Origin of the sequence: Amycolatopsis sp. CB00013 (assembly GCF_001905755.1) — a bacterium.
GTDB classification, from domain to species: Bacteria; Actinomycetota; Actinomycetes; order Mycobacteriales; family Pseudonocardiaceae; genus Amycolatopsis; species Amycolatopsis japonica.
Map to the genome: position 1 here is coordinate 1 of NZ_LIWC01000002.1, position 111,735 is coordinate 111,735.

The 111,735-nt window shown below is 69.2% G+C and carries 114 protein-coding genes and 2 pseudogenes (1 of these 116 only partly in view); 54 read left to right on the forward strand and 62 right to left on the reverse strand.

The window, feature by feature from the left end; translation table 11 throughout:
• Positions 1-51: 51 nt before the first annotated feature.
• From AMK34_RS09805 to AMK34_RS09815, 3 genes are read right to left on the reverse strand one after another with little or no spacing between them, the layout of a single operon-like run.
• Positions 52-441 carry a (deoxy)nucleoside triphosphate pyrophosphohydrolase gene (locus AMK34_RS09805; protein ID WP_073846233.1) on the reverse strand — a complete coding sequence of 130 codons (390 nt, stop codon included), beginning with the start codon at positions 439-441 and terminating at the stop codon, positions 52-54.
• Between the two features lie 10 nt (positions 442-451).
• The gene (locus AMK34_RS09810) at positions 452-1,780 is read right to left on the reverse strand and encodes an ATP-binding protein (protein ID WP_073844751.1); all 1,329 of its coding nucleotides are present in this window, start codon (positions 1,778-1,780) and stop codon (positions 452-454) included.
• The gene (locus AMK34_RS09815) at positions 1,777-2,505 is read right to left on the reverse strand and encodes a response regulator transcription factor (protein WP_037340943.1); all 729 of its coding nucleotides are present in this window, start codon (positions 2,503-2,505) and stop codon (positions 1,777-1,779) included. Before AMK34_RS09815 ends, AMK34_RS09810 begins: the two co-directional genes overlap by 4 nt.
• 144 nt (positions 2,506-2,649) lie before the next feature.
• On the opposite strand from AMK34_RS09815, the gene AMK34_RS09820 reads away from it, so the two are divergent.
• From AMK34_RS09820 to AMK34_RS09830, 3 genes are read left to right on the forward strand one after another with little or no spacing between them, the layout of a single operon-like run.
• Positions 2,650-3,735 carry a LolA family protein gene (locus AMK34_RS09820; RefSeq protein WP_038508511.1) on the forward strand — a complete coding sequence of 362 codons (1,086 nt, stop codon included), beginning with the start codon at positions 2,650-2,652 and terminating at the stop codon, positions 3,733-3,735.
• Positions 3,732-4,727 (forward strand): ABC transporter ATP-binding protein, encoded by a 996-nt coding sequence (locus AMK34_RS09825; protein WP_073844753.1) that lies wholly within the window; start codon positions 3,732-3,734, stop codon positions 4,725-4,727. The genes AMK34_RS09820 and AMK34_RS09825 overlap by 4 nt, the downstream gene beginning before the upstream one ends.
• Positions 4,724-5,593 carry an ABC transporter permease gene (locus AMK34_RS09830; protein ID WP_073844755.1) on the forward strand — a complete coding sequence of 290 codons (870 nt, stop codon included), beginning with the start codon at positions 4,724-4,726 and terminating at the stop codon, positions 5,591-5,593. Before AMK34_RS09825 ends, AMK34_RS09830 begins: the two co-directional genes overlap by 4 nt.
• A gap of 64 nt (positions 5,594-5,657) precedes the next feature.
• Here AMK34_RS09830 and AMK34_RS09835 read toward each other — a convergent pair whose 3' ends face one another.
• From AMK34_RS09835 to AMK34_RS09850, 4 genes are all read right to left on the reverse strand, one after another.
• Complete coding sequence (locus AMK34_RS09835) at positions 5,658-6,761, reverse strand: serine hydrolase domain-containing protein (RefSeq protein ID WP_073846234.1); 1,104 nt, start codon at positions 6,759-6,761, stop codon at positions 5,658-5,660.
• 99 nt (positions 6,762-6,860) lie between these two features.
• Positions 6,861-7,877 (reverse strand): ABC transporter ATP-binding protein, encoded by a 1,017-nt coding sequence (locus tag AMK34_RS09840; protein ID WP_073844757.1) that lies wholly within the window; start codon positions 7,875-7,877, stop codon positions 6,861-6,863.
• Positions 7,877-9,523 carry an ABC transporter permease gene (locus AMK34_RS09845; protein ID WP_443111200.1) on the reverse strand — a complete coding sequence of 549 codons (1,647 nt, stop codon included), beginning with the start codon at positions 9,521-9,523 and terminating at the stop codon, positions 7,877-7,879. The genes AMK34_RS09840 and AMK34_RS09845 overlap by 1 nt, the downstream gene beginning before the upstream one ends.
• On the reverse strand, positions 9,499-10,551 hold the full coding sequence (locus AMK34_RS09850) for a thiamine ABC transporter substrate-binding protein (protein WP_073844760.1): 1,053 nt from the start codon (positions 10,549-10,551) through the stop codon (positions 9,499-9,501). The genes AMK34_RS09845 and AMK34_RS09850 overlap by 25 nt, the downstream gene beginning before the upstream one ends.
• A 75-nt stretch (positions 10,552-10,626) precedes the next feature.
• On the opposite strand from AMK34_RS09850, the gene AMK34_RS09855 reads away from it, so the two are divergent.
• Entirely contained in the window at positions 10,627-10,917 is a 291-nt protein-coding gene (locus tag AMK34_RS09855; protein WP_038508499.1) for a 4a-hydroxytetrahydrobiopterin dehydratase, read from the forward strand.
• Positions 10,918-11,294: 377 nt separating this feature from the next.
• Here the strand turns inward: AMK34_RS09855 and AMK34_RS09860 are convergent, their stop codons facing one another.
• The 3 genes and pseudogenes from AMK34_RS09860 to AMK34_RS43420 form a co-directional block, all read right to left on the reverse strand.
• The gene (locus AMK34_RS09860; RefSeq protein WP_038522394.1) at positions 11,295-11,633 is read right to left on the reverse strand and encodes a winged helix-turn-helix transcriptional regulator; all 339 of its coding nucleotides are present in this window, start codon (positions 11,631-11,633) and stop codon (positions 11,295-11,297) included.
• 17 nt (positions 11,634-11,650) lie between these two features.
• On the reverse strand, positions 11,651-11,842 hold the full coding sequence (locus AMK34_RS09865; RefSeq protein WP_038508497.1) for a hypothetical protein: 192 nt from the start codon (positions 11,840-11,842) through the stop codon (positions 11,651-11,653).
• Positions 11,839-11,937: pseudogene (locus AMK34_RS43420) on the reverse strand (CopG family transcriptional regulator); the annotation flags it as partial. The pseudogene AMK34_RS43420 and the gene AMK34_RS09865, both read right to left, overlap by 4 nt.
• Positions 11,938-12,057: 120 nt before the next feature.
• On the opposite strand from AMK34_RS43420, the gene AMK34_RS09870 reads away from it, so the two are divergent.
• The gene (locus tag AMK34_RS09870; RefSeq protein ID WP_073844762.1) at positions 12,058-12,432 is read left to right on the forward strand and encodes a hypothetical protein; all 375 of its coding nucleotides are present in this window, start codon (positions 12,058-12,060) and stop codon (positions 12,430-12,432) included.
• A gap of 91 nt (positions 12,433-12,523) precedes the next feature.
• Entirely contained in the window at positions 12,524-13,885 is a 1,362-nt protein-coding gene (locus AMK34_RS09875) for a M20/M25/M40 family metallo-hydrolase (RefSeq protein WP_037340924.1), read from the forward strand.
• Positions 13,886-13,924: 39 nt separating this feature from the next.
• Here the strand turns inward: AMK34_RS09875 and AMK34_RS09880 are convergent, their stop codons facing one another.
• Both AMK34_RS09880 and AMK34_RS09885 read right to left on the reverse strand, forming a co-directional pair.
• The gene (locus tag AMK34_RS09880; protein ID WP_073844764.1) at positions 13,925-14,986 is read right to left on the reverse strand and encodes an ankyrin repeat domain-containing protein; all 1,062 of its coding nucleotides are present in this window, start codon (positions 14,984-14,986) and stop codon (positions 13,925-13,927) included.
• A 12-nt stretch (positions 14,987-14,998) separates the two neighbouring features.
• A complete protein-coding gene (locus AMK34_RS09885) occupies positions 14,999-15,373 on the reverse strand; it encodes a hypothetical protein (protein ID WP_073844766.1) in 375 nt (124 codons plus the stop codon).
• Positions 15,374-15,427: 54 nt separating this feature from the next.
• On the opposite strand from AMK34_RS09885, the gene AMK34_RS09890 reads away from it, so the two are divergent.
• Positions 15,428-15,904 carry a hypothetical protein gene (locus tag AMK34_RS09890; RefSeq protein ID WP_073844768.1) on the forward strand — a complete coding sequence of 159 codons (477 nt, stop codon included), beginning with the start codon at positions 15,428-15,430 and terminating at the stop codon, positions 15,902-15,904.
• 5 nt (positions 15,905-15,909) lie between these two features.
• Here AMK34_RS09890 and AMK34_RS09895 read toward each other — a convergent pair whose 3' ends face one another.
• From AMK34_RS09895 to AMK34_RS09905, 3 genes are read right to left on the reverse strand one after another with little or no spacing between them, the layout of a single operon-like run.
• On the reverse strand, positions 15,910-17,085 hold the full coding sequence (locus AMK34_RS09895; RefSeq protein WP_073846235.1) for a DUF6357 family protein: 1,176 nt from the start codon (positions 17,083-17,085) through the stop codon (positions 15,910-15,912).
• A gap of 28 nt (positions 17,086-17,113) precedes the next feature.
• Complete coding sequence (locus AMK34_RS09900) at positions 17,114-17,581, reverse strand: DUF6357 family protein (RefSeq protein WP_073844770.1); 468 nt, start codon at positions 17,579-17,581, stop codon at positions 17,114-17,116.
• Positions 17,578-17,988, reverse strand: coding sequence for a hypothetical protein (locus AMK34_RS09905; protein WP_073844772.1), 411 nt, complete (start codon positions 17,986-17,988; stop codon positions 17,578-17,580). The genes AMK34_RS09900 and AMK34_RS09905 overlap by 4 nt, the downstream gene beginning before the upstream one ends.
• Positions 17,989-18,030: 42 nt before the next feature.
• Here AMK34_RS09905 and AMK34_RS09910 point away from each other — a divergent pair, with 42 nt between their 5' ends.
• Entirely contained in the window at positions 18,031-18,399 is a 369-nt protein-coding gene (locus AMK34_RS09910; protein WP_073844774.1) for a hypothetical protein, read from the forward strand.
• 1 nt (position 18,400) lies between these two features.
• Here the strand turns inward: AMK34_RS09910 and AMK34_RS09915 are convergent, their stop codons facing one another.
• From AMK34_RS09915 to ychF, 4 genes are all read right to left on the reverse strand, one after another.
• On the reverse strand, positions 18,401-18,724 hold the full coding sequence (locus AMK34_RS09915; RefSeq protein WP_073844776.1) for a hypothetical protein: 324 nt from the start codon (positions 18,722-18,724) through the stop codon (positions 18,401-18,403).
• A 96-nt stretch (positions 18,725-18,820) separates the two neighbouring features.
• On the reverse strand, positions 18,821-19,531 hold the full coding sequence (locus tag AMK34_RS09920) for a hypothetical protein (protein ID WP_073844778.1): 711 nt from the start codon (positions 19,529-19,531) through the stop codon (positions 18,821-18,823).
• A 31-nt stretch (positions 19,532-19,562) separates the two neighbouring features.
• Complete coding sequence (locus AMK34_RS42975) at positions 19,563-20,567, reverse strand: transcriptional regulator (RefSeq protein ID WP_158073280.1); 1,005 nt, start codon at positions 20,565-20,567, stop codon at positions 19,563-19,565.
• A gap of 265 nt (positions 20,568-20,832) precedes the next feature.
• On the reverse strand, positions 20,833-21,915 hold the full coding sequence (gene ychF, locus AMK34_RS09930; RefSeq protein ID WP_073844780.1) for a redox-regulated ATPase YchF: 1,083 nt from the start codon (positions 21,913-21,915) through the stop codon (positions 20,833-20,835).
• A 105-nt stretch (positions 21,916-22,020) separates the two neighbouring features.
• Between ychF and AMK34_RS09935 the strand changes: the two genes are divergently transcribed.
• Both AMK34_RS09935 and AMK34_RS09940 read left to right on the forward strand, forming a co-directional pair.
• Positions 22,021-23,466 carry a DNA-3-methyladenine glycosylase 2 family protein gene (locus AMK34_RS09935; protein ID WP_073846237.1) on the forward strand — a complete coding sequence of 482 codons (1,446 nt, stop codon included), beginning with the start codon at positions 22,021-22,023 and terminating at the stop codon, positions 23,464-23,466.
• 10 nt (positions 23,467-23,476) lie between these two features.
• Positions 23,477-23,977: a methylated-DNA--[protein]-cysteine S-methyltransferase gene (locus tag AMK34_RS09940; protein WP_073844782.1), complete on the forward strand. Its 501-nt coding sequence runs from the start codon at positions 23,477-23,479 to the stop codon at positions 23,975-23,977.
• Positions 23,978-24,061: 84 nt separating this feature from the next.
• On the opposite strand, the gene AMK34_RS09945 is transcribed toward AMK34_RS09940, so the two are convergent.
• Entirely contained in the window at positions 24,062-27,013 is a 2,952-nt protein-coding gene (locus AMK34_RS09945) for an AAA family ATPase (RefSeq protein ID WP_073844784.1), read from the reverse strand.
• Positions 27,010-28,161 (reverse strand): exonuclease SbcCD subunit D, encoded by a 1,152-nt coding sequence (locus AMK34_RS09950; RefSeq protein WP_038508460.1) that lies wholly within the window; start codon positions 28,159-28,161, stop codon positions 27,010-27,012. Before AMK34_RS09950 ends, AMK34_RS09945 begins: the two co-directional genes overlap by 4 nt.
• Before the next feature lie 179 nt (positions 28,162-28,340).
• On the opposite strand from AMK34_RS09950, the gene rmuC reads away from it, so the two are divergent.
• Together rmuC and AMK34_RS09960 are read left to right on the forward strand one after the other, a co-directional pair.
• On the forward strand, positions 28,341-29,255 hold the full coding sequence (gene rmuC / locus AMK34_RS09955) for a DNA recombination protein RmuC (protein WP_016337155.1): 915 nt from the start codon (positions 28,341-28,343) through the stop codon (positions 29,253-29,255).
• A gap of 325 nt (positions 29,256-29,580) precedes the next feature.
• Positions 29,581-30,468 carry a DUF6542 domain-containing protein gene (locus AMK34_RS09960; RefSeq protein ID WP_016337156.1) on the forward strand — a complete coding sequence of 296 codons (888 nt, stop codon included), beginning with the start codon at positions 29,581-29,583 and terminating at the stop codon, positions 30,466-30,468.
• Positions 30,469-30,558: 90 nt separating this feature from the next.
• On the opposite strand, the gene AMK34_RS09965 is transcribed toward AMK34_RS09960, so the two are convergent.
• The gene (locus tag AMK34_RS09965) at positions 30,559-31,572 is read right to left on the reverse strand and encodes a 4-hydroxy-3-methylbut-2-enyl diphosphate reductase (protein ID WP_037340897.1); all 1,014 of its coding nucleotides are present in this window, start codon (positions 31,570-31,572) and stop codon (positions 30,559-30,561) included.
• Positions 31,573-31,723: 151 nt separating this feature from the next.
• On the opposite strand from AMK34_RS09965, the gene AMK34_RS09970 reads away from it, so the two are divergent.
• The 6 genes from AMK34_RS09970 to AMK34_RS09995 all read left to right on the forward strand — a co-directional run bounded on the left by AMK34_RS09970 (position 31,724) and on the right by AMK34_RS09995 (position 36,199).
• Entirely contained in the window at positions 31,724-32,380 is a 657-nt protein-coding gene (locus tag AMK34_RS09970) for a lipid droplet-associated protein (RefSeq protein ID WP_073844786.1), read from the forward strand.
• The gene (xseA, locus tag AMK34_RS09975; RefSeq protein ID WP_038508452.1) at positions 32,377-33,639 is read left to right on the forward strand and encodes an exodeoxyribonuclease VII large subunit; all 1,263 of its coding nucleotides are present in this window, start codon (positions 32,377-32,379) and stop codon (positions 33,637-33,639) included. The genes AMK34_RS09970 and xseA overlap by 4 nt, the downstream gene beginning before the upstream one ends.
• Positions 33,636-34,037: a hypothetical protein gene (locus AMK34_RS09980; protein WP_038508451.1), complete on the forward strand. Its 402-nt coding sequence runs from the start codon at positions 33,636-33,638 to the stop codon at positions 34,035-34,037. Before xseA ends, AMK34_RS09980 begins: the two co-directional genes overlap by 4 nt.
• Positions 34,034-34,255: an exodeoxyribonuclease VII small subunit gene (locus AMK34_RS09985; RefSeq protein WP_037340891.1), complete on the forward strand. Its 222-nt coding sequence runs from the start codon at positions 34,034-34,036 to the stop codon at positions 34,253-34,255. Before AMK34_RS09980 ends, AMK34_RS09985 begins: the two co-directional genes overlap by 4 nt.
• Positions 34,256-34,339: 84 nt before the next feature.
• On the forward strand, positions 34,340-35,410 hold the full coding sequence (gene glpX / locus AMK34_RS09990) for a class II fructose-bisphosphatase (RefSeq protein WP_073844788.1): 1,071 nt from the start codon (positions 34,340-34,342) through the stop codon (positions 35,408-35,410).
• Between the two features lie 9 nt (positions 35,411-35,419).
• A complete protein-coding gene (locus tag AMK34_RS09995; RefSeq protein WP_038508449.1) occupies positions 35,420-36,199 on the forward strand; it encodes a S1 family peptidase in 780 nt (259 codons plus the stop codon).
• A 61-nt stretch (positions 36,200-36,260) separates the two neighbouring features.
• On the opposite strand, the gene AMK34_RS10000 is transcribed toward AMK34_RS09995, so the two are convergent.
• Complete coding sequence (locus tag AMK34_RS10000; protein ID WP_073844790.1) at positions 36,261-37,250, reverse strand: NAD(P)/FAD-dependent oxidoreductase; 990 nt, start codon at positions 37,248-37,250, stop codon at positions 36,261-36,263.
• Between the two features lie 114 nt (positions 37,251-37,364).
• On the opposite strand from AMK34_RS10000, the gene AMK34_RS10005 reads away from it, so the two are divergent.
• A complete protein-coding gene (locus AMK34_RS10005; protein ID WP_073844792.1) occupies positions 37,365-38,762 on the forward strand; it encodes a class II fumarate hydratase in 1,398 nt (465 codons plus the stop codon).
• Here the strand turns inward: AMK34_RS10005 and AMK34_RS10010 are convergent.
• The gene (locus AMK34_RS10010) at positions 38,759-39,340 is read right to left on the reverse strand and encodes a TetR/AcrR family transcriptional regulator (protein ID WP_073844794.1); all 582 of its coding nucleotides are present in this window, start codon (positions 39,338-39,340) and stop codon (positions 38,759-38,761) included. The genes AMK34_RS10005 and AMK34_RS10010 overlap by 4 nt on opposite strands.
• 43 nt (positions 39,341-39,383) lie before the next feature.
• On the opposite strand from AMK34_RS10010, the gene AMK34_RS43935 reads away from it, so the two are divergent.
• Complete coding sequence (locus tag AMK34_RS43935) at positions 39,384-39,839, forward strand: SRPBCC family protein (RefSeq protein WP_378412989.1); 456 nt, start codon at positions 39,384-39,386, stop codon at positions 39,837-39,839.
• Here the strand turns inward: AMK34_RS43935 and AMK34_RS10015 are convergent.
• Positions 39,837-40,667: pseudogene (locus tag AMK34_RS10015) on the reverse strand (DMT family transporter); the annotation flags it as partial. The gene AMK34_RS43935 and the pseudogene AMK34_RS10015 overlap by 3 nt on opposite strands.
• 135 nt (positions 40,668-40,802) lie before the next feature.
• Here AMK34_RS10015 and AMK34_RS10020 point away from each other — a divergent pair.
• Both AMK34_RS10020 and AMK34_RS10025 read left to right on the forward strand, forming a co-directional pair.
• A complete protein-coding gene (locus AMK34_RS10020) occupies positions 40,803-41,645 on the forward strand; it encodes a helix-turn-helix domain-containing protein (RefSeq protein WP_073844796.1) in 843 nt (280 codons plus the stop codon).
• Positions 41,646-41,682: 37 nt separating this feature from the next.
• Complete coding sequence (locus AMK34_RS10025) at positions 41,683-43,194, forward strand: ATP-dependent DNA ligase (protein WP_073844798.1); 1,512 nt, start codon at positions 41,683-41,685, stop codon at positions 43,192-43,194.
• A gap of 72 nt (positions 43,195-43,266) precedes the next feature.
• Here the strand turns inward: AMK34_RS10025 and AMK34_RS10030 are convergent, their stop codons facing one another.
• The 3 genes from AMK34_RS10030 to AMK34_RS10040 form a co-directional block, all read right to left on the reverse strand.
• Positions 43,267-43,644: a hypothetical protein gene (locus AMK34_RS10030; RefSeq protein ID WP_038508432.1), complete on the reverse strand. Its 378-nt coding sequence runs from the start codon at positions 43,642-43,644 to the stop codon at positions 43,267-43,269.
• On the reverse strand, positions 43,641-43,982 hold the full coding sequence (locus AMK34_RS10035; RefSeq protein WP_073844800.1) for a hypothetical protein: 342 nt from the start codon (positions 43,980-43,982) through the stop codon (positions 43,641-43,643). The genes AMK34_RS10030 and AMK34_RS10035 overlap by 4 nt, the downstream gene beginning before the upstream one ends.
• Positions 43,983-44,162: 180 nt before the next feature.
• The gene (locus AMK34_RS10040; RefSeq protein ID WP_073844801.1) at positions 44,163-44,990 is read right to left on the reverse strand and encodes an NBR1-Ig-like domain-containing protein; all 828 of its coding nucleotides are present in this window, start codon (positions 44,988-44,990) and stop codon (positions 44,163-44,165) included.
• Between the two features lie 117 nt (positions 44,991-45,107).
• Between AMK34_RS10040 and AMK34_RS10045 the strand changes: the two genes are divergently transcribed.
• Complete coding sequence (locus tag AMK34_RS10045) at positions 45,108-45,809, forward strand: Pr6Pr family membrane protein (RefSeq protein WP_073844803.1); 702 nt, start codon at positions 45,108-45,110, stop codon at positions 45,807-45,809.
• Here AMK34_RS10045 and AMK34_RS10050 read toward each other — a convergent pair.
• The 3 genes from AMK34_RS10050 to AMK34_RS10065 all read right to left on the reverse strand — a co-directional run bounded on the left by AMK34_RS10050 (position 45,753) and on the right by AMK34_RS10065 (position 48,097).
• Positions 45,753-46,982, reverse strand: coding sequence for an NADH:flavin oxidoreductase/NADH oxidase family protein (locus AMK34_RS10050; RefSeq protein ID WP_038508421.1), 1,230 nt, complete (start codon positions 46,980-46,982; stop codon positions 45,753-45,755). The two genes, AMK34_RS10045 and AMK34_RS10050, sit on opposite strands and share 57 nt — an antisense overlap.
• A 73-nt stretch (positions 46,983-47,055) precedes the next feature.
• The gene (locus AMK34_RS10055) at positions 47,056-47,340 is read right to left on the reverse strand and encodes a YybH family protein (RefSeq protein WP_338020560.1); all 285 of its coding nucleotides are present in this window, start codon (positions 47,338-47,340) and stop codon (positions 47,056-47,058) included.
• A gap of 286 nt (positions 47,341-47,626) precedes the next feature.
• Entirely contained in the window at positions 47,627-48,097 is a 471-nt protein-coding gene (locus tag AMK34_RS10065) for a DUF309 domain-containing protein (RefSeq protein WP_073844805.1), read from the reverse strand.
• Positions 48,098-48,132: 35 nt separating this feature from the next.
• Between AMK34_RS10065 and AMK34_RS10070 the strand changes: the two genes are divergently transcribed.
• The gene (locus AMK34_RS10070; protein ID WP_038508412.1) at positions 48,133-49,572 is read left to right on the forward strand and encodes a GuaB1 family IMP dehydrogenase-related protein; all 1,440 of its coding nucleotides are present in this window, start codon (positions 48,133-48,135) and stop codon (positions 49,570-49,572) included.
• Between the two features lie 52 nt (positions 49,573-49,624).
• Here AMK34_RS10070 and AMK34_RS10075 read toward each other — a convergent pair whose 3' ends face one another.
• On the reverse strand, positions 49,625-50,911 hold the full coding sequence (locus AMK34_RS10075) for a PhoH family protein (RefSeq protein ID WP_143202492.1): 1,287 nt from the start codon (positions 50,909-50,911) through the stop codon (positions 49,625-49,627).
• Between the two features lie 730 nt (positions 50,912-51,641).
• Between AMK34_RS10075 and AMK34_RS10080 the strand changes: the two genes are divergently transcribed.
• Positions 51,642-51,890, forward strand: coding sequence for a hypothetical protein (locus AMK34_RS10080; protein WP_037340855.1), 249 nt, complete (start codon positions 51,642-51,644; stop codon positions 51,888-51,890).
• Positions 51,891-51,950: 60 nt separating this feature from the next.
• Here AMK34_RS10080 and AMK34_RS10085 read toward each other — a convergent pair whose 3' ends face one another.
• Positions 51,951-52,727, reverse strand: a complete 777-nt coding sequence (locus AMK34_RS10085) for an isoprenyl transferase (RefSeq protein ID WP_037306485.1) — start codon at positions 52,725-52,727, stop codon at positions 51,951-51,953.
• Positions 52,728-52,858: 131 nt separating this feature from the next.
• On the opposite strand from AMK34_RS10085, the gene trhA reads away from it, so the two are divergent.
• Complete coding sequence (trhA, locus tag AMK34_RS10090) at positions 52,859-53,500, forward strand: PAQR family membrane homeostasis protein TrhA (protein WP_037342457.1); 642 nt, start codon at positions 52,859-52,861, stop codon at positions 53,498-53,500.
• A gap of 7 nt (positions 53,501-53,507) precedes the next feature.
• On the opposite strand, the gene AMK34_RS10095 is transcribed toward trhA, so the two are convergent.
• The gene (locus tag AMK34_RS10095) at positions 53,508-53,933 is read right to left on the reverse strand and encodes a cytotoxic translational repressor of toxin-antitoxin stability system (RefSeq protein WP_073844809.1); all 426 of its coding nucleotides are present in this window, start codon (positions 53,931-53,933) and stop codon (positions 53,508-53,510) included.
• A complete protein-coding gene (locus tag AMK34_RS10100; protein WP_038508402.1) occupies positions 53,930-54,346 on the reverse strand; it encodes a prevent-host-death protein in 417 nt (138 codons plus the stop codon). Before AMK34_RS10100 ends, AMK34_RS10095 begins: the two co-directional genes overlap by 4 nt.
• Positions 54,347-54,510: 164 nt before the next feature.
• On the opposite strand from AMK34_RS10100, the gene AMK34_RS10105 reads away from it, so the two are divergent.
• Complete coding sequence (locus AMK34_RS10105) at positions 54,511-54,960, forward strand: pyridoxamine 5'-phosphate oxidase family protein (protein ID WP_038508399.1); 450 nt, start codon at positions 54,511-54,513, stop codon at positions 54,958-54,960.
• 38 nt (positions 54,961-54,998) lie between these two features.
• A complete protein-coding gene (locus AMK34_RS10110; protein WP_073844811.1) occupies positions 54,999-55,745 on the forward strand; it encodes a potassium channel family protein in 747 nt (248 codons plus the stop codon).
• Here the strand turns inward: AMK34_RS10110 and AMK34_RS10115 are convergent.
• The 3 genes from AMK34_RS10115 to AMK34_RS10125 all read right to left on the reverse strand — a co-directional run bounded on the left by AMK34_RS10115 (position 55,702) and on the right by AMK34_RS10125 (position 59,639).
• Positions 55,702-57,588: an acyl-CoA dehydrogenase family protein gene (locus AMK34_RS10115; RefSeq protein ID WP_073844813.1), complete on the reverse strand. Its 1,887-nt coding sequence runs from the start codon at positions 57,586-57,588 to the stop codon at positions 55,702-55,704. The two genes, AMK34_RS10110 and AMK34_RS10115, sit on opposite strands and share 44 nt — an antisense overlap.
• A gap of 65 nt (positions 57,589-57,653) precedes the next feature.
• On the reverse strand, positions 57,654-59,009 hold the full coding sequence (locus AMK34_RS10120; RefSeq protein WP_073844815.1) for a glycoside hydrolase family 28 protein: 1,356 nt from the start codon (positions 59,007-59,009) through the stop codon (positions 57,654-57,656).
• Between the two features lie 69 nt (positions 59,010-59,078).
• On the reverse strand, positions 59,079-59,639 hold the full coding sequence (locus tag AMK34_RS10125; protein ID WP_038508390.1) for a hypothetical protein: 561 nt from the start codon (positions 59,637-59,639) through the stop codon (positions 59,079-59,081).
• 156 nt (positions 59,640-59,795) lie between these two features.
• Between AMK34_RS10125 and AMK34_RS10130 the strand changes: the two genes are divergently transcribed.
• A complete protein-coding gene (locus AMK34_RS10130) occupies positions 59,796-60,272 on the forward strand; it encodes a hypothetical protein (protein WP_073844817.1) in 477 nt (158 codons plus the stop codon).
• Here AMK34_RS10130 and AMK34_RS10135 read toward each other — a convergent pair.
• The gene (locus AMK34_RS10135) at positions 60,253-62,271 is read right to left on the reverse strand and encodes a thioredoxin domain-containing protein (protein WP_073844819.1); all 2,019 of its coding nucleotides are present in this window, start codon (positions 62,269-62,271) and stop codon (positions 60,253-60,255) included. The genes AMK34_RS10130 and AMK34_RS10135 overlap by 20 nt on opposite strands.
• A gap of 64 nt (positions 62,272-62,335) precedes the next feature.
• Here AMK34_RS10135 and AMK34_RS10140 point away from each other — a divergent pair, with 64 nt between their 5' ends.
• A complete protein-coding gene (locus AMK34_RS10140) occupies positions 62,336-63,703 on the forward strand; it encodes a 3' terminal RNA ribose 2'-O-methyltransferase Hen1 (RefSeq protein WP_073844821.1) in 1,368 nt (455 codons plus the stop codon).
• Entirely contained in the window at positions 63,700-66,192 is a 2,493-nt protein-coding gene (locus AMK34_RS10145) for a polynucleotide kinase-phosphatase (RefSeq protein ID WP_073844823.1), read from the forward strand. The genes AMK34_RS10140 and AMK34_RS10145 overlap by 4 nt, the downstream gene beginning before the upstream one ends.
• 72 nt (positions 66,193-66,264) lie before the next feature.
• Here the strand turns inward: AMK34_RS10145 and AMK34_RS10150 are convergent, their stop codons facing one another.
• Complete coding sequence (locus tag AMK34_RS10150) at positions 66,265-66,600, reverse strand: hypothetical protein (RefSeq protein WP_038508378.1); 336 nt, start codon at positions 66,598-66,600, stop codon at positions 66,265-66,267.
• Positions 66,600-67,493: a mycothiol conjugate amidase Mca gene (gene mca / locus AMK34_RS10155; protein ID WP_038508375.1), complete on the reverse strand. Its 894-nt coding sequence runs from the start codon at positions 67,491-67,493 to the stop codon at positions 66,600-66,602. The genes AMK34_RS10150 and mca overlap by 1 nt, the downstream gene beginning before the upstream one ends.
• 146 nt (positions 67,494-67,639) lie before the next feature.
• Between mca and AMK34_RS10160 the strand changes: the two genes are divergently transcribed.
• From AMK34_RS10160 to AMK34_RS10170, 3 genes are all read left to right on the forward strand, one after another.
• Positions 67,640-68,095 (forward strand): DUF4307 domain-containing protein, encoded by a 456-nt coding sequence (locus tag AMK34_RS10160; protein WP_073844825.1) that lies wholly within the window; start codon positions 67,640-67,642, stop codon positions 68,093-68,095.
• A 199-nt stretch (positions 68,096-68,294) separates the two neighbouring features.
• Positions 68,295-68,795: a transcription elongation factor GreA gene (greA, locus tag AMK34_RS10165; protein WP_016337198.1), complete on the forward strand. Its 501-nt coding sequence runs from the start codon at positions 68,295-68,297 to the stop codon at positions 68,793-68,795.
• 80 nt (positions 68,796-68,875) lie between these two features.
• Positions 68,876-69,679, forward strand: a complete 804-nt coding sequence (locus AMK34_RS10170) for an MBL fold metallo-hydrolase (RefSeq protein ID WP_038508370.1) — start codon at positions 68,876-68,878, stop codon at positions 69,677-69,679.
• Here AMK34_RS10170 and AMK34_RS10175 read toward each other — a convergent pair.
• Positions 69,676-70,149, reverse strand: a complete 474-nt coding sequence (locus AMK34_RS10175; protein ID WP_038508367.1) for an Lrp/AsnC family transcriptional regulator — start codon at positions 70,147-70,149, stop codon at positions 69,676-69,678. The genes AMK34_RS10170 and AMK34_RS10175 overlap by 4 nt on opposite strands.
• A gap of 122 nt (positions 70,150-70,271) precedes the next feature.
• On the opposite strand from AMK34_RS10175, the gene hppD reads away from it, so the two are divergent.
• From hppD to AMK34_RS10215, 8 genes are all read left to right on the forward strand, one after another.
• Entirely contained in the window at positions 70,272-71,471 is a 1,200-nt protein-coding gene (gene hppD, locus AMK34_RS10180; RefSeq protein ID WP_038522379.1) for a 4-hydroxyphenylpyruvate dioxygenase, read from the forward strand.
• Positions 71,472-71,670: 199 nt separating this feature from the next.
• Complete coding sequence (locus tag AMK34_RS10185) at positions 71,671-72,228, forward strand: YbaB/EbfC family nucleoid-associated protein (protein WP_073844827.1); 558 nt, start codon at positions 71,671-71,673, stop codon at positions 72,226-72,228.
• A 32-nt stretch (positions 72,229-72,260) separates the two neighbouring features.
• Positions 72,261-72,575 carry a type VII secretion target gene (locus AMK34_RS10190; protein WP_038508363.1) on the forward strand — a complete coding sequence of 105 codons (315 nt, stop codon included), beginning with the start codon at positions 72,261-72,263 and terminating at the stop codon, positions 72,573-72,575.
• A complete protein-coding gene (locus AMK34_RS42980) occupies positions 72,575-76,852 on the forward strand; it encodes a hypothetical protein (protein ID WP_158073281.1) in 4,278 nt (1,425 codons plus the stop codon). Before AMK34_RS10190 ends, AMK34_RS42980 begins: the two co-directional genes overlap by 1 nt.
• The gene (locus tag AMK34_RS10200; RefSeq protein ID WP_073844829.1) at positions 76,845-77,285 is read left to right on the forward strand and encodes a hypothetical protein; all 441 of its coding nucleotides are present in this window, start codon (positions 76,845-76,847) and stop codon (positions 77,283-77,285) included. Before AMK34_RS42980 ends, AMK34_RS10200 begins: the two co-directional genes overlap by 8 nt.
• Entirely contained in the window at positions 77,282-77,731 is a 450-nt protein-coding gene (locus AMK34_RS10205; protein WP_073844831.1) for a hypothetical protein, read from the forward strand. Before AMK34_RS10200 ends, AMK34_RS10205 begins: the two co-directional genes overlap by 4 nt.
• Positions 77,732-77,748: 17 nt before the next feature.
• Positions 77,749-78,621: a ferredoxin gene (locus AMK34_RS10210; protein WP_073844833.1), complete on the forward strand. Its 873-nt coding sequence runs from the start codon at positions 77,749-77,751 to the stop codon at positions 78,619-78,621.
• Between the two features lie 113 nt (positions 78,622-78,734).
• Complete coding sequence (locus tag AMK34_RS10215; RefSeq protein WP_037340809.1) at positions 78,735-79,013, forward strand: hypothetical protein; 279 nt, start codon at positions 78,735-78,737, stop codon at positions 79,011-79,013.
• 131 nt (positions 79,014-79,144) lie between these two features.
• Here the strand turns inward: AMK34_RS10215 and AMK34_RS10220 are convergent, their stop codons facing one another.
• From AMK34_RS10220 to AMK34_RS10245, 6 genes are all read right to left on the reverse strand, one after another.
• Positions 79,145-80,302, reverse strand: coding sequence for a cystathionine gamma-synthase (locus tag AMK34_RS10220; RefSeq protein WP_038508355.1), 1,158 nt, complete (start codon positions 80,300-80,302; stop codon positions 79,145-79,147).
• Between the two features lie 51 nt (positions 80,303-80,353).
• On the reverse strand, positions 80,354-80,947 hold the full coding sequence (locus tag AMK34_RS10225) for a hypothetical protein (protein ID WP_073844835.1): 594 nt from the start codon (positions 80,945-80,947) through the stop codon (positions 80,354-80,356).
• Positions 80,948-80,982: 35 nt separating this feature from the next.
• Positions 80,983-81,453, reverse strand: a complete 471-nt coding sequence (locus tag AMK34_RS10230) for a hypothetical protein (protein WP_038508352.1) — start codon at positions 81,451-81,453, stop codon at positions 80,983-80,985.
• A gap of 36 nt (positions 81,454-81,489) precedes the next feature.
• Positions 81,490-82,050, reverse strand: coding sequence for a hypothetical protein (locus AMK34_RS10235; protein WP_038508350.1), 561 nt, complete (start codon positions 82,048-82,050; stop codon positions 81,490-81,492).
• Positions 82,051-82,202: 152 nt separating this feature from the next.
• Positions 82,203-83,621, reverse strand: a complete 1,419-nt coding sequence (locus tag AMK34_RS10240) for a hypothetical protein (protein WP_073844837.1) — start codon at positions 83,619-83,621, stop codon at positions 82,203-82,205.
• A 233-nt stretch (positions 83,622-83,854) separates the two neighbouring features.
• A complete protein-coding gene (locus tag AMK34_RS10245; protein ID WP_038508348.1) occupies positions 83,855-85,225 on the reverse strand; it encodes a cystathionine beta-synthase in 1,371 nt (456 codons plus the stop codon).
• Between the two features lie 192 nt (positions 85,226-85,417).
• On the opposite strand from AMK34_RS10245, the gene AMK34_RS10250 reads away from it, so the two are divergent.
• Positions 85,418-86,638 (forward strand): acetyl-CoA C-acetyltransferase, encoded by a 1,221-nt coding sequence (locus AMK34_RS10250; protein ID WP_038508346.1) that lies wholly within the window; start codon positions 85,418-85,420, stop codon positions 86,636-86,638.
• Between the two features lie 99 nt (positions 86,639-86,737).
• Here AMK34_RS10250 and AMK34_RS10255 read toward each other — a convergent pair whose 3' ends face one another.
• From AMK34_RS10255 to AMK34_RS10275, 5 genes are all read right to left on the reverse strand, one after another.
• Positions 86,738-88,273, reverse strand: a complete 1,536-nt coding sequence (locus tag AMK34_RS10255; protein WP_073844839.1) for a DHA2 family efflux MFS transporter permease subunit — start codon at positions 88,271-88,273, stop codon at positions 86,738-86,740.
• A gap of 225 nt (positions 88,274-88,498) precedes the next feature.
• Positions 88,499-89,767: a YeeE/YedE family protein gene (locus tag AMK34_RS10260; RefSeq protein WP_073844841.1), complete on the reverse strand. Its 1,269-nt coding sequence runs from the start codon at positions 89,765-89,767 to the stop codon at positions 88,499-88,501.
• Between the two features lie 211 nt (positions 89,768-89,978).
• Positions 89,979-90,560 carry an LppU/SCO3897 family protein gene (locus AMK34_RS10265; RefSeq protein ID WP_228694858.1) on the reverse strand — a complete coding sequence of 194 codons (582 nt, stop codon included), beginning with the start codon at positions 90,558-90,560 and terminating at the stop codon, positions 89,979-89,981.
• 111 nt (positions 90,561-90,671) lie between these two features.
• Positions 90,672-91,184: an LppU/SCO3897 family protein gene (locus tag AMK34_RS10270; RefSeq protein ID WP_038508338.1), complete on the reverse strand. Its 513-nt coding sequence runs from the start codon at positions 91,182-91,184 to the stop codon at positions 90,672-90,674.
• 73 nt (positions 91,185-91,257) lie between these two features.
• The gene (locus AMK34_RS10275; RefSeq protein ID WP_038508335.1) at positions 91,258-92,094 is read right to left on the reverse strand and encodes a Bax inhibitor-1/YccA family protein; all 837 of its coding nucleotides are present in this window, start codon (positions 92,092-92,094) and stop codon (positions 91,258-91,260) included.
• A gap of 315 nt (positions 92,095-92,409) precedes the next feature.
• Here AMK34_RS10275 and AMK34_RS10280 point away from each other — a divergent pair, with 315 nt between their 5' ends.
• The 4 genes from AMK34_RS10280 to AMK34_RS10295 all read left to right on the forward strand — a co-directional run bounded on the left by AMK34_RS10280 (position 92,410) and on the right by AMK34_RS10295 (position 97,906).
• Positions 92,410-93,879, forward strand: a complete 1,470-nt coding sequence (locus AMK34_RS10280; protein WP_073844843.1) for a SpaA isopeptide-forming pilin-related protein — start codon at positions 92,410-92,412, stop codon at positions 93,877-93,879.
• A gap of 12 nt (positions 93,880-93,891) precedes the next feature.
• A complete protein-coding gene (locus AMK34_RS10285; RefSeq protein ID WP_073844844.1) occupies positions 93,892-94,575 on the forward strand; it encodes a class F sortase in 684 nt (227 codons plus the stop codon).
• 99 nt (positions 94,576-94,674) lie between these two features.
• The gene (locus AMK34_RS10290) at positions 94,675-96,666 is read left to right on the forward strand and encodes an SDR family oxidoreductase (RefSeq protein WP_037340779.1); all 1,992 of its coding nucleotides are present in this window, start codon (positions 94,675-94,677) and stop codon (positions 96,664-96,666) included.
• 118 nt (positions 96,667-96,784) lie between these two features.
• Positions 96,785-97,906, forward strand: coding sequence for a cell division protein DivIVA (locus AMK34_RS10295; protein WP_073844845.1), 1,122 nt, complete (start codon positions 96,785-96,787; stop codon positions 97,904-97,906).
• 84 nt (positions 97,907-97,990) lie between these two features.
• Here the strand turns inward: AMK34_RS10295 and AMK34_RS10300 are convergent, their stop codons facing one another.
• Positions 97,991-99,316, reverse strand: coding sequence for an amidase family protein (locus AMK34_RS10300; protein ID WP_073844846.1), 1,326 nt, complete (start codon positions 99,314-99,316; stop codon positions 97,991-97,993).
• Between the two features lie 28 nt (positions 99,317-99,344).
• Positions 99,345-100,439 (reverse strand): alkene reductase, encoded by a 1,095-nt coding sequence (locus AMK34_RS10305; protein ID WP_073844847.1) that lies wholly within the window; start codon positions 100,437-100,439, stop codon positions 99,345-99,347.
• Between AMK34_RS10305 and AMK34_RS10310 the strand changes: the two genes are divergently transcribed.
• Positions 100,438-100,920 carry a MerR family transcriptional regulator gene (locus AMK34_RS10310; RefSeq protein ID WP_051972338.1) on the forward strand — a complete coding sequence of 161 codons (483 nt, stop codon included), beginning with the start codon at positions 100,438-100,440 and terminating at the stop codon, positions 100,918-100,920. The two genes, AMK34_RS10305 and AMK34_RS10310, sit on opposite strands and share 2 nt — an antisense overlap.
• 6 nt (positions 100,921-100,926) lie before the next feature.
• Here the strand turns inward: AMK34_RS10310 and AMK34_RS10315 are convergent, their stop codons facing one another.
• Genes AMK34_RS10315 through AMK34_RS10325 form a run of 3 tightly spaced genes read right to left on the reverse strand, consistent with a single transcriptional unit; the run spans position 100,927 to position 102,370 of the window.
• A complete protein-coding gene (locus AMK34_RS10315) occupies positions 100,927-101,502 on the reverse strand; it encodes a TIGR03086 family metal-binding protein (RefSeq protein ID WP_038508323.1) in 576 nt (191 codons plus the stop codon).
• On the reverse strand, positions 101,499-101,990 hold the full coding sequence (locus AMK34_RS10320) for an SRPBCC family protein (RefSeq protein ID WP_073844849.1): 492 nt from the start codon (positions 101,988-101,990) through the stop codon (positions 101,499-101,501). Before AMK34_RS10320 ends, AMK34_RS10315 begins: the two co-directional genes overlap by 4 nt.
• A gap of 29 nt (positions 101,991-102,019) precedes the next feature.
• Positions 102,020-102,370 (reverse strand): ArsR/SmtB family transcription factor, encoded by a 351-nt coding sequence (locus tag AMK34_RS10325; protein ID WP_073844851.1) that lies wholly within the window; start codon positions 102,368-102,370, stop codon positions 102,020-102,022.
• Positions 102,371-102,647: 277 nt separating this feature from the next.
• On the opposite strand from AMK34_RS10325, the gene AMK34_RS10330 reads away from it, so the two are divergent.
• The 4 genes from AMK34_RS10330 (at position 102,648) to AMK34_RS10345 (ending at position 107,033) form a co-directional block, all read left to right on the forward strand.
• Positions 102,648-103,889: a glycoside hydrolase family 3 N-terminal domain-containing protein gene (locus AMK34_RS10330; RefSeq protein ID WP_073844853.1), complete on the forward strand. Its 1,242-nt coding sequence runs from the start codon at positions 102,648-102,650 to the stop codon at positions 103,887-103,889.
• Positions 103,890-104,038: 149 nt separating this feature from the next.
• Positions 104,039-104,977 (forward strand): alpha/beta hydrolase family esterase, encoded by a 939-nt coding sequence (locus AMK34_RS10335; protein WP_083649825.1) that lies wholly within the window; start codon positions 104,039-104,041, stop codon positions 104,975-104,977.
• Positions 104,978-105,085: 108 nt separating this feature from the next.
• Positions 105,086-105,790, forward strand: a complete 705-nt coding sequence (locus AMK34_RS10340; protein ID WP_038508313.1) for a TetR/AcrR family transcriptional regulator — start codon at positions 105,086-105,088, stop codon at positions 105,788-105,790.
• A gap of 37 nt (positions 105,791-105,827) precedes the next feature.
• Positions 105,828-107,033: a cytochrome P450 gene (locus AMK34_RS10345; RefSeq protein WP_073844857.1), complete on the forward strand. Its 1,206-nt coding sequence runs from the start codon at positions 105,828-105,830 to the stop codon at positions 107,031-107,033.
• Here the strand turns inward: AMK34_RS10345 and AMK34_RS10350 are convergent.
• Complete coding sequence (locus tag AMK34_RS10350) at positions 107,030-107,671, reverse strand: histidine phosphatase family protein (RefSeq protein WP_038508311.1); 642 nt, start codon at positions 107,669-107,671, stop codon at positions 107,030-107,032. The genes AMK34_RS10345 and AMK34_RS10350 overlap by 4 nt on opposite strands.
• Positions 107,672-107,768: 97 nt before the next feature.
• Entirely contained in the window at positions 107,769-108,566 is a 798-nt protein-coding gene (locus AMK34_RS10355; protein ID WP_073844859.1) for a TIGR03084 family metal-binding protein, read from the reverse strand.
• Between the two features lie 128 nt (positions 108,567-108,694).
• Between AMK34_RS10355 and AMK34_RS10360 the strand changes: the two genes are divergently transcribed.
• Positions 108,695-109,141 (forward strand): heavy metal-responsive transcriptional regulator, encoded by a 447-nt coding sequence (locus AMK34_RS10360; RefSeq protein ID WP_073844861.1) that lies wholly within the window; start codon positions 108,695-108,697, stop codon positions 109,139-109,141.
• Between the two features lie 109 nt (positions 109,142-109,250).
• Here the strand turns inward: AMK34_RS10360 and AMK34_RS10365 are convergent, their stop codons facing one another.
• Complete coding sequence (locus tag AMK34_RS10365) at positions 109,251-110,378, reverse strand: acyl-CoA dehydrogenase family protein (protein ID WP_073844863.1); 1,128 nt, start codon at positions 110,376-110,378, stop codon at positions 109,251-109,253.
• Positions 110,379-110,455: 77 nt separating this feature from the next.
• Positions 110,456-111,007, reverse strand: coding sequence for a DUF4190 domain-containing protein (locus AMK34_RS10370; RefSeq protein ID WP_073846239.1), 552 nt, complete (start codon positions 111,005-111,007; stop codon positions 110,456-110,458).
• Between the two features lie 224 nt (positions 111,008-111,231).
• Here AMK34_RS10370 and AMK34_RS10375 point away from each other — a divergent pair, with 224 nt between their 5' ends.
• Positions 111,232-111,735 carry the start of a sensor histidine kinase gene (locus AMK34_RS10375; protein WP_174491995.1) on the forward strand. It continues 696 nt past the right edge of the window, so 504 of the gene's 1,200 nt are visible here — the first part of the coding sequence; the start codon lies at positions 111,232-111,234; its stop codon lies off the right edge, out of view.

The following is a 111,735-nucleotide window of genomic DNA, read 5'->3' on the forward strand; positions in this document are numbered from 1 at the left end:
GGGCCCACCACAACACCATCGCCGCTTGACACACAAAACCCAGGGATGTCTTCACGGACTTGTGAGCAGGGCGTGCAGGGCGGGCAGGAGGATCCGGTCGGCGGGCAGCCAATCGAGGTCGTCGAGTTCGCGCGCGGAGATCCACCGGACGTCCTCGTGCTCCACCGCCCGCGGCTCGTCCCCCGCGCTGACCAGCGAAGCGGCGTAGATCCGCAGTACCTTCCCCTTCGGCAGCGGCACGTCTTCGCCGACCCGGCCCGCGACCGTCACGGCGACGTCCAGTTCTTCCAGGCATTCCCGCGCCAGGGCGGCCTCGTCGCTTTCGCCGTCCTCGACCCGCCCGCCCGGCAGTTCCCATTGCCCGGCGTGGTCGGCGGGCCAAGCCCGCTGCTGCGCCAGCAACTGTCCGTCCCGCACGATGGCGGCGCCCACGATCACCACGCGGCACACCTTAACCAGGCCGGGCCGCCTGCCAGACGATCTGGAAGCGCGCCCCGCCGTCGGGTGATTCGCCGACGCGCACCCGGCCTCCTCGGCGACGGACGGCCTCCGCGACCATCGCCAGCCCCAGGCCGGTGCCGCCGGAGGACCGCGCCCGCGAGTCGGACACGCGGTAGAAGCGGTCGAAGACCCGGTCCCGGTGTTCAGGGGCGATACCCGGGCCGTCGTCGTCGACCACCACCCGCACGGTGGACCGCGCCGCCAGCACCGACACCACGATCTCGCTCCGCGCGTACCGGCAGGCGTTGCGCAGCAGGTTGCTCAGCACCAGCTCGACCTCGGAATGCGTGGCCAGCGCCCACGCCGTCCCGACCGTGCCGCTCACCCGGATCTCGAGTGCGCCGGCGGGCATCCGCGCGACCGCGGCCCGCACCTCGCTCACCAGCTCGACCGGTTCCGCGGGCGGGACCTCCCCCGCGTCCGACCTCGCCAGCGCCAGCAGCCCGTCGAGCAGCGCGGAAAGCCGTTCCGACTCCTCCAGGATGTCGGAAAGCGTCTCCTGCGAGAGGTCGGGATCGGGGTTGGCGACGGCGACCTCGGCCTGCACGCGGATCGACGCGACCGGTGAGCGGAGCTCGTGCGCGGCGTCCCCGGTGAACCGACGGAGCCGGTCGGCGCCCTCTTCCTGCCGCGCCAGCAACGCGTTGAACTCCTCGGCCAGCGCGCGGAGTTCGTCGTGCGAATCCGGGAGCGGCAGCCGCGCGCCCGGCGGAAGTGCCCGGACCGATCCGCGCATCCGCGCGACCGGCCGCAGGGCGAACCGCACCAGCAGCCACGTCGCGATCCCCGCGCCCACCGCTCCGACCGACGCGACCACGAACAGCCACAACCCGCCGGAGTGCACGGCCGTCGCGAAGCCGACCAGGCCCGCACCCGCGACGACGAGCCGTTGCTGACCGTCGGGTGCGGTGACGACGGTGCCCGCCCAGCGCCAGCTGTGCTCGCCCCCGGTCGTGATCGATTCGCCCGCCTTCAGCGCGCGGACGTCCGTGGGGCCGAGGTTCGGCGGCGGCGAGCCGTCCACCGGGCCGCCCGCGGTGTCGAGGACGCGGACGGTGACCGCCGACCCCGACGGTGTCCGCCCGGCCGAGACGTCGGCCTTCGCGGTCTCCAGCTGAGCGCTCAGCTCGTCGTCGACCGAACCGATGAGCAGCGGCTGCAGATTGTCCCCGGCGACCGCCGCCAGCCCGAGCAGGAAGCCGAGCGTGACCGTGGCCGCGAGCAGGGTGATCCGGACCTGGAGCGAACGGCGGCGCCACCAAGACGGCGAGCCGATCACCCCTGTCCCGCCGGGGCGATCACTTCGTCGAGCTGCGGATCCGAGGCCAGGTATCCGTGCCCGCGCACGGTCCTGACCAGGGCGCCCGCGCCGACCGCGTCGAGTTTGCGGCGCACGTAGCCGACGTAGACCTCGACGACGTTGCGGGTCGCGGCCTGCTCGTCGCCCCAGACCGCGCGCAGCAGTTCGTCCTTGGTGACGACCGTTCCGGCCCGGCCGGCCAGCACCTCCAGCAGGGCGAACTCACGGGGGCTGAACGCGACGTCGACGCCGTCGTAGCGGACCTGCCGCAGGCTCCGGTCGACTTCGAGCGCGCCGATGCGCAGCGGTCCGCGGGTCCCGTCCGGCGACGCCCGCCGCAGCACCGCGCGCACCTGCGCGACCAGCACGACGAACGAGAACGGCTTCACGAGGTAGCCGTCGGCGCCGAGGTCGAGCCCGTCGGCCTGATCGACCTCGCCGTCCTTCGCCGAGATCATCAGCACCGGCGTGGTGACGCCGAGCGCGCGCAGCCGTTCGAGCACGCGGTAGCCGGAAAGCCCCGGAAGCATGATGTCGAGCAGCACGACGTCGAAGGAGCCCGTCTGCGCGAGCCGCAGACCGCTGGGCCCGTCGGCCGCCGTGACCACGTCCATGTCCTCGGCGCGCAACCCCCGCTGCAACGCCTTGCGCACGCCGGGTTCGTCGTCGACCACCAGTACTCGAGGTTTCACGCTCTTCATCATTCACGCTTTCACCAGCTCACGCGCGACCTCTCAGCGCCATCTCAGCCGGGAAGGCGGAGTCTGAGTGGTATCTCAGCGTTTCCGGGGAAGCGTTGTCGCCAAGACCCGAGCACACTGGGGTTCGGGGAAACAGGGAGAGACAGCATGGATCCGAAGAGGAAGGCCATCACCGCGGCGGTGGTGGGCACGGCGCTCGGCGTCGGCGGTCTCGCCGTCGTCGCGATGCCGGCCACCGCGGGCGACGCGCCCGTCCTGCCGCAGATCAGCGCCGAAGAGCTGGTGCAGTCGACGCTCAACGCGAAGCCGTCGGCGTTCGACGGGAAGGTCAAGGTCAGCAACGACCTCGGCCTGCCGCAGGTCGGCAGCACCCTGCCCGGCGTCTCGGCGCTCGACGTCGACTCGGCGCAGATTTCGACCGACGGCGCGGGCAAGAGCAAGGTTTCGCTCACCGAGGGCTCCAGCCAGCAGACCATCGTCCGGAACGGCCAGACGGTCTGGGAGTACAGCTCCAAGGACAACTCGGCCACCAAGGTGACCATCCCGGACGGGCTGGCCAAGGAGCACCAGGAGAAGAGCAAGAACGTCGACCCGGCGACGGTGGCGTCGGAACTGCTCGGCAAGGTGCGCGAGAGCAGCACGATCGCCGTCAGCGGGACGGCCTCGGTGGCGAACCGGTCCGCGTACGAACTGGTGCTGACCCCGAAGCCGACCGAGCGGACGCTCCTGCGCGAGATCCGCGTCGCGATCGACGACCAGACCCGGCTGCCGCTGCGGGTCACGGTGCTGGCGAACGGCACTTCGTCCCCGGCGCTGGAGGTCTCGTTCAGTGAGATCAACTTCGCGGCCCAGCCGGCATCGAACTTCGAGTTCACCCCGCCGAAGGGCGCGAAGGTGACCGAGAAGACCGCCGAGGTCGACCCGAAGAACCGTGAGCTGGCCGAGCAGGCGAAATCCGACATCAAGGTCGTCGGCGACGGCTGGGACACCGCGATCACGGGCAAGATCCCGGCCGACGCGCTGTCGAAGGCCGGTCAGGCCAAGGACGAGGAAGGCCGCCAGGTCGACCCGAAGGCGCTGCTTTCGCGGTTCGCCAAGCCGGTCAGCGGTGCCTGGGGCAGCGGCTGGCTGGTGACCACCAAGGTCGGCAGCGGCGTGCTGACCGACGACGGCCGCTACGCCGTCGGCGCGGTGCCGGAGCAGGTCCTCTTCGAGGCTTTGGCCGCGAAGTGACCACCACTTTCGAAGCCGGGACGGACGCCTCCCAGGAGGCGTCCGCTCCGGCGGTACCCATGGCGGCCCGCACCAGGGGCCTGCGCAAGGTCTACGGCCGCACGGTGGCCGTGGACCACGTCGATCTCGACGTTCCCGAAGGCGCCGTGCTGGGGATGCTCGGCCCCAACGGTTCGGGCAAGACGACGACCATCCGGATGTTGCTCGGTCTCGTGCGGCCCACGGAGGGCGAGGTCGAACTCTTCGGCAAGAAGATGCCCGACGAGGCGGCGCACGCGCTGCCCGACGTCGGCGCGCTCGTCGAGGGACCGGGTTTCCACCCTTTTCTCTCCGGGCGCGAGAACCTGCTGCGCGTGGCCGCGGCCGAACCGAGGCTGGCCACGGCCGGGATCCCCGGAGCGGTCGACGCGGCGCTTGAGCGCGTCGGCCTGACCGACGCCGCCACCCGGCGATACAAGGGGTATTCGCTGGGGATGAAGCAGCGGATGGGGCTGGCGAGCGCGCTGCTCGTGCCGCGGCGGATGGTCGTGCTCGACGAGCCGACCAACGGCCTCGACCCGGCGGGCACCAGGGAGATCCGCCGGATCATCGCCGAACTGCACGCCGACGGCGTCACCGTGCTGGTGTCGTCGCATCTGCTGGCCGAGGTCGAGGCGACCTGTACGCACGTCGCGGTACTCCAGTCCGGGAACGTGATCGCCCAAGGCGAGCTCTCGGAACTGCTGGAGTCGGGGAACGCGGCGCTGCTGGTGCGGACGCCGGACGCCGAACTCGCGGTGGAGACGTTGCGGGAGAACAGGATCGGCAGCAGGCTCACCCCGGACGGCGTCCGCGTGGACCTCACCGCCGCCGAGGCGCCCGACGTACTGCGTCATCTGGTGACGGCCGGGGTGGCCGTGCACGAGGCGGCGCGGGCCCGGACCGGCCTGGAGGACCTGTTCGCCCGGCTGACCCAGCCGGAGTCCACTGTAGACGGTGAGGGGGAGTCGTGACCCACGCTCTGGCCGCGGCACCCGCGGCGAGGACCGGCCGGGACAGCATCGGCCTGCTCCGGCTGTATCGCGCCGAACTGCGCTGGATCTTCCGGCGGCCCCGCACGCTGGCCGTACTGGGCCTGCTCGCGCTGATCCCGATCGTGATCGGGGTCGCGCTGACGCTGGTCGACGCGTCCGAAGCGGAAGGCGGCCGGGACGGCGCACTGCTGGCCTCCGCGATGAACAACGGGTTCGTCCTGCCGGTCGCGGCGCTGACCATGACACTGGCGCTGCTCCTGCCGCTCGCTTCGGCGATGGCCGGGGCGGACGCGATCGCCGGCGAGGCCGCGCACGGCACCTTGCGGGGCTGGCTGATCGCGCCGGTCGGCCGGGGCAAGCTGCTCGCGATCAAGGCGTTCGGCGTCGCCACCGTCTCGCTGATCGCGGTGCTGGCCATGACCTTCACCGGATTCGCCACCGGGCTGATCGTCAGTGGCGCCGATTCGATGTTCACCCTCACCGGTTCGACGCTGAGCGTGTGGGACGCGCTGGGCAGGCTTCTGGTGGTGGCGCTGTGGATCACCCTGCAGCTGTGGGCGGTCGGCGCGGTCGCGCTCGCGATTTCGTCGTTCACCGAACACCCGATGCTGGTGGTCGCCTCGGTCCTGGCGGGCACGATCGTGTTCACCATCCTCGGTTTCCTGGACGCGGTCTCGTGGCTGCATCCGTTCCTGCTCAACAAGGATTGGGCGCAGGCTCCGGCCGCGGTGCTGATGGATCCGCTGGACATGTCGATGCTCGGCGAGGGCGCCCTGCGGGCCACCTGCTACGTCGTCATCGGGCTCTCGATCGCCTACTCGCGCCTGACCACCCGGGACGGCTGACCCGCGTTTCGTCCTCTGAATGCGGTCCTTGCACGCGCAACGACCGCATTCAGAGGACTAAGTGCTAGCAGAAGACGGCCGTCGCCATGGAGACCACGGCTTCGGTGGACGGGTCCCGCTCGTGCGGGTTGAGGGACAGGGTCAGCGACTTGCCCTTCCCGTCGGTGAAGGCGACGGTGAGGTAGCCGATCAGCTGTCCCGTGTGCCCCCACACCGGTTTCGGGCCGGTCGCACAAGGGATCGCGAACTCCTGCAAGCCCAGGCCGTACCGGAACAGCGGGACCGCTTCCCTCATCCGCCGCATCTCCGTAAGGCTCGCCTGGCTCGTCAGCCTGCCTTCGATCAGAGCGGTGACGAAGGTGGTCAGGTCGCGGGTGGTGGAGACCATCTCCCCGGCCGCCCAGTCCAGTGAGGGATCCATATCGGTGGCGTCCACGATCGACGGCGGGGTCGTCGGCAGCGGTTCGTAGCCGCGGGCGTGCGGAACGGGCAAGGACGAGCGGTGGCCCGGGACGCTGGTGTGCGTGAGGTGGAGCGGGCGCAGGATCCGCCGCGTCACCTCGTCGCCATACGGGCGGCCGGTCAGCTTCTCGATCAGCAGACCGGCGACGACGTAGTTGGTGTTCGAGTAATGCCAGGACTCGCCCGGGTTCTCGAAGTCCGGGCCTTTCGCGAACGCCACCTTCAGCAGTTGCGAAGGCGTGTAGTCGTCGAAGCGGGCATCGGCGCGCCAGCGGTTGGTCGAGTACCCGGGTTCACTCATGTAGTCGTGCAGGCCGCTGGTGTGCTGCAGGACGTGCCGGACAGTGACGCGACCGCCGTCGGGCACGACACCGGGCAGGTGGCGCTCGATCGGATCGTCGAGCGCCAGCCGCCCCTCGTCGGTCAGCTGCAGGAGGACGGTGGCCGCGAAGGTCTTGGTGACGCTGCCGATCCGGAAATGACCGCCGGCGACGGCGGGCGCGCCGGAGGCCAGATCGCGCACGCCCACCGCGTCCGACCACTGGCGGGTGCCGTTCCGGACGTGGATCAGCCCGGCGGTGATGTCCCGGCCGTCGGCGAGGGCGGTGAGCCTGCCGTGCAACTCGGCGACCGGGATGCCCGGCGTGGCCGGTGCGGCGACCGGAACGACCGCGAGAACGAAGGACAAGATCGTCTTCAGGAGCATGGAGACGACGGTATGGCTGGCGAGCCCGGCGGACACTGCGGAAAACCGCAGGTTTCGGCCCGGACTACCGCATTCGGCTGGACTACCGCATTCAGAGGACTAAACGCGGAGTTGGGCCACGCCGTCCGGATCGAGAGCGAGCCGGACGGTGTCACCGGGACGCAGGTCGGCGGTGACCGGCGCGACCGCGTCCACTGTGGACAGATCGCCACCGGGCGCGACCACGAGCCGGACGTGCTCCCGCCGGTGCACCACGGCGACGACCTCGCCTTCGACGCCGTCCGGAGCCACACGGAGCCCGTGCGGCCGCAGTCCCAGCCGCACCGCGCCGTCCTCGACGTCGGGCAGCGCGACCTCGCCGAGCGAAGTCCGCACCACGCCGCCGGAAGCCTCCCCGTCGACGAACGTGGTCACGCCGAGGAATCGCGCCACACCCTCGTCCACCGGCTGCCGCCAGACGCGGCGCACCGCGCCCTCCTGCCGGATCTCGCCGTCTTCAAGCACGGCGACGCGGTCGGCGAGCGTGAACGCCTCCTCCTGATCGTGCGTGACCAGCAGCGCGGTGATCTTGCTGCGCCGCAACAGGGCGGCGAGGTCGATCGCCAGCTGTTCCCGCAGTCCGGCGTCCAAACCGGACAGTGGCTCGTCCAGCAGCAGCAACCGCGGCTCCGGCGCCAGCGCGCGGGCGAGCGCCACGCGCTGCGCCTGCCCGCCGGACAGCTCGGTCACCCTCCGCCGCTCGTAGCCGACGAGCCCGACCAGCTCCAGCAGCGCACGGACGCGGTCCGCGTGCTCGGCGCGCGGTACGTCGTGCATTCGCAGGCCGAACGCGATGTTCGAGGCGACGTCCTTGTGCGGGAAGAGTTGCCCGTCCTGGAAGACCAGACCGAACTCCCGCCGGTGCACCGGGACACCGGCGAGATCCTCGCCGTCCCACCGCACGGTGCCCGACGTCAGCGGCTCCAGCCCGGTGATCGCCCGCAGCAGCGTCGACTTCCCCGAACCGGACGGGCCGAGCAGCGCCAGCACCTCGCCGTCGGCGATGTCCAGCCGGGCGTCCTTCACCGCCGCGAAGGATCCATAGTGGACGGTCAGATCCCGTACCGACAGCGACACTAGAACTCCCCTACCGAATTCTGCCCGCGGACCGCGCCGAACCGGTCGATCAGCACCACCGCCACCACGGTCACGATCATGAGCAGCGCGCAGGCCGCGTAGGCCATCTGGTTGTTCAGCTCCCCCGGCCGCGAGATCAGCGTCGCGACGGCGACCGGCAGCGTCGGCGCGTCCGGCCTGGCCAGGAAGCTCGTCGCGCCGAACTCGCCGAGCGCGACCACGTAACCGAACCCGGCCGCAGCGACCAGCGAACGCGCCGTCAACGGGAGATCGATCTCGCGCCACACCCGGCCGGGGCTCGCGCCGAGTGTCGACGCGGCCTGCCGCAGCCGGACGTCGACCGACCGCAGCACCGGCAGCACCATCCGCACGATCAGCGGGATGATCACCAGCGCCTGCGCGAGCGGCACCAGCAGCGGCGACGTCCGCAGATCGCCCGGCAGCGCGTCGAGCGTGACGAGATAGCCGAAACCGACGGTCACCGCGGACACACCCAGCGGCAGCATCAGCGCGGCGTCCATCGTCTCGCCCATGCCCCGCGCCAGCCTGCCGGGCGTGCGGCGCAGCGCCACCAGCACGACCGAGGCCAGCACGCCGACGATCATCGCGAGCGTCGTCGCGTCGAACGCCGTCCGCAGGGACATCGACGCCGCGTCCCAGCCCGAAACCTGGAGCGCGTTGCGGGAGCCTTGCCCGGCCAGCGCTTCGTACCCCGCGAGACTCCAACCGTCCGAAGTGGACACGGATTCGATCAGCAACGCCACGATCGGCGTCATCAGGAGCGCGATCACCGCGAGCCCGGCGGTCACCGCCCACCACTCGCCGCCCCTCGGCCTCCGCGCGGTCTCGCTCCGCGAACGCAACCGCACCGCGTTCTCCCGGCGCCGCCTCGCGAGCGCGCCCACGACGAGCGCGGCGACGACGGCGGCGAACTGCACCAGCGACAACGCGGCCGCGCCGGAGAGGTCGAGTAGCTGGACGGTGCGCAGGTAGATCTCGGTCTCCAGCGTGCGGTACTTCGCCCCGCCGAGGATGAGCACGACCCCGAAACTGGTGGCGCAGAACAGAAAGACCACCGCGGCCGAGGACGCGATCGCCGGTGCGAGCGCGGGCAGCGTCACCGAACGGAAGGCGCGCCACGGCGATGCGCCGAGCGCACGGGCCGCGTCCACGGTGCGCGGGTCGAGATGGCTCCACAACCCGGAAACCGTGCGCGCGACGACGGCGACGTTGAAGAAGGCGTTGGCCAGCACCAACGGAAGCAGCCCGCCATCGGGCCAGAGCGCGCGGAACGCCAGGCCGACCACGACGGTCGGCAGCACGAACGGCACCAGCACGAGTGTCCGGACCAGCGAAACCCCCGGCAGCCGCACCCGCGCGAGCAGGAACGCGACCGGCAGTCCCGCGAGCACCGCGACGATCGTCGAAACCCCGGCGCTGGCGACGGTGAATCCCGCGAGTTTCCAGGTCAGCGGGTCCCCGATGGCCGTGCCGACGCCGCCGGAGCCGAAGCCCCGCCCGATGATCGCCGCGACCGGCCAGGCGAAGAACACCACGAGGAAACCGAGCGGCAGCACGGCGAGTGCGGCCAGCCCGGCTCCACGGAAAGTCGGCTTGGAAGTCAGCCTTCGAGTAGCGTGCGCCACTGGGCGATCCACTGCTCGCGCCCGGCCTGGATCTTGGCCGGTTCGAGCGTCTTCGGCTGCTGCGGCAGGGGCGCGGCCTGCGCCCAGCCCTGCGGGAGCTCGACACCCTGACGGGCCGGGTACACGTACATGTTGCTCGCCACGGTGACCTGGAACTGCTGCGACAGCAGGAAGTCCACGACCTTGCGGGCCTTCTCGACCTGTTTGCCGCCCGCCAGCACACCCGTGTACTCGACCTGGCGGTAGCAGGTGTCCAGCAGCGCCTTCGTGCGCGGCTTGCCGTCGTCGCCGAGCTCGGCGGCGGGTGAGGAGGCGTAGGAGACGACGATCGGGCGCGGGCCCTTGCCCGAGGAGCCGGAGAACTCCTTGCTGTATGCCTCTTCCCAGCCGCTGACCGTCTTGAGCCCGTTGGCCTTCAGCTGCGTCCAGTACCCCTGCCAGCCCTGCTCGCCGAACTGGGCGATGGTGCCGAGCAGGAACGCCAGCCCTGGCGACGACGTCGCGGGGCTCTCGGCGACCATCAGGTCCTTGTACTTGGCGTCGGTCAGATCCGCGAACGACTTCGGCTCCGGGATCCCCTTGTCCACGAAGTACCGGGTGTCGATGTTGACGCAGACGTCGCCGAGGTCGACCGCGGAGAGCCGGTGGCCGGGGTCGACGGAGTAGCGCTGCGGGCCGCGATCGGCCTCCGGGCTGGTGTACTGCTCGAAAACGCCCTCGGTGAGCGCACGCGAGGCGAACGTCGAGTCGATGCCGTACGCGACGTCACCGATCGGATTCGCCTTGGTGAGCACCAGTTTGTTGGTCAGCGCGCCCGCGTCACCCTGCTTGAGCACGGAGATCTTGATCCCGGACTGCCGCTCGAACGCGTCGAGGACGTCCTGGGGCGCGAGCCACGAGTCGTGTGTCACGAGCGTGACCGTCGCCGGCGCCTGCGGGTCGTTCCCCGTGTTCCCGGAGAGCGAGCAGCCCGCGACGAGGGCGGCCACCGTGCCAGCCGCAACGACCGTGCGGAGGGCGCGTTTCATCTAGCCTCCTGCGTTCTTCAAGGGGGGACCCGTGGCAAACGTGCAGCGTAGCCGACGGCGTACCACCATGGAGTCATGGCGGAAATCTTGAACGACCAGCAGGCCGACGAAGCCGTGACCAAGCTCTCCGGCTGGACCCGTGACGGCGTGACGATCGAGCGGACGGCGAAGCTGCCGAGCTTCCCGAAGGCCATCGAAGCGGTGGACAAGGTGGCCGAATTGGCGGAGGCGGCCGACCACCATCCCGACATCGACATCCGCTGGCGGACGGTGACGTTCCGGCTCAGCACGCACTCCGCCGGAGGGCTGACGGAGAAGGACTTCTCGCTTGCGTCGCAGATCGACGGGGTACTCGCCGACATGTGACGTCCGCTACGACCGCGCCACAACTCCGCTTCTCGGACGTCACCCCGATAGGGACACAACGAGAAAGGACGAGTGATGACGCAGGCGATCGTGGTGGGGTTCTCGGCGTTCGGCGCGATGGTGGCGGCCGCCGCGGGAGTGCTCTGGTACACCGCGCGCGAACGGCATCACCAGCACGATCAGTGATCTTGATCACACTGGCGTTTCGAAGGTAACGCGGAGCCTGATCAACGCGCTGTTCCCGGCGGACCTGTCGCTTCTCTCCCCCGGGGAACCGCCGTGAACAACGCCTCCATCACCGCCGCCCAGCGCGCCTGGGTGACCACCTTCGCCGCCGCCATCACGCTGCTGACGATCGTCGTACTGGGCCTCCTCGGTTAACCCGGGTAAGCCTCACGGGCGGCGACGAGCTCCGGAAGGTGCTCCGCCGCCCATTTACGGCACGCCTCCATCGGCTCGAACAACGTCCGGCCGAGCGAGGTGAGCTCGTACTCCACTCGCGGCGGCGTCTCGTCGTACGCCGTCCGCGTGATCATTCCGTCGCGCTCCAGAGCCCTGAGGGTCTCCGTGAGCACCTTCGACGTGACTCCCCTCAAGGGCACCCGCAGCTCGGAGAACCGGCGCGGCCCTTCTTCCAGGCACTGCACGACCAGGCCCGCCCACTTGTCGCCGATCCGGAACGGGGTCAGGTTCGACGGGCAGCCGGGCGCGAACATGTCGGGACTCAACGGCTTCACCCGTTCGAAGTTACCCTCGCCCACGCCGCCAGTTCGACCGCCGCTTCCCGGTAGGTGCGTGAGCCGGTGGACATCGCGATGACCAGGTCGTACGCGTCGTCCTCCGGCGCGTCGAGGTCGTACCCGTTGGGCACCCGGAGGTCCTCCGCGAGCGCCAGGAGGTCTTCGACGGTGAGGTACTCGATCACTGGGCGAGGCGGTCGAGCAGGGCGGCGTAGCGCTCACGGCCGTCCTTCGACAGCGCCCGGACCCGATCGTCGCGGACGCGGCGCGCGGCGGCCTCTTTGGTATCAAGAGGTCGTACGCAAAACCGCGTAGGCCTGATTGCCGCTTCCGGGCCGACGCCCCCAGCCGCCGTGAGCGGGACTCTTCAGTGGTCTTGAAACCCAGTGAGGAGCTCGCCATGAACCGTTCCACCGCCGCCGTCGCCAACGCCTTCTTCCTCTTCGTCGGCGTCGCCGGCCTGATCATCCAGATCGCTTCGGGCGTCCCAGGGTTCCCGGACATCCCGCCCGGGCCGTTCATCCTCGGCGTGACCGGGATCCTCGTGCTGACGCTGGCCGCCAAGTACCGGTGGATCCTCTTCCTCGGCGTCGCCGCGCCGGTGTTCATCCTCGTCGGCGCGTTGCTCGAAGGGTCGTTCTGGGGACGTCTCGCCGACGTCGGCGACTTCGGTCCCTTCGTCGGGACCGTGCTGCTCATCGGCGGGGTGATCGCCGCGGCGGTCTCCGGCGTCGTCGCCATCTCGCGGGCCTACCGCCGGGTCGCCGTGCGCTGAACCGGAAAAAGGGGACGATCGGAGGTTGCTCCGGTGACCGGCGCGCTATTGGCTACTCGGACGAGTTTCTTCGAGAAGTGAGGGGTGTTCCATGGCAGGTCTGCGCAGACGTGAGGTGCTCGCGGGCGCGGTGGCACTGGCGGGCGCGGCGACGATCGGGCTGAACCCCGGCACCGCCGCCGCGGCCACGCAACAACGTCCGGGCGCGCAGTTCCCGCCGTCGCTGGACTTCGGGGACTACCCCGTGATCGCGCGGGTGCGATCGCGGCGGGCGCTGGAGCACCTGCGGGTGCTCAGCGACAAGATCGGCCCCCGGATCGCCGGCACCGAAGGCGAACTGCGGGCCAGGGACTACATCGCGAAGGTGCTTCGCGACCTGCGTTACCAGGTGACGTTGCAGCCGTTCCCGATCGCCGACAAGTTCCTCGGCGGCCTGACGATCGGACGCGACAGCTGGCAGACCGGCTCGTCGCCGCAGGGCGCGCAGGACGTCACCCGCGAGGCCGTCGTCGTCGACGCCGGTGACGGCAGCACCCTGCCCGACGACCTGACCGGCAAGATCGTGCTGATCGCCGCCGTGGCGAACAAGGCCGACGCGTACCTGACGGCGGCTCAGCGCGGAGCGGACGCCGTGTTGCTCGGCCGGATCGGCGCGGACCCGGCCCGCAAGCTGTCCGCCTTCTCCCCGACGCTCGCCACCCCGGTCACCATCCCGGTGCTGGGCCTGGCCCAGGTTCAGGTGGAGCGCCTGCGCGAACGGCTCGCCAAGGGCTCGGTCACGGTCAAGGCGACGGCCACGCACCACAAGAACCTGACGTCGTACAACGTCATCGCCGAGCGGCCGGCCACGTTCCCCGGCAAGGACGAAGGCGTGGTCATGGTGACCGCGCACTACGACAGCGTCCCCGGTTCCCCCGGCGCCAACGACGACGGCAGCGGCACCGTGCTCTGCCTGGAACTGGCGCGCGTCCTGCGGTACCTGCCGACGAACAAGACACTGCGGTTCGCGCTGTGGGGTTCGGAGGAGTACGGGCTGATCGGCTCGCGGCACTACGTCAAGAACCTGTCCGACCCGGAGGCGCAGCGGATCGCGGGCTGCTTCCAGAACGACATGGTCGCCACCAGCTGGGACCCGGCCGTCACCTACTGGCTGCTTTCGGTCGACGGTGCCGACAACGCCACGACCGCGGCCGTCAACGCCGCCGCCAAGCGGCTCGGCTACGACCCGCGGGTCAAGGGTCCGGTGGCGCGCGGTTCGAGCGACCACGTGCCGTTCTTCGAGCGCGGGATCGCTTCGGGCAACTTCAGCTGGCGCGGCGAAACCGGCCCGGCGCTGCTGGAACCGACGTACCACACGCCGGAAGACACCATCAAGGACAACGTTTCCCTTGAGCGGCTTCAGGTTTCGCTGGAGCTGATCGGTTCCGCCGCGTACAGCCTGCTGCGGAAGTGAGGCTCGCCGGGTGTCCTCATCGGGGACACCCGGCACTCCTCAGCGTGTGTAGTCCACCGCTCCCAAAGCGATCGGGGCCGGATTCTTCGCGACCCAGGCGACGGCGAGCTCGCTCAAGCGATCGAGGTGGCCGTCCGCGCCGCGGCCCGACCGGACCTGCTTGGCGATCTCCTTGGCCTCTCGGAGTTCTTCCTCGCCGAGAGGTTCGCCCTGCGCGAGGAAACCCGGGAACGCGTCGGCCATCGCGCGATAGCTCCGGTCCCAGTTCGCCCCGCCGTTGCGGAACATCTCGTCGGAGATCCGGCCGGTGACGCGGATGGCCTCGCACTGCACCGTCGCACCCGCGCCGCTCGACGGCACGAGAAGCTCCCACAGCGCTTTGTGCCGCTCCTGCCAGGAGCCGTCGGGCACGACGATCGGCGAAACCCCGTCGTGCTTCGACCGTCGCGCGACCGGCTCGACGTCGAAGATCCGGTACAGCTCACTGAGCGCGGCGTCGGTCTCTTCGAGGAGATCCCGGTTGAAGGTCTCGCGGTGGAACTCGAAGCCACTACCGATCCGCTCGACCTTCTGGCGCATCTCGGCCGTGATGCTCGCTCCGTGGTCGAGCAGCAGCTTCGCGATCTCGGCGGACTCGCGGAGGTAGGCGTTTTCCGTACTGATCAGGCATCGCATCAGCAACGAGTCACCGCGCCCGTCGTGAATCCCGGTCGACGCCCCGTGCTCGATCAGCACTCGCGCGGACTCGGTCCTCAGCCTCTCCACCGCCGCCTGAAGCGGCGTTTTCCCGGAGGTGTCGACCGCGTCGATGTCCGCACCGAGCGAGAGCAGCAAAGGAATCTGCTTCGAAGCACCGCGGGAAGCCCGCGCATGAAGCGGTGTCCTGCCGTAGCTGTCCGGGGTGTCGACGGCGAGCCCCTGCTCGCTCAGCCAGACGACGAGCTCGTCCGGGCACTCCGGGAAGCCGATGGCGGTCCCTTTGCTGTAGCCACCCCGCGCGTCGAGCTCGCATTTGCCGAAGACGGCTTTGAGTTCGTCCACCGATGCCGAGGTCAGCATCTCCTGGAAGTCCTTGGGAAGGGTCTTTCGCTTTCGTGCCATCGTCTTCGCCTTTCAGCCGAATTTCGGGCGCAGCTGTTCGCGCATCGTCCGGAAGTTCTTCGGCTTCACGGCCCAGCGATCTTCGTCGGTGTCCTCGAACGTCACCTCGTACTTTCCGACCGTCCGGTCGAACTGCACGAGGATCTTCACCGGCAGCTTTTCGCCGGGTTGGTAGTAGCCGCCCAAGTACGCCTCCACCGCGGCTTCGATCCTCGGCCACTCGCAGGCCACGGGCGTGATGACGTCTCCGGGCGAGTACGCGTACCCATACGCACTGCGGAACCCTTCCCCGAATTCCAGGATCATCGCCAGCGATTCCCAGCCGTCGGCCGGTCCCATGGCATCGACCAGCGATCTGATGAGATCGACGGTGGCGTCGTTCGGCACTGTTCTCCTCGGATTCGATTACCGCGCGGCTGCGGAGATCCTACGATCCCGGCCATGAACGGCGTGCTGACCAGCGTGGTCGCGATCTCCGGCACCTTGGCCGGTTCGACCCTCACGTACCTGCTCGGATTGCTGAACACGCGGCGAACGGAGCGGACCGCTCGTGACGAGCGGCTTCGGCAGGAACGGATCGCCGCGTACGTGGCCTTCGCCGAAGCCATGACCGAACTGCGGCAAGGCGTGATCGCGAAATGGTTCCTCAAGCAGCGCTCGGCGCCGGACGAGGAGATGCGGGCCGCGCACACGGAATCCGACAAGCGCGGGGCGACGGCCGATCACGCGCGGCTCAGGATCCAGATGCTCACCGACGATTCCGAGATCCTCCGGCTCGTCGACGCCACCTTCGAACCGATCGAGGCCCTGCACCGAGCTCCGGATCTCGCCGCCGTGAAACAGCACGAAGAACGCAGCCAGGAAACCCTGTCCGTGTTCATCCGAACCGCCGGGCGGCAAGTCCGGGGCCTTCCCTGACGAGGTCACGACCAGCGCTCGAGCTCGGCGTCGATACGGGGGTCGGTGCGGACCCACACTTCACCGGTGGGGGCTCCGGGCGGGGCGTCGACGCGCTCGAGTCCGAGTGTCCGGACCAAGGCCAGGAGCTCGTCCCGCGCCTCACCCGCGTCCTCGACCGTGTAGCCGTCGAAGAAGACGTAGTGCACGTCCCAGCGATCGTTGTACCCGGAGTCGGCCCAGATCTTGCAGAAGCGATCCACCGTCTCCTGGTCGAACGGCGCAGGCTGTTCCCGAGGGGCAGCGGCGAACCCCTTCTCGATGTCCTCGTCGCTCCACCACGCCACTTCCTCCGCGACCGCGGCGGGGGTGAAGTCCTCCAACGAGAGGAGACCTTCGAGCAGCCAGCCGACCCCGGTCTCCCTGACGTCCAGTTGCGCCTCCTGCAGCCGGGACACCAGTCCTTCCGCCATGGCGCACGGTCCCGAGAAGGTGAAGACGCCGCCGGCGACCACCAGGCCGCCGACCTCGAGCGTCGTTTCCGTCTCGGGCGCGTCCTTCACCATGGCGAGGAGGTCCGCCGGCACGCCGTCGTACAGGGCGGCCTGTGCCTGCGGGTCTTCGTAGAAATTGAGTGCGCTGGTGTGATCGAAGGTCGTCACCAGGCCGCGCCCGTCGGCGGTGAACCAGGCGTTGACCGTGTCACCGCCGCCGTTACCGAAGCCGAAGTGCGTGACCCCGTCGACCGTCGTCGGCTCGTGTCCGTCGATGACGGTCAGGATCTCGAGACGACGGCGCAGCTCGCGCGGATGGGTCCGTCGCAGCACGGACCCGTCGAACTCGAAGCGGAGCCTCGCCCGGCTGAGGGTGGCGACGTCCGGCAACCACGGCCCACTGCGGTCGAGCGCGGCCGAACCGCCGTGGACGAAGTTCGCCACCTGGCTCCGGTAGTCGCCGCCATTGGTGACGAGGCGATACTCGACCCGCGAATCCTGCGCGCCCTTGATCCGGCAGATGGTGCCGGCGTCGTACATGAGCAGCAGCGCCTCTTCGTTCTCCTCGTCCTCGATGCAGAACGTGGCGTTGTCGTCGGCACGGTGCCGGTCGACGAACTCCCGGAACGCGTCGGGCGCGGATCGCGCATCGCCCGGCACCCACTTCAGCTCGTTTTCCTTGTCGTCGGTGAAGGTCAGTGGCCTCATCGTCGTCCTTCCGAACACAGCAGGGAACTCACCGGGCGCGCCCACGGTCCGCGTCGTACTCGCGGACGAGCGACCAATCGGCCCGCTCCGTCGCGGAACCCAACGCGGCGAAGAGCCGTCCGCGCCCGAGCAGTTCGACGTCCGCGCCCTGGGCGACGAGCCGTCGTACGTCCCAGCGGATGTCTTGGAAGAACGACTCCACTTCGGCGGGCGCCCCGAGAAGGATCGGGTCCAGCAAGGCGACCGCCGCGCGTTCGTCGAGCGGCCCCCGGATCCCGGCGGCCGCGCAGAGCGGCAGGATCGCGCTCCACAGCAGCAGATGCCGGACCAGATCGCTGCGGATCACCGCGAAGTGGGCTTCCGAGATCGGGAGGGTGAACCTGCGGGGATCATGGTTGGCGTCGGCTCCGGCGCCGAGTTCGAGGACGAGCTCGCCGTTCTCGCGGATCACTCGCGGGATCCAACCGTTCTCACGGGAGAAGAGAACCTCGGTCATGACGCCCAGCCTCGGGCGACCTGGCCGAGAACGTCGACGATCTCGCGCGACACGACCTCCAGCTGACCGCGGCTGCCGATGATCGGCCGAGGGTAGGGCGGGTCCGGTTCCGGCTCGCCCCGGGAGAGGCGGATGGCGCGCGCCATCGAGTGCAGCATCTCGGGCTCCCCTTGCCGCTCGCCGCTAGCGAGCACCGCCAGGCGGCACTCCTGGGAGTTGAGTCCGCGCCCGAGCTGGACCGTCTGGCTAAACACGACACCGCTGGCGGTCAACAGGGAGTCTTCGTCGTAGACACCCGTCGCCTCGGCCGCCCAGTCACGCCGGGCGTCGCACCAGCGGTACCAGTTCTCCGCGAAGTCCGTGCGCGCCAGAGCGCGGGCAAGCGGGGAGAGGGCGGGGCTCGTCATGCGGTTCATCCTCGGTCCGTGGCGGCGTGCTCGAATGGCCGCATGAAAAAGACGAAACGGCGGCCGTTGCGGTTCCTCGTGATCGCGCGCACGGCGCCCGGCCACCACCCGCACCCCATGGAAATGGCCGTGCACCCGGCGGGCGCCGCTTCCCGCTTCTCGATCTCAGTGGGCCCGCATCCGGTGAACGCGGGCGGGCAGGTCCCGCTCTCCGCTGTGCTCGACGAGTCGCGGACCGGGCTCAACCCGCTGTGGGAGAAGGATTTCGACGCCGCCGAGCTGCACTGGGCGGTTCCATACCTCGTCCGGCTTCAGGCCGGTGAGGATGTGGCGGACGAGATCGTGGCGGCCTACACGGCGCGGCACGGGGAGGCACCCGCGAAGATGTTCCAGGACCGCTACGGCGTGTGATTCACCCGTCGGACTTCCAGGAGCGTGCGCGAACAGCCTCGAAGTCGCCGTCGATGAACTCCTTGGCGATCGCGAGCGCCTCGTCGCGGTCGGCGTAGTCGAGGGTGCCGACGACTTCCCCGCCGCGTTCCGCCTGCTGGAAACAGACGGAGCGGCGGGTGAACTCGACGAACCAGTCGTCGCTGTCGTTGATGTCGACGACGACGTGCTCGGCATCGTCGTCATTGAGCGCGTCGAGCAGGGCGCCGAAGGCCTCGACGGAGATGTCGTCTTCGATCTGGACGCCCCAGCGATCGATGAACGAGACGTCGCGATCGGCACTCATGCCCTTGACTCCTTGGAGAATCAGACGTTGAAGCGGAGCTCCACCAGATTAACCACTGGAATAACGTCGACCGGCTAAGCACTGACCAAAGCGGGCTCATCGACGGTCGAGCGCCCCGGCGAGTAGGTCACCGACCAATCTCAAGTCGTCGATCTCCACATCTCGCCCCTCAGGCAGGGCTCGGATCTTTCGCAACGATTGAGCTTCAAAACGATCGAACCATTGTCGAGCATGAAGGAGTGCGTCGGCGCGTAACTGCGCTTCAGCAGACTCAAGCTGATCTCGCGACACTGGACCGCAAGTACGATCAAGCGTGATGCGTACGACGTCCAGGAGATCCGTTCCTTCTTTGGCGGCGCCGCGGTTCATTATCGACTGCAGCTTCATCGCGATAATGGGACCCGGCTCGGCAACTCGCACTGTGAGAGGCGGGATCCCCTCCGCGCTGAGCAAGAGCGCAGATGCAGTGGACGCCGCCCACGCATGAGATTGGACGTGAAGGCGATCGGTCGGGTCGTCCGGAAGATCATCGATGTCCGCATCGGTGACCTCAAGGACGTCGACCTGTACCTCGCCCCACGGGGTACGGACCAAGGCACCGGCCGGCCCGCTCGGCGTCGCGCCGGCCGCCACGAGGAGTTGCAGCTGAGAGTCCTCGTCCACGGCCCGGCGATCAACCGTGTCGAGGTCGGTTGTCACCCGGTACGGCGTCGTCAGGCGGCACATGACGGCAAGACCGCCCACAAGCACTACCGCACGTCCCGTCTGCTCGGCGACAACCGGTATCGCACTGACGATCTGGGTCATCGACCTTCCCGCGAGAACCACGGCCGCCGGGTCACCAGACACGGGTCCCGACCCTCCTGGGGGTCCAGCCGTCGAGGATTTCCTTGCCCCGCCCAGGATCCTGCGCCAGGTCCAGCGCGACGAACAGAGGATTCGCCAGTGGCCGCTCTTCCGCCGCCCACCCTGTGGCGTCTATGCGGCGAGCGCACACCAACGACACCGGGGCGACACGGACACGGCCTGCGCGCGTGACGGCCGTCGCCGCCGCCCCCAGCAGTTGTACAGATCGGCGCAGCGTGGCCTGATCGGGGACGTAGAAGTCGGGCGGATGATCGGCACGGATCGACACAGGTGCGCCGTAGACCGCGGCCGCGACCGTGTCGGCCAGGGCCCAGCCAACGGTCGATTCGATGTCGTCCATGCCCAGCCGGAGCGCAGCGTTGTCCCGTCCCCCCGGCATCGGGATGCTCGCCACGTCGCGGCCGACCGGCTTCCAGTGTTCAGCGAGCTCCCAGAAAAGAGCGGGTACGGCCGGCTTGTTGCCGCCATCCACGAGTCCCGCGCCGCGCAATGCTGCGAAAGCTTCTGAAATCGAGCTCGGCGCGCGAGACAACTCGGCAGCGGCCGCACGGACCCCGATCCGCCGAGCGGGGTCGAGGAGCAGCAGTACGGCGAGCTCGATGCCGACCCGGCCGATGATCCCGTGCCGGTCCCCGTCCGGCTTTTCCAGAGTGGGAACGTCCGAGTCCACGAACAGCCCGGGACCGGTCAGCCTCAGGTGGCCACGCAAGTCCAACCAGCCCCAGCCGGCCTGGTTGAGGATGGTTCGCGCGTCCGCCGTGATCCTGTCCGCCACGACGACCTTGCTCCCCTCCGCCTCTTTCATCGACCAACCGCGGAGCAGACCGGGCAAGCTATCGGCCGTGATCAAGGCGACCGTCTTGACCCGAAGTCCGACTTCCCGACCGTCAGGAAGTACGACGACGAGATCCCGTCCGTGCACGTCGACATCTTCCAAGCGCACGGTGAGGCCTAGCGAGCCGATCGCATCGGTCAAGGCGTCCAGAGCATTCCGCGCTCGCTGAAGGGGGTCCACGAGCACATGCTCCACTCGGTTCGGCGTTCGGTCAATACCGAACACCGAACAGTCACTCTATGCAGCGACCTCACGCCACATGTTGCGATGGAGGACAGGCCAGACATTGAAGCGGAATCACATGCTCGGCGGCAGCCGGTCTGTCGTCGATCTCGACCTACCGCGAGAGCACCTCAGCACTCGACTCGAAGAGGTAATCCGATCGCTTGAGAACTGACGTGCCGCCTCAGACGTTGAAGCGGAACTCCACCACGTCGCCGTCCGCCATGACGTAGTCCTTGCCCTCCATGCGCACCTTGCCGGCGGACCGGGCGGCGGCCATCGAGCCGTTCTCGATCAGGTCGTCGAACGAGACGACCTCGGCCTTGATGAAGCCGCGCTCGAAGTCGGTGTGGATGACGCCCGCGGCCTGCGGGGCGGTCGCGCCCTGCGGGATCGTCCAGGCGCGCGACTCCTTGGGGCCGGCGGTCAGGTACGTCTGCAGGCCCAGGGTGTGGAAGCCGGCACGCGCGAGCGAGTAGAGACCCGGCTCCTGCTGACCGACGGACTCCAGCAGCTCGCGCACGGACTCCTCGTCGTCCAGTTCGAGCAGCTCGAATTCGACCTTCGCGTCGAGGAAGACCGCGTCCGCGGGGGCGACCATCTTGGCCAGCTCTTCGCGACGGGACTCGTCGGTGAGGATGCCTTCGTCGGCGTTGAAGACGTAGAGGAACGGCTTCGTGGTGAGCAGGCTCAGCTCGCGCAGCGCCTCGAAGTCGACCTCTTTCTGCGCCTGGAACAGGGTCCGGCCGCCGTCGAGGATCTCCTTGGCCTTGACCGCGTTGTCGAGGGCGGGCTTGGCTTCCTTCTTGGTCCGCGCCTCCTTCTCGAGCCGGTGCAGCGCCTTGTCGAGCGTCTGCAGGTCGGCGAGGATCAGCTCGGTGTTGATCGTCTCGATGTCGCTCGCCGGGTCGATCCGGTCGTCGACGTGGATCACGTCCGGATCGTCGAAAACGCGGACGACCTGGCAGATCGCGTTGGCCTCGCGGATGTTCGCGAGGAACTTGTTGCCGAGGCCCGCCCCCTCGGAGGCACCCTTCACGATGCCCGCGATGTCCACAAAGGACACGACGGCGGGCACGGTCCGCTCGGAGCCGAAGACCTCGGCGAGCTGGTCCAGCCGCGGGTCCGGCAGCGGGACGACGCCGACGTTGGGCTCGATCGTCGCGAACGGGTAGTTCGCCGCGAGCACGTCGTTGCGGGTCAGCGCGTTGAACAGGGTGGACTTGCCGACGTTGGGCAGGCCGACGATGCCGAGGGTGAGACTCACGGGCCAGAAGTCTACGTGCCGCCCGCCGCCCCATCCGCCGAGGCCTTGATCGCCGTGTCGGATTTCCGCCAGCCGCGCCTCCGACCTGGTGGCACGATCGAGGTCATGACCGAGCAGACCCTGGCCGAACGGGCCGTGTGGCGCGACACCGAACGGTGTTACCGCGCCGTCGCCGCCCGTGATTCCCGGTTCGACGGCCAGTTCATCATGGCCGTCGCCACCACCGGGATCTACTGCCGTCCGTCCTGCCCCGCGTCGACGCCGAAGCAGCAGAACGTCCGCTTCTACCCGACGTCGGCGGCCGCGCAGTCGCACGGCTTCCGCGCCTGCCGCCGCTGCCTGCCCGACGCGGTCCCCGGCTCGCCCGACTGGGACATCCGGGCCGACCTCGCCGCACGGGCGATGCGGCTCATCTCGGACGGCACCGTCGAACGCGACGGCGTCCCGGGGCTCGCGCGGCGGCTCGGCTATTCGGAACGCCAGCTCGGACGCGTCCTCACCGCGGAACTCGGCGCCGGTCCGCTGGCGCTGGCCAGGGCGCACCGGGCGCATTCGGCGCGGCTGCTGATCGAGATGTCCGGGCTCCCGCTGACCGACGTCGCGTTCGCGGCCGGGTTCTCCAGCGTCCGCCAGTTCAACGAGACGATCCGCGAGGTATTCGCGACGACGCCTTCGCAGCTTCGGGCGGCGAGCCTGCGCCGTCGTAAAGCCGAGGAGCTGCCGACCGGGACCCGGCTGAGCCTGCGGCTGCCGTTCCGGAAGCCGTTCGACGCGGCCGGGGTGCTGGACTTCCTGGCAGGCCGGGCCGTCCCCGGCGTCGAGCACGTGACGCGCGACGATTCCGGGGTGACCGGCTACGGCCGCACGCTGCGGCTCGCGCACGGCACGGGCGTGGTGTGGCTGACGGCGAAGGACGACCACGTCCGCTGCGACCTGCGGCTCACCGACCTGCGTGACCTGAGCAGCGCGGTGGCCAGGGTGCGGCGGCTGCTCGACCTCGACGCCGATCCCGAGGCGGTCGCGCGGGTGCTCGGCGCCGACCCGGCTCTCGCGCCCCTGGTCGAGGCGATCCCCGGCATCCGGGTGCCCGGCGCGGTCGACGGCGACGAGCTCGTGCTGCGCGCGATGCTCTCCCCCGCCGAGACGGCCGCGCTCGCCGAGAGCCTCGGCGAACGCGTGCCCAGCTGCGACGAGTCACTCGAAGGGCTGACCACGGTGTTCCCGACGGCGGCCCAGGTCGCCGAACACGGCCCGGAACGGGTGGCCGCGGTTGCCCGAGCGCTGGCCGACGAGGTGTCGGTCCACGTCGGCCGCGATCCGGCCGAGTTGCGGGCGGAGCTGCTGGTTCTCCCGGGAATCGGCCCGGAGATCGCGGACTACGTCCTGATGCGCGTGCTCGGCGCGCCGGACGTCCTGCTGACCGGGGATCCGGCGCTGCGCCGTGGAGCGGCGGCGCTGGGCATCTCCGACGACGAAAAGACGCTGGCCGAACGCGGGCGGGCCTGGCAGCCCTGGTCCTCGTACGCCGGCATGTACCTACTTCGCGCTTGAAAGGAAACCCATGAGCATCGCGTATTGGTCCACAATGGACACGAAGATCGGCCCGTTCACCGCCGTCGTGGCGGGTGACGGGGCCGTGCTCGCCTCGGGCTGGACCGGCGACGTCGCCGAACTGACACCGCTGATCTCGCCGTCGCTCGCCCCCGGCGAGGTGAAACAGCGACGGGATCTGGGGCCGGTGAGCACCGCGATCCGCCGGTACCACGACGGTGACCTGGACGCCGTCGCCGATATCGAGGTGCGGCAACGGTCCGGCGCTTTCCGGGAGCACGCTTGGGAAATCCTGCGGAAAGTGCCCGCCGGAGAGCCGGTGAGCTACGCGGAATACGCGGCGCTGGCGGGGAATCCGGCGGCGGTGCGGGCGGCCGCGTCGGCGTGCGCGAAGAACGCGGCGGCATTGTTCGTGCCGTGCCACCGGGTGGTGCGGACCGGCGGCGGCGTGGGGAACTTCCGGTGGGGTGTTCCGGCGAAGCAGTGGCTGCTGACCCACGAAGCCGCCTGAGCTCGCTTCCCGATGCCATGAAAGGTCCTTTCCTTGCAAATTTTGCAAGGAAAGAGCCTTTCCTAGCGCGCGGGAGGGCGGGGGTCAGGCGGCGTGGATCTCCACCGAAGAGCCCGTACGCGCCTTCCGGACGCGTAGCCGCGTCGGGATCCGCTGCCGCAACTCCTCCACGTGCGACACCAACCCGACCACTCGCCCGCCGGCGCGAAGCTCGTCGAGGATGTTCATGACGATGTCGAGCGTCTCGGCGTCCAGCGTGCCGAAGCCCTCGTCGATGAACAGCGTGTCCAGCAGCGCTCCGCCGGTTTCGGCGGCGACGACGTCGGCGAGCCCCAGGGCCAGCGAGAGCGACGCGAGGAAGGACTCGCCGCCTGACAGCGTCTTCGCGGGCCGGATGGTGCCGGAGTAGTCGTCGAGCACGTCGAGCCCGAGGCCGCCGCGGGTGCCCCGTGCCCCGGCCGCGTCGGAGTGCACGAAGGAGTAGCGGCCCTGGCTCATCGTCCGCAGACGCGCGGTCGCCGCGACCGCGACCTCCTCCAGCCGCGCGGCCAGTACATACGAGCGCAACGACATCTTCCGCGCGTTCTGGCCGCGCCCGTTGACCACCTCGGCCAGTGCCTTCAGTTCCAGGTACCGCTCTTCGACCGGCGCCAGATCCGCCATCAAGGACGTCATCCGCTCGGCCAGTTTCGTCAGGTCGGCGTGCCGCGAGGTGGCCGCGCGCAGTGCCACGAGCGCCTGTTCGGCCTCGCCTCGTGTGTCCTGCGCCGCGTCCACCGAAGCACCGACGTCGATCTCGTCCTCCGGCGAGATGCCGAACAGGTCGGGTTGCGCGAGTTCCTCGCGGGCGGCCCGCTCCATCACCTTCGCGTCGGCGAGGCTGGCCTCCAGTTTCGTGATCTGCTCGTCCGGCCGCGCGGCGGCACGCATCTCGTCGAGATCGGCGAATCCCTTGGCCCGCAACGCTTCCTTGACCAGTTTCGCTTGCTCGTCACGCCGCTCACAGGCACCCGCGACACTTAGCCGCGCTTCGGCGAGCGCGTCGAGGCGGGTCGCGAAGCCGAGCAGATGCCGTCGCCGGGCTGCGACGTCGGCGAACTCGCCGCGGGCGCTCTCCAACCGCCGCTCACGTTCGGTCAGCCGTTCCGTCAGACCGCGTACCTCGGTCGCGATCTCGACCGCACGCCGCTCGGCCGCGCCGCGCTGTTCGGTCAGCTGCTCGATCTTCCGTTCCAGGGCAGCGACCTGTGTCTCGAGCGCAGGCCGTTGGCGAGCGGCTTCCGACAGCGTGGCGACCAGAGCGCGCGCCTCGCCGAGCTCGGCCCGCAAGGTCTCCGCGGTGTGCGCACCCAACCGCCCGATCAGGACGGTCAGGCGGTTTTCAGCCTCCTGCAACGCGGCTTTCGCCTTCTCGCGCCGCATATGCGCCTGCTGTTCCGCGGTTTCGGCGTGCCGTTCGTCCTCGGGATCGACCAGGCCACCGGTATGCGTCGCGGGCGACGGGTGGTCCGTCGCCCCGCAGACCGGGCAGTCCTCTCCGGCGTGGAGACCGGCGGCGAGTTCGGCCGCCATCCCTTCGAGACGCCGCTCCCGCAGGTCCAGCCGGTGCTGCCGGGCCTGCTGATGGCCGTCCACGGCCTCGCTGACCACCACCCGCGCCCGCTCGACGACCTGCCGCGTCTTCGGCACCTCGTCGGCGTCGCGGGCCAGCGCGGTCAGCTCGTCGACACGAGCGCGAGCGCCGTCGAGCTTCGCTTCGGCTTCGGCGGCAGCGGCCAGTTCGGCACGCAAAGCCGTGACCTTCTCCGGCGCGGCACCCAATTCGGCGGCGAACTCCTCGGCCTGCTTCTCCGCCTTGCCCGCGACGGCGGTCAGCTGCTCGCGCCGAGCCAGATCCCGTTGCTGCTGCTCGCTTTCCGCCACGAGTTCGGCGAGCGCGCCCGCCTCTTCCCGTAAACCGCCCGCCCGAGCGCGCAACTCCGCGGCGGAACTGTCCGCCGCGTCAGGAACCTCCTGGGCTCGGAGAGCCTCGGCGGCTTCGGCCTCCGCGAGCTGGTCGAGCCTGCGTTCGAGAAGATCCGCCTCGGCGACCACCCCGGCCGCGCGATGGGCCGCCTCGACCTCTTCCGCCCACTCCGCACGCTGGTCCGCCTGCTCGGCGATCACCGACAACCGCGTGTACGCGGTGCGCACGCGGCGGATCCGTTCGGCGGTCGACCGGTTCTCCTGCCAAACGGCCTCGGCCTTCTTGGCCGCCGCACGGGCCTTCGTGTCGCGTTCCTGGGCCTCGCCGACGCGGCGCGCCGATTCGGCCAGCACTTCGCCGACCCACTCGGCCTGCCCCTCTTCGGGCGCTTCCTGCCCCGCGACCTGCGCGAACCGGGCGACCCATTCCCGCAGCGACTGCTGCCGGGCCTGCAACTCGCGGCCACGTTCGGCACGCAGGTTCGCGAACCAGTCCTCGACGTCGGAGAAGCGCTCGGTGCCGAACAGGCGCTCCAGCAGCTCCTCGCGCTCGGCGGTGTTCGCGCGCAGGAACCGCGCGAATTCGCCCTGCGGCAGCAGGACCACCTGGAAGAACTGCTCGTGCGTCATGCCGATGAGCCGTTCGACCGTGCGCGCGACCTCGTCGATCCGCGTGATGCCCTCGGCGACGTGGCCGGCTGGCACCGTGCCGACCCAGCTGAGCACCGCCTTCGCCTGCTGGACGGTCATCCCCTCGCCTCGGCGCTTGGGCCGCTGGTACTCGGGGTTGCGCGCGATCCGCATCCGCTGGCCCTGCACGGTCAGTTCGAGGACGACCTCGGTGACCTGATCCGGTTCGGCGAGGTCGCAGCGCAGCCGTTTGACCTCGCCGCGAGCGCCGGGAACGGTGCCGAACAAGGCGAACGCGATCGCGTCGAGCAGCGTCGTCTTCCCCGCGCCGGTGTCACCGTGCAGCAGGAACAGCCCGTCCGCGCCGAGCGCGTCGAAGTCCACCACCTCACGGCCCGCGTACGGACCGAAAGCGGCGACCTCCAACCGGTGCAGTCTCATACTTCGCGCTCCCTGCCCGCCGCGCCCAGCGCCGCCAGCACCAGCCGCTCCTCGCTCTCCGACGGCGCGGAGCCACGGCAGTCCTCCAGGAAACTGCGTGTGATCTCGACGTCGGACCGCCCGCGGACGGCTTCGGCGTACTTCAGCGCGGCCCCGTCGTGCCCGCCCTCCGGCTGCCAGTCCATGTGCACCGCGTACGGGAACCGCTCACGCAGTTTGCGCATCGCGTCGATCGGGCGGACTCGATCGGTGACCGTGAAAGAGAGGAAATGTTCGGTGAGGCCGTCGTGCTCCGGGTCCGAAAGCAGCTCCGCCAGCTCGCCGCGCAGCATCGCGAGATGCCTCGGCACCGGCAGTTCGTGGCGCCGGACCTCGGCCAGCCCGTCGGCGCCGAGTTCCACCAGCCAGACCGATTTCCGTTGGCGTGTCTCGGAAAACGAGTACGCCAGCGGGCTGCCGGAATAGCGCAGGTGCTCGGCGAGGGTCTGCGGGCCGTGCAGGTGGCCGAGCGCGACGTAATCGACGCCGTCGAACACCGAACCCGGTACCTGCTCGACGCCGCCGACCGCGATGGTCCGCTCGGATTCGGTCGGCTCGCCGCCGGTGACGAAGGCGTGCGCGAGCACCACCGACCGCGTCCCGGACGGCCGCCCGGCGAGGTCCTCCCGGATCCGCCGCATCGCTTCGGTGAGAACGCCGGTGTGGCCGCGGGCCTCGGGGACACCGAGGGCGTGCCGCGCGGGCTCCGGTTCCAGATACGGGATGCCGTAGAGGGCGACCTCGCCGTGTTCGTCGGGCAGCAGCACCGGCTCGGCGAGCCCGTCGATCGTGGCGCGCAGATGCAGCCCGCCCGCCGCGGCGAATTCGGCGAACGCGCCCAGCCTCGGCGCGGAGTCGTGATTGCCCGGGGTCATCACCAGTTTCGCCCCGGCCTGCCGGATCCGCCCCAGCGCCGTGGTGGCCACGCGGACGGCCTCCGCCGAGGGCACCGCACGGTCGTAGATGTCCCCGGACACGAGCACGACGTCGACCGACTCGGCGACCACGAGATCGGCGAGATGACCCAGCACGGCTTCCTGTTCGGCGAGCAGATCGGCGCCGTGGAAGGTGCGGCCGATATGCCAGTCGGAGGTGTGCAGGAGCTTCACGCAGCCCAAGGTAGGGCCGCGCACCGGCCGAGCAGCGGAGGCGCGCCCTTGGCGGCACCGCGCTTTCCGACACGCCGGGGACGACGCAGGTCAGATACGGAGCGCGACCGCGCCGCTCCGGTTTTGTCGGTGGGTTCCGCCATGATGTCCTCCGACTCGGATCCGGAGGGGAGGTACCGGTGGCGACGGTGATCACCACCGCGGCCGTCGTGCTCGCGTTGCTGCTGCTCGCGGCCGTCGCGCTGCTGTGGCGGCTGTACAACGACGGCATGCGGCGGGCGGACGCGGCGGCGAAACAGGTCGCGGCCGAGCGGGCGAAGGCGGATCAGCAGCAGCTCGCGCTGCGCCGGTACGAGGTCGCGTTCGCCTCGATCAGCGGCCGGGGCGAGTTGGGCGAGCAAGTGCTCCTGGAGACCGCACGCGCGCTCGGGCTCCGCGAGGAGCTGCACTTCACCTTGCAGACGGATCTGGCGGGCGGCGGCGCCGCGAAACCGGACATGGTGCTGCGGGTCGGCGGCGGCCGGACGGTCCCCGTCGACGCGAAGGCGAGCATGGCCTGCTGGGCCGAGGCCGTCGAGACCGACGACCCCGAAGAACGGCTGGACGCGCTGCGCGTCCACGTCCGGCAGCTGCGGTCACGGGCGGCCGAGCTCGCGGGCAAGGGCTACCAGCGCTGGGCCGACGCGATCTACGGGACGATCATGTTCGTCCCGTCCGACGCGGCCGTCGTGGCCGCGCTGGACACCGACCCGGAACTGCTGCGCTGGATGCTGGACCGGCGGGTCTTCCTGTGCGGGCCGACGGGATTCGCCGTGCTGGCCTCCGCCGCGCTGTTCGCCGCCACCGAACGGGCACTGGTCGAGGACGTCGAGCAGGTACGAGCGGGCGCCGCGGCCGCGCACCGGGCAGCCGGCAACGCGGTCGACGCGCTGAACCTGTCGAGCACCCACCTGCAGCGGTTCATCTCGGCGCGGCGTCGGGAGCTGGAGGCGCTCGAGAGCTTCCGGAGCACGGTCTCGCCGCTGACGGACGCCGCGGGCAGCCCGGCGCCGGTGCCGCTGATCAGAAAAGCGGACGAACTCCCCGCCTCGTGAGTGGCGGAGTGGAGGTCGGTCCAGGTCCGGTCCGTGAAGGGCCCCTTCCCAAGTACATGAAGGCCCCCTTCCTTGCGCCTAGGTACAGGAAGGGGGCCTTCATGTACCGCAGCGCTCGGCGCACCCACCGCACCCGCCCCACCAGCGGTTTCCGGAATCGCAAGCTCCGTTTCGACCCGGCCGACAACCTTGCCGCCCGCTTACTCGTAGCACTTCCGGTAAGTGCCCGGACGGTCCGTCCGGGTGGTCCGGAATGACCACTACCAGGCGATAGACACACCGCCTGTTGGCGGTATGCCCGCAGCTTGGATATACGGTGGAGCCTGTGACCGCGATTCGCGATCGCCAGAGCGATCCTGATGCCGACGACGTCCCCGTTGCCTGGGACGAGCGTCCGCTCGTCGGCGCCAGGCGCGGGCTGCCCTGGTGGGCGGCCGTCCTGGTGGGCTTCGGGCTCGCCATCCTTGGCGCCTTCGTCGACATGATGATGCAGAAGGACCTGGGGCTGCTGTTCAAGGCCTGCTACGCGCTCGGCGCGGTGGCCGCGGTGGTGGCCGTCCAGCGCCGCGGGCTGTTCGGCCCGATGGTGCAGCCGCCCCTGGTCCTCGCCGTGACCGTCCCGGGAGTCATCCTCCTGACCTCGGACGGCAGCAAGGGCACAGACCTTCTTTCGAGAGCCTTCGACGTCGGCACGCCGCTGATCAACGGCTTCCCGACGATGGCCATCACCACCGGCGTCACCTTGGCGATCGGCATCTTCCGGATCTACCGCGAACGCGATCCCGAGGCCCCGGTGAAGGTCAAGCCGGGCACCAAACCGGAACGTCGCGACGAGGCCAAGCCCGCCGCCCGTCCCGCCGCGGCCGCCGCGCCGGGCCGTGGCCGTCCGGCGTCCCGGACCGGTCAGACCCCGCCCCCGCCTTCCCGCCGCGGTGCTCCCCGGGACGCCGCGCCGCGAGACGGTGCCCCGCCCCGTCGCCGTCCGGTCGACGACGAGCGCCGGCCGCGCCGCGACGCCGAACCCGGCGCCCGCAAACCGCCGCCGCCGGGACGGCAGCCCCGGCGGCCGCGCCCGGAAGACGGCGAACCTCGTCGCCGCGATCCCCGTGGTGAAAGCGCCCCCGGTGCCCCGCGCCGACGCCCGCCGCGTGCGGACGACCCGCGCCGTGGAGGGCAGCCGCCCCGCCGCCGGCCGTGGGACGACGAGCGGTGAAGCAAGGGACCTTTGCTACCACTTGAGCCGCTGACCAGCAGAAAGGGCCGCCCGAGGACTTCCTCGGACGGCCCTTTCTCGTAGGGAACGTCAGGCCTTCGCGGCCTTGCGCAGCTCGTGCGGAAGCGCGAACGCGATCTTCTCGTTCGCGGTGGTGACCTCGTCGACGCTGTCCCAGCCACGCTCGGCCAGCCACGCCAGCAGGTCCATCACCAGCACGTCCGGCACGGAAGCGCCGCTGGTGACACCGACGGTCTCGACGCCTTCGAGCCAGGCTTCATCGACCTCGTGCGCGAAGTCGACCAGGTGCGACGCGCGCGCCCCCGCCTTCAGCGCGACCTCGACCAGCCGCTTCGAGTTGGACGAGTTCGTCGAGCCGACCACCAGCACCAGGTCGCACTCGGCGGCCATGGCCTTGACCGCGACCTGGCGGTTCGTGGTGGCGTAGCAGATGTCGTCGCTGGGCGGGTCGGCCAAGCCGGGGAACTTGTCCCGCAGCTGATCCACGCGCTCCATGGTCTCGTCCACCGAAAGGGTGGTCTGCGACAGCCAGATGACCTTCGACGGGTCGCGGACCTGGACCTTGTCGACGTCCTCGGCGGTGTCGACGAGCTGCACCTTGTCGGGAGCCTCGCCGGCGGTGCCTTCGACCTCTTCGTGGCCTTCGTGGCCGATCAGCAGGATGTCGTAGTCGTCCTTCGCGAACCGGTTGACTTCCTTGTGCACCTTGGTCACGAGCGGGCAGGTCGCGTCGATGGTCCGCAGGTTGCGCTCGGCCGCCTCGGCGTGCACCGCGGGCGAGACGCCGTGCGCGGAGAACACCACCAGTTCGCCCTCGGGCACCTCGGAGGTCTCGTCGACGAAGATCACCCCGCGTTCGCGCAGGGTCTCCACGACGTGCCGGTTGTGCACGATCTCCTTGCGCACGTACACGGGTGCGCCGTAGAGCTCGAGTGCCTTTTCGACGGCGATGACCGCGCGGTCGACACCCGCGCAGTAGCCGCGAGGCTTGGCGAGCAGGACACGTTTGCCACCTGCCGGCACACCGGACTCGGTGATCGTCGGACTGCCGGCGGGCGTGATTCCGGGACTCGCAGAACTCATGCCCCCAGGGTACGGGCTGCCCCGGGGGCTCCTCGCACTCACGTTCAGGTGACCAGCGAACCCCTCCAAAGTATGTGCGGGGAGTCACGTCCTGTGAGCCGGCACACCCGTTCGGTTGGGCAGGATGGGCCGAATACGGCAGGCTAGACGCATGAAGCCTCTCCCGCTCCCCCTCCGGGTCGCCGCGGGCCTCGCCGTCACCACCGCCGAGCGGGTTCGCGAACTTCCCAAGCAGCTCACCGGGCTCCCCGTCACGGTGGTCAGCCAGGTGCTCCAGTTCTCCATGCGCGTCCAGCAGCACGTCACCGAGCTCGCCATCAAGGGCGACGACGCGCTGTCAGGCCTTCGCCCGGTCGAGGACACGCCCAGCTGGGCGACCTTCGACGAAGACCTCCCGCCGGACCTGGGTGAACGCCGGTACGAACGCGACTCGTGCGTCATCCCGCTGAGGGAGGACGCCGAGGTTCCCGAGCCGCGCGCCGAGACCAACGGCCACCTCCACGACCTCGAAGCACTCACCGAAGACCCGTGGGCCGAGGAGGAGCGCGCGCTCGCCGAGGAGCACCCCGACGGCGAGTTCGACAGCGCGAGCGCGCCCGTGACCTCCGGTCCGGCCGGGCTCGACGACTACGACACGCTCACCTTGCCGCAGCTGCGCGCCCGTCTGCGCCGGTTCGACCTCGCTCAGCTGGAAGAGCTGCTGACCTACGAGAAGGCGAACGCCGACAGGGCGTCGTTTGTCGGCATGCTCGCGCGGCGCATCGGGAACGTGAAGAAGGCCGACGGCGACGGCGCGGAAGGCCGGTGAGCGCCGAACCCACCTCAGCGGCCGGCCCGTCCACCACCGCCGAAAACCCGTGGCCGGTCCGCACGGTCGCCCGCAAGGTCGGCGAGTGGATCAACCGGCTCGGCGCGGTCTGGGTCGAGGGTCAGGTCACGCAGATCTCGGCCCGCCAGGGCACCAACACCGCGTTCCTGACCCTGCGCGACCCGTCCGCGGACGTCTCGATGTCGGTGACCTGCCCGATGGGCCTGTTGCGCACGATCGAACCGCCGCTGCGCGAAGGCGCGAGCGTCGTCGTGCACGCGAAGCCGACGTTCTTCATGAACCGCGGTTCGCTGAGCCTGCGCGCCAACGAGATCCGCGCCGTCGGCATCGGCGAGCTGCTCGCGCGGATCGAGCGGCTGCGACGGCTGCTGGCCGCCGAGGGCCTGTTCGCGCCGGAGCGCAAACGCAAGATCCCGTTCCTGCCCAAGGGAATCGGCCTGATCACCGGACGCGCCTCCGCCGCCGAGCGCGACGTCCTGGTGAACGCCCAGGCCCGCTGGCCGCATGTCGCGTTCAAGGTGATCAACACCGCCGTCCAGGGTTCGCTGGCCGTCCCGCAGATCCTCCAGGCACTGTCCAAATTGGACCGTGACCCGGACGTCGACGTCATCGTGATCGCGCGCGGCGGCGGCAGCGTGGAAGACCTGTTGCCGTTCTCCGACGAAGCGCTGTGCCGCGCCGTGTCCGCCGCCGGAACGCCGGTGGTCAGCGCCATCGGGCACGAGCCGGACACCCCGCTGCTCGACCATGTCGCCGACCTCCGCTGCTCGACGCCGACCGACGCCAGCAAGCGGATCGTGCCCGACGTGCGCGAGGAGACCCAGCGCGTCCACCAGATGCGCGACCGCGGCCGCCGCGCCCTGCACGGCTGGGTGGACACGCAGGTCAGGCTGCTGAACCAGATGCGCAGCCGCCCCGTGCTCGCCGATCCACTGGGCCCGATCCAGCGGCGCTCCGACGACGTCGAGATCCATCGCGAACGCGGGCGCCGCGCGATGCTCACGCTGCTCGCGAAGGACCAGGCCGAGATCGCCAGCGCCCGCGCGCGGCTGACCGCGCTCGGCCCGGCGGCGACCCTCGAACGCGGCTACGCCGTGGTGCAGTACACCGATTCCGAAGGCAACCTCCAGGTACTCCGGTCCGTCTCCGAGGTCGTGGACGGCGCGAAACTGCGCGTCCGCGTGGTCGACGGCGCGCTCGGCGCCGTCGTCTCAGGAGAGCCGGAGGAGGGGCGTTGACGGCTAGTTTCCTGCCTTTGACCATCGACGCCGCGAGACGGGCCGACGCCCCCGAGGTCCTGCGCAACGCGCTGCTGACCGACCGCGCGGCCGCCGAGTGCTGGACCGTACTGCTGGCCGGATGCGACTTCGCCATCAAACGGGGTCTCGACGCCCAGCTGCGGAAACTCTCCGAAGCGACGGCCGAGCACGTCGGCACCCGATGGTGGTTCGCGGACGGTTCCGTGCACCGCAAACGGGTCGCGCGGGCGCAGGAGAACCTCGTCGCCGCGATCGCGGAGGGTGACGGCCAGGAGTTCGCTCTCGCCTTCGTGGGTTACGACAACGCCATGGCCGGCGCGGTAGTGTGCGCGGGTATCGGCAAGCACCGACGTCCGGTAGAAGGAAGCACAGCGTGAGCGAGACCGCCGAACTCGGCTACGAGCAGGCCCGCGACAAGCTGGTCGAGGTCGTCCGCGAACTCGAAGCGGGCGGGCTGTCCCTGGAACAGTCGCTCGCCCTGTGGGAGAAGGGCGAGCAGCTGGCGAAGGTCTGCGAGCACCACCTCGAGGGCGCGCGCGAGCGGATCGAGGCCGCGCTGTCGTCCGTCGAGGACGAGGCCGGCGACGGTCAGTGACGTTCACCATGCTCCTGCGCCACCGAACCACCGTGGGTATCTGAGAGACTGGGACCCCGCCGAGTTCCTGACCCGGGAGGCCGCATGCCCACCCCCACCTCGTCCGCCAGCTCTTCGCGACGTCCTGAAGCCCCCGATCGCAACCTCGCGATGGAACTGGTCCGCGTGACCGAAGCCGCCGCGATGGCCGCGGGCCGCTGGGTGGGCCGCGGGGACAAGATCGGCGGGGACGGTGCCGCCGTGGACGCGATGCGCCAACTGGTCTCGACCGTGTCGATGCGCGGTGTCGTCGTCATCGGCGAGGGTGAGAAGGACGAAGCCCCGATGCTGTTCAACGGGGAAGAGGTCGGCAACGGCGACGGACCGGACTGCGACGTCGCGGTCGACCCGGTCGACGGGACGACCCTGATGGCCAAGGGCATGCCGAACGCGCTGGCCGTGCTCGCGGTCGCCGAACGCGGCGCGATGTTCGACCCGTCCGCGGTGTTCTACATGGAGAAACTCGCCGTCGGCCCGGACGCCGCGGGCAAGGTCGACCTGGCCGCCCCGATCGCGGAGAACATCCGCCGGGTCGCGAAGGCCAAGAACTCCAGCGTCTCCGACGTCACCGTGTGCATCCTCGACCGGCCGCGCCACGAGCAGCTGATCAAGGAGGTCCGTGAGGCGGGCGCCCGGATCCGGTTCATCTCCGACGGCGACGTCGCGGGCGCGATCGCCGCGGCCCGGCCGAGCACCGGCGTCGACATGCTGCTCGGCATCGGCGGCACCCCCGAAGGCATCATCGCGGCCTGCGCGATGAAGTGCCTCGGCGGCGAACTGCAGGGCCGGCTGTGGCCGAAGGACGACGCGGAGCGCGAGAAGGCGCTGGCCGCGGGCCACGACCTCGACCGCGTGCTCGGCAACGACGACCTCGTCCGCGGCGACAACGTGTTCTTCTGCGCCACCGGCGTCACCGACGGCGACCTGCTGCGCGGCGTGCACTACCGCGCGGGCGGCGCCACGACCCAGTCGATCGTGATGCGGTCGAAGTCCGGCACGGTCCGGATGATCGACGGCTACCACCGGCTGACCAAGCTCCGCTCGTACTCGTCCGTCAACTTCGACGGCCACCTCGACGACACTCTGGAAGCCGACGTCGTTCCCCCGCTCCCCTAAGGAGAAACCGTGCTCAAGCGCGTGCTCGTGGTCCTGCTCGCGGCGATGGTCCTCACGCCGGTCGGGCAAGCCACGGGCGCGGGCGACCTCGTCGGCGGCAGAGAGGCCGACGAGCCCTACCCGTTCATCGTTTCGCTGCATTCGGCCTCCGGCAAGGCTTTCTGCGCCGGGACGCTGATCGCGGCGGACTGGCTCGTGACCGCGGGACACTGCGTCGAGGGCAAGAACGCGGCGAATCTGGGCGCGCGGATCGGCAGCAACGACAACACCCAAGGCGGCGAGATCGCGAAACTCGCCGAGATCGTGGTGAATCCGTCCTACAACCCCGAACCCGAGCACGCGGGCGGCGATCTCGCGCTGGTGCGGCTGGCCGCCCCGGTGAAGACGGCGCCGATCGCGATCGGGGCCGTCGTGGCGCCCGGGACGGCGACACGGCTGCTCGGCTGGGGCCAGACATGCCCGACTTCGGGCTGCGGCAAGGGTCCGGCGAAGCTGCAGCAACTGGACACGAAGATCGTCGAAGGCACGCGATGCACCGCCAAGTTCGACGGGGCGGTCGAACTGTGCACCGACAACCCCGGCGGGAACACGGGTTCGTGCTACGGCGATTCCGGTGGCCCGGAGATCGCCAAGGTCGACGAGAAGTGGGTGCTGCTGGGCACGATCAGCCGCCCAGGCAACGCGGATCCGGTGTGCGCGACCTCGCCGTCGATCGCGACCTCGGTGGTGGCGTACGCGCAGTGGATCGCGGAGAAGATCACGCCGCCTACGCCCGCTCCGCCCGCTTGACGTGCAATGAAAGGACCTTTCCTTGCAAATTTCGCAAGGAAAGGTCTTTTCCTTGCACGCGCTACTCGGCGTTGCTGGAGTGACCGGGGAACAGATGCGCCTCCGGATTCAAAGCGACCGCGATGTTGTTCACCGCCGTCGCCGCTTCCCCGAACCCGGTCGCGATCAGCTTCACCTTCCCCGGGTACGCCGCGACGTCGCCCGCCGCGTACACCCGCTCCCGCGGGGTCGCCATGGTCGAGTCGACGGCGATAGCGCGGTGGTCGATCTGGAGTCCCCAGCTTTCGATCGGCCCGAGATCCGCGGTGAACCCGAGCGCGGCGACCACCGTGTCCGCGCGCAGCACCTCGGGCTCGGCGCCCTTGAGCCGGATCTCGACCTCGGCCAGCGTGCCGTCGCGATCGAGGAACCGGGTGACTTCGGCGTCGGTGACGATCCGCACGCCGAGTTCGCGCGCCTGCCGCACGATCGACTCGGCCGCGCGGAACTTCGCGCGGCGGTGCACGAGAGTGACGCTCGCGGCGACCGGATGCAGCGCGAGCACCCAGTCGAACGCCGAGTCCCCGCCGCCGACGACGACCACGTGCTGCCCTTCGTGCGCCTTCAACGACGGCACGAAATGGACCATGCCGCGGCCGAGCCAGCCGTCGCCCGCGGGCAGCGGCCTCGGCGTGAACTCGCCGATTCCGGCGGTGATCAGCACCGCGCCGGCGCGCAGGACCTGCCCGCCGTCGAGGGTGATGGTGACGCCGCCTTCGACGCTTTCGAGTTTCTCGGCCTTGCGTCCGAGCAGGTACACGGGTTTGAACGGCGCCGCCTGGTCGAGCAGGCCCCGGACCAGATCGCGGCCGCGGACCTCGGCGAACCCGCCGACGTCGTAGATCATCTTTTCGGGGTACATCGCGGTGACCTGACCGCCCGCTTCCGGCAGTGAATCCACGACGGCCATCGAAAGGCCGCGGAATCCCGCGTAGTAGGCGGCGAAAAGACCCGTCGGACCCGCCCCGATGATGACGAGGTCGTACGACGTTTCCCCAGCGGACTCGCTCATTCGGCACTCTCCCGGCCGGTGGTGGGCGGCGTGATCGAGAACACAATTCGATCCTAGCCCTCGCGTGCCGAAAGACACGGAGCGCGCCGGGAGACGCTGCGCGAGACTTGGGGTATGGCTGAACAGGAATACCGGATCGAACACGACACCATGGGCGAGGTGCGCGTCCCCGTCGACGCCCTCTACCGCGCGCAGACGCAGCGCGCCGTCGAGAACTTCCCGATCTCCGGCCGTGGCCTGGAGCGCGCCCAGATCCGCGCGCTCGGCCTGCTGAAGGCCGCCGCGGCGCGGGTCAACGCGCGGCTCGGCGTGCTGGACGCCGAGGTCGCCGAGGCCATCGCGAAGGCCGCGGACGAGGTCGCCGAGGGCGAGCACGACGCGCACTTCCCGATCGACGTGTTCCAGACCGGTTCCGGGACTTCGTCGAACATGAACGCCAACGAGGTCATCGCGACGCTGGCGTCGAAGGCGCTGGGCCGCGACGTGCACCCGAACGACCACGTCAACGCTTCGCAGTCGTCGAACGACACCTTCCCGACGACGATCCACGTCGCCGCGACGGAAGCAGTGCTCTCCGATGTGATCCCTGCTCTGGAGTACCTGGCCGCCGCCATCGAGACGCGCGCAGGCGAATGGGCGGACATCGTGAAGTCCGGCCGCACGCACCTGATGGACGCCGTGCCGATCACCTTCGGCCAGGAAGCGGGCGCCTGGGCGTCGCAGGTCCGGTTCGGGGTCGAACGGCTGAAGTCGGGCCTGCCACGGCTCGGCGAACTGCCGATCGGCGGGACCGCGGTCGGCTCCGGGCTGAACGCGCCCGAGGGCTTCGGCTCGGCGGTCTCGCAGGAGCTGGCATCGGTGACCGGCCTTCCGCTGACCGAGGCGCGCGACCACTTCGAGGCGCAGGCGACGCAGGACAGCGTCGTCGAGACGTCCGGGCATCTGCGCACGGTCGCGGTGTCGCTGAACAAGATCGCGAACGACCTCCGTTGGCTGGGGTCCGGCCCGCGCACCGGGCTCGCCGAACTGGCGCTGCCGGATCTGCAGCCGGGTTCGTCGATCATGCCGGGCAAGGTGAACCCGGTGATCCCGGAGGCGACGCTGCAGGTGGTCGCCCAGGTGATCGGGAACGACGCGGCGGTCGCGTTCGCGGGCGCGGCGGGCAACTTCCAGCTCAACGTGAACCTGCCGGTGATCGCGCGCAACGTGCTCGAATCGGCGCGGCTGCTCGCCGCGGTCTCGCGGCTGCTGGCGGACAAGGTGTTCGCGGGCGTGACCGTGAACACCGACCGCGCGCGCGAGTACGCCGAGGGTTCGCCGTCGATCGTCACGCCGCTGAACAAGTACATCGGCTACGAAGAGGCCGCCGCGATCGCGAAGCAGGCGCTCAAGGAGCTGAAGACGATCCGCGAGGTCGTGATCGAACGCGGGCACCTCGCGAACGGCAAGCTCACCGAAGCGCAACTGGACGAGGCTCTCGACGTCCTCCGTATGGCGCGCGGAGGCCGCTAAGCGCCGAGAGCGACCACAGCCGCGTGAAGCGGTGAGGCGAGCGAAGCCGCCAGCCCACCCGAAGGCGGTGTCTCGGTGAACAGGTGCAGCCAGGTCAACACCGGACCGAGCAGGATCGCGTGCACGAGAGCCGGATCGGGCCGTCGTGGGAGTTCCCCTCTCGCGACGGCCCGATCCAGCATCTGGACCAGATAGCCGCGTTCGCGGCCGAGGAAGACCTCGCCGAACCGGGCCTCCAGCGCCGGATCCGCCCGGACGTCGGCGAGCAGCGACGGCAACGCCTGCCGCAGTTCCACACCGTCCAAAGAGGACTGGATCACTTCGAGGACCGCCGCCACGTCGCCCCGCAGCGAGCCGGTGTCCGACGGCGGTTCGAGCTCGACCGGATGGATCACCGCGGCGAACACGAGCTCCGCCTTCGACCGCCATCGCCGGTACACCGCGGCCTTGCCGACGCCCGCGCGCGCCGCGACCGCGTCGATCGTGCAGCGCTGGTAACCGGTTTCGATCAGCAACGCCCGCACGGCCTCGCGGACCGCGTCGTCGATTCCTTCTTCCCTCGGCCTGCCTCTCGCCATGACCGCAGTTTACGAGACTGACAGTTCCATATATCGTCCGGGTATGACCTGGACGAGAATCTCGCGCGAAATCCTTCCCTGTCCGCCGTCTGCGCTCTGGCCCTCGCTGGCCGACTTCGGCCGTTGGCCCGATTGGGATCCCGACCTCAGCGCCGCCGAACTGCACGGCCCCGCCGCGACGGGGACGACCGGTTTCCTCGTCCCGAACGGCTTTCGCGGCCGCGTGCACTCACGGGTCGCCGAGCCGTTCACGATCACGTCCCTGATCCAGGACCGCGAGATCGCCCTTCGCCAGCCGATTCCCTTCGGTGCCATGGATCTCGTGCTGCGGCTGACCGCCGTCGACGGCGGGACGGAGTTCGTCCAGGAGATCACCCTCGGCGGGCCGATGCGCGCGGTCATGGTCGCGGTCATCGGCGGCGACGTCGTGAAGCATTTCGACGTCAAGTGCGCCAGGCTCGTCGAGCTTGCGACGGCGCAGGCCGATCACGACGCCTGACGAAACGAGCACCACTCCGATTACTTGCGAGAAGCGGAAGTCCTGCATTCCCAGCAGGAGCGAAACGGCGAGCCCGGAGACCGGCATCAACCCGACCAGCACCCCGGCCCGGTCCGCGCCGAGTACGGAAACCGCCGAGTACCAAAGAAGAAAAGCGATCGCGGTGACGACGACCGTCAGGTAGCCGAGCGCGATCAGTTCACGCCCGTCCGGCCACGCCCAGGCGCCGGACGGGTCGATGATCGTCCCGACGACCGCGCCGCCGGCTCCCGCGGCGAAGCACCCCCAGGTCGCGGTCGCCAACGGCCCGAGCCTTTCGAGCACGCCGACGGCAAGCAGCGTGAAGAGTGCTTCGCACACCATGGCCAGCGCGGCGAGCACCAGCCCTTGCCAGCGCGCCGCACCGCCGCCGGAGAGCACGGCGATCCCGAGCCCGGCGAGTACCGCCCCGGTCACCGGCGCCCACGACGGTCGCTTCCCCTTCGCCAGCGGACCGGCGAGCGCGAGCACGAGCGGTGTGCCGCCGAGGAAGGCGGCGACGAGACCGGGTTCGGCGTAGCGCTGCGCGAACAGCAGGCACGCCTGGAACCCGATCATCCCGGTCGCCGCGAGGGCGATCAGCGATGGCAGGTCGCGCGCGCCCGGCAACGGCAACGGGCGTCCGCTCAGCCGTGCCCACGCCAGCAGGAGCACTCCCGCCAGCGCGTAGCGCAGCGCCTGTCCGGTGATGACGGGGTAGCCGTCGAGCATTCCCGTCACCGGCACGGACGCGCCGACGATCAGCACCCCCAGTACGCCGATCGTCACGGCTCTTCTGTCGTTGTCCATGGCTTTCACGATGGCGACTCTTTGGCCCAAACCCGAAGGTCCAAATCGACGCCATCGCACTGGACCAAAAGTCGGGCCCAGCCTGGGTCTGCCAGGGCCAGGCACCCACCCCACGAGACCGGGATACTCGAAGACATGACCGAGACGGCCGGACTGGGCGAATTCCTCAAGGCACGCAGGGCCGCGCTGGACCCGGCGGACCTCGGCCTGCCGACGGGGTTCAACCAGCGGCGGGTGGCGGGGCTGCGGCGTGAGGAGCTGGCGCAGCTGGCCGGGATCAGCGTCGACTACTACACGCGCCTGGAGCAGGGCCGGGCGCGCAACGTGTCCGATTCCGTCCTCGATTCGCTGAGCCGCGCGCTGCGGCTGCACCGCGACGAAGACACCTACCTGCGCAATCTGGCCACCCCGAAACGCAAACGCATCGCGCGGCCACGGGCACAGCGGCTCCGGCCGGAACTGCAGACGATGCTGAACGCCCTCCAATCCCCCGCGCTCGTCTACGGCCGCTACGGCGACGTGCTGGCCTGGAACCCGCTCGGCGCCGCTCTGTCCTTCGATTTCGCTTCGCGGCCGGCGGGCGAGCGCAACATCCCGAAGATGTTCTTCCTCGACGAGTACGCCCGCGAGCTGCATCCCGAGTGGGAAACCGTGGCGAAGGAGATCGTCGCGAACCTGCGCTCCGAGAGCGGGCGGTATCCGGACGACCCGTATCTCGCCCAGCTGGTCGGTGAGCTCTCCCTCGGCAGCGAGGACTTCCGGAAGCTGTGGGCGAAGCAGACCGTGCGCGAGAAGGCGCACGCGTGGAAAGTGATGATCAACCCGATCGTGGGTGAGCTGCGGCTGCGTTACGAGACGCTGCGCCTGCCCGACGATCCCGACCAGGCCCTGGTGATCTACACCGCCGAGCCCGGCTCCGACAGCGAACGCGCGCTGCGCCTGCTCGCCAGCTGGGTCGCCGATCCCGCGCACGCTTGAAGGCGAAACTGTCGGTGTCCGGGTCCATGATGGATCCATGTTGCTCACCGAGGTGGTCACCGCGTCGGCCGAAATCGCCGCCACGAGGTCCAGGAAGGCGAAGATCGCCACCCTGGCCGCGGTGCTGCGCGCCGCGGGCGAGCTGGAGCTTCCCGCGGTCATCGCGTTCCTCACCGGGCAGCTGCCCCAGGGCCGCATCGGCACCGGTTGGCGGACGCTGGCCGCCGTGGACGCGGCCCCGGCCGCCGAGCCGTCGTTGACCGTGTCCGAGGTCGACACGGCCTTCGACACGGTGGGAGCGGTGTCGGGTTCGGGGTCGGTGAAGCTGCGCGCGGAGACACTGCGGACCTTGCTCGTCAAGATGACCAAGGAGGAGCAGGAGTTCCTGTTCCGGCTGATCAGCGGCGAGCTCCGGCAGGGCGCCCTCGAAGGGATCATGGTGGACGCCATCGCGGCGGCGTCCGAGATCCCGGTCGAGGACGTCCGGCGGGCGTTCATGCTGTCCGGACAGCTCCCGGTGACGGGCCTGGCCGCGATGACGGGCGGCCGCGAGCGGCTGGCGGAGTTCAAACTGGCGCTGGGCAGGCCGATCCGGCCGATGCTGGCCTCCCCGGCGGAGTCGCTCGACGAGGCGATCACCGAACATGCCGAGGCGCTCGTCGAGTACAAGATGGACGGCGCGCGGATCCAGGTCCACCGCGAAGGCGACGAGGTGCACATCTACACGCGGACGCTGCGCGAGATCACCGGCACCGTCGAAGAGCTGGTGGATCTGGTGCGTTCCCTGCCGTGCACGTCGGTGGTGCTCGACGGCGAGACCCTGGCCCTGACCGACGACGGCAGGCCCAGGCCGTTCCAGCAGACGCTGAGCAGGTTCGGCAGCAGCCGCGAGGAGCAGGTCAAGGCGCTGTTGCTGCGGCCGTACTTCTTCGACTGCCTGCACCTCGACGGCGTCGACCTGCTGGACGCGCCGCTCTCCGAACGGAACGCCGCCCTGCGCCGCGTCGCGGGCGAGCACGTCATCCCGGGCGAGGTCAGCCCCGCCTCGGCGGAGGGAGTGCTGGAAGCGGCGATGGCCGCCGGGCACGAAGGCGTGATGGTCAAGGACCTCACTTCGCCGTACGCGGCGGGGCGCCGGGGCCGCGCTTGGCTCAAGGTGAAACCGGTGCACACGATCGACCTGATCGTGCTCGCCGCCGAATGGGGGCACGGCAGGCGCACCGGCACGCTGTCGAATCTGCATCTCGGCGCCCGCGACCCCGACGGCGGCCCGCCGATCATGGTCGGCAAGACGTTCAAGGGTATGACCGACGAGCTGCTGGCCTGGCAGACGAAGACGTTCCAGGAGATCGAGACCCACCGCACGGACTGGGCGGTCCACGTGCGGCCGGAGCTCGTCGTCGAAATCGAACTCGACGCGGCTCAGGTGAGCACGCGGTATCCGGGCGGGCTGGCGCTGCGCTTCGCGCGCGTCGTGCGCTACCGGCCGGACAAGGAGGCCGCGGACGCCGACACCATCGACACCGTGCGCGGCCTCCTCAAGCCCTGACCCCTCCCCGCATTTCGTCCTCTGAATGCGATCCTTGCGCGTGCAACGACCGCATCCAGAGGACGAAACGCGTCAGTAGCAGCGATCCGAGGAGATCTTGTAGGTGTAGTTGTTCGAAAGGTTGGAAGTCACCTCGAAGCGGATCTTGTGATAGACCGGCGGCTCCCCGAGCACGCCGTGCTTGACGGTGCGCTCCTTGCCCGGCGCGATGGCCCCGCTCCAGAGGCCCTTGTCGAAGGTGTCGTCGATGATCTGGACGAGCATTCCCCGGTAGTCGTGGTTGTGCACGGTGATGTCGATGCTCTGCCCCGCGCTCACCTCGACGACCTTCGTCTTCCCGCCCATCAGCGGTCCGCCCTCACAGACCTTCGACGCCGCCGAAGCGGACGGTGCCATCAGCAGGGTGCCGGCCAGCGCGACCGGGACGACGGCGAGCAGTTTCTTCTTCATCGGTTCCCCACAACGGTCTTGACGACATTGGACTGGACGGCCAGGTCGAGGCCGATCTTCATGTTTCCCCCGCAGTAAGCCTTCTCGCCGTTCTTGAAATGCACCGTCAGATCCCCGGCGCATTCGAACACCTTGACGTCCCAAGTGCGCGTGCCCGGCTTGAGGCAGATCGCGTCCTTCCCGGCCCGGCGCATCCAGCCGTGATAGCCGGATTCGCAGGTGATGATCGGATCACTGCCCGAAGCGGGCGCCGGAGCCGCTTGTGCGGCGGTGACCGGCAGGAGCGCCATGGTGAGCGCGGCCCCGGCCAATGCGGCGACCTTGACGTACGGACGCATGGATTCCCTTTCCGCAAATAATGTGAGAGTGTTTCGGAAAATCCCCGTCCGGAATTCCCGGACGCCGATGACGTTAAAGGCCGCCGAAGCCACTCCGGAAGCGATTCACGACCGCGGAATGGCCATGGCCGAACGAACAATGTCCGCGCAGGTCAGCGCTTTGGCCATCGGCCCGGAAAGTCAAATGACGCGAACCGAGAAGAACACGGCGCGGGTGTTCGGCAGCAGGATGTGGCCCTGTTCGTCGGCCATCTTCCAGTACACCTGGCAATGCCCGGGGCGGTCGGGCGCGCGCACCTCGACGGAGACGCGGACATGCTCGCCGGGGGCGGTCTGCGGGACGGGGACGCGCTCGGGTGTGGCGCATTCGCCCGGATTCCCGAACGATCCGGCGCGGACCAGATAGCGGCCGACCCATCCGACCGTTCCCGCGTTGCGGAACTCCCAGGTCTTCACGAAGACCGATCCGGCCGCGACCTCGCTGCCGTCGGGCACGGTCACGTCGGCGACGAATTCGGACGCGTCACCGGACGGCGCGGCGGGCTCGGAACCGAACGGGGCGGCGAAGACGAACACCAGCGCCGCGACGAGCACGAGCGCCACGGCACCGGCGAGGACGAACGCCGTCCGCCGTGACCGCTCCGGCGTGGGCTCGGGCACGGGTTCCGGCACGGCGCCGGCAGTCAGCGCGTCCCGCGCGCGTTCCCACTCGCCGCGCCATTCGTGGCGGACCTCGTCCTCGTCGCCGCCGAGCACGCCGACGGCCAGCACGCGAACGAACTCCCAAGACGTCTCCCAGCTGGGCAGCCGCTCCCCGCGGGCCGCGGCCGAAAGCGCCGATTTCGACGCGAGCGCGCCGTACTCGTCACGCATCCGGTCGTAGGAAGGGTCACCGGCGGCCCGTTTCAGTTCCCACAGCCGTCGCGCGAACCCGGCGACGGGTCCGCTGTCCTCCGCCGGACCCCGCGCGACCCGGCCGCGGCGTCCGGGCCTCCGCTCGACGTCCATCGATTCCCACGATATGACCCGGTGGGCGGGAAGACCCGGCGGCGTCCCGCCCCCGATCGAGTGGCGGCGTGCGGTGGTGACGGGACGTCGCCACCCGATCACCCATAAAGTGGGCGAATGCAGGCTTCCAAGATCGCGCGTGCCTGGTTCGGCCTGACGGCACTGGTGGTGATCGCCGGTCTCGCCGCGCAGATCCCGGTCTCCGCGGGCACCACCGGCGGCACCTTCCACACCCCGGCCGGCCGGGTGGCCAACCTGCTCGCGTTCTTCACCATCGACTCGAACATCCTGGTCGGCGTCGGCAGCCTGCTGCTCGCGCTCGGTGTCGCGGGCCGGTCGACGTTGTTCGGCGTACTGCGGCTCACCGGGTTGGTCGGCATCACCGTGACCGGTGTCGTCTTCCAGGTCGCGCTCGCCGATCTCTACGAACTGCACGGCTGGGCGGTGTTCGCCGACACGATGCTGCACAAGGTGTCGCCGTTGATGTGCGTCGCGGGCTGGCTGCTGTTCGGGCCGCGCGGCCAGCTGTCGTGGCGGGTCCTGTGGTGGTCGCTGCTGTACCCGCTGGCCTGGCTCGCCGTCACGCTGGTGCGCGGCGCCATCATCGGGTTCTACCCGTACCCGTTCGTCGACCCGGGCATCAACGGCTACGGCGGTGTCGCGTTCAACTGTGTGCTGATCGGTGTGCTGTTCATCGGTCTCGCGGCGGCCGCGGTCGGCTTCGACCGCACCTTCAGCCGTCGAGACGAAGTTGACGACTACTTAGCCCCGGACCCGGCGGAAAGCGTTGAGCGGATCCGCGACGCCGGCACGTACTAGCGTCCGCACCGCCCCGAGCCGCCGGTCCACCGGTTTCCCGGCGGCCACCCGGTGCATCTGCTGGGTGTGCCACTGGATCTCGAGCAGGCTGTCGGCCAGCCGGATGCCGGTCTTCGGCGCCGTGCGCTGGGCACGGACTTCCTCGCCACCGAGCAGCCGTCCGGGCAGCGCCGGGTCGACGATCAGCGGCCTGCCGAGGCCGATGACGTCCAGCGCCCCGGAACGCAGCGCCTCCGCCATGCCCTCCGGGCTGGTGAAGCCGCCGGTGACCATCAGCGCGACGTCGGTGACCTGCCGCGCCTTCGCGGCGTAGTCGAGGAAGTAGGCCTCGCGGCTGAGGGTGCTCGCCTTGGCCGAGCCCATCATGGCGGCCTTCTCGTAGGTCCCGCCGGAGACTTCCAGCAGGTCGATGCCCGCTTCACCCAGTTCGCGGACGACTTCGAGCGAGTCCTCCTCGCTGAAACCGCCACGCTGGAAGTCCGCGCTGTTGAGCTTGACCGCGATCGGCACGGCGTCGCCGACCTCGGCACGCACCCGGGCGACGACTTCGAGCAGGAAGCGGCGCCGCCGGAGCGCGTCGCCGCCCCAGCCGTCGGTGCGCTGGTTGGTCAGCGGGGAAAGGAACTGCGACACGAGGTAGCCGTGCGCGCCGTGGATCTGGACACCGGCGAACCCGGCGTCGACGACGGTCCGCGCGGCCACCCCGAACCGATCGATGATCGCCTCGATCTCGGCGACGGTGAGCGCGCGCGGCGTCGCGAAGACCGAACGGATGCCACGGTCGCCGAACGGCACCGCCGACGGCGCGACCGGCTGACGGGACAGGAAACGTGGACTCTGCCTGCCAGGGTGGTTGAGCTGGGCCCACAACCGGGTCTCGGTCCCGTCGACCGACCGCGCCCACGGCTTGAACTCGGTCGCGTCCGGCTCCCGCGGCACCGCGACGTTGCGCGGTTCGCCGAGCGCGGTCGGATCGACCATGACGTTGCCGGTGATCAGCGTCCCGGCGCCGCCACGGGACCACGTCCGGTACAGCTCGGCCAGTTCGGCCGTCGGCCGGTTGCGGCGGTCGCCGAGCTGCTCGCTGAGCGCGGCCTTGGCCAGCCGGTTCGGCAGGGTCGCGCCGCATCGCAGTTTCAGCGGTTCGGCCAGCAGTTCCTTGGGCTCGCTCATCGCGCTTTCTCCCGCCGTTACCTACTGATCAGTATCCCTACTCGAAGTAACATACTCGCGGTATGTCGAGTACTCAAGGCGCGTCGATACCGAAGGGGTTGTCGATCACGTAGCGCCAGAGCCCGTCCTCGCCGCGCTTCGCGACGTCGGTCGCCGTCGCGGCGAGGTGCCCTTCGATGCTCCAGTCGACGATCAGGAGGGCCAGGTCACCGGCGACGTGCACCTGGCGCGGCGTCACCTCGATCGGCCGCCCCAGCGCGAGGATCCCGGCGTTCGCGGCCCGGCGTTCCGCGCCGCTCACCCGCACACCGTCCCGGCGGACGAACACGGCTTCCGGTTCGTAGACCGTGTCGAGGATTTCGGCGGATCCGGCGTTGAAGGCGGCCCGGACGCCCGCGGCCGCACCCGGCGGCCGGAGCCGGACTGCCCGTCGAGGTCGCGCTCGCCGCGATCTCGGGCCGCTGGACGACGCTGGTGCTGCGAGAGCTGATGGGCGGACCCAGGTCCTTCAGCGACCTGACCGCGCGACGCCTCGCCGTGCGCGAAGAGCTGCCGGGCTTCCCGAGCCGGACCAGCTACCGGCTCACCCCGGCGGGACTGGAGCTGCGGCCGCTGCTGATCGAGCTGTACCGCTCGGGTTCGGCCTACTGGCCCAGTAGGCGAGGCGCGACCGGCTCCACCCGAGCCCGCACCTTCACTTCTTCAGCCATCGACCGCGCCCAAGCCTGCAGCCCCGTGATGTCGATCCCGTGCGGCCCGGCCTCACGGAACGGCTCGATGTTGTCCGCGCCACGCTCCAGCAGCGAGGCCGCGCCGTTGCCGTTCCCCCTGGCCACGTGGGTCAGGCCGACGGCAAGCTGCGCCAGGCCGCGCCACAGCTCCCGCTCCGGGCCGTCGGTGGATTTCCACGCGTCCTCGAACACCTCGTGCGCGTGGAACGGGCGGCCCGCGTCGAGCAGGCGCTGAGCCTCGGAGATGGTGTCCTCGGGGCTGCGTTCGATGCCCTCGGGCTGCCGTTCGACACCGTCGGCGCCATACGGGAGCGGCCTGCCGAGACCGTCTCGCGGGCGCGCGTTGCGGGCTCGTCCGGCTTCGTCACGGTCCCGGTCCGTCATGCCGCCATTGTCCCACGCGGGTATCCTGGGGCCTCGTGCGCTTTCTCGACGGGCATCGGCCCGCTCACGACCTGACCTACGACGACGTGTTCCTCCTGCCGAACCGGTCGGACGTGGAGTCCCGCTTCGACGTCGACCTGTCCACTGTGGACGGCACCGGCGCGACGATCCCGATCGTGGTCGCCAACATGACCGCCGTCGCGGGCCGCCGGATGGCCGAAACGGTCGCCAGGCGCGGCGGGCTCGTCGTCCTCCCGCAGGACGTCGACGTGGCCGCGGTCGCCGACATCGTCACCTGGGTCAAGAGCCGTCACACCGTGTGGGACACCCCGCTCGTGCTGACCGGCGGCGACGCGGTGGCCGACGCGCTGAACCTGGTCGGCAAACGGGCCCACGGCGCCGTCGTCGTGGTGGACGAGGACGGCAAGCCCGTCGGCGTCGTCGACGAAGCGGCTTGCGCCGGCGTAGACCGCTTCGCGCGGCTGGCCGACGTCGCGGAGCCCGCGGTCGTCACGGTCCCGCTGGACACTCCGCCGCGCGAGGTGTTCGAGCGGCTGCACGACCACGGCGGCCGCCTCGCGCTCGGCATCGACGAGAACGGCAGGCTCGCGGGCGTCCTGACCGAGATCGCGGCACTGCGCGCGGAGATCTACACCCCGGCCGTCGACGACGGCGGCAACCTGCGTGTCGCCGCCGCGATCGGCGTGAACGGCGACGTCGCGGCGAAGGCCGAAGCCGTCCTCGCGGCGGGCGTCGACGTGCTCGTGGTCGACACCGCGCACGGCCACCAGGAGAAGATGATCTCCGCGCTCAAGGCCGTCCGGTCGGTGAACCCGCGGGTCCCGGTGGTCGCCGGGAACGTGGTCACCGCGGAGGGCACGCGCGACCTGATCCACGCGGGAGCGGACGTCGTCAAGGTCGGTGTCGGCCCCGGCGCCATGTGCACGACCCGGATGATGACCGGCGTCGGGCGCCCGCAGTTCTCCGCCGTCGCCGAATGCGCGGCCGCGGCTCGTGAACTGGGCAAGCACGTCTGGGCGGACGGCGGCGTGCGGCATCCGCGCGACGTCGCGCTCGCGCTGGCCGCCGGCGCGTCGGCGGCGATGGTCGGCTCGTGGTTCGCCGGCACCCACGAATCCCCGGGCGACCTGCGCTACGACGAGCAGGGCAAGCCGTACAAGGAGTCGTTCGGCATGGCGTCGAAGCGCGCCGTCGGTGCCCGCACGCGTACGGACAACGTCTTCGAACGCGCCAAGAAGGGCCTGTTCGAAGAGGGCATCTCGGCGTCGCGGATGGCCTTGGACCCGGCTCGCCCCGGCGTCGAGGACCTGCTCGACTCGATCGGCTCCGGTGTCCGTTCGGCCTGCACGTACGCGGGCGCCCGGACGCTGGAGGAGTTCCACGAGCGCGCACTGCTCGGGATCCAGTCCGCCGCGGGCTTCGCGGAAGGACGCCCGCTGCCGTCAGGCTGGTGACACCCGGGGGAGTCCTCTTAGGACTGTCCTGAGAGGACTCCCCCGGATTCGGTCAGCCGTGGTCCTCCAGCATCTCGGTGACGAGCGCCGCGATCGGCGAACGCTCGGAACGGGTCAGCGTGACATGCGCGAACAGCGGGTGACCCTTGAGTTTCTCGATCACCGCCGACACGCCGTCGTGCCGCCCGACCCGCAGGTTGTCGCGCTGCGCGACGTCATGCGTGAGCACGACCCGCGAGGCCGTGCCCAGCCGCGAAAGCACGGTCAGGAGCACGTTGCGCTCCAAGGACTGCGCCTCGTCGACGATGACGAACGTGTCGTGCAGCGACCGGCCGCGGATATGGGTCAGCGGGAGCACCTCGAGCATGCCTCGGTCGAAGACCTCGTCGAGGACGTCCTGGCTGACCAGCCCGCCGAGGGTGTCGAACACCGCCTGCGCCCACGGCTGCATCTTCTCGCTCTCGGAACCGGGCAGGTAGCCCAGTTCCTGGCCGCCGACCGCGTAAACCGGCCGGAACACGACCACCTTGCGGTGCTGGCGGCGTTCCATCACCGATTCCAGCCCCGCGCAGAGCGCGAGCGCCGACTTACCCGTCCCGGCCCGTCCGCCCAGCGAGACGATGCCGACGTCGGAGTCCAGCAGGAGATCCAGCGCGACCCGCTGTTCGGCCGAGCGGCCGTGCAGCCCGAACGCCTCCTTGTCACCGCGCACGAGCCGGATCCGCTTGTCCGCGGTGACCCGGCCCAACGCGCTCGAACTGCCCGCGAGCAGCCTCAACCCGGTGTGGCAGGGCAGTTCACCGACCTCGGGCATCCCGAATTCCGCCGGATCCACCGAAGAGCCGCTGAACAGCCCGTCGATGAGGGTCTGCGGGACGTCCACGTCCGCCATCCCCGTCCAGCCCGAGGGCGTCACCTCCTGCGCGCGGTACTCGTCGGCTTCGAGGCCGACGGCTCCCGCCTTGACGCGCAGGGGGATGTCCTTGGTCACCAGCGTGACCGACGCGCGTTCCGCCGCCAGATTGAGCGCACAGGCGAGGATGCGGTGGTCGTTGGAGTCGGTGCGGAAGCCGACCGGGAGCACCGTGGGATCGGAGTGGTTCAACTCCACCTGCAGGGTGCCGCCGTGCTCTCCGATCGGGATCGGCGCGTCGAGCCTGCCGTGCTGACGACGCAGGTCGTCGAGCATGCGGAGCGCTTCGCGCGCGAACCACCCCAGTTCGGGATGGTGACGTTTCGCCTCCAGTTCACTGATGACGACCAGCGGGAGCACGACCGCGTGTTCGGCGAAACGGGTCACCGACCAGGGGTCAGAGAGCAGGACCGACGTGTCGAGCACGTAAGTGGACCGCTGGGATTCGGGCGAGATCGAGGCTTTCTCCGGGCCAGAGGCACCGGTCGAAGAACGGCCAGAGGCCTTGCGGGGTGAACGCTGCGCAGTCACGACGGCATCTCCCTCGTGGGCGTGGCACCACGCCCGCACTCGCTGGGCCGGGCACCTCCCTGGCTAACCGCTCCTTCCGACGTCTTCCGACGTCAGTCGGCACGGCCGCGAGGGCCGGGTGCCGGCCCCCTCGTGCATCCACTGGGCGGCTGTGCCGCCCTGTCGACAACCGCCACGACCAGGGCCTCCCGCGAGAGTCCGCATGGGACGCGAACCCTCACTTCCGGAAGGTACCTGCGTCCGGCCGATCGCGCAGGCAGCCACCACGGTGATTCGCCAAACCGTCATCTCACTGTCGGTCGCGTGACATCAACACCTGGTCACCGTCACGGTCCGTAGTGATGATCTCCATTCAGGGACGCTCGTCGATGCGACCCGGATGGATTAACGCGACGCAGGGCGTTCACCTGATGGGATCGAGGGTTCTACCACGCTTGGTAGCCGGTCGCATTTTGTGCCCGAGACAGAGAACCGGACCGAGTGAAACGCGCCTTTTCGGGCTCACACAATGGGCTTACGCGACGGTCACAACTCCTGAATAGCGAGTAATTTTCTCACTGCGGGACACCCCCACCGGATTTCGGTGCCCCCGATCCCTGAATATCTCTACCAAGGAGTGTGCGAAGTGCTGAAGAAGGCTGGTTTCGTTTCCGCCGTCGCCGCGGGCATCATGATGGTCGGCGGGACCGCGTTCGCCGCCACTGGTGACACCTCCGGCACCCCGGACCCCACGTTCGGCGACGCCTACAACACGTTCATCGAGGGCGGCGGCGCGCTGGGCTACGGTGCCGCTTCGCTGGTCGCCGGTGCCTACACGGGCGTCGCGCTCACCCCGGCGCTGATCGCCCACTCGCTGGAGCACCACCACCACTGATCTTCAGTGACGACGTCGAAGGCCCCGGAGTGCACGCCGGGGCCTTCGTCATGTCACCGGTCAGGAACCGAAGCGCCGGTGCCGCCACGCGTAATCGCGCATCGCGCGGAGAAAATCGACGCGCCGGAATGCGGGCCAATACGCTTCGGTGAACCAGAATTCCGAATGCGCCGATTGCCAGAGCAGGAATCCGGAAAGCCGCTGCTCACCCGAGGTGCGGATAATCAGATCCGGATCGGGCTGACCTGAGGTGTACATGTGTTCGGAAATATGGTCGACGTCCAGGATCTTGGCGAGCTCGCGGATCGAGGTGCCCTCGTCGGCGTGCTGGAGCAGGAGTTTGCGGACCGCGTCGGCGATCTCCTGACGTCCTCCGTAACCGACCGCGACGTTGACCTCCATCCCGGAGCGCCCTTCAGTGCGCTCCGCGGCCGCGCTGAGGGCCTTCGCGACCTCAGGCGGCAGTAAGTCAAGGGCTCCTACGATGCGGAGCCGCCAGGGCGTGTGCGGCGCGGCGAGTTCGTCGGTGACGTCGGTGATGATCTTCAGCAGCGGACTGAGTTCCTCGGCCGCCCGCCCGAGGTTGTCCGTCGAAAGCAGCCACATCGTGACGACCTCGACGTCGGCCTCGTTGCACCAGCTCAGGAAATCGGCGATCTTCTTGGCGCCGGCCCGGTGGCCGTCGGCGACGTCCGTGAAGCCCGCTTCGCGCGCCCAGCGGCGGTTGCCGTCCAGCATGATGGCGATGTGGCGTGGATGGCGCCCCTTGGCCTGCTGGATCAAGCGCCTGCCGTAGGCGCTGTACACGACGTCTGACAAGAAGGACCGAAGACTCACGCCAGTGGAGACTAGTCACCCCGCGGGCCCCAGTGGGACGCGCCACGGAGACTGGCGAAAAACCTACGGTGCCGTAACCTGAGTGAGTGAGCGTAGCGACCGAACCCCAGCCGTCCGGCCCCGCGCCCGTGGTGGACACGCGTCCTCGATTGCGTGGGCACATCCACTTCTGGTCCTTCTTCGGCGCTGTCGCCGGAGCCGCGACCCTCATCAGCCTCGCGGCGTCCACTGTGTCTGGTATCGCCGCTTTGTCCACTTCGGTCTACGGCCTGACCGTCCTCGGCGTCTTCGGCGTCAGCGCGCTGTACCACCGTCGCTTGTGGAGCCCACGAGCATACGAATGGATGAAGCGCGCCGACCATTCGATGATCTTCCTGTTCATCGCCGGCACCTACACGCCGTTCACCCTTCTGGCCATGTCCCAGCCGACCGGGTACATCGTGCTCGCGATCGTGTGGGGCGGCGCGATCGGCGGCGTCACCCTGAAGATGCTGTGGCCGAACGCGCCACGCTGGCTGGGCGTGCCGATCTACATCGCGCTGGGCTGGGTCGCGGTCTTCGTCCTGCCCGAACTGGCCACGCACGCCGGCGTCGCGGCGCTCGTGCTGCTCTGCGTCGGCGGCCTGTTCTACACGCTGGGCGCGGTGTTCTACGCGGTGAAGTGGCCGAACCACTTCCCGGACACCTTCGGGTACCACGAGTACTTCCACGCCTGCACGGTTCTGGCCGCGGTTTCGCACTACATCGCGATCTGGCTGGCGATGTACGCCTAACCGCAAGTCAGCTGTTCTCGGTCCAGAACTGCTGAAGCCTCGCAATGGCCTCGGTCTTGGTCATGGCCGCCACATCGGCCTCAGCGAGGCCGACCCGAGAAAGCAGCAGGTGCACAAGATCGGCAGGGAGGGCTTCGGCCTGCGGCACGGGAAGCCCGCGGTCCGGTTTGACGCCGTCCTGCACGCACGACCAGAAGCACGGCTCGTCGACGTCGAGCTGGTCGCGAAGGATGTGCTTCCAGATGCTCTTGCCGTACCCGGTCCGGTCCACCGGATGCGAGATCCGGGTCCGCAGGATACGGCCGTCCACGAGGCCGAGTTCGTAGGTGACGTGATGCGTGCCCGTCCGGCCGCGGGCGTCGCGAACCCGGCGCCACTCCTCGATCTGACAGAACGATTCGTGGTCTTTGCGCGTGGGTTGTGGCCAGTTCACCGCGCGGTACCTGCCAGCCAATCACGAAGCTGATCGTCGTCGCTCAGGCTGATCAACTGGACCAGACCCCAGTTGTCACGGTGGTTCGGAGCGTCCAGCAGCCGCGACTGCCAGTCTTCCGCGTACTCCCGCAAAGCGTCGACCATCTCGATCAGCGCCTCGTCGAAAGTAGCGCCGTCCGCCGCAACCGGCAAGCCCGGGATGAACACGGACCAGCCGCCATCCTCGGCTACGACCTGGGCGGACGCGGGCAGAAGCGACGCGAGGAAGTAGCGCAGACGCTCGACGTCCACGACGGCAGCCTGGACCGAGTCACGCCGAACCGTGGCGACACGGCCTTTTTCCGCGGCATCCAACAGATCCTTCAGGTGCGCGCGAGCTTCGGTGTAGCTGTCGTAGTGCAGAGCGGACACAGGGGCCTCCCGATAAGTCGTAACCAGTCTGCCCAAGTACGTCACGTACGTCAAGTACGTGCATGTTCACGCGATCCCATGACCAGGACGGACACAAGCGTGTTCCCTCTGGCACAAGAAAGTGCCTTCTTCCGCGCCCTCGCCGCGCCAGCCATGATCACCGCATGGCCAAGAACGCACCGCCCCGCCGCCTCGACGACGCGGCCCTCAGCGACTTCCTCGCCGGACACACCTTCGGCGCCCTCGCGACCGTCAAGCGTGACGGCCGCCCGCATCTCTCCACCGTCGTCTACACGTGGGACCCGGAGACGCGCGAGGTCCGGATCAGCACGACCGAAGACCGCCTGAAGGTCAAGCAGCTCCGCAACAACCCGACCGCCTCGCTCTACGTCTCCAGCGCCGATCACTGGAGTTTCGCCGTCGTGGAAGGGAAAGCGGAACTCTCCGAAGTCACCCGGACACCCGGCGACACGGCAGGCCTCGAATACCTGGCGGCGCAGCGGCAGAAGCCCGACGACGAGGCGGAGTTCCTCGAGACCATCGCGGCCGAGCGAAGGCTCTACATCACCCTCAAAACCGACAAACTCTATGGAACGGCCCTCGACATCGCTTAACGTACGCACCTGGGAAAGGCCAGGTGAGGAGTCGTTCGATGTGGGAAAAGCGGATGGAGTGGCCGCTCAACGCCGCCGCCGTACTGTTCCTGGCCGCGTACGCCTGGCCGATCCTCCAGCCCTCGCTCGGGCACACCGGGCGGGTCTGGTGCGAGGTCGTCACCTGGCTCGCGTGGGCGGTCTTCGCCCTCGACTACGCCGTCCGCCTCAAGCACGCCGAGGACAAACGGGTCTTCCTGAAGAACAACGTCTTCGACCTGCTGATCATCGTGCTCCCGCTGATCCGGCAGCTGCGGCTGCTCCGGCTGGTCACGGTCCTCAACGTCCTCAACCGCAACGCCGGCCTGTCGCTGCGCGGGCGCGTCGTGGTCTACACCGTGGGCGCGACGGCGCTCATCGTGTTCTGTTCGGCGCTCGCCGTGCTCGACGCCGAGCGCGCCGCGCCGGACGCGCCGATCACCGACTTCCCGGACGCGGTGTGGTGGTCGATCACGACGATCACCACGGTCGGCTACGGCGACCGCTATCCCGTCAGCGGCACCGGCCGGATCGTCGCGGTCGGGCTCATGGTGGCGGGCATCGCCCTGCTCGGTGTGGTCACCGCGACGCTCGCGTCGTGGCTGATCCGCCGGGTGACCGAAGCCGACGAGAACGCGCAGGCCGTGACCCGCGAGCATCTCGACGAGCTGACCCGCGAGGTCAAGGCGTTGCGGGCCGAGCTCGCCGAGCAGCGCGCCGAGGTCAGTCCCGCAGCATCGGAGCCGCTAGGTACGGCTCGGGGATAGCGAAGGCGTCCACGAGGGTCCGCGCGTGCGGGCGCAGGTCGGCGCACAGCGCGTTCACCGCGGCGGTGACGGCCTTCGAGCGCCCGGACGTCAGGCGTCCGTGTTCGAGGAACCAGCCTCGATCCGCCTCGATGTTCGCGAGCGCGTAGAGGTCGCAGACCCGCTCCAGCAGCTCGCGGGCCTCCGCGTCGGCACAGCGTTCGATGGCGTCGACGAACGCTTCCAGCACCACCCGATCGACGTGCGCTCGTCCGGCGCGCAGCACGTGGTCCTGCGCGTCGTTAAACACGCCGAAGGGGTCCGAGCCCGCCTTACGCAGACGCTGCGCGACACCGCCGAGGACGTGCTCTTCGCGGTCTTCGAACAGCTTCAGGTGCCATTCGCGGGAGTAGAGGACGTCGCCGTCGTCGGCTTCGGTGAGCCGCTCGACGACCTTGCGCGCGGACGTCCGTTCGATCACGGCCTCGACGAGCTGCTCCGCCACGAACCGCGCGGTCGCGAGCGGGCTGAGGTCCTGGAAGTGGTCCTTGTAGCTGGTCAGCAAACCCTTCGCGACCAGCTGCAGCAGCACGGTGTTGTCACCCTCGAAGGTGGTGAAGACGTCCGTGTCGGCCTTCAGCCCGGCGAGCAGGTTCTCCGAGAGATAGCCGGAGCCGCCACATGCCTCCCGGGCCGCCTGGATGGTCGCCGTCGCGTGCCAGGTCGAGACCGCCTTGATGCCGGCGGCGCGCGATTCCAGCTCTCGCTGCTCCTCCTCCGGCGCGTCCTCGGCGATGTCGTGCAGCTTCGAGACGAGCCCTTCCTGCGCGAAGTGCAGGGCGTACGACGTCGCCAGCGCGGGCAGCAGTTTCCGCTGGTGGGCGCGGTAGTCGAGGATCACGACCTCCTCGCCGTCGGGCCGCGCGAACTGCCGCCGCTGCTCGCCGTAGCGGATGGCCAGCGCCAGCGCGCGTTTCGTCGCGCTGCCGGCGCTGCCCGCGACGCTGACCCGGCCGCGGATGAGTGTGCCGAGCATCGTGAAGAACCGGCGGCCGTCGCTTTCGATCGGGCTCGTGTACGTCCCGTCCTCGGCGACGTCACCGAAGCGGTCGAGCAGCGCCTCGCGCGGAATCCGCACTTGGTCGAACGTGAGCCGTCCGTTGTCGACGCCGTTGAGGCCCGCCTTGCGGCCGCAGTCCTCGATCTCGACGCCGCGCGCCTTCTCGCCGCGGATCGGCACCAGGAACGCGTGCACCCCGCGTGACTCGCCACCGGTGATCAGCTGCGCGAACACCACGGCGAGTTCGCCGTCGCGGGCGGCGTTGCCGATGTACTCCTTCATCGCGCCGCGGTCCGGCGTGTGCACGACGAACTCGCGCGTCGCCGGGTCGTAGGTCGCGGTGGTGCGCAGATGCTGGACGTCCGAGCCGTGGCCGTGCTCGGTCATCGCGAAACAGCCCAGCAGCTCCAGATCCTTGATGTCGCGCAGATACCGCTCGTGGTGGCGTTCGGTGCCGAGCAGCTGCACGGCGCCGCCGAACAGACCCCATTGGACACCGGCCTTCACCATCAGCGAGAGATCGCCGAAGCCCAGCATCTCGAACGACGTCAACGCGCCGCCGACATCTCCGCCACCGCCGTACGCCGGGTCGAAGCCGAGCCCCGGCCGGTCGGTGCGGGCGAGCAGCCGCAGCCATTCGAGCACCTGGGCGCGATGCGTTTCGGTGTCGACGTCGACAGGGTCTTCGAAGACCTCCGCGGCCATCTGCGCGCGCACCGCGCGGCGGAGCTCGGCCCACCGTCCATCGAGGACGGTGGTCAGCACGTCCGGGTCGATCTTCGCGGGAAGTCCTGGTGTGTCCACGATTCCTCCGATGCGGTGCGGTCTGCGTTCAGCCTGCCGCACCGCATCGGGAAGCGCAGGACGAATCAGACCGGTTCCCCGTTGATCGTCGTGTTCTCGAACCGCAGGTCGTCGACGTGTTTCAGGGTGTTCTCCGTGTTCGCGACGCCGTCGAAGCGACAATCGCTCACCCGTAGCCCCCGAACGTGTGAGTTGGGCAACCCTCGGACGTTGAACGCCGCCTGCCCGCATTTCGTGCTGCTGGAACGGCTGAGGGTGAACGGTCCGAACCGGGGGACGTACGCGCCCGTCTGTCCGTTGTAGTCCGGCAGCACGTACACGACCGAGCGGACGAACGTGCCGGAGACGCTGTCAAGGTTGACGTTCTCGGTGAATCCGCCGCGCAACGTGTTCGACTTGACGTACAGCCCGTACTTCGTCTCGCCGGTGACGGTGAGCTTGTGCGCGTAGACGTTCCGGATGCCGCCGGTCTGTTCGCTGCCGCAGGTGATCGCGCCCCAGTTGCCGTCCATCACGCAGTTCGCGACGACGATGTTCTGGCACGGCACGCCGATCCTGCGGCCGTCGGCGTCCCGGCCCGATTTGAGCGCGATGTTGTCGTCGTGCGCGCCGAGGTGGGAGTTCACGATCACGACGTGGTCGCAGGACTCCGGATCGCAGGCGTCGGTGTTGGAATGCGCGGTGCTCGCGTCCGTGCGGACGCCGTCGATCGTGACGTTCCGGCAGAGCGTCGGATGCAGCTGCCAGAACATCGGGTTCTTCAGCGTGATCCCTTCGATGAGCACGGTGTCGCACGAATACGGCTCGACGAACGTGGAGCGCATGGCGTGCCCGGAGCCGGGAACGATCCGCCGCTCGGGCGGGATTCCCTTGGCCACCAACGATTCCAGGTACTCGCGATCCTTGCCCTTGTTCCAGGACGCCGTGCCCGCCGCGTCGAGGGTGCCCTTCCCGGTCACGGCGATGTTGGATTCCCGGTACGCGTAGATCATCGGCGACCGGTTCACGCACTCGATGCCCTCGTAGCGGGTGAGCACGTTCGGGAACTTCGAGGCGTCGGAACCGAAAGCGAGCACGGCACCCGCCTCGAGATGCAGGTCCACGTTGCTCTTGAGGTACACCGCACCGGTGACGAAGGTGCCCTTCGGCACGACGACGCGTCCGCCGCCGCGCGCGTTGGCCGTCTCGATCGCCTTCCTGATCGCGGCGGTGTTGTCGGTCTTCCCGTCACCCTTGGCGCCGAAGCCGAGCACCGAGAACGTCCGGTCCGGGAAGACCGGCCGTTTCGTCCGCGCGACGATGTCTTCGGCCGCGGGCCAGGGAAGGGCCGGGGCCGCCGAGGCGGTGGGCGCGAGCAGTGGGCTCGCGGCCACCACGAGACCGCCCTTGATCAGCCAACGCCGGGAGAATCTGCCGTCCATGACGCCTTCTTTCGCAAGAGGACTTCGGTGAAGACGGCGGAATCCCGACTCTACGGGCGGACCCCGGCCTCAGGAAAGATCCGGTCCCTGTGAGCGGAGATCGTCGACCTTGGTCATCGCCTCCCGAAGCTCGGCGAGCCAGGCGTCCGCGTGTTCCCCGACCAGCCGGACGGCCCAGGCGAGCGCCTCCGACCGCGACCGGGCGACGCCCGCGTCGACGAGGGTGTCGAGCACCAGGCGTTCCGGCTGCCGCAGCCTGGTCATGACCGGCGCCGAATGCGTGGTGAACAGATGCCGTGTGCCGCCGAGGCTCGCGCCCCACGCGACCTTGCGCTGATAGCGGTGCTCCGCCTGGCGCGCGATCTCGATCCGCTCGTCGCGGGTCTCCTCGCGGAACCGGCTGATCCGGCCGTCCTCGGCCGCCGCGCGGGCCGCGTCGTCGGCGTACTCGCCGGTGAGCGGCTGGAGTTCGCCGACGATGACGATCTCTTCGCGATCCACCGTGACTTCGGGGTCGCCGGTGAACCAGCCTTCGGGGAGCCTGCCGCCGAACCACGCGGCCGCGTCGTCCGCCGCCGGGATGTCCGCCTGCTGCCAGCCGCCCCGGCCTTTCCAGCTTCCGCGTCCCATCTGACCCGCCTCCTCGATTACATGATTACAACGCTACCGACGCTACGCCCGCAACTGTCGAATCTCACGCGTGTTCTCCCCCGGCGAAAACCCGGGGCAACCTGATGACCTGCGCGGACGTGTTCCCACCAGCAGCCGACGAGGAAGGGGAACCTCATGCTGAAGAAGGTCATGATCGGCGCGCTCGTGCTCGGAGCCGCCCAGCTCGCGGTGGTCGCGCCGGCCGCAGCGACCACCGATCCCAGCTGGTATCTCGGCCCGACCCCGCTCGGGCCGGGCGAGCAGATCTACGCCGAAACCAGGGCGGGCGCGGGCGGGTGTGTCCCGAAAGGCCCCGTGACCTCTCCGGGGCTCGCCGAGCCGATCGGCTGGACCATCGGCGGGAACTTCGGGAAATACGGCGGGTACGGGCGCGTGGTGAAGAAGCCCGGCAAATACGTCGCGACGCTCAACTGCACCGACGGACGCAAGTCGACCCGGACGTTCACGGTGACGGGAGTCCCGCCGTCCAGCACCACGAAGCCGCCGAAACCCACTCCGAAACCGAAGCCGAAGCCGCAGGTCACCGTGAAACCGGCAGGCGCGCCGCAGACCGGTGGCGGCGCCTTCGCCCCTATGGCGTGGGACTGGTGAGCTGAGACCGCAGTTCCTCGGCGGTGGTGACGGGCCGCTCGCACACGTACCCGCGGCACACGTACGCGGCGGCGGCGCCGTCGACCAGCGGTCGATCGGCCAGCAGCGGCACCCCTTCGGCATCCGGGGTCCCGCTCACGACGACGGCTCCGTCCGGCAACGACGCGACGGCCGCGGCCAGCAGATCCGCGCGTGAAGCGGCATCCGGGCCGACGACGGCGACCTGCACCGGTCCGGCGGCGGCCGCTTCGGCCACGGTGAGCCAGTGCCCGGCGAACCGCGGCGCGTGGGCGGCGAGCCGTCCCGCCCGGGCGAGCGCCTGCTCGGCCGCCTCGCGGTAGCGGCCCACCCGGTCGTGCCCGGCCAGCACGGACGCGGTCAGCAAGGCGTTCGCCAAGGCCGAGGCTCCCGACGGGCTCGCGTTGTCGGTCGGGTCGGAAGGCCGCTGCACCAGGACTTCCGCGTCGTCGGCGGTGTCGTAATAGGCACCCGTCGAGTCGGGGACGCCGAAATGGGTCAACGCGAGGTCCAGCAAGGTGATGGCGTCGGCGAGCCACCGCGGCTCGCCCGTCGACTGGTGGAGTTCGAGCAGTCCTTCGGCGAGGCACGCGTAGTCCTCCAGCACCCCGGCCGTCGTGCCGACGACGCCGTCGCGGGAGGTCCGGCGCAGGCGTCCGGCCACGAAATGGGTGTCCATCAGGAATGCCGCCGCGCGAGCCGCCGCTTCGATCCACTGTGGACGATCGAGCCGCGAGCCCGCTTTGGCGAGCGCGCCGATCGCCAGCCCGTTCCAGGCGGCGATCGCCTTGTCGTCACGGGCGGGCTGGGGGCGCTCGTTTCGCGCGGCCAGCAACGCGCGGCGGACTCGCTCATAACGCGTTTCGTCCTCTGGATGTGGTTCGCGCAGCCGCAGCGTCGAGGCGCCATGCTCGAAGTTGCCGCGCTCGGTCACCTGGAACAGCTCGGCCGCCCAAGCACCGTCCTCCTCGCCGAGCACTTCGGCAAGTTGCGCGGGCGTCCAGACGTAGGTGAGCCCTTCGACGCCATTGGTGTCCGCGTCGAGCGACGCGGCGAAACCGCCCTCGGTCGTCCCGAGGTCGCGCAGCAGGAACTCCGCGGTCTCTTCGACCGCCCGCCGTGCGTACTCGTGCCCGGTCACGCCGTGGAACTGCGCGTAGAACCGCAGGAGCAAACCGTTGTCGTACAGCATCTTCTCGAAATGCGGCACTTCCCAGCCCGCGTCGACCGAGTACCGCGCGAACCCACCCGCGAGCTGGTCGTTCAGGCCGCCCAGCGCCATCGCCTCGGCGGTGTGCTCGACCATGGCGAGGTCGGCGCCGGTGCGCTCGTGGTGGCGGAGCAGGAAGTTCAACGCCATCGTCGGCGGGAACTTCGGCGCTCCCCCGAATCCGCCGTTCCCGGTGTCGAACTCCTTGCGCAGCGTGGCGACCGCGGCGTCCAGCGCCGCACCGTCCACAACGGACTCGGGCAGCGGCCCGCTCTTCTCCGTGAGGTGGGCGATGATCTGCCGGGCGCCGGAACGCAGCTCGTCCGGCCGCTCGCCCCAGGCCTCGGCGACCGCGACGAGCAGCTGCGAGAACGACGGCATCCCGGGCCGCGGCGACGGCGGATAGTAGGTGCCGCAATGGAACGGCTCCCCTTCCGGCGTCAGGAAGCACGTCATCGGCCAGCCGCCCTGACCGGTCATCGCCTGCGTGGCCGCCATGTACACCGAGTCGATGTCCGGGCGCTCCTCGCGGTCCACCTTGATGTTGACGAAGTTCGCGTTCATCAGCGTCGCGGTGGCTTCGTCCTCGAAGGACTCGTGCGCCATGACGTGGCACCAGTGGCAGGCCGCGTAGCCGACCGAAAGCAGGATCGGCACGTTCCGCCGTTTCGCCTCGGCCAGCGCCTCCTCGCCCCAGGGCCACCAGTCCACCGGGTTCTCGGCGTGCTGCAGCAGGTACGGACTGGTCGCGGCCTTCAGGCGGTTCGACATGTCACCAGGGTCGCATGCGGGAAAAGCGGGGGCGCGGAGCGGCGGTCTGCGCGACACTCGTCCGGTGCTCCTGACCATGACCACCACCCGGAACCCGGCCACCGACCTCGGCTTTCTCCTGCACAAGCATCCGGAGAAGGCGCAATCGCTCACGCTCTCGGCCGGGACGGCGCACGTCTTCTACCCGGAGGCGGCCGACGAGCGCTGCACCGTTTCCCTGCTGGTCGAGATCGACCCGGTCGACCTCGTGCGCGGCGGCGGCACGTCGCTGACCCAGTACGTCAACGACCGCCCGTACGCGGGCGGCTCGTATCTGGCGGTGGCGCTGCGGGCCGCCTTCACCACGGCGCTGGCCGGCCGGTGCGCGAACCGGCCGGAGCTGGTCGACGAGCGTTTCCCGCTGGAGATCCGGGTCCCGTCGCTGACCGCGCGAGGCGGCGCCGAGGTCGTCCACAAGCTCTTCGAACCGCTCGGCTGGCAGGTCGAGGCGAAGGTCGTCCCGCTCGATCCCGAGTTCCCCCAGTGGGGCGATTCCCGCTACGTCGATCTCCGGCTGACCGGCACGCAGCGTGTCGTCGACGCGTTGCGGCACCTGTACGTGCTGCTGCCCGCGCTCGACGGCGACAAGCACTACTGGATCGGCCAGGACGAAGCGGACAAGCTGTTGCGCGTCGGCGAAGGCTGGCTCGCCGCGCATCCGGAACGCGACCTGATCACCAACCGGTACCTCGAACGACGTCGCCCGATCGTCTCGTACGCGCTCGACCGGCTCGCCGAGGCGGACGACGTGCCTGCCGAAGCCGAGGCCAGGGTCACCGAGCAGCCGGACCGGCCCGAACCGCTGGCCGTCCAGCGTCAGGGCAGTGTGCTCGCGGCGCTCCGGGCGGCGGGCGCACGGCGTGTGCTCGACCTCGGCTGCGGTGGTGGCGCGTTGCTGCGCGTGTTGCAGAAGGAGCCGTCGTTCACCGAGATCGTCGGTGTCGACGTTTCCGCGAGCGCGCTCGACATCGCCGAAAAGCGACTGAAGGACAAGTCGCGAATCACCCTGAAGCAGTCCGCGCTGACCTACGCGGACCCGTCGCTGGCCGGCTATGACGCGGCCGTGCTGATGGAGGTGATCGAGCACGTCGACGAGGAGCGCCTGCCCGCGCTCGAGCACGCCGTGTTCGGGGTCGCCGCGCCGCGGACGGTGCTCGTCACGACGCCGAACGCCGAGTACAACCGGCACTTCGAATTCCTCGAAGAAGGCCGGTTCCGGCACGCCGACCACCGTTTCGAGTGGACACGCGAGCAGTTCCGTACGTGGGCCGAAGGAGTCGCGGCACGGCGCGGCTACGACGTCCGCCACCTGCCGGTGGGACAGGAGTCCCAGGAATCAGGACCGCCGACCCAAATGGCGGTCTTCACGTCTCGAAAGGAGGCCGTGGCATGAAACTGACCATTCCCGACATGTCCCTCGTCGTGCTCGTCGGCGCCTCCGGCTCCGGCAAGTCGACCTTCGCGCGGACGCATTTCGCGCCGACGCAGGTGCTGTCCAGCGACTACTTCCGCGGCCTGGTGGCCGACGACGAGAACGACCAGGGCGCCTCGGGCGCCGCTTTCGACGTGCTCCACTACGTCGCGGCGAAGCGGCTCGAAGCGGGACGGATCACCGTCATCGACGCGACGAACGTCCAGCGCGCGTCGCGGGCGAGCCTGCTGAAGCTGGCGAAGGAGTACGACGTCCTGCCGACGGCGATCGTGCTGGATCTGCCCGTGAAGGTCTGCCAGGAACGCAACGAGGCCCGGCCGGACCGCGATTTCGGCGAGCACGTCGTCCGGCGTCAGCGCGGTGAACTGCACCGCTCGCTGAAGTCGTTGGAGCGCGAGGGTTTCCGTCGTGTGCACGTGTTGCGGAGCGAGGCCGAGATCGCCGAAGCGGAGATCGTCGTCGAGCCGCTGCGCAACGACCGTCGCGACCTCACCGGACCGTTCGACGTCATCGGCGACGTCCACGGCTGCCGCGAGGAACTGGACGAACTGCTCGTCGAACTGGGCTACGTCGACGGCGTGCACCCGGAGGGACGGACCGCCGTGTTCGTCGGCGACCTCGTCGACCGCGGCCCCGACACCCCGGGCGTGCTGCGCCGCGTGATGGCGATGGCCGAGGCGGGCAGCGCGCTGGTCGTCTGCGGGAACCACGAACAGAAACTGGTCCGCGCGCTGAACGGGCGCAAGGTCAAGACCACGCACGGCCTCGCGGAGTCGCTGGAGCAGCTTTCCGCGCAGGACGAGGACTTTCGCGCGAAGGCGCACGCCTTCTGCGAAGGGCTCATCGCGCACTATGTCCTCGACGGCGGCGACCTCGTCGTCGCGCACGCTGGCCTGCCCGAGAAGTTCCACGGACGCGCGTCCGGCCGGGTGCGGAGCACCGCGCTCTACGGCGACACGACCGGCGAGACCGACGAGTACGGCCTGCCGGTCCGGTTGCCCTGGGCGCGCGACTACCGCGGCAAGGCGATGGTCCTCTATGGACACACGCCGACGTTGGAGCCGGAGTGGATCAACGGGACCATGTGTCTCGACACGGGCTGCGTGTTCGGCGGCAAGCTGACCGCTTTGCGTTATCCGGAGCGGGAAGTCGTCTCGGTGAAGGCGAAGAAGGTCTGGTACGAGCCGGCCCGGCCGCTCGAACCGGCGCGGCCATTGGGCGGACGCGAGCCCGCGGTGCTGGAGCTGGGTGACGTCACCGGGAAGCGGATCGTCGAGACCCGGCACCACGGCCGGGTCGGGGTCTCCGCCGAGCAATCGGCGGCGGCACTCGAGGTGATGAGCCGTTTCGCCGTCGACCCGCGCTGGCTGCCGTACCTGCCGCCGACCATGGCGCCGTGTTCGACGTCCGCCACGGACGGCTACCTGGAACATCCCGAGGAGGCTTTCGCCGAGTTCCGCGCGGCGGGTGTCGATCACGTCCTGTGCGAGGAGAAGCACATGGGTTCGCGGGCCGTCGTGCTCGTGTGCCGTGACGACGACGTGGCTCCCGCGCGGTTCGGGATCCAGGGACCCGGCGCGGTCTACACCCGCACCGGCCGTCCGTTCTTCACTCCGGACCAGAACGCGCGGCTTCTCGCCGATGTGCGGGAAGCGGCGGCGGACCTGTTCGAGGAACTGGACACCGGCTGGCTGCTGCTCGACACGGAGTTGCTGCCGTGGAGCGCGAAGGCCGGGTCGCTGATCTCGGGCCAGTACGCGGCCGTCGGCGCGGCGGCGCAGTCCGTGCTGCCCGCTGCCGTCGCGTCACTGGACGCGGCCGCGGCTCGCGGGATCGACGTGTCGGAACTGTTGGCGCGCACCAGGACTCGCGAGTCCACTGTGGACGCTTACCGGCAGGCGTACCGGCGTTACTGCTGGCCGACCGACGGCCTCGACGGCGTCCGGCTGGCGCCGTTCCAGATCCTGGCGTCGGAGGGACACGCGTACCACGACCGGCCGCACGAGTGGCATCTTGCGCTGCTGGACCGGCTCACCGGCGACCGGTTCACCCGCACGCGGACGCTGGCCGTCGACACCACCGACCCGGCGTCGGTGACACGCGGCGTCGCATGGTGGCTGGAGCTGACCGGCGCGGGCGGCGAGGGCATGGTCGTCAAACCGGCGGCGAACCTGACGCGGGGCACCCGCGGGCTGGTGCAGCCGGGGGTGAAGGTGCGCGGACGCGAGTACCTGCGGATCATCTACGGGCCGGACTACACGCTGCCGGAGAACCTCTCGCGCCTTCGCAAGCGGGGTCTCAACCGGAAGCGGGCGCTGGCGTCGCGCGAGTACGCGCTGGGGCTCGAGGCGCTGGAGCGGCTGGCGCGCGGGGAACCGCTGTGGCGGGTGCACGAGTGCGTGTTCGCCGTGCTGGCGCTGGAGTCGGATCCGGTCGACCCTCGCCTCTGACGCGCTTCGGAAATGCCATGAAAGGTCCTTTCCTTGCGAAATTTGCAAGGAAAGGACCTTTCATGGCAGCGCTCAGTCGGACTTGGCGGTCGGCTTCTCGGCCTTCGCGACCGGCTCGCTCTCGGCCTTCGGGGCTTCGGGAGCCTCCTCGGCCGAAGCGGGAACCTCCTCCGCAGGAGCGGCGGGCTCGTCGAAGCTCTCCGGCAGCCGCTTCAGGTGCTTGGTCATCGACCGCACCAGCAGCGCGACGGCGATCAGGAACAGGATCAGGATCAGGAAACCCACCGGCGACGACTTGCCGAAGTCCTCACCTTGGCCGCCGTTGTCGCCGTTGCCGGGCTGCTGCGCCAGGAACTGCGACGACACCGTCACCGGAACGACGGCGAACGCCGGCACCACGAAACTCATTAGCCCTCCTTCAAGCCGGCGAACAGATCGTCCTCCGGCAGGGTGCTGTCCACCAGTGAGCGGACCAGCTCGTACTCCTCGGTCGGCCAGACCTCGCGCTGCAGGTCGCGCGGGACGGCGAACCAGCGGCTGTTCGGGTCGATCTGGGTGGCGTGCGCCTTGAGCGCCTCGTCACGCTGCTCGAAGTACTCGCCGCATTCGACGCGCGTGGTCACCCGCTCCATGACGTCGGCCTTGTCCGGGTCCCACGACTTGAGCCACTCCTCGTACGGCGACTCCAGGCCGCGCGCGAGCAGGCCCTCGTGGAACACGGTCATCCTGGCGCGCGAGAACCCGTGCACGTAGTACAGCTTCATCGGCTGCCACGGCTCACCGGCGTCCGGGTACCGCTCCGCCTCGCCCGCGGCGTCGAAGGCCGCGACCGAGATCTCGTGCGTGCGGATGTGGTCGGGGTGCGGATAGCCGCCGTTCTCGTCGTAGGTGACGATCACGTGCGGGCGGAACTCGCGGATGACCTTCACGAGCGCACCGGTGGACTCTTCGAGCGGGATGACCGCGAACGAGCCCTCGGGGACCGGGGGAAGCGGGTCGCCTTCAGGCAGACCCGAGTCGATGAACCCGAGCCAGGTGTGGCTCACGCCGAGGATCTTGGCCGCGCGGGCCATCTCCTCCCGGCGGATCTCGGTCATGTTGGTCAGTACTTCGGGACGGTCCATGGCCGGGTTCAGCACACTGCCCGCTTCGCCACCGGTACAGGTCACGACCATGACCTCGTGCCCCTCGGCGGCGTACTTGGCCATGGTGGCGGCACCCTTGCTCGACTCGTCGTCGGGGTGCGCGTGCACCGCCATCAGGCGGAGGCGTGACTTCGGCGGTTCATCGGCAGACACCATGCTCCGAACGTCCCCTTCTCGTTCCCTATTCCCCTCCAGACCCTGCCTGACGGCTCGCCCGGCCGGGCGCGGATACTCGAGGGGAACCACTCGCATACGACCCCATTGTCCCTGCGAGCACGACGACACCAACCGGGAGGCCCGGGTTGAGCACGGGACAGGACGCTCCCACCGCGGAAAGCACCCGGATGGACGTGCCGGGAGACCGGTACGGCAAGACCCGCTCCGCGAAGCCCGCCCGCTGGCGGCGCCTGGTGTTCGCCCTGGTCGCGCTGCTGGTCAGCGGCGGGATCGCCTATGTCGCGTACACGAACTTCGGCAGCGCGCCCATCGAGGGCGAACGCGTCTCGTTCGACGAGAAGCCGGGCGACGCGATGGAGATCACCATCAACGTGACCAGGGACGATGTGAACCGTCCCGGTGTGTGCGTCGTCCGGGTCCGTGACAAGGCGGGCGCGGAAAGCGGCCGTAAAGAGGTCTTCGTTCAGCCTGGTTCGAAGAACAGCCGGGTGACGACCACCATCAAGAGCATCGGAAAGCCGGTCACGGCTGATATCTTCGGATGCTCATACGACGTACCACGGTACCTGTCAAGGCCATAGCGGCCAACGGGGTGAAACAGGCGCCCAACGCCGAGGCGCGACCGAATTCCACCGGCGGCGATACCTCGCGCCGTGTTACTCTGATCTACCGGCACGGCCCAAGACGGGCCGTGTTTTTCCTTTATCTCAGCCAGGCCGGCGCGCCATGCCGGTCCGGTGGCCGGCTTGTACACCCAAGCCTGGCAGGCCCTACTAGGAGATGGTGACCGTGAGCGACACAAAGGTGACCTGGCTGACCCAGGATGCCTACGACAGGCTCAAGCAGGAACTCGACCACTACATCGAGCTCCGCCCGGTCATCGCTGCGAAGATCAACGACAGCCGGGAAGAGGGCGACCTCAAGGAGAACGGCGGCTACCACGCCGCCCGTGAGGAGCAGGGCCAGCACGAGGCCCGCATCCGCCACCTCCAGGAGCTCCTCCGCTCGGCCAAGGTGGGCGAGCCGCCCGCCAACGACGGCAGCGCCGGACCGGGCAAGGTCCTCACCGTGCGTTACGACGGCGACGACGAGGACGAGAACTTCCTCTTGGCGACCCGTGAAGAGGGCACCGAGGGCGACCTGGACGTCTACTCGCCGGAGTCCCCGCTCGGCAAGGCGCTGCTCGGCGCCAAAGAGGGCGAGACCCGCGAGTACGAGCTGCCCAACGGCAGCATCCAGAAGGTGACGCTCGTCAAGGCCGTGCCGTACACCGGCAAGTAGCCTCCCGCGCGCCCGGCTCCCATGGCCGGGCGCGCATATGAGCCGTTAGCGTGACCTCCGGAGAATTCTGGAGGGAAACGATGAGCGAACTACCCATCTGCGTCGCCTGCGGCATGCAGTACGCGGAACCCCGGTCGGACTGCCCGATCTGCGAGGACGAACGTCAGTACATCCCGCAGGCCGGACAGCGCTGGACCGATCTGGACACCGTCCGCGCGAGCGGGACGTACCAGGCACGCATCGAGGAGCAGGGCCCCGGCCTCATCGGGGTCGGGTCCACTCCCAACTTCGCCATCGGCGAGCGCGCCCTGCTGGTCAAGGCCGAATCCGGCAACTTCCTGTGGGACTGCGCGGGCTTCATCGACGACGACCTCGTCGCCAAGGTCCGTGACCTCGGCGGCCTCACCGGCATCGCGATCAGCCACCCGCACTACTACACCACCATGGTCGAGTGGGCCCACGCCTTCGACGTGCCGGTCTACCTGCACGAGGGCGACCAGCAGTGGATCGGCAGGCCGGATCCGGCGATCAAGCTGTGGAGCGGGACGACCCTCGACGTCGCCCCCGACCTGCGGCTCATCAACCTCGGCGTGCATTTCGCCGGCGGGACCGTGCTGCACTGGCCGGGCGGGGAGAACGGCCGCGGCGCGGTGCTCTCGGGCGACATCCTGCAGGTCATCCCGGACCGTCGCTTCGTCGGCATGATGTACAGCTACCCGAACCTGATCCCGGAGCGCCCCGAGGTCGTCCGCCGCGCGGCCGAACTGCTCGAACCGTACGCGTTCGAGGCGATCTACGGCGCCTGGTGGGACGCGATCATCCGCACCGACGGGCACGAGGCGGTCCAGAGGTCGGCCAAGCGGTACCTGAGCCAGGTGGGCTAGCTCCTCGCCAGCCGTTCCAGCAGCGGCCGTACGCGCGGCGGAACCGGCGTCGACAACGCGATCGACGTCGACGTCCGCCGCACGTACGGCGCGCCGACCACCTCGTCCACCACCCGCTGCAGGTCGTCGTTGTTGCGCGCGACCATCCGCACGAAGAGGTCGCCCTGCCCGGTCGTCGCGTGGACCTCGCAGACTTCGTCGATGGCGGACAGCGCCTCCGCGACCTCGGCCCGGCGGCCCTGCGCGATCTCCAGGACGGCGAACGCGGTGAGGCCGTATCCCATCGCCGCGAGGTCGAGTTCGGGCGGGAACCCGCCGAGGATCCCGCGTTCGGTCAACCGGTCCAGCCGCGCCTGCACGGTGCCCCGCGCGACGCCGAGACGGCGCGCGCATTCGAGCACGCCGAGCCGGGGCGAGTCGGTGAGCAACAACAGCAACCGCGCGTCCAGTGCGTCGAGCGCTTCCGACATCGGGCCTACTTCCTGAACAGGTTGTCCACTTTGACTGCGCGCACCCTGCTTTGACTGGTCATAGTGCGCAGTGAAATCTTTGACCGTTGCACATTTTGTCACGTGCTCCGATGCTTCAGGGCATGACGCACACAGTGGAACCCCAGGGTGCTCTTGACGACGTGAGCTACGACCAGCTGCGTCAGCTCGTCGGCCTCGTCGACCACGACTCTTCGACCGACCCCTTCCCGGTGAAGTCGATGGACGCGGTGGTGTTCATCGCGGGCAACGCCACGCAGACCGCGTGGTTCTACCAGGTCGCGTTCGGCATGCAGCTCGTCGCGTACTCCGGCCCGGAGACCGGCCACTTCGACCGTAAGTCGTTCGTGCTGAAGTCCGGCTCGGCCCGCTTCGTGATCACCGGCGGTGTCCAGCGCGACTCCTCGCTGCTCGACCACCACCGCCGCCACGGCGACGGCGTGATCGACCTCGCCCTCGAGGTCGCCGACGTCGACCGGTGCATCGAACACGCCCGCTCGCAGGGCGCCACCATCCTCGAAGAGCCGCACGACGTTTCCGACGAGCACGGCACCGTGCGCGTCGCCGCGATCGCGACCTACGGCGAGACCCGCCACACGCTGGTCGACCGGTCGAAGTACACCGGCGTCTACCTGCCGGGCTACGAGCCGCGCGAGAGCAGCGTCGTCCGCCCGGAAGGCGCGCCGAAGCGGCTGTTCCAGGCCGTCGACCACTGCGTCGGCAACGTCGAGCTCGGCAAGATGGACTACTGGGTCGACTGGTACCACCGCGTCATGGGCTTCGTGAACATGGCGGAGTTCGTCGGCGACGACATCGCGACCGAGTACTCGGCGCTGATGAGCAAGGTGGTCTCCAACGGCAACCACCGCGTCAAGTTCCCGCTCAACGAGCCGGCGATCGCGAAGAAGCGGTCGCAGATCGACGAGTACCTCGAGTTCTACGGCGGCGCCGGCTGCCAGCACATCGCGCTGGCCACCAACGACATCGTCGCGACGGTGACCGCGATGCGCGCCGCGGGCGTCGAGTTCCTCGACACCCCGGACTCCTATTACGACGACCCGGAGCTGCGCGCGCGGATCGGCGAGGTGCGGGTGCCGATCGAGAAGCTCAAGGAGCACCGCATCCTGGTCGACCGCGACGAGGACGGTTACCTGCTGCAGATCTTCACCAAGCCGATCGGCGACCGCCCGACGGTGTTCTACGAGCTCATCGAGCGGCACGGTTCGCTCGGCTTCGGCAAGGGCAACTTCAAGGCCCTGTTCGAGGCCATCGAGCGTGAGCAGGAGCGTCGAGGCAACCTCTGACCCCGGCAGTTCGCAGGGCGTGAAAGGGCTCTTCATCGCACTTTGTGCGGTGGAGGGCCCTTTCGCTACGTGACGGGGCCGACTTTGTCGGCGGAGGGTGGTACACCGGACGGGAACTAAACTTCGAGCGCACCCGGAACCGGAGACCTCTCCGGACCGTCAGTGTGAAGACGTCAGCACGCAGCTTGGAAGGGTCCCGATGCCGGACAACGTCGACGCCAGCGAACGCATGGTGGACAACTGGACGAAGCAGATCCAGGAGACCGCCGCGCGCTATCAGGCGATGGCCGCCCGCATGCAGGGTCAGACCGTGACCGAGCGGTCGAAGGACAACACCATCGAGGTCACGATCGACTCGAAGGGCCTCCTCACGAACCTCGTCATCTCCGAAGCCGCGAGCGGCAAACGGATGGCGGAGGTCTCGTCGCAGGTCATGCGCCTCGTCCAGCTCGCGCAGTCGCGGATCCCGGAACTGCTGCAGGCGGCGATGGCCGAGACCGTCGGCACAAGCGACGAGACGGCGAACAGGGTGATCGCGGAAGCGCAGAGCACCTTCCCGGAGGCTCCGCCCGAGGAGAACCTCGCACCGCCGGAACCCGAGCGGCACCACCGCTTCGGCCCGGAGGACGACGAGCCCTCGCCGCCGCCGTCGCAGGCGAACCCGCCCCAGAACCCACCTCAGCCGAAGCCGATCCCGCGCCGCCGCCGCACGCAGGACGACGATGACGACGATTTCGGCGGCAGCATCCTTTCGTAGACGTCCATCCGGCCTGGTAGAGGGGAGAAACCATGGCAGGCAAGGGTTTTGAGCTCGGCGCCGACCTCGACGCGCACGCCAAGCAGATCGACGGCATCGCCGACGGCCTGCGCACGGCGGTCGACGCCGCGCAGCAGGTGAGCATGCCGACCGACGCGTACGGCATCATCTGCCAGCCGTTCCGGATGATGCTCGACCCGGTCGAGGAGTTCGGCATCAACGCGCTGACCAAGGCCGTCGAGGCCGCGACGACGGTGGCGAACAACGTGCGGTCCGCGTCCAACGCCTACCAGACGCAGGACGAGAACTTCGCCGCCGAGTTCAAGAACGCGCAGGTGCCTGACTGATGCCCGAGGGAAACCCGCTCGTCGCGAACGCGCCGACGGATGGCGACGGCCCGGGTCCGCTGACGGCCGGGAACAGCGAATACGGCTACGGGGCGGGCATCGGCGTCGCCGAGTCGGCCATGGACGCCTTCAACGGCATCTCGAACGGCGACTGGATCGGCGGCGGGCTCGGTGTGCTGAGCCTCGCGGGCGAGCTCGCCAGCGCGGCGATCGACCCGTTCGGCTACCTGATGTCGTCGGTGGCCTCGTTCCTGATGGAACACATGCAGCCGCTGAAGGACATGCTGGACGCCGTCGCCGGCGATCCGCCGGTCATCCAGTCGTACTCCGAAACCTGGGGCAACGTCGCCAAGAAGCTGGAAGACACCCAGGTCGAGTTCTCGAACGCGGTCAAGAACGGCACGACCGGCTGGACGGGCGAGGCGGCCGACCAGTACCGCAAGCAGGCCGCGGAACAGGCCGAGGCGATCAGCGGCGCGGCGACGGTCGCGGGCGCGATCAGCACCGTCGTGATGATCTTCGGCGAGATCGTCACGTTCGTCCGTGAATTCATCCGCCAGCTGATCGCGGACGCGGTCGGCAAGCTCATCGCGTGGGTCATGGAGACGGTGTTCTCCCTCGGCTTCGGCACGCCCGTGGTGGTCGCGCAGGCCGTCACCGCGATCGCCAAGTGGGCCGCGAAGATCGCCGACAAGCTCAAGGAACTGTGCGACGCGATGCGGCGGGTCTCGCCGCTGCTCGGCAAGCTGGCCGACGTCTTCGAGAAGATCATCAAGATCTTCGGCAAGATCGCGGGCAAGGTCACCGGCCTGGACGTGATCAACACCAAGAACATCAAGCCGGGCGGGTTCATCCAGCGCGGCGGCAGCGGCGGCGGATCCGGTGGGTCCGGCGGCGGATCCGGCTCGGGGTCCGGGGACGGTCCGGACGGCGACGGTTCGGGCAGCGGTAGCGGCTCCGGCGACGGCTCCGGAAGCGGCGACGGTTCCGGCAGCGGCTCCAACGGAGACAACTCCGGGGGCAACTCGGGCGACACCGGCAGCGGCCCGAACGACGGCTCCGGGGGCAACTCCGGCGACACCGGCAGCGGCACTGGCGGCAACTCCGGCGACACCGGCAGCGGCCCGAACGACGGCGGGTCCAGCGGAGACACCCCGTCCAACACCACCCGCGGTGGTGACGGTGGCGGCTCGTCCACCCGCTCCGACAGCGGCTCCCCGAACCGCGCCGGCGACGGACCGTCCACTTCGGACGGAAACTCCGCCGGTGGCGATGGTTCCTCCAGTGCCGCCCGTTCCGACGCGCCGACGCCGCATACCCGGTCCGACGGTGGTTCCCCCGGCGATTCCGCCACCCCGAACCGCGCGTCCGACGGCGGCTCGCCGAGCCCGAACCGCGCGGACACCGGAGGTTCGCCCAGCCACACACCCGACGGCGGCTCTCCCGCCCCGCACACGCGGACGGACACCGGCGGCTCCCCGAGCCACACGCCGGACAGCGGCTCCTCCACCCCGCACACCCGTGCCGACAGCGGTTCCCCCGCTCCGCACACGCGGGCCGACAGCGGCGGTTCCCCCAGCCACACCCCGGACGGGGGCTCGCCCGCACCGCACACCCGTGCCGACTCGAGTGGTTCCCCCAGCCACACACCCGACAGCGGTTCCCCGGCCCCGCACACCCGTGCCGACTCGGGTGGTTCCCCGAGCCACACACCCGACAGCGGTTCACCCGCCCCGCACACCCGCACCGATAGCGGCGGCTCCCCCAGCCACACCGGTGACGGCGGCTCGCCCCGGACGCACGGCGGCGACGGCGGCGGTTCACCCACCCCTCGTTCCGACCCGTCGCCCGGCCACCACGGCGGCAACGACGGCGGCAGCCCCACCAGGCCGACCGACAGCGGCACGACGACCAGCGGTACCGCGCCCACGGCGCCGCGTCTCGGCGACGCAGGCCCGTCGCACATGCCTTCGCAGCGTGGCGGTTCCGGCGGCGACGGTTCGCCCGGTGTCCCGCCGCAGGGCCAGCCGATGGCGGGCGGCATGCCGCCTCAAGGCGCTCCGGGCGGCACCCCCGGCGGCACTCCGGGTTCGCCCGGCGGCAGGCCCCAAAGCGGCGGCTGGACGGGTACGCCCGGTTCGCCGCGCACCCCGGACCCGCACGCCCCGCGCACACCCGACACCCACACCGGCCCCAGCCGCGGTCCCGGCCAGACCGGCCCCGGCGGACGGCCGAACCAGCCGCATCAGCCGCAGCCGGTCGCCCGTGGCAACGACTTCGGCCCCGGCGCCCAGCCGCACACCGGCACCCCCGGTTCGCCGGGTACGCACGGCCCGGGCAACCGGCCGGGCGGCACGGGGCCCGGCAACACCGGCCCGGGCGGCCGCGGTCCCGGGGGCCACTCCGGGCCGCCGCACTCGCCGGACGGCCACGGCCCCGACGGGCACGGCCCGCGCCAGGACCCGGACGGTCACCCGCACGACCGCGGCCCCGACGCCGAGCCGGATCGCCCGCTGACGCCGGACGAGGTCAACCAGCGGCATTCCGAAGGCACGCCCGCGGGCAGCTCGTACCACCGTGGCGACTCGGACATGGGCGACCTGCCGCACCGCGTCCAGCCGGATCCGGACGGCCGCTACACCGTCGACGTGCACGTCACGCCGGACGGCCACGCCCGTATCGGCAACCGCACCTACACCCCGGAAGAGTTCGCGGACATCCTGCGACGCAACGGGGATTACGACGGCCGCCCGATCCGCCTGATCGGCTGCGACGCCGGCTCGAACGACTTCGCGCGCCGTCTGTCGCGGGAGCTCGACACCGAGGTGATGGCGCCGAGCAAGCCGGCGTGGACCGACTCGAACGGGCGCGTCTTCTCGTCCGATTACGAGATCGGCCCCGACGGCCGCCCCCGGCCCAAGATCCCGCCGAACGGCGAATGGGACGTCCACAGCCCCGACGGCACCGCCCGCCGGGCGAGCGACGACGGCTTCACCCCGGACACCTCGCACGCGGACAAGCACGACGTGGACGCCGACAGCGCCCGCGACCGCGGCAGGGACTTCCCTTCACAGCACGAGATCGAGGGCGGCTGGAAGGAGCCGGACTACACCCCGCCTCGCCGGGACGTCACGTTGCAGCCGGGCGAGCGGTTCTACGATCCCAGCAACCCGAGGCCGCTGGACCCGAACACGAAGTACGAGGTCACCGATGGCTCCGGCCGACGGTCGACCATCTACACGGACGACTCCGTGCCGCCCAAGATCACGCATGTCGACGCCGACGTCCCGAACACCCGGATCGGGTCCGATCCGTCCAACTCACTGGCGAACCCGGACACGGACCACCTCCTCCCCGACGTCGACTACCGGGTGCACACCGGCGAGGGCCGGTTCGAGTTCAGCACCGACGGCAACGGCAATCCGAAGCTGGACCTGGACGACTTCGATCCCCCTGCCAACGCCAGGCCGGAAACCGTGCCGAACTGGGATCCCAGTGCGAACGGTGACGGCCCGTTCAGCAACAAGCCCCGGTCGGAACTCACTCCCAACACCGCGTACAAGGTGTACTCGACGGACGCCAACGGCAACAAGGTCCTGCACGGGACCTTCTACACCAACAACGAAGTGCCGCCGCGCTTCACCCATATCGAGACCCGGCCGGACGATCCCAAGAACCGCTGGATCAACCCCGAGACCGGCGACAAGCAGACGATGCACGACGCGCAGGCCGGCAGGCCCGACGGCCTTCCGCTCAAGGGCGTCAAGTACAAGATCGGCGACTTCCACTACCACGCCGACCAGTACGGCAACAGCCCGGTCTCGTTCGAGCCCGACTACTCCAGTAAGGCGGGACCGCGCGGGAACACGAGCGCCATGACCCGGATCGGTGCGATCGGCGTCGCGGACACCGGACTGCCCGCACGAGGCGGCCACACCGGGGACCACGCCTCCGGCGCGGGTGGCGGCCGTATCGCCGGTGCCCCTCAGGCGCATACGCAGAACAACCACACCGCCGGGAGCGACGAGAACAACTGGGCGTACTCGGAAACCGACCGTCGGACAGCCGAAAGCCGCGGTGGCGACCACGGCAGGGTGCGGACCTGGCTCGAGGAACCGTCCGTCGGGGAGACCCCGGACCGGTGGCACACCATGTCCGAGAGAATCGCACCGGACGGAACCCGCACTTACAACTTCAGGAGCTTCGTGAATGTCCCCAACCCCGCCCCCGTCGCCCCCCACACCCCCCTCCGGCCAGAGCCCCCGGCAAATGTCTGACCAGGAGCGGGCCGATCAGCTGGTCCAGCAGATCGGCGCGGCCGTGCTGCAGGAGGCGCCGCCGGGGTGGCGGCGGATCGACCTCAAGGCCACCATGGCCACGATGGTCGAGGAGGTGGCGATCACCGTGATCATGGAGGACGGAAGCAGCGCGCAGATGCAGCCGCCCGACATCCGGGCGGCCCTCCAGGAATCGCGTCAGGCCCTTTACGAACCGGGGAAGGGCACCTGGCTGGCGATGCGGCTCATCCTCGACCCTCCGGGCTCGTTCGCCGTCCACTACAACTTCACCTTCGATCCGCTGTGGGATCCTCCCGTCCCGGCGGTGGTCTACCAACGCGACCTCGAGGCGTTCCCGCGCGACGAGGAGAACATTCCGGCCTGGTACCGGGCACGGCTCGAAGAGCAGCAGGAAGGAGCTGAGCAGGCGTGACGATTCCGGCCAAGTTCGGTGACGTCGACCAGGAACGGATCCTGACCGAGATCGCCGACCAGCTGAAGTTCCTGCTCCCTCCCGGCTGGGACTACGTCCAGATCAAGTACAACGCCATCGGCGACTACCGGGAAACGGCCGCCATCGTGCGGTCGGTGGCGGAAACCCTCACCCCGTGGACCCCGCCGGAGGTCATCGCGGACCTGTTCGCCGAGCTGCGGGCGGGAGCCGCGAATCCCGTCGGGGGCACCTGGCTGGGCGCCGTGTTCGAAATGCGCCATCCGGGTTCGTTCAGGGTCAACTTCAACGGAACGGCGGAGCCGGAGTTCCGGAACCCGCCGCCCGCCGAAGCCTTCGCGGATGAACTTCGGCGCTTCCCGCGTGCGGCCGAGAACATCCCGGACTGGCTGCGGCTGCGGGCCGACGAAGCCGGCGACGCCTCCTGACGCCTGAAAGAGGGAACATGACCCAGCCACCGGCGTCCTTGAACCAGCAGCAGCAACAGCAGCTCGTCTGGCAGATCGGCCATGCCCTCGCGACGCCGCTGCCGCCCGGCTGGCGGCAGATGCGCGTCGAGTTCCGGGCGGCGGGCAGGCATGTCGAGGTCGACCTTCTCGTCACCGGCCAGGATGGGCTGCCGCGTCCGGTGCAGCCGAGCCAGGAAGCCGTGCAGTTGCTCGGCAACCTGCGGGCGGGGATGTACCAGCCCGGCCGCGGGACCTGGCTGAGCGCGATCCTGGTCTACGGTCCGGCGACCGTGCTCAGCACGGACTTCCTCGCGGACGTGGAGCCGCCGTGGCGGCAAGCGCCGCCGCAGATCGGCTTCCAGGACGAACTGCGGTTCTTCCCGCGCGCCGAGCAGTCCATCCCGCCCTGGCTGCGGCAGCGAGCCGGGCTCGACGCCGAGCCGCCCGCCGAACCCGCGGTGGCGACTCCGCTCGCCGAAACCCCGGAGGCGCTGCGCGTCCCCCGGGTCCACGACGGTCTCGACGAGTCGGGCCGCCCGATGGTGAACCGTGAGCCGCTGTCCCCGGCCGAGCGGGACCGGGTGCTGCGGTACCTCGACGGCGCGCCGGTCGTGCTGGCGTCGCGGACCTACGACGCCGACGCCTTCGACCCCGACAGGGAACCGTTGGTGCCGTTGAACTTCCGCACGGACGGCCGGTGGTATTGGCCGGGCGCGGTCGCCTACTACCTGCGCGAGCACGACGTCGCCCCCGATCCCGAACTCCTCGGTCACATCAGGGCGTTGCGGTTCACCCTGCCCGAGGTCGGCGAGCCGGAACGGGAACTCGCGGTCGCCGCGATCACCGGTCAGACGTCCACTGAGGACTGAGGTGTTCGAGGCCGATCCGCGGCCGGAAGATGCCACCTGACGGATACGTCACGTGACAAGTTCGCGGTCCGGGTACTCTTGACGGCGTCGGCGAAGGCGACCAGGGAGCACACATGGCACGGGGGAACATCGGCAGGGTCCGGGCGACCCGCTCCGCCGGGATGCTCCCGGTCGTGCTGGCACTCACCTCGGCCGCACTGCTGACCGGCGCCGCCGTCTACACGGTCGACCGCGCCGGCTGCGTGGACCCGGGCCAGTACATCCGGCACGACAACCACATCGAGCTCGTCGGCGGCTGCGTCGACGGCTCGGAGCTGCCCGCCGCGCCGCAGGGGACTTCGCACGAGGCGGACGCGAAGACCGGCGTCACGCCCAGCAACTTCCGCCCGTAACCGGGCGCTTCCTCCCACCACACCGCGCTGACCAGCGCGAAAGGAGCAAGGGACCTTTGCTGTCATTTGCTTAGCATGGCTACGCGAACGACAGCAAAGGTCCCTTGCTCGCTCTCCGGGCTCGGCGGCGGTCAGCCCAGGGCGTTGGCCAGATCGGCGATCAGGTCGCTGCCGTCCTCGATGCCGACCGACAGGCGCAGCAGGTTGTCCGGCACCTCCAGGGTGGACCCGGCGGTGCTCGCGTGGGTCATCCGGCCGGGGTGCTCGATGAGCGACTCGATCCCGCCCAGCGACTCGGCGAGGATGAACAGCTTCGTCTTCGACGCGGCTTCGAGAGCGGCCTGCTCACCGTCGACATGGGTGAACGAGATCATCCCGCCGAAGCGCCGCATCTGCTTCGAAGCGATCTCGTGGCCGGGGTGCTCCGGCAGGCCCGGGTAGTAGACCCGCTCGACCTTCGGGTGCTTCAGCAGCATCCGGGCGATCAGTTCGGCGTTGTCGCTGTGCCGCTCCATCCGCAGCGCGAGCGTCTTGATCCCGCGCAGGGTCAGCCAGGCGTCGAACGGACCGGGCACCGCGCCCGCGGCGTTGCGCAGGTAGAACAGCTGCTCGCGCAGTTCGTCCTCGTTCGTCAGAATCGCGCCGCCGACGACGTCGGAGTGCCCGCCGAGGTACTTGGTCGTCGAGTGCAGGACGACGTCGGCACCCAGCGAAAGCGGGTTCTGCAGGTACGGGGTGGCGAAGGTGTTGTCGACGACCAGGCGGGCGCCGGCGCCGTGCGCGACCTCGGCCAGCGCGGCGATGTCGGCGATCCCCAGCATCGGGTTCGTCGGCGACTCGCACCAGATCAGCTTCGTCTCCGGCCGGATCGCGGCGCGGACCTCGGCGATGTTCCCCAGATCGGCGACCGTATGCTCGACGCCCCACAGGCTGAGCACCTTGTCGATCAGCCGGAAAGTGCCGCCGTACGCGTCGTTGCCGAGCACGAGGTGGTCTCCGGGCCGCAGGGTCGCCCGCAGCAGGACGTCACTTGCCGCCATCCCCGACGCGTACGCCAGACCGTGCCGCGCGCCTTCGAGCGCCGCGAGCGCGACCTCCAGCGCGGTGCGCGTGGGGTTCGCGGTGCGGGAGTACTCGTAGTCGCCTTCGCGCGTGCCGCCGACGCCGTCCTGCGCGTAGGTCGAGGTCTGATAGATCGGCACGATGACCGCGCCGGTACGGGGATCAGGGGTCTGCCCGGCGTGGATCGCGCGCGTCTCGAAGCCCAGCAGAGAGTAATCGTCGGCCATACCCCCAAGGGTACGGCCACCCACCCGGGATCCCATCGGCTGGGATTGAACTCACCACTGCGCGGGTGGTTGTCCCTGCTGCTGGGCACCGGGAGCCGGCGGGTAGCCGGGCTGTGGCGGGTAGCCGAAGCTGGGCGGCTGCGTGGGAGTGTTCTTGGCCGCCAGCCAGCGCCCCGTCGGCGGGATCAGCGCGAGCACAAGGGTCGCGATCGCCGGGATCAGGACCACGAAGAGAAGCCAGCCGAAGCCGAAATGCAGCATCACCCCGCCGTACGAGAAGTAGAAACTCGAGCCGATCGCCCGGAACAGGAAGGTCAGCGCCACGAACCCGATCGCGCCCGCGGATCCGATCACGGTGAGCACCCGTCCGGCGCGTTTGCGCACGAGCAGCAGGATCCCGCCGCCCAGCAGCAGAGCCGCGCTGACGAAGTCCAGCACCGCCCCGACGACGAGGAACGAAATGACGTAATGGGAGAGCTCGATGACGTGGGACACGGTCCCGGCGAGGAACCAGAGCCCGCCGAGGATCGCCAAGATCCCGGCGATGATCCCGGTCGCCCCGCTCGGTTGCCGCGCCATTCCCGGCGGCGGGTAGGCACCGGGTGCCGGGTAGCCGCCCTGCGGCGGGTAGTGCTGGTAAGTCATTTCTCCCCTTTGCCGAATCCTTGTCCCATCCCCGGCTACCAGCCGGGAAGCCGATCCTGCTTCGACGGCTCCTCCTCGTCGGGACGCCGTCCCTCCAGCCAGTCCGAGGTCGGCCTGATCACCGACAGCACCAGCGCGGCGAAGGTCATCACGAACAGGACGAACGCGACCACCTCGCCTGTCACCAGTGGCTCTCCGTCCACTTCGGCGAAGAAGTACGCGCGGGCCGCTCCGTTCGCGAGCAACGTCGCCACCATCGCGAGCGCCGTCCCGGCGACGACGAGGGTGCGGCCGAGGGTCCGGCGCAGCAGCAACAGGATGCCGCCGACGAACAAGGCCGCCGTCAGTACCCCGTTCCACGCGGTTCCGGCGAAGTACTGGGGAGCCGGCCCGAGAAAGGCGAGCTGCCCGACGAAGGCGCCCGCCTCGGACAAGTACCGCATGCCGCACAGGATGGCGAGGACGGCCGCGCCGATCGCGGTCCCCGAAGACTGGTTCTGACCCATCGAACTCCCCCAAGCCGAGCCGGACGGCTCAGGATCTCACCATCCACCCTGCTGGGGAAACTGATTCTGCGGCCGATACGGCTGCACCGGGGCTGGCCGCCAGCGCAGGTACCTGAACGTCGGCGGGAGCACCGCCAGCAGCAGCGACACCAGACCGAACACGACCATGGCCAGCCGGAGGACACCGTCGAAGGTCGCGAACCGGAGCAGGATGTCGAGATGGATCCGGTACGGCACGCGGAACGCGATCGGCTCCAGCACGACGGCCAGGATGGCGAGCAGCGAGCCGAGGATCAGCAGGATGGCGCCGATCAGCGAACGGAAGAACGTCGTCAGCGCGCCCATCAGCAGGAACAGCGCGGCGACCAAGTACAGCACCAGTTCGACGAGCGCGAAGCCGGGCAGGTTCGAAAGGCTGAACCCCGACGGGAGCTCGATGAAGTAGCGGATCGGGATGAAACCGGACGCGAGCGCCCCGACGAGGCCGAGCACCGCCGCGATGATCGCCGTCGCCCCGGACGGCTTGGCCTGCGGTGCGGGGTACCCGAAACCTGGCGGTCCGGGCTGCTGGGCGGGATATCCGTACGGACCGGTCACGTCGCTCCCGTCGGGCCAGGTGTGGTTAACGGCGCTCACCCTAGTCCGCGGGTACCGGCCGTGGCAGGCGAATCGGCATACCCCGGCCAAAACGGAACACCCCCGGCCACGGGCCGGGGGTGTTCCGAACAAAACCGTTCAGTGGCGGCGAATCACCACTGCTGCGGGGGCTGACCGGGCTGCTGGCCCGGCTGGCCGAAACCGCCGCTGGGCGGCCCCTGCTGTCCGGGCTGCTGCCCGAAACCGCCGGGCTGCTGCGGGGCCTGGCCGAAACCACCCTGCGGCGGCTGGCCCGGCTGGGCGAACCCGCCACTGGGCGGGCCCTGCTGACCCGGCTGCTGCCCGAAACCACCGGGCTGACCCTGCTGCGGGAAACCACCCGAAGACGGGCCGGGCTGTCCGGGCTGGCCGAAGCCACCCGGCTGCGGCTGGCCGAACTGTCCGGGCTGGCCCGGCTGACCGGGCTGCCCCGGCTGACCGAAACCACCCTGCGGCGGACCGCCGAAACCACCGGGCTGACCGCCCTGCGGGGCGCCCAGCACCGAACCGCCGCCACCGAGGCCGACGAACTGCGCGGTCGCCGGGATCAGGCCCAGCACACCGACGATCAGGATCACGATGCCGAGGAGCAGGTGCAGCAGGCCACCGCCGATACCGGCGCCTTCCCGAGCGGACGGCGGCAGCTTGTCCAGGAAGTCCGACGACGGGGTCGAACCGCTGAGCAGGAGGACGCCGAACAGCACCAGCAACGCGCCGCCCGCGGCGACGACGATCGGCGCGATCTTCTTCACCGTGCCAGGGAGCTTGCCCGCGAGGGCGAGCCCCACACCACCGGCGATCGAGACGAGCGATCCGACCAGAAGCATGATCACGTAGAACCAGGTGGCGCCCGGACCGGCCACACCGGCCTCGTCGAGGAACTTGTCGATCTGCTCCTGGTTCGGAGCGCTGTCGAAGATCTTCGAGTAGTCGCTGGCGTCACCGAAGTAGACGAACGAGACGATCAAGGCGATCAGGCCGAGCAACGCCACGACGCCGCCGGCGATGAACCCGAACATCTGGTTGCCACCGCCGCCGCCTGCTGCCGCGGGGCTGTAACCCGGGGGCGGCCCGCCGAAACCGGGCTGCTGGCCGAAGCCGCCCTGCGGCGGTCCGCCGAAGCCCTGCTGCGGCTGGCCGAAACCGGGCTGCTGGCCCTGCGCCGGGTCGAACCCGCCCTGCTGGGGCTGGCCGAAGCCCTGCTGCTGACCGAAGCCGCCACCCTGGGCGCCGTAGGCACCGGCGGCCGGGTTGTCGGCCGCGCTCGGCGGCGGGGCGTACGGGATGGCGGGCGGCTGCGAACCCGGCGGCACGAGCTGGGTGGACTCGGCGGTGGGGCTCTCCCCGCCACCGCTCACCGGCTGCACGACCTGGGTCGCGTTCGCGTCGCCGGAACCCGGCTGGACCGGCTGCACGACCTGCGTGGGCTCCGGCGTGTCGCCGAACCCGCCGCCCTGTTGCTCAGGGGAAGGCTGTTGCCCGTACTGCGGCTGCCCGTAGTCGGGCTGGGCCGGCTGACCGGGCTGCACCACCTGCGTCGGTTCCGGGGAACCGAACGGGTTGTCTTGCTGCGGCTGAGGGCCACTCGGGGGTCCCTGCGGTGGCTGGGCGCCACCCCAAGGCTGATTCGGTGGCTGCGGAGCACTCATTTGGGTCTTGAACCCCCTTGACGAGGACATAAAAGTTCAACTCACCCGACACGCTATCGGATAGCCGGGTGGGCCGCTCGTAACGCCCCGGCCCGACCATCCGATGAAATGCCTCTTTACCGTCCCGCGAGAAACGCGAGCAGGTCGTGCCGGGTGACGACACCCGCCGGTTTGCCGTCGACCAGCACCAGCGCGCCGTCGGCACCCGAGAGCGCCTCCATCGCCGCGCTCACCTGTTCACCGGCGCCGATGGTCGGCAGCGGGGGCGACATGTGCTGCTCGAGCCGGTCGGCCAGCTGGGCCTTGCCGGTGAAGAGCGCTTCGAGCAGATCGCGCTCGTTGACCGCGCCCACGACCTCGGCCGCCATGACCGGCGGCTCCGCGCTGACCACGGGCATCTGGCTGACGCCGAACTCCGAAAGGATCGCCACCGCTTCGGCGACGGTCTCGTTCGGGTGACTGTGCACGAGGCTCGGCAGCGAGCCGCTCTTCTTCATCAGGACGTCGCCGACGGTCGCGCCGCTGGAGTCCGGCGGCAGGAAGCCGTAGGAGGACATCCAGCTGTCGTTGAACACCTTGGTGAGGTAGCCGCGGCCGCCGTCGGGCAGGAGCACGACGACGACGTCGTCCGGGCCGAGCCCCTCGGCGAGCTTGAGCGCGGCGGCGACGGCCATACCGCACGAACCGCCGACGAGCAGCCCCTCTTCGAGCGCGAGGCGGCGGGTGATGTCGAAGGAGTCGGCGTCCGACACGGCGATGATCCGGTCGGCGATGTCACGGTCGTAGGTGTCCGGCCAGAAGTCCTCGCCGACGCCCTCGACCAGGTACGGCCGCCCGGTCCCGCCGGAGTACACCGAACCTTCGGGGTCGGCGCCGATGACCTGGACGCGTCCGTCGCTGACCTCCTTGAGGTACTTGCCGGTGCCCGAGATCGTGCCGCCCGTGCCGACGCCCGCGACGAAATGCGTGATCTTGCCCTCGGTCTGGCTCCAGAGCTCCGGGCCGGTCGAGTGGTAGTGGCTGGCGGGGTTCTCGGGGTTGGCGTACTGGTTCGGCTTCCAGGCGCCTTCGATCTCGCGGACGAGACGGTCGGAGACGTTGTAGTAGGAGTCCGGGTGCTCCGGCGCCACCGCGGTCGGGCAGACCACGACGCGGGCACCGTAGGCCTTGAGCACGTTGCGCTTGTCCTCGCTGACCTTGTCCGGGCAGACGAACACGCACTTGTATCCCTTGCGCTGCGCCACCATGGCCAGCCCGACGCCGGTGTTGCCGGACGTCGGCTCGACGATGGTGCCGCCGGGCTTCAGTTCGCCGGAACGCTCCGCGGCTTCGATCATCCGCAGCGCGATGCGGTCCTTGACGCTGCCGCCGGGGTTGACGTACTCGACCTTGGCCAGGATGAGCGGCTGCAGCCCCTCGGCCAGTGCGTTCAGCTTGACCAGAGGGGTGTTGCCCACGAGGTCCACGATGTGCTCGACGTATTCCACTCCCACAGCCTAAACGCCGCAGGTCGCGATGTGTCCACTCAACCGGGCGGCGTGAGAACCGGGATCAGACGGGGCCGACTGAAAGAGTGGCGTGGGTCGCGTTCGCCTTTGACCCGCACCTCCCTCCGGTGGAGGATGCGAGGTGAGCAACCGCTTAGCGCGTCTGGATCGAGAACAAGGGAGTGTCGTTCCATGCCCGAAGCCGTCATCGTCTCCACCGCCCGATCCCCGATCGGCCGCGCCGGCAAGGGATCGCTGGTGAGCATCCGCCCGGACGACCTCACCGCGCAGATGGTCCGCGCCGCGCTCGACAAGGTCCCCGAACTCGACCCGACGCAGATCGAAGACCTCATGCTGGGCTGTGGTCTCCCCGGCGGCGAGCAGGGCTTCAACATGGGCCGGGCCGTCGCCGTCGAACTCGGCTACGACCACCTGCCCGGCTGCACGATCACGCGGTACTGCTCGTCGAGCCTCCAGACCACCCGCATGGCGCTGCACGCGATCAAGGCCGGCGAAGGCGACGTGTTCATCTCCGCCGGTGTCGAGACGGTTTCCCGCTTCGCCAACGGCAGCTCGGACTCCTGGCCGAACACGCACAACCCGCTGTTCGCCGACGCCGAGGCCCGCACCGCGCAGGTGGCGGCCGAGGGCGCCGACAGCTGGACGGACCCGCGCGAGAACGGTGTCCTGCCGGACGTCTACATCGCGATGGGCCAGACCGCCGAAAACCTGGCGCGGCTGAAGAACGTTTCGCGTGAGGAGATGGACGAGTTCGGCGTCCGCTCGCAGAACCTCGCCGAGAAGGCCATCGCCGACGGCTTCTGGGCCAACGACATCACCCCGGTGACCCTGCCCGACGGCACGGTGGTCTCGAAGGACGACGGCCCGCGCGCCGGCGTCACCCTCGAAGGCGTCTCCGGCCTCAAGCCGGTCTTCCGCCCCGACGGCCGGATCACCGCGGGCAACTGCTGCGCGCTCAACGACGGCGCCGCCGCGGTGATCATCATGTCCGACACCAAGGCGAAGGAACTCGGCCTCACGCCGCTCGCCCGCGTCGTTTCGACCGGCGTTTCGGGGCTGTCGCCGGAGATCATGGGCTATGGCCCGGTCGAGGCGTCGAAGCGGGCGCTCGCGCGCGCCGGGATGTCCATCGGCGACATCGACCTCGTCGAGATCAACGAGGCGTTCGCCGCGCAGGTCATCCCGTCGTACAAGGACCTCGGGATCGACCTCGACCGGCTGAACGTCAACGGCGGCGCGATCGCCGTCGGCCACCCGTTCGGCATGACCGGCGCGCGGATCACCTCGACGCTGATCAACTCGCTGCGGCACCACGACAAGCAGTTCGGTCTCGAGACGATGTGCGTCGGTGGCGGCCAGGGCATGGCGATGGTGCTGGAGCGCCTCTCCTGACCCGCTGACCTGCGGAAAGGGAGCAAGGGACCTTTGCTACCGCTTACTTAGCCACGCTAAGCGAGTGGTAGCAAAGGTCCCTTGCTCCCTTTTCGTGCCCTAGTGGGTCATGACCGGCGGCGCCGCGGCGACCTCACCGTCGACCGCGCCCCCCGGCGGCGCGGGCTTGGTCTTCGGCAGGAACGCCGCCGGGATCAGGCACAGCGCGAGCAGGATCATCGACCACAGGAACGTCGTCGAGAACGCGTCCGCGGTCAGCCCCGAAGCCGCTTCGCGCGTCGCCGGGTTCATCACCGCGGCCGTCGCGGCCAGCTGCCCCTGCGCGGTCGGCACGCCGAACTTCCCGGCCAGCAGGGCCGCCAGGATGATCGACAGCACGGCCGAACCGATCGCCCCGGCGGTCTGCTGCAAGATGTTCGTCGCCGTCGAAGCCTTCGCCATGTCCTGCGACTTGAGCGTCTGCAACGCGGCCGAGGTGATCGGCATCATCGTCGCGCCCATGCCGAGCCCCATCACGAACAGCGCCGAAAGCAGCAGCCAGTACGGCGTCGCGGCGGTGATCTGGGTGAAGGCGATCAGCCCGGCGAGCATCAGCACGAGACCGGGCAGCACGATCTTCCGCGCGCCGATCTTGTCCGCGAACCGGCCCGCGATCGGCATGGTCAGCATCGCGCCGACACCCTGCGGAGCGAGCAGCAGACCGGCGTTCATCGCCGATTCGCCGCGCGCCAGCACGAAATACGTCGGCAGGAGCAGCATCGCGCCGAAGAACGCGACACAGAAGAAGGTCATCGTCACCATGGCGACGGAGAACGACCGGTTCTTGAACAGCTTCAGGTCGAGCAGCGGGTTCGTGACCCGGTTCGCCCGGAACACGAACGCCACCAGCAAGGCGACCCCGGCCAGCGCGGGCAGCCAGACGTCCACCGCGCCGACACCGCCCGCCGCCGGGATGTTCGAGACGCCGAAGATCAGCGCCGCCAGACCCGGCGAGACCATCAGCATGCCGACGAAGTCGAACCGCTCACTGGGCTCCGGCCGGTCCTTCGGCAGCAGGCGCCAGGCCATCGCCATGGTGATCAGGCCGATCGGCACGTTGATGTAGAAGATCCAGCGCCAGCTCACCGCGTCGACCAGCCAGCCGCCGAGGATCGGGCCGCCGATCGGGCCGAGCAGCATCGGCACCCCGAGCACGCCCATCACCCGCCCGATCCGGTGCGGACCGGCGGCCCTGGTCAGGATCGTCATTCCGGCGGGCATCAGCATGCCGCCGCCGAAGCCCTGCAGGACCCGGAAGATGATCAGCGATTCGACGTCCCAGGCCATCCCCGCGAGCATCGAGCCGATCAGGAACAGCCCGATCGCGGTCATGTAGAGCCGCTTGGTGCCGAAGCGGTCCGAAGCCCAGCCGGTGATCGGGATGACCGTCGCCAGGGCGAGCATGTAGCCGGTCGCGATCCACTGGATGGTGTCGAACGAGGTCTGGAACTCGATGGTCAGTTTCTGGAGCGCGACGTTGACGACCGTCGTGTCGAGGATCGCCATGATCGCGCCGAGGATGACGACGCCGGCGACCTTGAGCACGCCGGCGTCGAGTTTGTCTCCGCCCGGTGCGGCCGGGCTTTGCGTTGACATGAAAGGTCCGTCCCCTGGTACTGAGTGGACGCGACAACCCCCGTGGTCGCGACTACGAGATCGACGCCCGGCGAAGCGCCGGGCCTTCCCCAACCGAGCTTGTGCACGAGGGCACAAACTCAGGTATGTAGCCGAGGGTAGCCGAACACGGGTTTTACCTGCCAACTTTTTCCCTGTATGCGGGCCGAAAGGGCAGGCCCGCGTACAGGTTGTCACGAAGAGTGATCAGCAGACGCTGTCGGTCGGGGCAGGGTTACCGAGCCCGAACAGCGGCCGCAGCTTGAGCCCGATCCAGGTGCCGCCGAGCGCGAAGACGCCCCACAGCCAGCCGTGGAGGCTGCCGACCGAGATACCGCCGAGGTAGGCGCCGATGTTGCAGCCGCCGGCCATCCGCGCGCCGACGCCCATCAGGATCCCGCCGAGCACCGCGGCCACCGCGGTCCGCCACGGGATCGAGCTGTGGATCTTCCACGCGCCCGCCGCCGCGGCCGCCACCCCGGCGCCGATCATGATGCCGATGTCGGTGAGGCTGTTCTTGTCCTTCCAGATCGGCCCCGCCAGCGAAGCCGCGTTCGCCTTGATCCGCCAGAACTCCCAGGTCTCGGGGTGCAGGCCGAACACCTGCAGGATCTTGGCGCCCCACAGGCTGAACGCGCTCGTGACACCCCAGATCCCGCCGGAGACCAGGAAGACCGCGCCCGCCAGCACACCGAGGACGACGGCGCCGACGAGGATCGGCCAGGAGCCGCGGTAGATCCGGGCGAATCCGCGCGCGGTCGGGACGACGTCGACCGGCGGCGGGTTGCGGCGCTTCTGCACGAACCGGGTGCCCAGCACGATCGCGGCGAGGACGGCGACGGTGATCACCCACGAACCGAACCAGCCGACGTGGTCGGCGAGCAGGACACCCTTGAACTCGGGCCAGCCCGACAGCAGCGGATACGCCCACGTGTAGAGAACCGATCCGGTGATGAACCCGCCGAGGGTGAGCACGATCGTCGACTGCCCGGAGCCGACCGCGAACAACGTTCCCGACGCGCACGCACCACCCAGCTGCATGCCGATGGCGAAGATCGTCGCGCCGACGAACAGCGCGAGCCCCAGCCCGCCCGCGGTCGGCTTCGGAGTGCTGCCGAAGAGCCCGGAGCCGGTGCCGACGATCAGCGCGATCAACGTCGCGGCCGTGCCGAGCAGCAGGGTATGCGCGCGCAGGCCCTGGCCGTTCCCGACCGCGATCAGCTGACGCCAGGCCGAGGTGAATCCGAACCGGGAGTGGAAGAGCGCGAGGCCGAGCAGCAGGCCGAGGATGAGCAGCACCCCGAACTTCGCGCCGTGCGCGGCCCAGACGTACCAGGTCAGCCCGACCGCGAGGGCTCCCGCGACCGCCAGCGGCACGACCTTGACCGGTTCCTCCGGTCGCGGGACCGGGGCGGCGCAAGAGGTCGGGAAGTCGAAGAGTTTCTTCTCACCGGCTTGGGTTTCCGTCGTCGCCACCAGGACTCCTGATCGATCGGCGGGGTGGGGGACGAGCAACGTTAGGACCGGTGACCACCCGATCGCAGCCCGTCCCACACTGTGCGACGAACGGCGGCTCCGACGCGGCCGGATGGCGGGGTGGTAGCAAAGGTCCCTTGCTCCCCCGGCACGCGTGAAGGCCCCCTTTCCTCCGCTGAGCCGAGGAAAGGGGGCCTTCACGCGCTTAGGTCTACTCCGCCGTCTTGATGCAGATCGTGGTCGGCGGCGTCGAGTACGTCGCCACTCGCTTGGCTTCGGTGCCCTCGCAGGTCGCCTCGTCCGAAACGTTGGCGATCTTCACCAGTTCCGCGTCCTTGGCGGGGTCGGTGCAGGACACCTTCTGGTAGCCGGCGGTCTTCGAGGTGTAGCCCTTGAGGCAGTCACCCTGTTTGACGTTGGGCATGAGGCACAGCGTGTACGAGATCCGGCCGGACATCGAGATGCTGTCGTAGCCGCCCTCCGGGCAGGACTCGCCGCCACCCACGCGGGCGGCGATCTTGACGTTCGCCTCCTGCGCGCCGCAATCGGCCTTCTTCGGCTCGTCGGCCGTCCGGGAGAACTCGGTCACGCTCAGGCATTCACCGGCCTGGGCACTGCCCGTCCCGGTGAAGTGATTGAAGAGGAACAAACCGCCGCCGATCACGACGACGAGCACCGGGATGGCGAATCTCAGCCAACGGAGCTTGGACTTCTTGGGTGCAGACGGCTGACCGAAAACGTCGGGCTGTCCCACCGGCATTTGGCCCCCAGGGGCCGGCTGGGAAGTGGTCACCGAGAAACCTCACAGGTGTGAAGAGGAATGAGAACCTCGGTATCAAACACTTACCGTGATCAAGGCCACCACCCAGCCCCCTGAAAGAGTGAAAGCCCCTGGTGGAGGTCGCTATTTGAGGCTCTTCACGCAGACCGTCGACGGTGGCGTCGAGTAGCTCTTGAGATGGGTGGCCTCCGTGTCGTCACAGGTCGCGACACCGTCGACCACCTTCAGGACTTCGGCGTCCTTCGCGCGGTCCGAACAAGGAACCTTCTGATAGGCCACGCTGTCGGCGAGGAAGTTCTCGAGGCAGTCGCCCTGCTTCGCGTTGATCATCATGCAAAGCCGGTACGAGGCGAACGTCTTGTCGACGGTGAGCTGATCGTATTCGCCCGCCGGGCACGCGCCGCCGGCGTCGGTCTTCGCCCCGGCCTTCGCGTTGGCCTCGACGGATCCGCAGTCCGCCTTGGCCGGATCCTCGTCGACGTCGCCGAAGGTGGTGACCGCGTAGCAGTCGCCCACCCGGACGTCGTCCGTGCTGGAGAGATAACCGATGATCCACGAAGACGCACTGAGCACCACGATCGCGACCGGCAGCAGGATGCCCAGCCAGAACCACTTGGAACGCCTGTGTTCGGTCATGCCAGCAGGGTATTCGCCGCCACGGAAAAGGGCGCCCCGATCGCTCGGGGCGCCCTTTCGCGGAGAATCGGCGTCAGTCGTTTTGGAAGTACGACAGCAGCCGCAGGATCTCGAGGTACAGCCAGACCAGCGTGGTCATGAGACCGAAGGCGGCGAACCACGCCCACTTCGACGGCATGCCTTCGCGGATCATCCGGTCGGCCTGGTCGAAGTCGAGCAGGAAGCTGAACGCCGCGACACCGATCACCACGAGGCTGAAGATGATCGCGATCGGCCCGCCGTCACGCAGCGGGTTGAAGCCGAAGAAGCTGGTGATGAGGTTGACCAGCATCAGGATCGCGACGCCGACGACGGCGCCGATGATCCACTTCGTCAGCTTCGGGGTGACCTTGACCGCGCCGGTCTTGTAGACGACCAGCATCGCAACGAAGACACCCGCGGTACCGATGATCGCCTGCAGCGCGATACCGGGGTACAGCGCCTCGAAAAGGCCGCTGATCGCACCGAGGAAGACACCCTCGGCCGCCGAGTACGCCAGCGTGAGCGGGCCGCTCGGCTTCTGCTTGAAGATGATCACGAGCGAGATCACGAGGCCGACGATCATGCCGCCGACGAGGGCGCCGATCACGCCGCCGCTGATACCGGTGATCCGGCCCGCGGCGTCCGTGGGCAGCTGGCTGAGCGCCCAGATCGCGGTGAGCACACCGGTCACCAGCGCGGTGCCGAGGCTCAGCGCCGTCTTGATGACGACGTCGTCGACGGTCATCGGACGGTCGTCGGCGCCGGCGGAGGTCTGCGGAGGGCCGTAGCCGGGCACGCCGCCCTGGGGTTGGTTGAAGCCTACGTTGGGTCCGTACTGAGCCGCGCCACGCGGCAGGTTCCGGAACGCCGGGTTGCTACTGGATCGCACCTGATCCTCCTGGATCTACTGGCACCTGCATCGGGTTCAACGACCGCGAGGGCCGCCCGGTTCCCGTCGAAGTAAAGACGACTTTACTCACAATCGGCGCGACGCCCATCCCCCACACCGTATGCGGCGGAGATCACCGACCGTTCACCGATACCCCACCTGATGCCCTATTGCCAAAAGCGCTGCTCACAGGACACCCTCCACGGTGCGTGTTCGGATAATCACCGAAGGCGTGTCGGGGAACCTATCGATCGTGTGACCTGCGTCGACGTACAGGCGTCGACGGCAGAGCACGGCCAAAGGAGTCAACACACCATGGGGTGGACCACACGCCCGAGCGTGCGTTCGCGCGCCTTGACCAGCCTGATCGCGACGTGCCTGCTAGGCGCTTTGTCCGCCACCGTCGCGGCGACACCGGCTTCGGCCGTCGACAACGAAGGCGTCGGCTACAAGGTCACGCCCGGCCAGACGGTCGACGGCAAGCCCAGAGAACGCGACTGGCTGGGCTCCTACGTCGTCAACGGCAAGCACGTGTTCTGCGTCTCCTTCCAGCTGAAGGCGCCGGACACCAACGAGAAGTACAAGCCCGGCGACGAACTCCTCGACAAATGGGGCGCGAAGCTCCCGGAGGACACCGCGGCCAACATCTCCTACCTGCTGCTGCGCTACGGCGGCACCAAGGACAACGCCGAGGCCGCCGCGCTCGCGCACCTGCTGCACTCGTGGACGTCGAAGCCTCGTTCCCCCGAAGACCTCAAGCCGGACCTTCCCCCGGAGAAGGTCGGCTACGACGTCCAGAGCCACCTCGACAAGCTGAAGGCACAGCACGCCGACGCCGCCTCGGCCGTCGAGAAGCTGACTAAGGATGCCGAAGCCAACCGCGGTCCGTGGACCACCGCGATCGCGCCGCCGAAGGACGACCAGCACATCGGCACCGCGGGCGAGTGGACGATCAGCGTCAAGAACTCCAAGGGCAAGGGCATCTCCGGGGTGCCCGTGCAGCTCACTCCGTCGAACGCGACCATCGGCGGCGGCGAGAGCACGAAGCCCGCGTCGACCTCGAACGCCAAGGCCGAGAAGGCCACCACGGTGAAGACCGGCGAGGACGGCACCGTCACGGTCAAGGTGACGCCGACCGGTGACCAGCCGAAGCTGGCCAGCTCGTTGTCCGCTCCCGCGGACCGGCCATACGTGCAGTTCCCCGTCGAGACCGGCGTGCAGAAGGTCGTGTCGACCGGCGGCGAGAAGGAACTGAAGGCCCAGGGGGTCGCGGTCGTCGCGAAGCCGGGCAAGGTCCAGGTGACCAAGGTCGACGCGAAGACCGGCAAGGGCATCGCGGGCGCCGCGCTGCGGATCACCGCCAAGGACAAGGCCACCGCCGCCGTGGGCCACGACGGCAAGCCGCTCAACGGCGCCGACGGCAAACCCGCCGTCGTCACCACCGAAGGCGAGAACGGCACGGTCACCGTGGAGAACCTGCGGACCCCGCAGGAGATCTGCGTGGTCGAGGTCAGCGCGCCGCCGGGCTACACCAACGCGTTCGACCCGAAGAATCCGCCGTCCGCCTGCGGCGAGCTCAAGCCGGGTGAGACGCTGGCCCTCAAGGTCGCCAACACGCCCAACGAGGTACCGCGCACCATCCCCGCCGGTGACCGGCCGGTGGCGATGATGCAGGGCACCGTCGAGAACTCGGCGTCGACCGCCGGCATCCTCGGCGTCGGCGCGCTCGCGCTGCTCGGTTCGGTGATGGTGGGCGTGGCCGCGCGGCGGTCTTCGCGACGCTAAGAGGGTTCAGGAATGTCAGTACGACGCGGGTTCGCGCTGGGAGCGGTCACGGTCCTGTGCGCGGACGTCGTCGCGGCCCTGCTCATCTGGCCGCCGACGACCGTGGTGACGGGGACGGCTCAGCCCGTCTCCGTCACCGTCGCGGGTGGCGCCCCCGCCGCGCCCGCACAGCAGGAGGTCCCGCCTCCGCCGGACATCGCCCCCACGACCCCGACGTCCGCTCCGCCGCCGTCGAAGGAGCCTGAAGCCCCGAAGCCGCAGGGCCCGGGGACGATCCGGCTGCCCGCGGGCGGCGCGGCGAAACTCGTGCGCAAGGAACTCGGGCCGGGCGCGGAGCTTCCGGTGCCGGAGAACCTCGGCGAGGTGACCTGGTGGGGCGCCGAGCTGAGCTCGGCCACCGGGGCGAGCGTGTTCGCCGGGCACGTGAACTGGAAGGGCGCGACGGGTCCGTTCGCGGAACTGTGGACCGAGCGGATCGGCGGCGCCGTCACCGTGGTCGACAAGGCCGGGAAGTCCTGGCAGTACAAGGTCTCCCAGCTGATCACGTTGAAGAAGAACGAGCTGCCGCAGCGGGCGGACGAGTTGTTCGGCCAGTCCGGTCCGCATCGGATAGTGCTCGTCACCTGCGGCGGCCGCTGGGTCGGCGGGGAGACCGGCTACGCCGAGAACCGGGTCGTCATCGCCGACCCAGCCTAGTTACCCGTGAGTAACTTCACCGGCGCCGTGGTGGTCCTCGCCGTCCCGATGCAGCAGAATGCCGGGGGACGCGGGCGAGCACGGTGAAGGGTGAGGCAGATGGCGACTTTTCTGGTGACCGGGGCGACCGGACTGATCGGGCGCCAGTTCACCCGGCTACTGCTCACCAGGGACGACGTCGACAAGGTCGCGCTCGTCGTCCGAGCGTCCTCACGGGACAAACTCGCGAAACTCGTGAACGCCTGGCCGCATCCCGAACGCGTCACCCTCGTCACCGGTGACCTCGGCGAGCCGCTGCTCGGCGTCGGCGAAGAGGATCGAGAGAAGCTTCGCGGCGTCGACCACGTCGTGCACCTCGCCGCCCTTTACGACCTCACCGCCGACGACGAAGCCAGCATCAAGGCCAACGTCGAAGGCACCGCGCAGGTGATCGCGCTCGCCGCCGAGCTGAACGCCGGCTGCCTGCACCACGTGTCCTCGGTCGCCGTCGCCGGGGACCACGAGGGCATGTTCACCGAGGAGATGTTCGACGTCGGCCAGCGGCTCCTCACGCCGTACCACCGCACGAAGTTCGAGGCGGAGCGCCTCGTTCGCGAGCAGCAGGACGTGCCGTGGCGGGTGTACCGGCCCGCGGTCGTCGTCGGGAACTCCGAGACCGGCGAGATGGACAAGATCGACGGCCCGTACTACCTGTTCCCCGCGATCAGCAGGCTGGCCGGGCTCCCCGACGTGCCGATCGTCGGCCCCGACCTCGGCGACACCAACGTCGTCCCGGTCGACTACGTCGCCGAGTCGCTGAACGCCCTGGTCACCACGAAGGGCCTCGACGGGCGCGCGTTCCACCTGGTCAACCCGGAGCCGCAGCCGGTCGTCTCGGTCTACAACGCCTTCGCGAAGGCCGCGGGCGCGCCGACCATCTCCGTGCAGCTCAACGAACGCGTGTCCAAGGGCATCGTCAACCTGGTGAAGCTGAGCGAGCACATCCCCGGCTTCACGATCGCGCGCGACGCCGTCATGGAGCGGCTCGGCATCCCGCCGGTACTGCTGGAGACCATGGCCTTCCCGTCGGTGTTCTCGTCGGCGTCGACGCGCAAGGCACTCATCGGCTCGGGTGTCGAGGTGCCCCGGATCGAGGAGTACGCGCCCACCCTGTGGCGCTACTGGCGAGAGCACCTGGATCCGTTCCGCGCGCGCAAGCACGGTCCTCGCGGCGAACTGGACGGCCGTCGCGTGATCATCACCGGCGCGTCCTCGGGGATCGGCCGCGCGACCGCGATCAAGGTCGCGGCCGCGGGCGGGGTGCCGCTGCTCGTCGCGCGGCGCCGTCACGAACTCGAAGAAGTGCGGGACGAGATCATCGCCGCCGGCGGCACGGCGTCGGTGTACCCGGCCGACCTGACCGACGAGGAATCGGTGCACAAGGCGGTCGACGCGATGCTCGCCGAGCACGGCCGGATCGACATGCTCGTGAACAACGCCGGGCGCTCGATCCGGCGGTCGATCAAACTGTCGTACGACCGGTTCCACGATTACGAACGCGCGATGGCCATCAACTACTTCGGCGCGGTGCGGCTGATCCTCGCGGTGCTGCCGCATATGTCCGAGCGGAAATTCGGGCATATCGTCAACGTCTCGTCGATCGGTGTGCAGGGAATCGCGCCGCGCTTTTCGGCGTACGCGGCGTCGAAGGCCGCTTTGGACTATTTCTCCCGGATCGCCGCGACCGAGACCCACGGCGACGGAATCACCTTCACGACCATCCACATGCCACTCGTGCGGACGCCGATGATCCGGCCGACGAAGATCTATGACGCGTTTCCGACCAAATCCCCGGATCAGGCCGCGGACATGGTGATGAAGGCGCTGCGGGAACGTCCGAAGCACATCGGCACACCCGCCGGGCAGGCGATCGGGCTCGCGTACACGCTCACGCCGGGGCTCACGGATGCCGTGGCCTACCAAGGATTCCGCGTGTTCCCGGACTCCGCGGCCGCGGGCGGCGAAGGCGGACTCAAAATCGGGAAGGGCGAGCAGCATCTGTCCCGCGCGGCGATGGCCCTCGCCCGGCTCAGCCGCGGCTTCCATTGGTGACACTGCGCACACGGGTGGCGGCCGTTCAGGTGAGGGATCGCAGCTGAGAGACGACACACGTCGGTGAATCACCAAGCCTGACAACGGCGACCCCGCGTACGCAGGTACCGTCGTGGCCATGGTTCCCGAGCGAGACAACGGCCTGTTGCCCCTGCGGCGCGAGTACACCCAGGCCTGGCACGGCTTCGACCGGAACGAAGTGCGCCAGTATCTGGATCATCTCGAAGCCCAGCTGCATCGCGTGATCACCGACCGCGACGCCGCGATCGCGCAGGCGACCTCGGCCACGCGCGAACTCGAAACCGTTCGCCACGAGGTGGCGAAGCTGAACGCCAGGATCGAGGAACTGAAGAAGCCGCCGGAACGGCTCGAAGACCTCGACGAGCGGATGCAGCGCACCGTCACGCTCGCGCAGGCGCGCGCGGAAGAGATCACGAAGCGTGCCGAAGTCGCCGCCGAGAAGCACTGGGCTTCTTCGAGTGAAGCCTCGAAGAAGCTCCGCGAGCGCTACACGCGGCTCGTCGCCGAGCTGGACAAGCAGGCGGACGCGCTGCACTCCGAGCACGAATCCGCGCTCGCCGAGACGCGCGCCGAGGTCCAGCGGCTGACCGTCGAGGCCGCCCAGCGCCGGGAACTGCTGGACAACGAGGCCGAGCGCAAGCGCCGGAAGATCGAGCGCGAGTTCGAGCAGACGATCTCGGCGCAGAAGGCGGCGCACGAGAAGCACATCGCCGACCAGCAGACGGCCAGCAAGAACCAGGCCGAACGCCGGATCGCGGAGGCCACCGCGGAGGCGAAGCGCCGCATCGACGAGGCCACGAGCGAGGCCAAGCGCCGGCTCGACGAGGCCACGACGACGGCCGCCCAGCGCACGACGGCCGCCCAGCGGAAGGTCGAGCGGCTGGCCGAGATCCGCGAACAGGCCCGCAAGAGCCTCATGCAGGCCGACGAGGTCCTGAAGGGCAGCGAGGCGATGCTCGCGGCGCTGCCCGAGGAGTCGGTGATCCCGCACGCCTCGAAGCTCGTCGGCGGAGACAAGAAGGCCGAGGAAACGAAGCCGGCGGGTAAGCCTGCCGAGCCGCCCGCCTCGAAGGCGACCGCTCCGGCCGCCGCCAAACCCTCTCCCACCAAGCCCGCTTCTTCGGCGCCTGCCGCCGCTGCGCCGAAGAACGGACAGAGCGAGCAGAGCGGCCCGAAGGCGAACGGGCAGAAGCCGTCACCGGCCAAAACCGGCTCCTGACCAGCGCGAAGTAGCAAGGGACCTTTGCTACCACTCCCTTGTGGAGAGTGGTAGCAAAGGTCCCTTGCTTTCTTTCGGGCTTGGTCAGGAGGCGGTCGTGCGTGGCCAGGGATTGGCCGCTTCGAGCTGGGCGGCGAGGCCCAGTAGGAGCGCTTCCCCGCCGGGCGCGGCGACGAGCTGGACGCAGGCCGGGATGCCCGAAGGATGCACGCCGATCGGCACCGACATCGCCGGATAGCCCGCGAGATTCCACAGCCCGGCGAAACCCGCCACACGCAGGGACGGCAGCACGTTGGCGATCCATCGGCTGTCGTGCCACGGGCGTGCCTTGAGCGGGAGGGTCGCGATCATGGGCGTGACCAGGACATCGTGGTCGGCGAAGAACTCTTCGGCACGCTCCAGCCAGCGCTCCCGGGTGGTCTCCCGGACGCGCTTGGCCATCAGCCGACCGAGCCGGACGTGGGTACGGGTACGGGGCTGGAGTGCGCCGAGATCGAACTCGGCCGCTTGCTCGGCCGGGCCCGCGACCCAGCGCGCGAGGAGGCCACCGATCGCTCCGGCGTTGTATCGCGGTGTTCCGGGCGCGACGGTGTGCCCAGCCTCGCGGAACAGCTCTCCGGCCCGGGTGACGGCCCGGCTGAACGCGCGCGGCAGCGGCGCCCTCGTCAACGGGACCTGGGTCGACAGGGCGATACGGGACCGCTTCGGCTCGGCGAGATCCGCCAGGCCGGGCTGTTCGGCGAGGACCGACATCAACACGGCGGCGTCTGCCACCGTGGTCGTCATCGGACCGTGCGTGGACAGGCCGAACCAGCCGTTCTCCCCCGGTACGCGGACCACGCCCTTACCCGGTTTGAGACCGACGATCCCGCACATCGCGGACGGCAGCCGGATCGAGCCCAGACCGTCGGTGCCGTGCGCGATGGGCACGAGTCCGGCCGCGACGGCCGCGGCACTCCCGCCCGACGAACCGCCGGCGGCGTACGACGGGTTGCGCGGATTACGCGCCGTCCCGTCCGGATCGTCGCTCGACGGCCAGATGCACAGCTCCGGCACCCGGGTCAGGCCGACGATCACCGCACCGGCGGCGCGTAGCCGCCGCGCTATCTCACCGTCCTCAGTGGACAGCGTCGACGAGCCCGCTCGTGAACCCCACGAGGCGTATTCGCCCTCGATCGGCGCGACGTCCTTGACCGCGACCGGCGCCCCGGCCAGGGGCAGATCGGCCAGATCCGCGCGTTCGGCGACGGCGGCGGCCTCAGCGAGTGCTTCGTCGACCCGCACCCGGCGAAACGCGCCGACCACCCCGTCCGCCGCCGCGATCCGGGCCAACGCCTCACGCGTCACCTCGACCGGGTCGAGTTCCTTGGCGCGCACAGCCGCCGCGATTTCCACTGCCGTCTTGACCATCCCCGCACTGTAGAACGGGCGGCCAAGATCAGCTGCGCGCCGAACAGGCGAACTTCGCCGAGTCCGGTTCGAACGCCGGGAAATCGGTGTAGCCGTCGAGCCGGGCACCGTAGTAGACGTCGTGATCCGCCTCGGCGAGCGGGGCGTGGAGAGCGAATCGGGCAGGCAGATCCGGGTTCGCGATGAACAACCTGCCGAAGGCGACCACGTCGGCCAGACCGGCTCCGATCAAGGACTCCCCCTCGGCGCGGCTCGTCGGCTTCTCGGATCGCAGATTCGCGACGAGCGTTCCCGGCCACAAAGGCCGCAGGTGCGACAGCACTTCGACGTCAGGGGTATCGATGACGTGCAAGTACGCGAGCTCGTACCGGCGGAGTTCCGCGAGCAGTCGTGTGTACACCTCCTTCCAATCGTCTTCCACGATGTCGTTCTCCGGGTTGCCCGGCGAAATTCGCAGAGCGACCCTGGCCGCACCGACCTGCTCGGTCACGGCCGCCACCACCTCGAGCGGGAAGGTGAGCCGGGCGGCGATCGAGCCGCCGTAACGGTCCCCCCGGAGGTTGGTGTTGCCGGCGAGGAACTCCTGGATGAGATAGCCGTTGGCGCCATGGAGTTCCACACCGTCGAATCCCGCCTCGACGGCCCGGCGAGCCGCGTCGGCGAAGTCCTGGACGACCTCGCCGATCTCCTCCTCGCCGAGCGCGCGGGGTTCGACGGTGTCCGTCCAGCCGCCGGCCGAGAAGATCCGTCCGGCCTGCCGGACCGCCGACGGTGCCACCGGTGTCCGGCCCGTCACGCCGGGGTGGCTGACCCGTCCCGCGTGCCATAGCTGCGCGTAGATCCGACCGCCTTCCTCGTGCACGGCCGCCGTCACCTCACGCCATGCCTCGGCCTGCTGCTCTGTCACCAGTCCTGGGATTCCCGGGCCGCTCTTGCCGGTCTTGTTCACCCAGATGCCTTCGCTCACGATCAACCCGGCGCTCGCACGTTGCGAGTAGTACTCGGCCGTCAGCGGATGTGGCACTCCGGTGAGATCGTCGGCGCGACCCCTGGTCATCGGAGCCATCGCCACGCGGTTCGGCAGCTGGATCGCGGTACCGCGGAACGCTTCTAGCAACCTCATGAACGCGAAGCTAAACCCTGACACCGGCGTCACGGTCAACCTCGGTTTCCGCGGCTACTGTGGACTCATGCGGATCGGCGAACTGGCGAAGCGAACCGGGGTGAGCGTCCGCTCGTTGCGGTACTACGAAACGGAAGGCCTGCTGCGACCCGACCGATGCGGCAACGGCTACCGGACCTTCACCGAAGACGACATCGCCAGGGTGCTGCAGATCCAGCTCTTCTATTCGGCCGGGTTGTGCAGCGGCAAGATCGCGGAACTCCTTCCTGGTGTTTCCGGGGACCACACGCATTTGGTGCCCTCGCCGGAGATGACCGGCGAACTGGAGATCGCCAAGACCCGCATCCAGAACCAGATTTCCTTGCTCACCACCTCTCTGTCGGTTCTGGAACGTGTCCTGGCCGCGGCCAAGGGGACCGATACCGCCGCGGTACCGGTTCCCGCCCGGCCCGTCCGGCGACATCGCGGGATCCATGTCTGACCCGTATCAGGCGTTCGGGTTTCGGCCCATCAGTCCGAGCAGCCTGTCCTGCAAGGGCGCGTCTTCGGGCACCTTCACTTCAGGGCCGAAGACGACGATGCCGGGCCCGAACGCGCCCGGGATCCTCATCTGTTCGGGGATCGCCTGCGCCTCCGGCCACATCCGCGCGACCTCCTCCGGATCGATCGTGTCGTCCTGACCGGTGGCCCTGGCCAGGTCCCAGCCGTGGATGATCATGTCGGCACTGGCGACTTGATCGATGTGCTGTTCGGCGGTCAACTTCCCCGACGGCGTCTCCTGCTCCGTGGCCGCGAGCACGGGATCGCCGAGGATGGCTTCGACGTCGGCGCGAGCCGCCCGGAAGGCCCCCAGCGGGTCGTCCAGGAGCGAGGGCGCCGGCCCAAGGGCGCGTCCGAAGGGCCTCAGCATGGCGCCGTGCATGTCGATGATGTGCTCGACGACATCTCTGGCGTTCCACTCCTCACAAGGAGACTGGTTCTCCCATTGCCCAGCCTCGACGGCGGCGATCTTGCGCTCGAAGGCATCGGCCCTGACGCGGTAACGGTCGGCGATGGCGTTCATCGTGCTCCCACCTTCACCGGAGCGGCCACGAGCTCGGCCAGCTTCTCGAAGCCTTCGCCGACGCCACGCTCCATCCCTGATTCGAGTACGGCGTCCCGGATCCGCTTCGAGCCGTACCGCACCACCTGGGTCAGCGTGGTGACCCCGTCGTGTTCGACCAACGTCAGAGTCGCCAAGGCCTGACCTTCCGCTGCCTCGCAGTCCTCGTTCGTCTCGAGGGAGATGAGCCGTCCCGGACGGTCGATCTCCTGGTAGACGCCCTGCAGCAGCATCTCCATCCCGCCGTGGCGCAGCCGGTAGCGCCATCCGCCGCCGACCCGCAGGTCGATTTCGCATTCGACGACCTCGCAGTCACGGGGACCGAACCAACGGCGTACCAGCTCGGGTTTCGTCCACGCGTCGAACACCAACGCCCTCGGTGCGTCGAAGGACCTCGTCATGACGATCTCGTGATCGCCGGATTTCGTCACGCTGAGAGTTCGTCCCATCGTGCTGTTCCTTTCCGGTCGTGCGGTGGTCAGTCGGTCTCGCGCCGGCGTTCCGAGTGCTGGATCTCCCCTTCCAGAACGAGATCCAGCTCCGTGAAGGCCTCGTCCCAGTAGCGACGGTAGCCGCCGATCCATTCATTCGCGTTCTTCAACGGCTGGGCCACCAGCCGGCAGGGGCGGCGCTGAGCATCGCGCCCCCTCGCCACCAGTCCCGCCCGCTCCAGCACCTTCAAATGTTTGGAGATGGCGGGCTGGCTCATCGCGAACGGCTCGGCCAGTTCCGTCACCGTGGCCTCCCCACGCGCGAGCCGGGCGAGGATCGCGCGACGGGTGGGGTCGGCGAGCGCCGCGAAGGTGACATCGAGCAGATCTTGTGCCACGGTCGCCCGCCTTCCATTTCGGCCGCTCTAGCCGTTCTCACGAGTTTCGACTTCTCACGATCGTTCGTTTCGGTGGCCGCTGGATAACCTTGCGGTTCCATAACCATGCGGTAATCTACGGCGCAGCAGATCGAACTGTCAAGTCCGGACATCCGCTTGACGAGGGAGAACACGGAAGAGGAAGGAGGTGGGGCCGAAGTTCCGGCAGTCGCGCTCACGCACCAAAGGGCACGCAAGCGCGTACGAAAGGGCAAGTCGGGTTACCGTCGATACCGGCATGGACGACGAACGAAACGAGCCGATGAACTCCGGGCGACCGAAGACGACGAAGCGATGGACGACCGTCATCCTGGGAGCCGCGACCGTTCTGCTCACCAGCGTGCAGTGCGGTACGGCGAACGACGAGGCCGGATCCGCGCAGCCGGCGGGGACGGCACCTCCGCCCCGCAGCAGCGTCGCCTCAGCCCCACCCAGCTCCAGCAAGCCTTCACCCTCGCCGTCACCGAGGGCGGAGCAGGCGCCCGTTCCAGGCTGTGAAGCCGTCATCGCCGAGATGAGCCCCCGGCAGCGGCTGGCCCAGCTGGTGGTGGTCGGCGTGAACGCCGGTGACCCGCAGGCGGCGGTGAAGCTGGTACGCGATCAGCAGATCGGCGGGATCTTCCTCGGCGGCAACGAGACCGCCCTCTTGCGGAACCGCGCGTTGGACGAGGTCCAGCGTGCGGCGAAGGTCCCGGTATCGGTGGCGATCGACGAGGAAGGCGGCCGCGTCCAGCGGATCGACGCCCTCGACGGCGACATGCCGAGCGCACGGAAGATGGCCTCGACCCTGACACCGGCACAGGTGCGAGCGAAGGCGGCCGAGCGAGGGCGGCAGATGCTGGCCCGTGGCGTCACCGTCGACTACGCGCCCGACGCCGACATCACCGATCAGCCGGACCGCGACATCGTCGGCGACCGGTCGTTCGGCGCGAACCCGGAAGTCGCGCGCAAGTACATCCTGGCGTTCGCGCAGGGTTTGCGGGACGCCGGAGTGCAGCCGGTACTGAAGCATTTCCCCGGACACGGGCACGCCAGCGGGGATTCCCACAAGGGATTGGTGCGGACGCCGCCGCTGGCCTCGTTGCGGAAGGTCGACCTGGTTCCGTACCGAGACATCGGCGAGTATGGCGAAGTCGGCGTCATGGTCGGACATCTGGACGTGCCCGACCTGACCGGCGGTACTCCGTCGACCCTGTCGGCGGCGGCGTACCGGCTGCTGCGGAAGGACTACGCGTTCGACGGTCCGGTGATCACCGACGATCTCGGGGCGATGAAGGCGATCACGTCGCAGTACCCGCTGCAAACGGCTGTGCTCAAGGCATTGCAGGCGGGGGCGGATCAGGCGTTGTGGTCCTCTGGTGGCAACGTCGGCACGGTGCTCTCCACGCTGGAGCAAGCGCTGGCGTCCGGCGATCTCCCGGCCGCCCGGGTCGACGAGGCCTTGACCCGCGTGCTCACGGCGAAACGCGCCTGCGGCTGACCGACCGCGGCCCAGGCCGGTCGATCAGACGGACCACCCGGCAGGGTGACGTGAAAAGCGGTCCGAAAACTCAATGAACACAATGCTGACCAGGCCCGCGTCAGGAGTGACCCTGATCACCGCCCTGCCGCCCGATCAAGGAGGATCGCGTGCCTGGTCCCACGAAATACCTGCGCCGTCTCGCGCTGATGGCCGCCGCCGCTGCCGGACTGAGCCTGCTCGCCGCTCCGACGGCGTCGGCCACGCCGTCGCCGGTCGACCATCCGGTGCCGACGACCGGCTGCCGGCTGCCGTCCCCGGTCCCCGCCGGGGCGACGACGCTGCGGACGTTGACGTCCGGCGGCCTGGTCCGCGAGTACACGGTGCACGTGCCGGCGCAGTACCGGTCGTCACGGCCGTACCCGCTGGTGTTGTCGTTCCATGGCCACAAACGGACGTCGAAGTATCAGGAGGAGCTGTCCGGGTTTTCCGCGTACGACGCGATTTCCGTCTACCCGCAAGGACTTCCGGGTACGGACGGGGAGTCGGCGTGGACCGGCGCGCCGTACTCGGCGGCCGCGGACGACGTACTCTTCACCAGTGATCTGCTGAACACACTCCAACGTGAACTGTGCGTCGACTCCCGCCGGATCTACGCGACAGGCAAGTCGAACGGCGGCGGGTTCGTCGGCGTCCTCGCTTGCCGGATGCCGGGCCGGATCGCGGCGTTCGCCCCGGTCGCCGGCGCGTTCTACCCGCAAGGCGGCGAGTGCCACCCGTCGCGCCCCGCGCCGATTCTCGACTTCCATGGCACGGCCGACGCGACGATCCCCTACACCGGAAACCCCGCGAAGGGCCTGCCGACACTGCCGGACTGGCTCGCGGCATGGGCAGACCGGAACGGCTGCTTCCCGCGGCCGATCCAGTACTCGCCGAAAGCCGACGTGACCGTTCAGCGATGGCTTGGTTGCTCGCTCCAGCACTACCGGGTCGAAGGTGCCGGGCACGTTTGGCCGAGCACCACGCCGAACAACGACTCCGCCACTCCGACCGTCATCGACGCGACCCCGGTCATCTGGAAGTTCCTGCTCGCCCACCGTCTGCGTTAAGAACTCGTCGATTTCCTTGCCGGAATCCACCGCCCGGCGCTACCGTCGAACCTGACCGGATGACCAGATGAGCAAATCTGGTCACGAAGTCAGATCCTGGGAGCGCACGTGGCAGAACGTCCGGACCGCACCGCCGGTCGCGCCGATCGCATCCTCGACGCGGCCGGCGTCCTGCTGTCGCGGCTGGGCTATCGCAAGGTGACCATCGAGGACATCGCGAGCCAGGCGGGCATCGGGAAGGGCACGATCTACCTGCACTGGCCCACCAAGGAAACCCTCTTCCACGCGCTGCTCCTGCGTGAATCCCTCCTTGCCGCCGAGAACCTTCTCGAAGGGCTGGAAGAAGACCCGGCGGAAGTCGTCCCGCATCGGTTCCAGCGGGCCGCTTTCCTGTACACCCAGCGAAACCCGTTGCTCTGCGCGCTCATCACCGGCAACACCGAACTGCTGGGCCGGTTGAAGAAACATCCCTTGCAGGATCAGGACACGGTCGTGACCGAGCGGTACCTGAAGACGATGACCGACCGGGGCCTGCTGCGCGACGACATCCCGAACCTGCTGTTTTCCCTGCGTGCTTCGGCGCTGGGGTTCTACCTGATGGACAGCTTCACCGGCGACGGCGCCGACCTCACCATCGAAGAGAAGGCCGACGCTCTCGCGCACATCATCCGGACGGCGTTCGAGCCGCCGGAGCCACCGTCCACCGCGAATCTGGCCGCCACCGCGGCCGAAGTGATCCAGGCGTTCCAGGATCTGATCTCGTCCTATCGCGCCTGGATCTACCGGAAGGACGGCCCCGAGGAGCCCGCTTGATCCGCGCTCCTCCACCACGAGAAGAAGGGGGCAAGCCATGACCACGATCGCCGAAACCTGGGGCGTCCACGAAGCCCAGTTCTGGCTTCGGGACGAATTCCCGGCCGATCCGGTCCGTTTCGACGCCGAGACGGGCATGTGGAACGTCTACGGCCACGCCGAGGCGTTGAAGACCCTGAGTGATCCCAAGGTGTTCTCTTCCGACACCACCCGGCTGATCCCCAAGGAGATCTCGCCGGACAAGGACCTGTTCGTCGAAGGCAACCTGCTCCAGATGGATCCTCCGGATCACAAGAAACTGCGCACGCTGGTGAGCCACGCCTTCACGCCGAAGGTCGTGGCGGATCTCGAACCGCGCATCGCCGCTTTGACGAACGAACTCCTCGACGCGGTCGACGGCGCGGACTCGATGGAACTGGTGACCCATCTGGCCTATCCGCTGCCGGTGATCGTCATCGCCGAACTTCTCGGCATCCCGGCGAGCGATCGCGACCTGTTCAAGGAATGGGTCGACACGTTGCTGCGGAACAGCCAGCAACGGTCGTTGATCAAGCAGACCGAAGAGGACAAGAAAGCCGCGGAGGAAACGTCCGCGCAGGTGAAGAACCTGGTGAACTACCTTTCCGAGCACGTCGACGATCGACGGCGGAATCCGCGCGAGGACCTGCTGACCAAACTCGTCGAAGCCGAGGTCGACGGCACGAAACTCACGCAGAACGAAGTCGTCAACTTCGCGAACGTGCTGCTGCTCGCCGGGCACATCACCACCACGATGCTGCTCGGGAACACGGTGCTGTGCCTGGATTCCCATCCGGCCGAGTACCGGCGTGTCCGTGCGGACCGTACGTTGTTGCCCGCCACCATCGAGGAATCCCTGCGGTTCCTCAGCCCGTTCGCGCTCGTCGCCCGCGCCACGACGACCGAAGTCGAATTGGGTGGCCAGACGATCCCGGCGGACAGCATGCTCGGTATCTGGGTCGCGGCGGCGAACCGGGATCCGCGCACCTTCACGGATCCGGGCGTCTTCGATCCGGCGCGGGCGCACAACCCGCATCTGGCCTTCGGACGCGGGATCCATTTCTGCATCGGCGCCCCGCTCGCCAGGCTCGAAGGCAAGACGGCGCTCAACATCCTGCTGGACCGTTTCCCGGATCTGCGCACCGACCCGGCCGTTCCGCCGTCGTTCATCCCCAGCCCGCACATGACCGGGGTGAACGAGCTCCGGCTGCTGTTGAAGCCCTAGAGGTCGGCGAACCGGGACGCGAGCGGGACCACCATGCGCGGAATCCGCTTCCCGGGTGTGTACCGCAGTTCGGTGATGTTGCCGTTCGGCACGACGTAGGTGTCGGCGAAGGTGCGGAATCCGCGCATGGCCGCGCTGTCCGGGGTGGTGGTACCGGTCAGCAGTGACCACATGACCGCGCGGATGAAGAGCCCGTGCGTGAAGACGGCGATCGGCCCGGGTTCCCGTTCTCCCAGCCGTGCCAGGAATTCCTGGGTCCGGCCGAAGAGGGCCGCGAACGATTCCGCGCCGTTCACCGCGTGGTGCGGATCGGCACGGGACCAGTAGGCCTCCGTGTACGGCTTGCGGGTGGCGGTGGTGGTGACCTGTCCATGGAGTTCGCCGAGGAAGGTGAACTCCTGGACAGGCCACTCCTCGCGTTCCGCCTGGGGGAACCGCTCCATCGTCGGCTCGGCGGTCTGCCGCGCCCGTAAGAACGGCGACGTCACGATCAAACGAGGCGGTTCGGCCAGCGAATCCGCGATTTCGACGGCCTGCCGCCTGCCGAGTTCGGTCAACGCCGAAGCACCCGGTTCGCCGCCGGGAAGCCCGGCGTTGGATTCGCTTTCGCCATGTCTGATCAGCCACACCCGTGCCACGATCGCCTCCTAGACCCCGTGTGCCATCGACGATCGCACCGAGTGGGGCCGACCGCGACTTCCAGGATGCCCGATCACCGCGAAGGTGGCGGGATCTTCACCGGCCGAACTGTCCCGGCGAGCGTCCCTCGCCCGCCGGACCGCGGTACGCCTGCGCGATGTCGAGCCAATGGTCCGCCAGCGCGCCCTCGGCGCGGACGTCGAGGTCTTCGCGGTGACGGCGCCGCGTGACCAGCAGGCAGAAGTCCTCCGCGCTCCCGGTGACGCGCTGCCGGGAGTCCTCGGGCCCGAACGTCCACAGCTGCCCGGACGGCGCGGTGATCTCGAACCGGAACTCCTGCTCCGGCGGGGTCAGGCCCCGGGCCTCGTAGCCGAAGTCCCGCACCCGGACGGCGAAACCGACGAGATACGCGAGCCGGTCCGTCCGCTCCGGCCGCACTCCCAGCGCGTCCGCGATGTCCTGGCCGTGGGCGAACAGCTCCATCATCCCGGCGCAGGCGAGGATGGCCGGCGGCAACGGGTTGACCAGCCACGGGACGACCTGGTCCGCCGGGACCGCGGCGAGCGCCTTGATCCCGGCGTCGCGTTCGGCACGCCAACGGCTGAGCACGACCTCGTTGGGGTCTCCGAGGTAGTCGTCGAGGGCCGCGTTGACCGCGGCGTCGAAACCGCGCGCCATCGAACTCTTCATGACTTCGGCGAACCTCTGCGGCTCGCTCGCGGACAACCCGGCGATCTTGAAGATGAAGGAGAGATGCGCGATCTGATGTTTGACCGACCAGCCCGCCGCGGGTGTCGGCAGCTCCCACCCCGTGTCGTCCAGGCCGGCCACCAGGGCATCGACCTGTTCGCTCTCCGTGGTGAGGTCCCTGATCACGTACCGGAAGTCAGTCACCGTGCCGTCCTCTCGCCGTTTCCACCCTTTCGAATGATGCGGACGCGCCGGGCCGTCGTCTTCTCTTCGTGAGCCCCGTCGAATTCGGACTTGATTCTGGAGCCGGGTCCAAGTTCTACCCTCGGATAATGCGAACCGAAGCGACGAAGGCGCTGACGGCGTTGACCATGTCCCAGGTGACCTCTCGCGCCGGAGTCCGGCCGGACACCGTGCGCTACTACGAGCGCATCGGTCTTCTGCCCGCGCCCGCGCGGACGACCGGGGCACACCGGCGCTACGACGAGGACGTCATCGACAGGCTGCGGTTCATCCGCGGCACCCAGCGGCTCGGGCTGACGCTGACGGAGATCGGTGACCTGCTGAGCGTGCGCGACACCGGGGTGTGCCCGTGCGAACCCGCCGAAACCATGCTGGAACGCCATCTCGCCGAAATCGAAGCGGAGATGGCGCGCCTCGGCGAGCTGCGCGCCGAGCTCACTTCCCTGCTGTCCGGGATGTCCGGCGACGAATGCGCCGATCCGCTTCCCGGCGCCTGGTGCCCGCCCGAATGCGGACCCGAGGGAGGAGGTGGATGACCATGCGGAACGACGACTGGTGCGATTGCGACTGCTGCGGCAGCGGCTGCTGCTGACCCGCTCCGGCGGGACCGGCCGGGCTTGACGTCACCCGGCCGGCCATCCGAGGTCAGTCCTGCGGCAGAAGCACCGTCTTCCCGATCCGGTCCTTGCTGACTTCGGCCGAATAGGCCATCAGCCCGCCCGCCTGCGCGTCCCGGAACAGCCGCTGGATCGGCGAAGTGCGCAGGAAGCCCGAACCTCCGCCCGCTTTCAGCGCGACTTGGGCGACGTCGCGGGCGATGTCGTTCGCGAGCACCTTCGCCGTCATGGTCGCGGGCAGGAACTCCGGCGAGTTCTGATCCGCCAGCCACGCCATGTTCCGGGCGTACATGAGCGACGCTTCGAGACGGGCGTGAACGTCCGCGACTTCGAACTGCAGCCATTGCATTCCGGCGAGCGGCTCCCCGGTCGCCGGAATGACGCGGCTCCGGGCGTGCGAGATCAGCGCCTGCTCCGCCGCGTCGGCGATCCCCAGTGACTGGAAGGCGAGGCCGGCCGCGATGTGGTTCGGCCGCTGCACGGTCGGCGGCGGGCACCGGCGGTCCTCCCGCAGGACGGTGCCTTCGAACGAGACGAGCTGGCTTCGGCTGGCGCGCAATCCCATCGTGTCCCAGATGGGCACGAAGGTCGTCGTGTCGTCCGGCGCCACGCCGAAGAACGTGGGCACGCCGCCGACGAGCGCGTTGACCAGGAAGTGGTCGGCGACCTCGCAACCGGAGACGAATCGCTTGGCACCGGTGAGCCGGTACCCGCCGTCGACGGGCTCGGCGACCTGTTGCGGCATCAGGAACATGTTGCCGCTGCTCGGTTCCGACAGCGCGTTGGCGAAGCGCTTGCCGCCGATCAGCTCGTCGGCGTAGAAGCGACCCACATCGGGGGCGGACAACTGGGCGAGCCCGACGGCGGCGCCGATGTGCATCACCCAGATACAAGCCGTCGAAGAACAGGCCGCGCTGAGGATCCGGACGATCTCGCCGTAGGTCCGATAACTGAGGTCCTCGCCGCCGAACTCCGCGGGCAAGGTCGCCCTGTCGAGTCCGGTCGCGTGCAAGGCACGGAGGTTGTCGATGGGAAGCTCGGCCGTTTCGTCGAACTCGGCGGCGCTCGCGGCGAAGTCCTTCGCCAGTTCGGTGACGGTTTCGATCCAGTGACGTTCGTCGGCGGGTGGGGCGAACGGATGGACGGGCTCGGTCATGACCGCATCATGCCGGAAACGCGAAGGCCTCCCCGCCACCCCGAGAATGGCGAAGGAGGCCTTTCACGGTCCGACCGTCACACTCCGGTGCAGGCGGCCATCGCGAATTCGCCGGAAGCGGTCTTGGTGGAAACCACCGCGCCGTCGACGGTGATCTTGCAGGTGACGGATCCACCGGTCTCGCCGGTCGTGACGGTGAGCGTCCCGCCCTTGTAGACGCCCTTGTTCTCGACTTCCTTGTTCCACGGCAGCGCCGGGACGGTCTCCGTGACGGGGTTGAGGACCTCGCCGTAGATGACCTCGACGTTGGTGGCGTCGCCGGTGACCTCGTAGGACACCTTCGCGGTGCGGTTGATTTCGTTGTTGACCTCGTCGACCGCCGCGTTGAACACGAAGATCCACACCACGCAGACCACGAGGCCGAGCGCGGACAAGGCGATACCGGTGATGGAGAGCCCCTTGTTGGAGGCTTTCCCGTTCTTGACGCGGATCAGCCCGATGATCGAGAAGATCAGGCCGAGGATCACCAGCGGCCAGGCGATGACGCCGACGAACGGGATCGGGGAGAAGACCAGCCCCACCAGGCCGAGGACGAAGCCCGTGACGCCGATGCCGTTGCGGGGCGGCATCGGGCTGGCGGGGGCTTGCGGGGCCGGCGTGTAGGGGGTTTGCTGGGTCACGGGGGATTTTCCTTTCCAAAGGGATGAACGAGGCGGCATACAACCAGCGATCGCGAGGTGTCCGCGTCGTCCTCGGCGCGCGAACCCGGTACGACGAAAGTCGTAATCCACGCGCCGTGAAGGACCGCTTCCGCTGATGCCTCCGGCCAAGCGGGTTTGCGTACGCTCAGCGCATGGCAAGGCGTGTGCTCGGTGTGGTGCTCACCGTCGTGGCGGTCGCGGCGTGCGTGATCAGCAGCATTTTCGTCTTCAGCGCCCAGGGTTACCTTCCGGCGACGCAATCCTTCGACCCGACGTGGTGGTCCACGCTCGGTTTCCTCACCGGGATCGCGGCCGCGGTCATGCTCTGCTGGCGGCACAAATGGCCGGAACTCGTCCTCGGTATCGCCTTGGTGCCGCCGCTCTGTTTCCGGTCCGACGCGCTGGCCGCGTTGGTCGCCCTCGCCGCCTTGGCCGCGCGCCGCCGCGACCGCGTCCTGTGGAGCGGGTCCGTCCTGGTCTACGTCGCCACCGCGTGGGCGTTGTTCGGCGACGCCAACCGCCATCCCGACGTGACCGTCGCGGGGCAGATCGTCGGCAAGCAGTTCTCCGCCGTGCAGCTGATGGGGACGTTGACGGTCGCCGTCGTGATGACGGCCGTGCCGCTCACCGTCGGAGTCGTCCGCGGGATGCAGGAC

Coding starts and splice junctions, on each gene's coding strand:
- AMK34_RS10310 (WP_051972338.1), top strand. CDS start 100,438: ATGAACGCGAAGCTAAACCCTGACACCGGCGTCACGGTCAACCTCGGT.
- AMK34_RS10045 (WP_073844803.1), top strand. CDS start 45,108: ATGCAGGCTTCCAAGATCGCGCGTGCCTGGTTCGGCCTGACGGCACTG.
- AMK34_RS10150 (WP_038508378.1), bottom strand. CDS start 66,600: ATGAGTTTCGTGGTGCCGGCGTTCGCCGTCGTTCCGGTGACGGTGTCG.
- AMK34_RS10220 (WP_038508355.1), bottom strand. CDS start 80,302: ATGGCCGACGATTACTCTCTGCTGGGCTTCGAGACGCGCGCGATCCAC.
- AMK34_RS10175 (WP_038508367.1), bottom strand. CDS start 70,149: ATGTCGGAAGCGCTCGACGCACTGGACGCGCGGTTGCTGTTGTTGCTC.
- AMK34_RS10295 (WP_073844845.1), top strand. CDS start 96,785: ATGGTTCCCGAGCGAGACAACGGCCTGTTGCCCCTGCGGCGCGAGTAC.
- AMK34_RS10280 (WP_073844843.1), top strand. CDS start 92,410: ATGGGGTGGACCACACGCCCGAGCGTGCGTTCGCGCGCCTTGACCAGC.
- hppD (WP_038522379.1), top strand. CDS start 70,272: ATGACGCACACAGTGGAACCCCAGGGTGCTCTTGACGACGTGAGCTAC.
- AMK34_RS10105 (WP_038508399.1), top strand. CDS start 54,511: ATGGCCAAGAACGCACCGCCCCGCCGCCTCGACGACGCGGCCCTCAGC.
- AMK34_RS10125 (WP_038508390.1), bottom strand. CDS start 59,639: ATGGGACGCGGAAGCTGGAAAGGCCGGGGCGGCTGGCAGCAGGCGGAC.
- AMK34_RS10030 (WP_038508432.1), bottom strand. CDS start 43,644: ATGAAGAAGAAACTGCTCGCCGTCGTCCCGGTCGCGCTGGCCGGCACC.
- AMK34_RS09820 (WP_038508511.1), top strand. CDS start 2,650: ATGGATCCGAAGAGGAAGGCCATCACCGCGGCGGTGGTGGGCACGGCG.
- AMK34_RS43935 (WP_378412989.1), top strand. CDS start 39,384: ATGACCTGGACGAGAATCTCGCGCGAAATCCTTCCCTGTCCGCCGTCT.
- AMK34_RS10000 (WP_073844790.1), bottom strand. CDS start 37,250: ATGAGCGAGTCCGCTGGGGAAACGTCGTACGACCTCGTCATCATCGGG.
- AMK34_RS10025 (WP_073844798.1), top strand. CDS start 41,683: ATGTTGCTCACCGAGGTGGTCACCGCGTCGGCCGAAATCGCCGCCACG.
- AMK34_RS09890 (WP_073844768.1), top strand. CDS start 15,428: ATGAACGGCGTGCTGACCAGCGTGGTCGCGATCTCCGGCACCTTGGCC.
- greA (WP_016337198.1), top strand. CDS start 68,295: ATGGTGACCGTGAGCGACACAAAGGTGACCTGGCTGACCCAGGATGCC.
- AMK34_RS10250 (WP_038508346.1), top strand. CDS start 85,418: ATGCCCGAAGCCGTCATCGTCTCCACCGCCCGATCCCCGATCGGCCGC.
- AMK34_RS09855 (WP_038508499.1), top strand. CDS start 10,627: ATGGCGGAAATCTTGAACGACCAGCAGGCCGACGAAGCCGTGACCAAG.
- AMK34_RS10020 (WP_073844796.1), top strand. CDS start 40,803: ATGACCGAGACGGCCGGACTGGGCGAATTCCTCAAGGCACGCAGGGCC.
- AMK34_RS09815 (WP_037340943.1), bottom strand. CDS start 2,505: ATGATGAAGAGCGTGAAACCTCGAGTACTGGTGGTCGACGACGAACCC.
- AMK34_RS09915 (WP_073844776.1), bottom strand. CDS start 18,724: ATGAGTGCCGATCGCGACGTCTCGTTCATCGATCGCTGGGGCGTCCAG.
- AMK34_RS10065 (WP_073844805.1), bottom strand. CDS start 48,097: ATGACGGACCGGGACCGTGACGAAGCCGGACGAGCCCGCAACGCGCGC.
- AMK34_RS10145 (WP_073844823.1), top strand. CDS start 63,700: ATGAAACTGACCATTCCCGACATGTCCCTCGTCGTGCTCGTCGGCGCC.
- AMK34_RS10320 (WP_073844849.1), bottom strand. CDS start 101,990: ATGGGACGAACTCTCAGCGTGACGAAATCCGGCGATCACGAGATCGTC.
- AMK34_RS09965 (WP_037340897.1), bottom strand. CDS start 31,572: ATGAGTTCTGCGAGTCCCGGAATCACGCCCGCCGGCAGTCCGACGATC.
- AMK34_RS10110 (WP_073844811.1), top strand. CDS start 54,999: ATGTGGGAAAAGCGGATGGAGTGGCCGCTCAACGCCGCCGCCGTACTG.
- AMK34_RS09910 (WP_073844774.1), top strand. CDS start 18,031: ATGAAAAAGACGAAACGGCGGCCGTTGCGGTTCCTCGTGATCGCGCGC.
- glpX (WP_073844788.1), top strand. CDS start 34,340: ATGCCCACCCCCACCTCGTCCGCCAGCTCTTCGCGACGTCCTGAAGCC.
- AMK34_RS10270 (WP_038508338.1), bottom strand. CDS start 91,184: ATGACCGAACACAGGCGTTCCAAGTGGTTCTGGCTGGGCATCCTGCTG.
- AMK34_RS10185 (WP_073844827.1), top strand. CDS start 71,671: ATGCCGGACAACGTCGACGCCAGCGAACGCATGGTGGACAACTGGACG.
- AMK34_RS10040 (WP_073844801.1), bottom strand. CDS start 44,990: ATGGACGTCGAGCGGAGGCCCGGACGCCGCGGCCGGGTCGCGCGGGGT.
- AMK34_RS09920 (WP_073844778.1), bottom strand. CDS start 19,531: ATGACCCAGATCGTCAGTGCGATACCGGTTGTCGCCGAGCAGACGGGA.
- AMK34_RS10010 (WP_073844794.1), bottom strand. CDS start 39,340: ATGGCGAGAGGCAGGCCGAGGGAAGAAGGAATCGACGACGCGGTCCGC.
- AMK34_RS10050 (WP_038508421.1), bottom strand. CDS start 46,982: ATGAGCGAGCCCAAGGAACTGCTGGCCGAACCGCTGAAACTGCGATGC.
- AMK34_RS10285 (WP_073844844.1), top strand. CDS start 93,892: ATGTCAGTACGACGCGGGTTCGCGCTGGGAGCGGTCACGGTCCTGTGC.
- AMK34_RS09895 (WP_073846235.1), bottom strand. CDS start 17,085: ATGAGGCCACTGACCTTCACCGACGACAAGGAAAACGAGCTGAAGTGG.
- AMK34_RS42980 (WP_158073281.1), top strand. CDS start 72,575: ATGCCCGAGGGAAACCCGCTCGTCGCGAACGCGCCGACGGATGGCGAC.
- AMK34_RS09905 (WP_073844772.1), bottom strand. CDS start 17,988: ATGACGAGCCCCGCCCTCTCCCCGCTTGCCCGCGCTCTGGCGCGCACG.
- AMK34_RS10300 (WP_073844846.1), bottom strand. CDS start 99,316: ATGGTCAAGACGGCAGTGGAAATCGCGGCGGCTGTGCGCGCCAAGGAA.
- AMK34_RS10315 (WP_038508323.1), bottom strand. CDS start 101,502: ATGAACGCCATCGCCGACCGTTACCGCGTCAGGGCCGATGCCTTCGAG.
- AMK34_RS10210 (WP_073844833.1), top strand. CDS start 77,749: ATGACCCAGCCACCGGCGTCCTTGAACCAGCAGCAGCAACAGCAGCTC.
- AMK34_RS09945 (WP_073844784.1), bottom strand. CDS start 27,013: ATGAGACTGCACCGGTTGGAGGTCGCCGCTTTCGGTCCGTACGCGGGC.
- AMK34_RS10035 (WP_073844800.1), bottom strand. CDS start 43,982: ATGCGTCCGTACGTCAAGGTCGCCGCATTGGCCGGGGCCGCGCTCACC.
- AMK34_RS10370 (WP_073846239.1), bottom strand. CDS start 111,007: ATGCCGCCCCGCAACGGCATCGGCGTCACGGGCTTCGTCCTCGGCCTG.
- AMK34_RS10230 (WP_038508352.1), bottom strand. CDS start 81,453: ATGGGTCAGAACCAGTCTTCGGGGACCGCGATCGGCGCGGCCGTCCTC.
- AMK34_RS10005 (WP_073844792.1), top strand. CDS start 37,365: ATGGCTGAACAGGAATACCGGATCGAACACGACACCATGGGCGAGGTG.
- AMK34_RS10130 (WP_073844817.1), top strand. CDS start 59,796: ATGCTGAAGAAGGTCATGATCGGCGCGCTCGTGCTCGGAGCCGCCCAG.
- AMK34_RS09870 (WP_073844762.1), top strand. CDS start 12,058: ATGAACCGTTCCACCGCCGCCGTCGCCAACGCCTTCTTCCTCTTCGTC.
- AMK34_RS10365 (WP_073844863.1), bottom strand. CDS start 110,378: ATGACCGAGCCCGTCCATCCGTTCGCCCCACCCGCCGACGAACGTCAC.
- AMK34_RS10135 (WP_073844819.1), bottom strand. CDS start 62,271: ATGTCGAACCGCCTGAAGGCCGCGACCAGTCCGTACCTGCTGCAGCAC.
- AMK34_RS10225 (WP_073844835.1), bottom strand. CDS start 80,947: ATGACTTACCAGCACTACCCGCCGCAGGGCGGCTACCCGGCACCCGGT.
- AMK34_RS10305 (WP_073844847.1), bottom strand. CDS start 100,439: ATGAGGTTGCTAGAAGCGTTCCGCGGTACCGCGATCCAGCTGCCGAAC.
- AMK34_RS10215 (WP_037340809.1), top strand. CDS start 78,735: ATGGCACGGGGGAACATCGGCAGGGTCCGGGCGACCCGCTCCGCCGGG.
- AMK34_RS09875 (WP_037340924.1), top strand. CDS start 12,524: ATGGCAGGTCTGCGCAGACGTGAGGTGCTCGCGGGCGCGGTGGCACTG.
- AMK34_RS10345 (WP_073844857.1), top strand. CDS start 105,828: ATGACCACGATCGCCGAAACCTGGGGCGTCCACGAAGCCCAGTTCTGG.
- AMK34_RS09850 (WP_073844760.1), bottom strand. CDS start 10,551: ATGAAACGCGCCCTCCGCACGGTCGTTGCGGCTGGCACGGTGGCCGCC.
- mca (WP_038508375.1), bottom strand. CDS start 67,493: ATGGTGTCTGCCGATGAACCGCCGAAGTCACGCCTCCGCCTGATGGCG.
- AMK34_RS10290 (WP_037340779.1), top strand. CDS start 94,675: ATGGCGACTTTTCTGGTGACCGGGGCGACCGGACTGATCGGGCGCCAG.
- AMK34_RS10190 (WP_038508363.1), top strand. CDS start 72,261: ATGGCAGGCAAGGGTTTTGAGCTCGGCGCCGACCTCGACGCGCACGCC.
- AMK34_RS09940 (WP_073844782.1), top strand. CDS start 23,477: ATGAGCATCGCGTATTGGTCCACAATGGACACGAAGATCGGCCCGTTC.
- AMK34_RS10360 (WP_073844861.1), top strand. CDS start 108,695: ATGCGAACCGAAGCGACGAAGGCGCTGACGGCGTTGACCATGTCCCAG.
- AMK34_RS10170 (WP_038508370.1), top strand. CDS start 68,876: ATGAGCGAACTACCCATCTGCGTCGCCTGCGGCATGCAGTACGCGGAA.
- AMK34_RS09970 (WP_073844786.1), top strand. CDS start 31,724: ATGAAGCCTCTCCCGCTCCCCCTCCGGGTCGCCGCGGGCCTCGCCGTC.
- AMK34_RS09935 (WP_073846237.1), top strand. CDS start 22,021: ATGACCGAGCAGACCCTGGCCGAACGGGCCGTGTGGCGCGACACCGAA.
- AMK34_RS10330 (WP_073844853.1), top strand. CDS start 102,648: ATGGACGACGAACGAAACGAGCCGATGAACTCCGGGCGACCGAAGACG.
- AMK34_RS10120 (WP_073844815.1), bottom strand. CDS start 59,009: ATGGACGGCAGATTCTCCCGGCGTTGGCTGATCAAGGGCGGTCTCGTG.
- AMK34_RS10255 (WP_073844839.1), bottom strand. CDS start 88,273: ATGTCAACGCAAAGCCCGGCCGCACCGGGCGGAGACAAACTCGACGCC.
- AMK34_RS09880 (WP_073844764.1), bottom strand. CDS start 14,986: ATGGCACGAAAGCGAAAGACCCTTCCCAAGGACTTCCAGGAGATGCTG.
- AMK34_RS09900 (WP_073844770.1), bottom strand. CDS start 17,581: ATGACCGAGGTTCTCTTCTCCCGTGAGAACGGTTGGATCCCGCGAGTG.
- AMK34_RS09835 (WP_073846234.1), bottom strand. CDS start 6,761: ATGCTCCTGAAGACGATCTTGTCCTTCGTTCTCGCGGTCGTTCCGGTC.
- AMK34_RS09860 (WP_038522394.1), bottom strand. CDS start 11,633: ATGTTCGCGCCCGGCTGCCCGTCGAACCTGACCCCGTTCCGGATCGGC.
- AMK34_RS10200 (WP_073844829.1), top strand. CDS start 76,845: ATGTCTGACCAGGAGCGGGCCGATCAGCTGGTCCAGCAGATCGGCGCG.